At 56.3% G+C, this 113039-nt stretch carries 103 protein-coding genes, 1 tRNA gene, 1 pseudogene and 2 riboswitches (2 of these 107 running past the window's edge); of the genes and pseudogenes, 52 read left to right on the top strand and 53 right to left on the bottom strand.

Features of this window, described 5'->3' with window-relative positions:
• On the top strand, window positions 1–964 hold the 3' portion of the coding sequence (locus ACFIO0_RS14850; protein WP_390911180.1) for a nuclear transport factor 2 family protein. It extends 56 nt beyond the left edge of the window; only the last 964 of its 1020 coding nucleotides appear in the window; its start codon lies beyond the left edge, outside the window; its stop codon occupies window positions 962–964.
• A 5-nt stretch (window positions 965–969) separates the two neighbouring features.
• Here the strand turns inward: ACFIO0_RS14850 and ACFIO0_RS14855 are convergent, their stop codons facing one another.
• Complete coding sequence (locus tag ACFIO0_RS14855; protein WP_390911181.1) at window positions 970–1806, bottom strand: PhnD/SsuA/transferrin family substrate-binding protein; 837 nt, start codon at window positions 1804–1806, stop codon at window positions 970–972.
• Between the two features lie 64 nt (window positions 1807–1870).
• Between ACFIO0_RS14855 and ACFIO0_RS14860 the strand changes: the two genes are divergently transcribed.
• Complete coding sequence (locus ACFIO0_RS14860) at window positions 1871–2488, top strand: glutathione S-transferase N-terminal domain-containing protein (RefSeq protein ID WP_390911182.1); 618 nt, start codon at window positions 1871–1873, stop codon at window positions 2486–2488.
• Here ACFIO0_RS14860 and uvrB read toward each other — a convergent pair.
• Entirely contained in the window at window positions 2485–4680 is a 2196-nt protein-coding gene (gene uvrB, locus ACFIO0_RS14865; RefSeq protein ID WP_390911183.1) for an excinuclease ABC subunit UvrB, read from the bottom strand. The two genes, ACFIO0_RS14860 and uvrB, sit on opposite strands and share 4 nt — an antisense overlap.
• A gap of 105 nt (window positions 4681–4785) precedes the next feature.
• Window positions 4786–5658, bottom strand: a complete 873-nt coding sequence (locus ACFIO0_RS14870) for a hypothetical protein (protein ID WP_390911184.1) — start codon at window positions 5656–5658, stop codon at window positions 4786–4788.
• 176 nt (window positions 5659–5834) lie between these two features.
• Between ACFIO0_RS14870 and ACFIO0_RS14875 the strand changes: the two genes are divergently transcribed.
• The 3 genes from ACFIO0_RS14875 (at window position 5835) to ACFIO0_RS14885 (ending at window position 6736) form a co-directional block, all read left to right on the top strand.
• Window positions 5835–6146 carry an NADH dehydrogenase ubiquinone Fe-S protein 4 gene (locus tag ACFIO0_RS14875; protein ID WP_390911185.1) on the top strand — a complete coding sequence of 104 codons (312 nt, stop codon included), beginning with the start codon at window positions 5835–5837 and terminating at the stop codon, window positions 6144–6146.
• Window positions 6134–6598 carry a GNAT family N-acetyltransferase gene (locus tag ACFIO0_RS14880; RefSeq protein WP_390911186.1) on the top strand — a complete coding sequence of 155 codons (465 nt, stop codon included), beginning with the start codon at window positions 6134–6136 and terminating at the stop codon, window positions 6596–6598. The genes ACFIO0_RS14875 and ACFIO0_RS14880 overlap by 13 nt, the downstream gene beginning before the upstream one ends.
• Window positions 6599–6659: 61 nt before the next feature.
• Window positions 6660–6736 (top strand) — tRNA-Arg (locus ACFIO0_RS14885).
• Window positions 6737–7157: 421 nt separating this feature from the next.
• Here the strand turns inward: ACFIO0_RS14885 and ACFIO0_RS14890 are convergent.
• Window positions 7158–7538: a hypothetical protein gene (locus ACFIO0_RS14890; protein ID WP_390911187.1), complete on the bottom strand. Its 381-nt coding sequence runs from the start codon at window positions 7536–7538 to the stop codon at window positions 7158–7160.
• Between the two features lie 256 nt (window positions 7539–7794).
• On the opposite strand from ACFIO0_RS14890, the gene ACFIO0_RS14895 reads away from it, so the two are divergent.
• Genes ACFIO0_RS14895 through ACFIO0_RS14905 form a run of 3 tightly spaced genes read left to right on the top strand, consistent with a single transcriptional unit; the run spans window position 7795 to window position 11092 of the window.
• Complete coding sequence (locus ACFIO0_RS14895) at window positions 7795–8403, top strand: response regulator (protein WP_390911188.1); 609 nt, start codon at window positions 7795–7797, stop codon at window positions 8401–8403.
• Window positions 8404–8433: 30 nt separating this feature from the next.
• On the top strand, window positions 8434–9258 hold the full coding sequence (locus ACFIO0_RS14900; protein WP_390911189.1) for a PhnD/SsuA/transferrin family substrate-binding protein: 825 nt from the start codon (window positions 8434–8436) through the stop codon (window positions 9256–9258).
• 1 nt (window position 9259) lies between these two features.
• The gene (locus tag ACFIO0_RS14905) at window positions 9260–11092 is read left to right on the top strand and encodes an ATP-binding protein (protein ID WP_390911190.1); all 1833 of its coding nucleotides are present in this window, start codon (window positions 9260–9262) and stop codon (window positions 11090–11092) included.
• A gap of 224 nt (window positions 11093–11316) precedes the next feature.
• On the opposite strand, the gene ACFIO0_RS14910 is transcribed toward ACFIO0_RS14905, so the two are convergent.
• Window positions 11317–12546: a hypothetical protein gene (locus ACFIO0_RS14910; RefSeq protein ID WP_390911191.1), complete on the bottom strand. Its 1230-nt coding sequence runs from the start codon at window positions 12544–12546 to the stop codon at window positions 11317–11319.
• A gap of 271 nt (window positions 12547–12817) precedes the next feature.
• Between ACFIO0_RS14910 and ACFIO0_RS14915 the strand changes: the two are divergent.
• Window positions 12818–14061 (top strand): annotated as a pseudogene (locus tag ACFIO0_RS14915) (transposase); the annotation flags it as partial.
• 262 nt (window positions 14062–14323) lie between these two features.
• On the opposite strand, the gene ACFIO0_RS14920 reads toward ACFIO0_RS14915, so the two are convergent.
• Window positions 14324–14674 (bottom strand): hypothetical protein, encoded by a 351-nt coding sequence (locus ACFIO0_RS14920; protein ID WP_390911192.1) that lies wholly within the window; start codon window positions 14672–14674, stop codon window positions 14324–14326.
• A 93-nt stretch (window positions 14675–14767) separates the two neighbouring features.
• Between ACFIO0_RS14920 and ACFIO0_RS14925 the strand changes: the two genes are divergently transcribed.
• A complete protein-coding gene (locus tag ACFIO0_RS14925; RefSeq protein WP_390911193.1) occupies window positions 14768–16141 on the top strand; it encodes an aminotransferase in 1374 nt (457 codons plus the stop codon).
• 96 nt (window positions 16142–16237) lie between these two features.
• Here ACFIO0_RS14925 and ACFIO0_RS14930 read toward each other — a convergent pair whose 3' ends face one another.
• The 3 genes from ACFIO0_RS14930 to ACFIO0_RS14940 form a co-directional block, all read right to left on the bottom strand.
• Window positions 16238–18193: a bifunctional 2',3'-cyclic-nucleotide 2'-phosphodiesterase/3'-nucleotidase gene (locus tag ACFIO0_RS14930; RefSeq protein WP_390911194.1), complete on the bottom strand. Its 1956-nt coding sequence runs from the start codon at window positions 18191–18193 to the stop codon at window positions 16238–16240.
• 121 nt (window positions 18194–18314) lie between these two features.
• Window positions 18315–18653: a plastocyanin/azurin family copper-binding protein gene (locus ACFIO0_RS14935; protein WP_390911195.1), complete on the bottom strand. Its 339-nt coding sequence runs from the start codon at window positions 18651–18653 to the stop codon at window positions 18315–18317.
• Window positions 18650–19177 carry a DUF4142 domain-containing protein gene (locus ACFIO0_RS14940; protein WP_390911196.1) on the bottom strand — a complete coding sequence of 176 codons (528 nt, stop codon included), beginning with the start codon at window positions 19175–19177 and terminating at the stop codon, window positions 18650–18652. Before ACFIO0_RS14940 ends, ACFIO0_RS14935 begins: the two co-directional genes overlap by 4 nt.
• Window positions 19178–19315: 138 nt before the next feature.
• Between ACFIO0_RS14940 and ACFIO0_RS14945 the strand changes: the two genes are divergently transcribed.
• Entirely contained in the window at window positions 19316–20266 is a 951-nt protein-coding gene (locus ACFIO0_RS14945) for a cupin domain-containing protein (RefSeq protein ID WP_390911197.1), read from the top strand.
• A gap of 213 nt (window positions 20267–20479) precedes the next feature.
• Window positions 20480–22531 carry a hypothetical protein gene (locus ACFIO0_RS14950; RefSeq protein WP_390911198.1) on the top strand — a complete coding sequence of 684 codons (2052 nt, stop codon included), beginning with the start codon at window positions 20480–20482 and terminating at the stop codon, window positions 22529–22531.
• A gap of 63 nt (window positions 22532–22594) precedes the next feature.
• Here ACFIO0_RS14950 and ACFIO0_RS14955 read toward each other — a convergent pair whose 3' ends face one another.
• Both ACFIO0_RS14955 and ACFIO0_RS14960 read right to left on the bottom strand, forming a co-directional pair.
• Entirely contained in the window at window positions 22595–24151 is a 1557-nt protein-coding gene (locus ACFIO0_RS14955; protein WP_390911199.1) for an amino acid carrier protein, read from the bottom strand.
• An 8-nt stretch (window positions 24152–24159) separates the two neighbouring features.
• Window positions 24160–24597, bottom strand: coding sequence for a universal stress protein (locus ACFIO0_RS14960; protein ID WP_390911200.1), 438 nt, complete (start codon window positions 24595–24597; stop codon window positions 24160–24162).
• 191 nt (window positions 24598–24788) lie between these two features.
• Here ACFIO0_RS14960 and ACFIO0_RS14965 point away from each other — a divergent pair, with 191 nt between their 5' ends.
• On the top strand, window positions 24789–25271 hold the full coding sequence (locus tag ACFIO0_RS14965) for an Lrp/AsnC ligand binding domain-containing protein (protein ID WP_390911201.1): 483 nt from the start codon (window positions 24789–24791) through the stop codon (window positions 25269–25271).
• Here ACFIO0_RS14965 and ACFIO0_RS14970 read toward each other — a convergent pair.
• On the bottom strand, window positions 25268–27130 hold the full coding sequence (locus ACFIO0_RS14970; RefSeq protein ID WP_390911202.1) for an AMP-binding protein: 1863 nt from the start codon (window positions 27128–27130) through the stop codon (window positions 25268–25270). The genes ACFIO0_RS14965 and ACFIO0_RS14970 overlap by 4 nt on opposite strands.
• Window positions 27131–27159: 29 nt before the next feature.
• On the opposite strand from ACFIO0_RS14970, the gene ACFIO0_RS14975 reads away from it, so the two are divergent.
• Together ACFIO0_RS14975 and ACFIO0_RS14980 are read left to right on the top strand one after the other, a co-directional pair.
• Entirely contained in the window at window positions 27160–28716 is a 1557-nt protein-coding gene (locus ACFIO0_RS14975) for an amidase (protein ID WP_390911203.1), read from the top strand.
• A 192-nt stretch (window positions 28717–28908) separates the two neighbouring features.
• The gene (locus ACFIO0_RS14980) at window positions 28909–29577 is read left to right on the top strand and encodes a hypothetical protein (RefSeq protein WP_390911204.1); all 669 of its coding nucleotides are present in this window, start codon (window positions 28909–28911) and stop codon (window positions 29575–29577) included.
• 54 nt (window positions 29578–29631) lie between these two features.
• Here the strand turns inward: ACFIO0_RS14980 and ACFIO0_RS14985 are convergent, their stop codons facing one another.
• From ACFIO0_RS14985 to ACFIO0_RS14995, 3 genes are all read right to left on the bottom strand, one after another.
• The gene (locus ACFIO0_RS14985; RefSeq protein WP_390911205.1) at window positions 29632–31917 is read right to left on the bottom strand and encodes a right-handed parallel beta-helix repeat-containing protein; all 2286 of its coding nucleotides are present in this window, start codon (window positions 31915–31917) and stop codon (window positions 29632–29634) included.
• Window positions 31918–32093: 176 nt separating this feature from the next.
• The gene (locus tag ACFIO0_RS14990; protein ID WP_390911206.1) at window positions 32094–32513 is read right to left on the bottom strand and encodes a DUF4864 domain-containing protein; all 420 of its coding nucleotides are present in this window, start codon (window positions 32511–32513) and stop codon (window positions 32094–32096) included.
• Window positions 32514–32615: 102 nt separating this feature from the next.
• A complete protein-coding gene (locus ACFIO0_RS14995; protein ID WP_390911207.1) occupies window positions 32616–34190 on the bottom strand; it encodes a lysine--tRNA ligase in 1575 nt (524 codons plus the stop codon).
• Between the two features lie 142 nt (window positions 34191–34332).
• On the opposite strand from ACFIO0_RS14995, the gene ACFIO0_RS15000 reads away from it, so the two are divergent.
• Both ACFIO0_RS15000 and ACFIO0_RS15005 read left to right on the top strand, forming a co-directional pair.
• On the top strand, window positions 34333–34731 hold the full coding sequence (locus ACFIO0_RS15000) for a TerB family tellurite resistance protein (protein ID WP_390911208.1): 399 nt from the start codon (window positions 34333–34335) through the stop codon (window positions 34729–34731).
• Window positions 34732–34784: 53 nt separating this feature from the next.
• Window positions 34785–34871: riboswitch (glycine riboswitch) on the top strand.
• Between the two features lie 6 nt (window positions 34872–34877).
• Window positions 34878–34986: riboswitch (glycine riboswitch) on the top strand.
• Window positions 34987–35048: 62 nt separating this feature from the next.
• Complete coding sequence (locus ACFIO0_RS15005; protein ID WP_390911209.1) at window positions 35049–36281, top strand: D-amino acid dehydrogenase; 1233 nt, start codon at window positions 35049–35051, stop codon at window positions 36279–36281.
• 16 nt (window positions 36282–36297) lie between these two features.
• Here the strand turns inward: ACFIO0_RS15005 and dacB are convergent, their stop codons facing one another.
• Window positions 36298–37791 carry a D-alanyl-D-alanine carboxypeptidase/D-alanyl-D-alanine-endopeptidase gene (dacB, locus tag ACFIO0_RS15010; protein WP_390911210.1) on the bottom strand — a complete coding sequence of 498 codons (1494 nt, stop codon included), beginning with the start codon at window positions 37789–37791 and terminating at the stop codon, window positions 36298–36300.
• 87 nt (window positions 37792–37878) lie between these two features.
• Between dacB and ACFIO0_RS15015 the strand changes: the two genes are divergently transcribed.
• Window positions 37879–38706 carry an EamA family transporter gene (locus tag ACFIO0_RS15015; RefSeq protein ID WP_390911211.1) on the top strand — a complete coding sequence of 276 codons (828 nt, stop codon included), beginning with the start codon at window positions 37879–37881 and terminating at the stop codon, window positions 38704–38706.
• Here the strand turns inward: ACFIO0_RS15015 and ACFIO0_RS15020 are convergent.
• On the bottom strand, window positions 38703–39305 hold the full coding sequence (locus ACFIO0_RS15020; RefSeq protein ID WP_390911212.1) for a nicotinate-nucleotide adenylyltransferase: 603 nt from the start codon (window positions 39303–39305) through the stop codon (window positions 38703–38705). The two genes, ACFIO0_RS15015 and ACFIO0_RS15020, sit on opposite strands and share 4 nt — an antisense overlap.
• A 129-nt stretch (window positions 39306–39434) precedes the next feature.
• On the opposite strand from ACFIO0_RS15020, the gene ettA reads away from it, so the two are divergent.
• The 5 genes from ettA to ACFIO0_RS15045 all read left to right on the top strand — a co-directional run bounded on the left by ettA (window position 39435) and on the right by ACFIO0_RS15045 (window position 43892).
• Window positions 39435–41090, top strand: coding sequence for an energy-dependent translational throttle protein EttA (gene ettA, locus ACFIO0_RS15025; RefSeq protein WP_390911213.1), 1656 nt, complete (start codon window positions 39435–39437; stop codon window positions 41088–41090).
• Window positions 41091–41140: 50 nt separating this feature from the next.
• Window positions 41141–41989: a DUF3800 domain-containing protein gene (locus ACFIO0_RS15030; RefSeq protein WP_390911214.1), complete on the top strand. Its 849-nt coding sequence runs from the start codon at window positions 41141–41143 to the stop codon at window positions 41987–41989.
• Between the two features lie 208 nt (window positions 41990–42197).
• The gene (locus ACFIO0_RS15035; RefSeq protein ID WP_390911215.1) at window positions 42198–42656 is read left to right on the top strand and encodes a hypothetical protein; all 459 of its coding nucleotides are present in this window, start codon (window positions 42198–42200) and stop codon (window positions 42654–42656) included.
• A gap of 326 nt (window positions 42657–42982) precedes the next feature.
• Window positions 42983–43189, top strand: coding sequence for a cold-shock protein (locus ACFIO0_RS15040; RefSeq protein WP_007117950.1), 207 nt, complete (start codon window positions 42983–42985; stop codon window positions 43187–43189).
• Between the two features lie 151 nt (window positions 43190–43340).
• Complete coding sequence (locus ACFIO0_RS15045) at window positions 43341–43892, top strand: L,D-transpeptidase family protein (RefSeq protein WP_390911216.1); 552 nt, start codon at window positions 43341–43343, stop codon at window positions 43890–43892.
• 6 nt (window positions 43893–43898) lie between these two features.
• Here ACFIO0_RS15045 and ACFIO0_RS15050 read toward each other — a convergent pair whose 3' ends face one another.
• The 8 genes from ACFIO0_RS15050 to ACFIO0_RS15085 form a co-directional block, all read right to left on the bottom strand.
• Window positions 43899–44141: a hypothetical protein gene (locus tag ACFIO0_RS15050; RefSeq protein WP_390911217.1), complete on the bottom strand. Its 243-nt coding sequence runs from the start codon at window positions 44139–44141 to the stop codon at window positions 43899–43901.
• A 155-nt stretch (window positions 44142–44296) separates the two neighbouring features.
• Window positions 44297–45286 carry an ABC transporter substrate-binding protein gene (locus ACFIO0_RS15055; protein ID WP_390911218.1) on the bottom strand — a complete coding sequence of 330 codons (990 nt, stop codon included), beginning with the start codon at window positions 45284–45286 and terminating at the stop codon, window positions 44297–44299.
• Between the two features lie 37 nt (window positions 45287–45323).
• A complete protein-coding gene (locus ACFIO0_RS15060; RefSeq protein WP_390911219.1) occupies window positions 45324–46172 on the bottom strand; it encodes an ABC transporter permease subunit in 849 nt (282 codons plus the stop codon).
• The gene (locus ACFIO0_RS15065; protein ID WP_390911220.1) at window positions 46172–47035 is read right to left on the bottom strand and encodes an ABC transporter permease subunit; all 864 of its coding nucleotides are present in this window, start codon (window positions 47033–47035) and stop codon (window positions 46172–46174) included. The genes ACFIO0_RS15060 and ACFIO0_RS15065 overlap by 1 nt, the downstream gene beginning before the upstream one ends.
• Window positions 47036–47041: 6 nt before the next feature.
• Window positions 47042–47857 (bottom strand): ATP-binding cassette domain-containing protein, encoded by an 816-nt coding sequence (locus tag ACFIO0_RS15070; protein ID WP_390911221.1) that lies wholly within the window; start codon window positions 47855–47857, stop codon window positions 47042–47044.
• Entirely contained in the window at window positions 47858–49318 is a 1461-nt protein-coding gene (hydA, locus tag ACFIO0_RS15075; protein WP_390911222.1) for a dihydropyrimidinase, read from the bottom strand.
• A gap of 81 nt (window positions 49319–49399) precedes the next feature.
• Window positions 49400–49723: a hypothetical protein gene (locus ACFIO0_RS15080; protein WP_390911223.1), complete on the bottom strand. Its 324-nt coding sequence runs from the start codon at window positions 49721–49723 to the stop codon at window positions 49400–49402.
• Between the two features lie 9 nt (window positions 49724–49732).
• Entirely contained in the window at window positions 49733–50983 is a 1251-nt protein-coding gene (locus tag ACFIO0_RS15085; RefSeq protein WP_390911224.1) for an allantoate amidohydrolase, read from the bottom strand.
• A 152-nt stretch (window positions 50984–51135) separates the two neighbouring features.
• Here ACFIO0_RS15085 and ACFIO0_RS15090 point away from each other — a divergent pair, with 152 nt between their 5' ends.
• The 3 genes from ACFIO0_RS15090 (at window position 51136) to ACFIO0_RS15100 (ending at window position 52835) form a co-directional block, all read left to right on the top strand.
• A complete protein-coding gene (locus ACFIO0_RS15090) occupies window positions 51136–51750 on the top strand; it encodes a TetR family transcriptional regulator C-terminal domain-containing protein (protein ID WP_390911225.1) in 615 nt (204 codons plus the stop codon).
• A 129-nt stretch (window positions 51751–51879) separates the two neighbouring features.
• Window positions 51880–52266, top strand: a complete 387-nt coding sequence (locus tag ACFIO0_RS15095) for a hypothetical protein (protein WP_390911226.1) — start codon at window positions 51880–51882, stop codon at window positions 52264–52266.
• 173 nt (window positions 52267–52439) lie between these two features.
• Complete coding sequence (locus ACFIO0_RS15100; RefSeq protein WP_390911227.1) at window positions 52440–52835, top strand: hypothetical protein; 396 nt, start codon at window positions 52440–52442, stop codon at window positions 52833–52835.
• 54 nt (window positions 52836–52889) lie between these two features.
• Here the strand turns inward: ACFIO0_RS15100 and preA are convergent, their stop codons facing one another.
• The 3 genes from preA to ACFIO0_RS15115 form a co-directional block, all read right to left on the bottom strand.
• Window positions 52890–54194: an NAD-dependent dihydropyrimidine dehydrogenase subunit PreA gene (gene preA / locus ACFIO0_RS15105; RefSeq protein WP_390911228.1), complete on the bottom strand. Its 1305-nt coding sequence runs from the start codon at window positions 54192–54194 to the stop codon at window positions 52890–52892.
• Window position 54195: 1 nt separating this feature from the next.
• Window positions 54196–55524: an FAD-dependent oxidoreductase gene (locus ACFIO0_RS15110; protein ID WP_390911229.1), complete on the bottom strand. Its 1329-nt coding sequence runs from the start codon at window positions 55522–55524 to the stop codon at window positions 54196–54198.
• A 122-nt stretch (window positions 55525–55646) separates the two neighbouring features.
• Window positions 55647–56285, bottom strand: coding sequence for a GDSL-type esterase/lipase family protein (locus ACFIO0_RS15115; RefSeq protein ID WP_390911230.1), 639 nt, complete (start codon window positions 56283–56285; stop codon window positions 55647–55649).
• A 51-nt stretch (window positions 56286–56336) separates the two neighbouring features.
• Here ACFIO0_RS15115 and ACFIO0_RS15120 point away from each other — a divergent pair, with 51 nt between their 5' ends.
• From ACFIO0_RS15120 to ACFIO0_RS15130, 3 genes are read left to right on the top strand one after another with little or no spacing between them, the layout of a single operon-like run.
• On the top strand, window positions 56337–57029 hold the full coding sequence (locus tag ACFIO0_RS15120) for an ATP-binding cassette domain-containing protein (RefSeq protein WP_390911231.1): 693 nt from the start codon (window positions 56337–56339) through the stop codon (window positions 57027–57029).
• Entirely contained in the window at window positions 57026–59554 is a 2529-nt protein-coding gene (locus ACFIO0_RS15125) for an FtsX-like permease family protein (protein ID WP_390911232.1), read from the top strand. Before ACFIO0_RS15120 ends, ACFIO0_RS15125 begins: the two co-directional genes overlap by 4 nt.
• A complete protein-coding gene (locus tag ACFIO0_RS15130; RefSeq protein ID WP_390911233.1) occupies window positions 59551–60117 on the top strand; it encodes a gamma-glutamylcyclotransferase in 567 nt (188 codons plus the stop codon). Before ACFIO0_RS15125 ends, ACFIO0_RS15130 begins: the two co-directional genes overlap by 4 nt.
• Here ACFIO0_RS15130 and ACFIO0_RS15135 read toward each other — a convergent pair.
• The 3 genes from ACFIO0_RS15135 to ACFIO0_RS15145 form a co-directional block, all read right to left on the bottom strand.
• The gene (locus ACFIO0_RS15135; protein WP_390911234.1) at window positions 60088–61479 is read right to left on the bottom strand and encodes an MATE family efflux transporter; all 1392 of its coding nucleotides are present in this window, start codon (window positions 61477–61479) and stop codon (window positions 60088–60090) included. The genes ACFIO0_RS15130 and ACFIO0_RS15135 overlap by 30 nt on opposite strands.
• Window positions 61480–61524: 45 nt before the next feature.
• Window positions 61525–62847: a glutamate--tRNA ligase gene (gene gltX, locus ACFIO0_RS15140; RefSeq protein WP_390911235.1), complete on the bottom strand. Its 1323-nt coding sequence runs from the start codon at window positions 62845–62847 to the stop codon at window positions 61525–61527.
• 93 nt (window positions 62848–62940) lie between these two features.
• Complete coding sequence (locus ACFIO0_RS15145; protein WP_390911236.1) at window positions 62941–64599, bottom strand: NAD+ synthase; 1659 nt, start codon at window positions 64597–64599, stop codon at window positions 62941–62943.
• A 247-nt stretch (window positions 64600–64846) separates the two neighbouring features.
• On the opposite strand from ACFIO0_RS15145, the gene ACFIO0_RS15150 reads away from it, so the two are divergent.
• Together ACFIO0_RS15150 and ACFIO0_RS15155 are read left to right on the top strand one after the other, a co-directional pair.
• Window positions 64847–66226 (top strand): MORN repeat-containing protein, encoded by a 1380-nt coding sequence (locus ACFIO0_RS15150; protein WP_390911237.1) that lies wholly within the window; start codon window positions 64847–64849, stop codon window positions 66224–66226.
• 252 nt (window positions 66227–66478) lie between these two features.
• Window positions 66479–66847 (top strand): hypothetical protein, encoded by a 369-nt coding sequence (locus ACFIO0_RS15155; protein WP_390911238.1) that lies wholly within the window; start codon window positions 66479–66481, stop codon window positions 66845–66847.
• Here ACFIO0_RS15155 and ACFIO0_RS15160 read toward each other — a convergent pair.
• On the bottom strand, window positions 66820–67485 hold the full coding sequence (locus tag ACFIO0_RS15160; RefSeq protein ID WP_390911239.1) for an SDR family NAD(P)-dependent oxidoreductase: 666 nt from the start codon (window positions 67483–67485) through the stop codon (window positions 66820–66822). The genes ACFIO0_RS15155 and ACFIO0_RS15160 overlap by 28 nt on opposite strands.
• Window positions 67486–67764: 279 nt before the next feature.
• On the opposite strand from ACFIO0_RS15160, the gene ACFIO0_RS15165 reads away from it, so the two are divergent.
• Window positions 67765–69327, top strand: coding sequence for a 2-isopropylmalate synthase (locus ACFIO0_RS15165; protein WP_390911240.1), 1563 nt, complete (start codon window positions 67765–67767; stop codon window positions 69325–69327).
• 33 nt (window positions 69328–69360) lie between these two features.
• Here the strand turns inward: ACFIO0_RS15165 and ACFIO0_RS15170 are convergent, their stop codons facing one another.
• Window positions 69361–69951, bottom strand: coding sequence for a VOC family protein (locus ACFIO0_RS15170; protein WP_390911241.1), 591 nt, complete (start codon window positions 69949–69951; stop codon window positions 69361–69363).
• A 194-nt stretch (window positions 69952–70145) separates the two neighbouring features.
• Between ACFIO0_RS15170 and ACFIO0_RS15175 the strand changes: the two genes are divergently transcribed.
• The 6 genes from ACFIO0_RS15175 to ACFIO0_RS15200 all read left to right on the top strand — a co-directional run bounded on the left by ACFIO0_RS15175 (window position 70146) and on the right by ACFIO0_RS15200 (window position 76720).
• Window positions 70146–71192 (top strand): rod shape-determining protein MreB, encoded by a 1047-nt coding sequence (locus ACFIO0_RS15175; protein WP_390911242.1) that lies wholly within the window; start codon window positions 70146–70148, stop codon window positions 71190–71192.
• A gap of 89 nt (window positions 71193–71281) precedes the next feature.
• Window positions 71282–72190: a rod shape-determining protein MreC gene (mreC, locus tag ACFIO0_RS15180; protein WP_390911243.1), complete on the top strand. Its 909-nt coding sequence runs from the start codon at window positions 71282–71284 to the stop codon at window positions 72188–72190.
• Window positions 72183–72722: a rod shape-determining protein MreD gene (locus ACFIO0_RS15185; protein ID WP_390911244.1), complete on the top strand. Its 540-nt coding sequence runs from the start codon at window positions 72183–72185 to the stop codon at window positions 72720–72722. The genes mreC and ACFIO0_RS15185 overlap by 8 nt, the downstream gene beginning before the upstream one ends.
• A complete protein-coding gene (gene mrdA, locus ACFIO0_RS15190) occupies window positions 72719–74638 on the top strand; it encodes a penicillin-binding protein 2 (protein WP_390911245.1) in 1920 nt (639 codons plus the stop codon). Before ACFIO0_RS15185 ends, mrdA begins: the two co-directional genes overlap by 4 nt.
• Window positions 74635–75774, top strand: coding sequence for a rod shape-determining protein RodA (gene rodA / locus ACFIO0_RS15195; RefSeq protein ID WP_390911246.1), 1140 nt, complete (start codon window positions 74635–74637; stop codon window positions 75772–75774). The genes mrdA and rodA overlap by 4 nt, the downstream gene beginning before the upstream one ends.
• A gap of 13 nt (window positions 75775–75787) precedes the next feature.
• Window positions 75788–76720, top strand: coding sequence for an NAD(P)-dependent oxidoreductase (locus ACFIO0_RS15200; protein ID WP_390911247.1), 933 nt, complete (start codon window positions 75788–75790; stop codon window positions 76718–76720).
• Window positions 76721–76728: 8 nt separating this feature from the next.
• Here ACFIO0_RS15200 and ACFIO0_RS15205 read toward each other — a convergent pair whose 3' ends face one another.
• Window positions 76729–78741, bottom strand: coding sequence for a M3 family metallopeptidase (locus ACFIO0_RS15205; protein WP_390911248.1), 2013 nt, complete (start codon window positions 78739–78741; stop codon window positions 76729–76731).
• A gap of 53 nt (window positions 78742–78794) precedes the next feature.
• Here ACFIO0_RS15205 and ACFIO0_RS15210 point away from each other — a divergent pair, with 53 nt between their 5' ends.
• Window positions 78795–79529: a GDSL-type esterase/lipase family protein gene (locus ACFIO0_RS15210; protein WP_390911249.1), complete on the top strand. Its 735-nt coding sequence runs from the start codon at window positions 78795–78797 to the stop codon at window positions 79527–79529.
• On the opposite strand, the gene ACFIO0_RS15215 is transcribed toward ACFIO0_RS15210, so the two are convergent.
• From ACFIO0_RS15215 to ACFIO0_RS15235, 5 genes are all read right to left on the bottom strand, one after another.
• On the bottom strand, window positions 79486–80520 hold the full coding sequence (locus ACFIO0_RS15215; protein ID WP_390911250.1) for a molybdopterin-synthase adenylyltransferase MoeB: 1035 nt from the start codon (window positions 80518–80520) through the stop codon (window positions 79486–79488). The two genes, ACFIO0_RS15210 and ACFIO0_RS15215, sit on opposite strands and share 44 nt — an antisense overlap.
• On the bottom strand, window positions 80520–80978 hold the full coding sequence (gene dut / locus ACFIO0_RS15220; RefSeq protein WP_390911251.1) for a dUTP diphosphatase: 459 nt from the start codon (window positions 80976–80978) through the stop codon (window positions 80520–80522). Before dut ends, ACFIO0_RS15215 begins: the two co-directional genes overlap by 1 nt.
• A complete protein-coding gene (gene coaBC / locus ACFIO0_RS15225) occupies window positions 80975–82168 on the bottom strand; it encodes a bifunctional phosphopantothenoylcysteine decarboxylase/phosphopantothenate--cysteine ligase CoaBC (RefSeq protein WP_390911252.1) in 1194 nt (397 codons plus the stop codon). Before coaBC ends, dut begins: the two co-directional genes overlap by 4 nt.
• An 80-nt stretch (window positions 82169–82248) precedes the next feature.
• A complete protein-coding gene (locus ACFIO0_RS15230; protein ID WP_390911253.1) occupies window positions 82249–83028 on the bottom strand; it encodes a ChaN family lipoprotein in 780 nt (259 codons plus the stop codon).
• Entirely contained in the window at window positions 83025–83903 is an 879-nt protein-coding gene (locus ACFIO0_RS15235) for an RNA polymerase factor sigma-32 (RefSeq protein ID WP_390911254.1), read from the bottom strand. Before ACFIO0_RS15235 ends, ACFIO0_RS15230 begins: the two co-directional genes overlap by 4 nt.
• 92 nt (window positions 83904–83995) lie before the next feature.
• Between ACFIO0_RS15235 and cobU the strand changes: the two genes are divergently transcribed.
• From cobU to ACFIO0_RS15255, 4 genes are all read left to right on the top strand, one after another.
• Complete coding sequence (gene cobU, locus ACFIO0_RS15240) at window positions 83996–84517, top strand: bifunctional adenosylcobinamide kinase/adenosylcobinamide-phosphate guanylyltransferase (RefSeq protein WP_390911255.1); 522 nt, start codon at window positions 83996–83998, stop codon at window positions 84515–84517.
• The gene (locus ACFIO0_RS15245; protein WP_390911256.1) at window positions 84514–85098 is read left to right on the top strand and encodes a histidine phosphatase family protein; all 585 of its coding nucleotides are present in this window, start codon (window positions 84514–84516) and stop codon (window positions 85096–85098) included. The genes cobU and ACFIO0_RS15245 overlap by 4 nt, the downstream gene beginning before the upstream one ends.
• 59 nt (window positions 85099–85157) lie before the next feature.
• Window positions 85158–85832, top strand: coding sequence for a glutathione S-transferase C-terminal domain-containing protein (locus ACFIO0_RS15250; protein ID WP_390911257.1), 675 nt, complete (start codon window positions 85158–85160; stop codon window positions 85830–85832).
• Window positions 85833–85943: 111 nt separating this feature from the next.
• Window positions 85944–87458, top strand: a complete 1515-nt coding sequence (locus tag ACFIO0_RS15255) for a YifB family Mg chelatase-like AAA ATPase (protein ID WP_390911258.1) — start codon at window positions 85944–85946, stop codon at window positions 87456–87458.
• Here ACFIO0_RS15255 and ACFIO0_RS15260 read toward each other — a convergent pair.
• The 4 genes from ACFIO0_RS15260 to rsmI all read right to left on the bottom strand — a co-directional run bounded on the left by ACFIO0_RS15260 (window position 87424) and on the right by rsmI (window position 90573).
• The gene (locus ACFIO0_RS15260; RefSeq protein WP_390911259.1) at window positions 87424–88338 is read right to left on the bottom strand and encodes an alpha/beta hydrolase fold domain-containing protein; all 915 of its coding nucleotides are present in this window, start codon (window positions 88336–88338) and stop codon (window positions 87424–87426) included. The genes ACFIO0_RS15255 and ACFIO0_RS15260 overlap by 35 nt on opposite strands.
• Entirely contained in the window at window positions 88335–89270 is a 936-nt protein-coding gene (gene gshB, locus ACFIO0_RS15265; RefSeq protein WP_390911260.1) for a glutathione synthase, read from the bottom strand. The genes ACFIO0_RS15260 and gshB overlap by 4 nt, the downstream gene beginning before the upstream one ends.
• A gap of 62 nt (window positions 89271–89332) precedes the next feature.
• Entirely contained in the window at window positions 89333–89713 is a 381-nt protein-coding gene (locus tag ACFIO0_RS15270) for a YraN family protein (protein ID WP_390911261.1), read from the bottom strand.
• On the bottom strand, window positions 89710–90573 hold the full coding sequence (rsmI, locus tag ACFIO0_RS15275; RefSeq protein WP_390911262.1) for a 16S rRNA (cytidine(1402)-2'-O)-methyltransferase: 864 nt from the start codon (window positions 90571–90573) through the stop codon (window positions 89710–89712). Before rsmI ends, ACFIO0_RS15270 begins: the two co-directional genes overlap by 4 nt.
• 88 nt (window positions 90574–90661) lie before the next feature.
• On the opposite strand from rsmI, the gene ACFIO0_RS15280 reads away from it, so the two are divergent.
• The 3 genes from ACFIO0_RS15280 (at window position 90662) to ACFIO0_RS15290 (ending at window position 95917) form a co-directional block, all read left to right on the top strand.
• On the top strand, window positions 90662–91849 hold the full coding sequence (locus ACFIO0_RS15280) for an ABC transporter substrate-binding protein (protein ID WP_390911263.1): 1188 nt from the start codon (window positions 90662–90664) through the stop codon (window positions 91847–91849).
• Between the two features lie 2 nt (window positions 91850–91851).
• Window positions 91852–94611: a [protein-PII] uridylyltransferase gene (locus ACFIO0_RS15285; RefSeq protein WP_390911264.1), complete on the top strand. Its 2760-nt coding sequence runs from the start codon at window positions 91852–91854 to the stop codon at window positions 94609–94611.
• A gap of 154 nt (window positions 94612–94765) precedes the next feature.
• A complete protein-coding gene (locus tag ACFIO0_RS15290; RefSeq protein WP_390911265.1) occupies window positions 94766–95917 on the top strand; it encodes an iron-containing alcohol dehydrogenase in 1152 nt (383 codons plus the stop codon).
• A gap of 14 nt (window positions 95918–95931) precedes the next feature.
• Here ACFIO0_RS15290 and ACFIO0_RS15295 read toward each other — a convergent pair whose 3' ends face one another.
• Together ACFIO0_RS15295 and rsgA are read right to left on the bottom strand one after the other, a co-directional pair.
• Window positions 95932–96816 (bottom strand): EamA family transporter, encoded by an 885-nt coding sequence (locus ACFIO0_RS15295; RefSeq protein WP_390911266.1) that lies wholly within the window; start codon window positions 96814–96816, stop codon window positions 95932–95934.
• A 4-nt stretch (window positions 96817–96820) separates the two neighbouring features.
• Window positions 96821–97888: a ribosome small subunit-dependent GTPase A gene (gene rsgA / locus ACFIO0_RS15300; RefSeq protein ID WP_390911267.1), complete on the bottom strand. Its 1068-nt coding sequence runs from the start codon at window positions 97886–97888 to the stop codon at window positions 96821–96823.
• Between the two features lie 162 nt (window positions 97889–98050).
• Here rsgA and murJ point away from each other — a divergent pair, with 162 nt between their 5' ends.
• Window positions 98051–99601, top strand: coding sequence for a murein biosynthesis integral membrane protein MurJ (gene murJ, locus ACFIO0_RS15305; RefSeq protein WP_390911268.1), 1551 nt, complete (start codon window positions 98051–98053; stop codon window positions 99599–99601).
• Here murJ and ACFIO0_RS15310 read toward each other — a convergent pair.
• Entirely contained in the window at window positions 99589–100272 is a 684-nt protein-coding gene (locus ACFIO0_RS15310; protein WP_390911269.1) for a rhomboid family intramembrane serine protease, read from the bottom strand. The two genes, murJ and ACFIO0_RS15310, sit on opposite strands and share 13 nt — an antisense overlap.
• A gap of 91 nt (window positions 100273–100363) precedes the next feature.
• On the opposite strand from ACFIO0_RS15310, the gene trpS reads away from it, so the two are divergent.
• The 3 genes from trpS (at window position 100364) to ACFIO0_RS15325 (ending at window position 102750) form a co-directional block, all read left to right on the top strand.
• Window positions 100364–101389 (top strand): tryptophan--tRNA ligase, encoded by a 1026-nt coding sequence (trpS, locus tag ACFIO0_RS15315; RefSeq protein WP_390911270.1) that lies wholly within the window; start codon window positions 100364–100366, stop codon window positions 101387–101389.
• A gap of 90 nt (window positions 101390–101479) precedes the next feature.
• Window positions 101480–102058 carry a nitroreductase family protein gene (locus tag ACFIO0_RS15320; protein WP_390911271.1) on the top strand — a complete coding sequence of 193 codons (579 nt, stop codon included), beginning with the start codon at window positions 101480–101482 and terminating at the stop codon, window positions 102056–102058.
• Window positions 102043–102750, top strand: a complete 708-nt coding sequence (locus ACFIO0_RS15325) for an EI24 domain-containing protein (protein ID WP_390911272.1) — start codon at window positions 102043–102045, stop codon at window positions 102748–102750. The genes ACFIO0_RS15320 and ACFIO0_RS15325 overlap by 16 nt, the downstream gene beginning before the upstream one ends.
• Here the strand turns inward: ACFIO0_RS15325 and ACFIO0_RS15330 are convergent.
• Window positions 102710–103000 carry a DUF1467 family protein gene (locus ACFIO0_RS15330; protein ID WP_390911273.1) on the bottom strand — a complete coding sequence of 97 codons (291 nt, stop codon included), beginning with the start codon at window positions 102998–103000 and terminating at the stop codon, window positions 102710–102712. The two genes, ACFIO0_RS15325 and ACFIO0_RS15330, sit on opposite strands and share 41 nt — an antisense overlap.
• Before the next feature lie 3 nt (window positions 103001–103003).
• Window positions 103004–103408, bottom strand: coding sequence for a methylmalonyl-CoA epimerase (gene mce, locus ACFIO0_RS15335; RefSeq protein WP_390911274.1), 405 nt, complete (start codon window positions 103406–103408; stop codon window positions 103004–103006).
• A gap of 176 nt (window positions 103409–103584) precedes the next feature.
• On the opposite strand from mce, the gene ACFIO0_RS15340 reads away from it, so the two are divergent.
• A complete protein-coding gene (locus tag ACFIO0_RS15340) occupies window positions 103585–104301 on the top strand; it encodes a response regulator (protein WP_390911275.1) in 717 nt (238 codons plus the stop codon).
• A 3-nt stretch (window positions 104302–104304) separates the two neighbouring features.
• Here the strand turns inward: ACFIO0_RS15340 and ACFIO0_RS15345 are convergent, their stop codons facing one another.
• The 4 genes from ACFIO0_RS15345 to aspS form a co-directional block, all read right to left on the bottom strand.
• Window positions 104305–105033 carry a GNAT family N-acetyltransferase gene (locus ACFIO0_RS15345; protein ID WP_390911276.1) on the bottom strand — a complete coding sequence of 243 codons (729 nt, stop codon included), beginning with the start codon at window positions 105031–105033 and terminating at the stop codon, window positions 104305–104307.
• A gap of 57 nt (window positions 105034–105090) precedes the next feature.
• On the bottom strand, window positions 105091–106314 hold the full coding sequence (locus ACFIO0_RS15350; protein ID WP_390911277.1) for a DUF1501 domain-containing protein: 1224 nt from the start codon (window positions 106312–106314) through the stop codon (window positions 105091–105093).
• Between the two features lie 13 nt (window positions 106315–106327).
• Window positions 106328–107716 (bottom strand): DUF1800 family protein, encoded by a 1389-nt coding sequence (locus ACFIO0_RS15355; protein ID WP_390911278.1) that lies wholly within the window; start codon window positions 107714–107716, stop codon window positions 106328–106330.
• A gap of 118 nt (window positions 107717–107834) precedes the next feature.
• Complete coding sequence (gene aspS / locus ACFIO0_RS15360) at window positions 107835–109685, bottom strand: aspartate--tRNA ligase (RefSeq protein ID WP_390911279.1); 1851 nt, start codon at window positions 109683–109685, stop codon at window positions 107835–107837.
• Window positions 109686–109881: 196 nt separating this feature from the next.
• Here aspS and ACFIO0_RS15365 point away from each other — a divergent pair, with 196 nt between their 5' ends.
• The gene (locus ACFIO0_RS15365) at window positions 109882–110709 is read left to right on the top strand and encodes an SDR family NAD(P)-dependent oxidoreductase (RefSeq protein WP_390911280.1); all 828 of its coding nucleotides are present in this window, start codon (window positions 109882–109884) and stop codon (window positions 110707–110709) included.
• Here the strand turns inward: ACFIO0_RS15365 and ACFIO0_RS15370 are convergent.
• Window positions 110706–113039, bottom strand: partial view of an FAD-dependent oxidoreductase gene (locus ACFIO0_RS15370; RefSeq protein WP_390911281.1) — the 3' portion only. It continues 87 nt past the right edge of the window; only the last 2334 of its 2421 coding nucleotides appear in the window; the start codon falls outside the window, past its right edge — the gene reads right to left on this strand; the stop codon is at window positions 110706–110708. The genes ACFIO0_RS15365 and ACFIO0_RS15370 overlap by 4 nt on opposite strands.

Here is a 113039-nt window from a genome sequence, read left to right on the forward strand (position 1 = left end):
TGCGCAGGCGACGCCCGAAACTGTCGCTGACGCATTGGGCGCGCACACAAGTGCCGATTGGCACTGGCGTGGGCTGCATCCGTTTCACGAACAAACGGGCGCGCACGCCGTTGCGCAGACCTATTGGACACCGTTTTTGACCTCGATGAAATCCGTCCAGCGCCGTCAGGATGTGTTCTTTGCCGGTCGTAACACCGGCGGGGACGATGTCTGGGTCGCCTCGATGGGGCACATGCTGGCGCTGTTTGACGCGCCATTTCTGGGCATCCGCGCGACCCGCAAAATCGTCATGTACCGCTACGCCGAATTCAACCGCGTGGTTGGCGACAAAATTGTTGAAACCGCCTGCTTCTTTGATCTGCTGCACCTGATGTCACAGGCTGGCGTCAACCCGATGCCGCCCCAAACAGGCATGCATTTGGTGCAACCGGGGCCCGCCACACACGACGGTTTGTTGTTTGATGAACAAGACACGCAGGCCGGCAAAGATACTCTTGATCTGATCAACAGAATGATCGGCGATATCGCCGCCAATTCCAACGCCGATGATGTCGACTTGCCGCGCGATGCCACCCCGCAACAAGAGCTGGAACGCTGTTGGCGCGACGACATGCTGTGGTGGGGACCCGAAGGGATTGGCGCTACGTTCACAATTGATCGCTACGTCGAGCAACACCAGCAACCGTTTCGCCGTCAGTTGGGCAACCGTGAATTTAACGGTCATTTGGCCCGCTTTGCCGAGGGCACGTATGGTGGCTTTTTCGGGTGGCCCAATCTGACGCTGACCCCTTTGGGTGGATACCTGGGCATGCCCGGAAATGGCAGTGTGCGGGCCGACATGCGCGTTGTCGACATCTACCGGCGCGACGGCGACAAGCTGGCGGAAAACTGGATCTTCATCGACATCCTGCACTTCCTAAACCAACAAGGTTTGGACGTGCTGGCCCGTCTGCAAGAAACGTAGCGCGGTCAGTTGCTCAGCGGCTGATGGCCCGGAAAATGGGTTTGAAAAACAGGCGTCGCGGCCTTGGCCCTCTGGCGAACCAGTGCGTAATCAGCGGGATCCGAGCGCCAGAAACCACTTAGATACAGCGCGTCTTTTGTCGTTTGTTCCAGCCCCTCAATCGCCGTTTCGACAGCGCGCGCAAACACGTCAGCGTCATGATCAACATGCGTGATGTAGGGCAGTCCGGGGGTGGGGTCTGTTTCGGCCAAAACACGCAAGTTCAGATCAGGCTGGTCACGTAAAATGTTCAACCACGTGACGCTGTCGACAGCCGCAATATCCGCCTCGCCCTGCGAAACCATTTGCGCCGACAGTGCGTGCCCGCCTGACGGGATGCAGGACCCGAAATGACGGGCGTCGCCCAGCGTGTGATGCAGCAAATACATGATGCTCATGACACCCGACTGGCTGGCCAGATCGTTGTAGGCAAAACGGGCACCTTTGAATGCACCAAGGTCACCACGCAGGTCATCAGCGCGGCAAATGACCTTGCTGTTGTACCATCCGGGTTTGTCTGGAATTACGCCATAATCCGGCGTGCCGATCAGGGTCACATGCCCCTCAAGCTTGCTGACAAAGGGGAACCCACAGGTTTGACTGAACAGTAAATCAGGGCCCTGCCAGACATCCCAGTCGTCGGCCCCGCGCGTCAGCCCACGCGGCGCGTCTACGCCAGCGTTTTGTAGCTCTGCCGCAATCGCGCGCCAAAGGGCATCGGTGTGGTGCTGGACGACAGGCACATCGTACATCGAGAGGGTCGCGATTTTTGGCACGGCGTTTGATCCTGACGGGCTGAACAATCGCTAGAACCCTGCCCCGTTCGTTCGCGTTGTGCAACAACTGCGCAGCATTTAGGATGTCCGCATGATCCCGGTTCTGTATTCATTCCGTCGATGCCCTTATGCGATGCGTGCGCGGCTTGCCTTGGCACATGCGGGGCAAAAAGTTGAGCTGCGCGAAATCGTTCTAAAGGACAAACCGCAAGCGTTTTTGAATATCAGCCCATCGGCTACGGTGCCGTGTTTGCAGTTAAATGACACGGTCATCGACGAAAGTCTGGACGTGATGGTTTGGGCGCTGACGCAAAACGATCCTGATCGTTGGATGGCGATGCCACGCACCGGATGGGATTGGATAGCGCGTGCGGACGGACCGTTCAAAAACGCATTGGATCGGACCAAATATGCCAGCCGCTATCCCGGTAGCGATGCAGGTGAACACCGCGTAATTGCGGCGCAATTCTTGGGTGATCTGGACGATCAGATAACCGGTTGGATATTCGAGCACCCTACACTTGCAGACTACGCGATTTTGCCGTTTGTGCGCCAATTCGCGTTCATTGACAAAGCGTGGTTTGACGCGCAGCCTTGGCCAGATTTACAGGCGTGGTTGCGGCGTTTTCTGGACTCTGACGCCTTTGCGGGCATTATGCACAAATATCCGCAGTGGGTTGAAGGCGACACGCCCGTGCAGTTTCCCTAGCGCCCCCGCCGTTTGACCCCGCCACGCATTCCGCCGCGCCCCAAGGTTGAACGACCCGAAGATTTCTTGGCATCCTCGACCGCCTTATCCACGGCATATTGGCGCGCCATCGGATCATCGGCGATGGCCAGATCGACCGCTTCCAGACGTTTGACTTCGTCGCGCAATCGGGCGGCTTCTTCGAATTCAAGGTTCTCTGCCGCTTTGCGCATATCCGTGCGCAACCCATCCAGGACCGTCGCCAGATTGCCCCCCGCAAGAGGGTTGTCGATCTTCGCGGTGATGCGCGATTGATCTGTGTCGCCTTTGTAAAGCCCCGCCAAAACGTCGTCGACGTTCTTTTTAACGGTCAACGGCGTGATACCGTGTTCGATGTTGTAGGCGTTCTGTTTTTCACGGCGACGGTTGGTTTCGCCCAAGGCACGCTCCATCGATCCGGTGATCCGGTCTGCGTACATGATCACGCGCCCGTCAGCGTTACGGGCCGCACGGCCAATGGTCTGCACCAGCGAAGTTTCAGAGCGCAAAAAGCCCTCTTTGTCAGCGTCCAGAATAGCCACCAATCCACATTCCGGAATGTCCAAACCTTCGCGCAACAGGTTGATCCCGATCAGCACATCGAAGGCCCCAAGGCGCAAATCGCGCAGGATTTCGATGCGTTCCAACGTGTCGATATCACTGTGCATGTAGCGCACTTTGATGCCCTGTTCGTGCATGTATTCGGTCAAATCTTCGGCCATGCGTTTGGTCAAAGTGGTGCAAAGCGTGCGCATGCCTGCGGCCGTCACTTTGCGCACCTCATCAAGCAAATCATCGACCTGCGTGTCGACGGGTCGGATTTCTACGGGTGGGTCAAGCAAACCCGTCGGGCGGATCACTTGTTCGACAAACACACCGCCGGCTTGGTCGATTTCCCAAGACGACGGGGTCGCGGATACGAACACTGATTGCGGGCGCATTGCGTCCCATTCCTCGAACTTCAGCGGACGGTTGTCCATGCAAGACGGCAGTCGGAAGCCGTGTTCAGACAGCGTCATCTTGCGCCTAAAGTCACCTTTGTACATGCCGCCGATTTGCGGAACTGAAACGTGGGATTCATCAGCAAAAACAATGGCGTGATCCGGGATAAATTCGAACAATGTGGGGGGCGGTTCACCCGGCGCGCGCCCCGTCAGATAGCGTGAATAGTTTTCGATGCCGTTGCAAATACCAGTGGCCTCCAGCATCTCGAGATCAAAATTGGTACGCTGCTCGAGCCGCTGTGCCTCAAGCAATTTGCCCTCGCCCACCAGCTGGTCCAACCGGATGCGCAGTTCCTTTTTGATGCTTATGATCGCTTGGGACATGGCCGGTTTTGGCGTCACATAGTGACTGTTGGCGTAGACGCGGATGTGTTCGAGGTTGGCGGTTTTCTCGCCAGTCAACGGGTCAAATTCTGTGATGCTTTCCAGTTCTTCGCCAAAGAACGACAGGCGCCACGCACGGTCATCCAAGTGTGCCGGAAAGATTTCTAGTGAATCGCCGCGCACGCGGAACGCGCCACGGAAAAACGCTTGGTCGTTGCGCTTGTAGGCTTGGGCAACCAGATCGGTGATGACCTGACGCTGATCGTAGGATTCGCCGACTTTCAAATCCTGGGTCATCGCCCCGTAGGTTTCGACCGAACCGATGCCGTAAATGCACGACACCGACGCGACAATGATCACATCGTCACGTTCCAGCAACGCCCGTGTGGCCGAGTGGCGCATGCGGTCGATTTGTTCGTTAATTTGCGATTCTTTTTCGATGTAGGTGTCTGAGCGGGCGACGTAGGCTTCGGGCTGATAGTAGTCATAAAAGCTGACGAAATACTCGACCGCGTTGTCGGGAAAGAACCCTTTGAATTCGCCATAAAGCTGGGCGGCCAGCGTTTTGTTCGGGGCCAGAATGATCGCAGGGCGCTGCGTTTCCTCAATCACTTTCGCGATGGTGAACGTTTTACCCGTGCCCGTCGCACCCAACAATACCTGATTGCGATCGCCATCTGTCACACCTGCGACCAGCTCTTTGATCGCGGTGGGTTGATCCCCGGCTGGCGAAAATTCGGTCTCCAACACGAACGGCTTGCCGCCCTCTAGTTTGGGGCGCGAACGCACGTCAGGAGCCGCGTTCACCAAGGCAACGTCTGTGGTGTCAGATTGGGCGTTGTGCATAGAGGACTCGCTTTCATCACCGACAATTGGCGTGTTTTCGCGCGGGTTCAAGGGCTGAGTGACCAACGCAGACTGTTACTGACAAAAACTGTCAGCATGACCAGATCAATCCTGATCTAGTTCTTCTAAGGCATTCAACACAATGGTGCCTAGTTTCGGGCTATTCTGCACGCGCTTTTGACGCGCCAAGAGCCCAAGGTAACGCGGCAGTTTTTTGCGCGCACGTAGCACTTGATGAAAACACAACAAATCCATTTCGTCGTTTTTTGCCCACGTCATCAAGCGCCACAGCAAGCCCAATTCGCTCAGCGGCTCTGCGATCCCATGCCCGAGAAATGGTGCCCTGACGTGGATCAAATTTGGTTGCTCAAGTCGGGCAACATGTGCTGCGTCCCTGGTTGTGAACGGGTCATACACGCAGAGCACTTGTTTGGCATTGCCACAAAGACCAACAGCATCCGAATAAGGGCCAGTCCAATCCTGCAATTGCGCCTCTTCAAACCGCGTTTCCCAAGGTACTTTTGTCAAATCCAGCGTGGTTTGGGGGTTCAACGCCAAAACAGTCGTTGCTTGCACAAGATCCGCATAAGCAAGGGCCGCAAAACCACCCATTGAGCCACCGTAGGTAATGATCGTCTCGAACTGATCGAACACGCCTTGTTCACGCAGGTCAGTTAACGCGGCAGCGAGGTCAGGATTGCGGTACCAATCCGACGCTTTTGGCTTGACGCAAATATGGGACATTCGTTGCGCGCGAAACCGTTTTGCGCCCCAACCATGGCGAAAAACATCCCCGCGTTTAGGGTTTTGCGATGCATATTCAAACGTGATGATCAGACGGCGCGTCGCATAGATGTACCCCTCGAGAACGTAATTCTCGGTTTCTCGAATAATGTGGGTTGCCCACGTTTCTTCACCCGCGCGTTGTGGGCGTCGAAATGGCAAATTCTTTTTCGCTTTTGGGTCTGATTTGGTCATCTTCACGCTACTTTAGTGATTGTGCCGTTTTATGACACTTAACAGGTTGGCAGGGCAAACGCCCATTTAACCTATCCCTTTGTGCTCGTGTCATATTCAATCACGCTGCTGTGGCCTTGATCTTGTGGCCTACACCATGGCATAGAAATGCTAGTCTTTTTACCGGAGCCGATCTTATGCGCGCACGCATCTTTCAACCTGCTAAAACCGCAATGTCCTCTGGCACAGCCAAGACCAAAGGTTGGGTGCTGGAATTTGCCCCAGACTCCGCCCGCGCGGTTGATCCGTTGATGGGCTGGACATCTTCCAGCGATACACAAAGCCAAGTACGCATGTCCTTTGACACCAAAGAAGCCGCGATGGATTACGCCCGTGACAACGGGATCGATGCGCAGATTCAAGAGCCCAACAAGCGCAAGCCAAACATTCGAATGGGCGGCTATGGCGAAAATTTTGCCACTGGGCGTCGCGGCGCGTGGACCCACTAGCCCTCACAGAAGTATCTGCTGATGCAGGTGATGTGCGTGCGCTTTTGCAACGCCATTTCGATCTCATGCGCGCGACTTCCCCCGAAGAAAGCTGCCGTGTCATGGCCCCCGACACTGTCGCAGATGCCGGCGTCGTCATGTTAGGCCTACGCAAAGCAGGTGTTCTTTTGGCAATTGGTGCGTTCAAAACCATCGCGCCCAGGCATGGCGAATTGAAGTCCATGCACACCGCGGCCGAAGCCAGAGGCCAAGGCGCTGCCCGCAAAATACTAGACGCCTTGCTGGCCCGCGCAAAACAAGACGGGTTATCTCGCATGAGCCTGGAAACCGGAACCGCACCCGAATTCACCGCCGCGCGCGCTCTTTACGCGACCTATGGATTTGAGAATTGCGCGCCGTTCGGTGACTACGCCCTCGATCCACACAGCACATTCATGACCCGCCTCATTTAGAACGTTCACACAGCTTCTGCCCTTGCCAAACACATATCGATAACGGACAAACAGGCTCAGCGGTCCCTTAGCTCAACTGGATAGAGCAGCTGACTTCTAATCAGCAGGTTCGGGGTTCGAGTCCTCGAGGGATCGCCATTTTATTTTTTATTTACAATTACTTAGTCACCAAGAACGATAGTGGATGAACGCACGCTTTCTTTCCGGAAGCAATACGGAAGCAACGGGATTGATAAATTAGCGAGTGCTTTTAGTGCCACAAAGCTAAACTGACGTACGATGGTTGTTATGTGATTCCAAACAGCGCGGAGACATTCCCGCAATCGGTGAGGGTATTTCCGGCCCAAAGCCGCCATTCGCAGCTCGCTTTGATGTCGCCGCGCGGGCCGTAATCGCCGATGTTCGTTGGACAGCCGCAACCGAATATTGAGTGGACCCAAGACTAGCGGAGCTTTTCAGTTCTTCGCAGCCAGATTCTAACTAGGTTATCGCGGTGCTTGATAAGCGGTATAAGAAGCACGTCTAATTGCAAGCGGAACAACAAAAACTCTCCTCCAACCTATCTTCCAAACAGAAAGTGCCAGTTTCTCTGAAAGAGGTTTCCAGTTTGAAAAAAGAGCTCTCTCTCGGTTAATTGAGCTAAGGTTCGAATATAGTCGATTTTTTCTGCTGCCAAATACGGAATGTTGCCCCGCAAATTATTTTCCAAATCAGACAACCAATCAGAAAGAACAGTAGCTCCAAAGATTGCACATGGCCCGTTAGCTTGATGAATTTTATTCGCAATCTGCTCCGTATCGTCGCCGATTTTCAATTCGAAAATTTGCAGCAAATCCCGATTCAAAACCTGAAACGTAGACTTGATAACCGCTCGTAGTTTGTGTTTCCCAAGCATTTGCTCGGCCGTCTCTAGTACAGCCTTATCGATAAATTTTTGCAATGTTTCTGCCTCAAGTTTACGGGCTTTTGTAGCCTCTGGTGATCCGAATATTGTGTAGATTCACACCTTCGCATTCACACACAAGCATACGTTCAGCGAAACTATCAGGAAAGTTATTTTAGGGATAGCAGGACTATACTAAAGTATTGATTGTGGGGAACTTAGCATAGGATATTGTTTTTAAATTGAAATTTTTAGCTTGATAGGTGAGTGGTCGTCTCGAAACGCTCCCATCAACCAATTAAAGGTCTTCACCATGCAATCCCAAATCCTCATCGTTGAGGACCAAGCGATGGTTCAAGACGTTCTATGCTCTTTCCTTCGTCAACGCGAAGATTTCCACCCCACTGGTTGCAAGACAAAATCTGAAGCCCTCGCGTTGATCGCGGAAAATGGAGCATATGATTTGACACTAGTGGATCTAAAACTTCCTGACGCCAGCACCGTACAAGATCACGCGGAAATTGTGTCTGCAAGTGACGGGAACCCAGTTGCATTATTATCCGCAAATGCACGCCGGGAAGATGTGAGTATTGCACTGAAAATGGGTATGAAAGGGTATCTCTCCAAAAGAATGCCCGCAAATGAATTGCTGGAAGCTGTGCAAACGCTTTTGGATGGAGAGAGCTATCTCCCGAAAACCGATGAAAATACATTCGCAATGCGAGAAACGGATATTCTGATGGATTCATTGTCGAATCTTGAAAAAGAAATATTGGGTCTGATGAAGCTTGGCTTGAGCAATGCGGAGATCTCTGGAGAATTAAAAATTCGCACAAACCACATCGCGAAAAGCGTCACGGACATATATCGCAAGATCGGTGTTCGAACCCGCTTGCAAGCTGTCACCCTGGTTCACATCTAATTTACTTTTTTTGCACACAAGGGTCGTACAATGATCAAATTCATAAAATCTACCTTAGCGTTCATGAGCCTTGGAATTGCGGCAGGTTCAGCTGCCTATGCGGATGAATGCGAGATATTTGTTGGGGTTGTCCCCCAATTCCAACAACGGCACATCTTGACGGCTTGGACGCCGTTTCTGGCTGAGCTGGGTGATCGAACGCAATGCTCTTACACGCTTGTTGGATCGGCGAATATTCCCGAATTTGAAACTCAATTCAAATCTGGGCTGTTCGATTTTGTATATCTCAACCCGTATCATTTTGTTGTTGCTGCGGACGTCGAAGGATACGTTCCGATTGTGCGTTCGGGTAGCAAAATGCTGCAAGGTGTTCTTGTAGTGCGCAAAGATTCAGGCATTGAATCCATCGTCGAATTGGATGGCCGTGAAGTTGCGTTTCCGTCACCCAACGCACTTGGGGCGTCCCTGTTGATGCGCACTGAACTTGCAATGCTGCACGGCGTCCAGGTCGTTCCCAAATATGTAACCACTCACAACTCGGTGTACCTGCATGTTTTCAAAGAGATTACCCTAGCTGGCGGCGGTATCGAGCGGTCATTGAACGGTGAAAAACCTCAAATTGGAGATCAGTTAAAGATTTTGTACCGCACCCAAAAAGTGAACGCTCATCCAATTGCCGTTCATCCGCGCATTGATCCGTTACTACGTGACAAAATCAAGAAATCAATCATCGACATTTCACAAACAATGCCCACTCTAACAGACGATATACCAATGCGAGAAGCGGTTGCCGCGTCCTTCGAAGATTACATGACATTGTCAGACTTGGGTCTGGAACAGTTTGCGGCTGACTAACATGAAACTCCTTAGATGGGATTCAATCTCTACCAAGCTGTTCTTTCCAGTCCTTTCAGTGAACGTGATGTTTTCGGCGTTTGTATATTTCGCTTGGCTTCCGTCAACGACCAAAATTTCAATCGAGAATGCGACAGTTCAAGTCGAACAAACATTGAGTTCAGTGGCCGAAGGTATTGTACCGCTTCTTTTGCAAAATCAGTTGTCAAATATTTACGATACGCTTGATCTGGTAAAACAGGGAAACTCCAATTGGATTGACCTTCAGGTCTTGAATATTCATGGCAAATCGCTTTACCCACTTGTTGTCAAAGAGATTCCAAAACCAAGTTCTCTTGTCCGTGTATTGCGGAAAGAAATCACAGCCGGCAACGAGAGCATTGGCGAAATCATCCTAGTCTATGATCTGAGTGAGCAAATACATAGGTTCCAGAATCAGATTAGATATCTTTTGACCGTCTTCATCGCGGCTCTTTCTGTGATGCTACTGCTTATGATCTTGGCGCTGAAGTATGTCATAGTTTGGCCTGTCAAGGCACTTACGGGGGCTGCACAGGAACTCAAAAAAGGGAATTACAATGCACCCTTACCCGCCGAGGGTTTAGATGAAATTGGTTTGTTGGTCGCGTGTTTTGGGGACAGCCGCAATGCGCTGTTGAACACACGTAACGAACTGGTAGCAGCGCGAGACGACGCAGATGCAGCCAACGCTGCAAAGTCGAGTTTTCTAGCAAATATGAGCCATGAACTGCGCACCCCGATGACGGGTGTATTAGGCATCACCGACCTTCTACTTGAGGACGCCACATCCAAAAGCGAGCGGAAACTACTACATGCTATTCATCAATCAGGTCGCCGTTTGCTGTCGACTTTGAATGATGTGTTAGACATTTCCAAAATCGAAGCCGGTGGCCTGGAGTTGGATGTAGTTCAGGTTGATATTACCCGAAATATTTCAGATATGGTGGACTTATTTCGACCAATTGCTGAGAAAAAAGGCATAACGCTGGACTTTGAGAACAATGATGACATCCCTTTGTTCAATGGAGATTCCATCAAAATCTGCCAAATCATTACCAACCTAATCAGCAATGCAGTAAAGTTCACGTCAGAAGGTGGCGTGAGAGTAAAGATCGGCATCCAGTGCGAAAACGAAGTCGGAATTTTGAGCGTTCAAGTTGGTGATAGTGGAGTTGGCATTTCACCGAACAAACAAGCGAGAGTGTTTGAAAAATTCTCGCAGGCGGACATGACCGTTACACGAAAATACGGTGGTACAGGGTTGGGGCTGGCTATCTGTCACGAGCTGACAACCTTTCTTGGCGGCGAGATTGGTGTTGAGAGTACTCAAGGAAAGGGCTCGGTTTTTTGGGTCAAGATCCCGATTAGTTTCAAGGATCCGATTGAACAGAGAAGACCTTTACGTCGTTCAAAAAAAATCATGACCGAACAAGAACTTTCTGAAACGAACGTTCTTCTGGTTGAGGATGACCCTATCAATTTACTATTTGCACAAAAAGTTTTTGAAAAGATTGGTGTGCGAAAGTTTACGTTGGCAGAAAACGGGCAGAAAGCTATTGAGTGTGCCAGAGGTCAGAATTTTGACATCGTTTTCATGGACTGCCACATGCCTGTTTTGGATGGCTACCAGGCGACGCAGTCTATTCGCAATCTGGAGGCAATAGATCAGAGTATCCAGACACCAATCGTAGCTTTGACGGCAAATGCCATGGTTGGCGATCGCGAAAAGTGCATTCGAAGCGGAATGAATGATGTACTAACCAAACCTTTCAGTCCGGACAAACTGAAAGCGATGGTTGCCAAATGGGTTTAATAGTATTCAGCTAGGGCTGAGAATTACCAAACTTATTGCGGATTTTGCGCCTGCAGCGAAAGTCTGCTTTCCGCCCGAAACGTCATATATATCGGCAGGCTTTGTCAGTAATAGTCCGGACATTTCCGTGCAAAAGCGTGCAAAATCATGTTCACGAAAGTACGTAAATGCACCATAAATGTTGTACTATTACGTGCTTTTGCGTGCTTTTTAGGATCACTTCATCAAGTCATAAAAACATATCGGTTCTTAGCATCATCTAGTTGTTTTCCGGCTTTTTCCGGATTGTTCAAAACCATGCTTTTCAGATCATTCCCTGTCTTCTCGATCAATTGATTCAGCCCTTCGAAACCAACATCGTTCAACGCAGCTAACGTTATGTTTAGCCCCAAAACCTGCTGCGTAATCATGCTGATATGGGCTTCTCTATGAACTTCTTTGATCGGGTTCGGGTCTGCTCCACTGTGCATTTCCAGTAAGTCATCGTTCATTTCAGCAATCACCTTTGCCCAAATCAGATGGTTCGGCCAACGGCTGCGGTTGGGATCATTATTGGGTGCGGTGTAGCGCACGGTTTCGCCCGTTTGCTGTATCAGGTCACCGAACAGATCGAACAATTGCCCCCAAGTGCGGATGCCCCATGTGTCTTTTAGATAGGCTTTGCCCGCCCGAAATTCGACCCGCCATACACGGCTTATGTCCGGCTGTGTGGCGTCGATGAAATGATCCGCGTTCTCTACATAAGGTAACGTAACGGGGGAGGCGTCAGGCCCACTCTCCCTACGTACTGTTACATAACGTAGGGGCGGCAGGTTTTGCTTACGTAACGTATCGTTCCAGATCGCCCACCAATAGGTTTTGGAGCGCGCAATCACTTCGGCGCGTTTGTCGTACACAATGACTTGGCGGTTTGGCATTTTGCCCAAGGTGACGGATGTGGTGCGCCCTGACTTGCCGTTCACGGCTTTGTCCGTGTCGGTGATGTAATCACGCCGACCGGTGCCACTGTGCATGACAAAATGTTCCGGTTGTAACGTGAACGACGGTGCAAACACATCAACGCAGAAATCGACGCGGGCGATACTGACGTCATCGGCTTGGAAGCGGATACCCCAAGCGGCCAGCGTGTCCTCAACATGCGCCTTGGCACGGCCTAGTCCATACAACGCGAGGTGCCTTGAGCCGATATTGATGCGGACGCCCCATGGGTCTTTGGGGTGAGGGCGCTTAAAGGCCCATGACGCGCCGTCGGGGCCACCGTCAAGCAGGAATTGGTATCCGGTCCCGCCGTGGTGCTTGAGGTGGAACTGAACGTCGCCATATCGGCACAACACGGATGCATTGTCAGCTTTGGCGCGGGTCTGTTCGGTTTCAAGGTAATCTAGGAACTCTGGCGTCAACGCCGCCTTGATCGACAAAGCAATGGTATCAAAGCCTTTATGTAAAATGGTCATGTCTGGAATGGTGCGTGTATTTCCAGAGGGGGGTGCTACTACCACCCCCCTTGGGGTGCGTTTGGTGGATTGTTTGGCCTGATTGGTGCCTCCGGCGGGACAGCTTAGGTTTTGGGGCCGAACTGGGTTTTGGTCGGGCGCATCATTTGTCCGCATTTGACTGCCTCGCGATCCAATTTTCCGCGCGTTCTGCCGACTTGGCTATATTGAGCAGATCAGCATGGCCGTAGCTGGTCGTGCTTTGCCATTGTCCTTCTTTGTCTTTGTAAGAGCGGGTCAAGCCACCTCACCAGAGGTGAAAGACCTGCGTTCGGAGTCGTTGGCGCTGAAAGAATGCGTAGTTGATCTGACGCTTGAGAACCGCCTGCTCAAAAAAGCATGACAGGCAGTGGGGGATACGAGGAATGAGATATCTATTACCCGGCAGGCGATTTGGCTCAGCCAAATCTGCCGAGAGGGCGGCCTCGGAGAAACTGGAGATCATCCGCACCGTCGAGGGTTCGCATCTGCCCATTGCCCGGCAGACGATTGCAAAGCAATCTGTCGTGAGGGGGTTAAGCAGACCCTCGATATGCCGCGCATTCCGCGCAATACTTTTTATCGCCGCCTCTCATCGATTGCTTTGCGTTGGAGCACGAGGCGTTGTCGACACGCGAACTTGCCATCAAATACACGGATGAGAAGCGGTATTTTATCTCTGAACCATCGGCTTACCGCATATTGAAAGCTGCTGATCTGATCACTGCACCCGATTATGTCGTCATCAAAGCGGCAGATGAGTTCACAGACAAAACTACAGCAATCAACGAGATGCTCCTGTCGGGCAAGGGGCAGACCGACTTCACCTACTTCAAGATTATTGGCTGGGGTTGGTACTATCTCAGCACGATCTTGGATGATTACAGCCGCTACATCATCTCCTCTGCCCGGCAGGGTATTGCGCAGCAATGTCCCGAGAGGGATGGAAGCTCTGCACCAACATGCGTGCTGGTGATGTGACGGACACTATCGAGCTGGCGTTGACCGCGTCCGGTTGCGACCAGGCAGTTGTGCGCCACAAGCCACGTCTACTCAGTGACAACGGCTCCTGTTACATCTCTGGCGACTTGGCCGAGTGGCTGGAAAAGCAAAACATAACGCACGTTCGTGGCGCACCGTTCCACCCACAGACCCAAGGTAAAATCCCCTCTCGTGCATTGCTGCGCAATACCCTGCCGGGCAGTGGAACGCGGGCAGCAGACCATGAAAAACCGTGTTCTGCTAGAAAACGACTATCTGCCAGGCGATCTCGAACGACAGATCGAGACCTTCGTCGATTACGACAACAATCAACGCTACCACGAGAGCCTGAACAACTTCACACCCGCCGACGTCTACTTTGGCCGCGATAAAGCCATTCTCAGAGAAAGGGAAAAGATCAAGAAACAGACGATCCCCCCTCTCGGGATCATGCTACGCATAACCCTGCCGGCCAGTGGACAACGTCGCTTGCAACATCAAAAACAAGCAGCATAATCAATCACACAAACGAACCAGAGCCTCCGGCACTCAAATCGCGCTGACGTCCAACTTTATATGACGACGGACACATTTCAAATCCGGGCGGTCAGATGCTCCATATCCGTGCCAAAAAGGTAATGGCCGTTAAGAAAGACCCAAGTTTCGCTGACACCGCGATGCGATCAGCGCTCATTACCAAAATGCAGATCAAGAACAACCCAGTCGCCATGCCGCGCAACGCAATATCAAGAACTTCTACTACAATGAAAATCCCGATTCAGGTGGAAGTGGTTGAGTAAGTAACACAACGCAGACTTAAAATTTTTGGGCAACCTGAAACCTTGGGCATCGCAATGCGCCTTATATCGTAAGCAATATTTGCACTGAGGTTACTGTCAAAGAAGGCGTTGAAAAAGCTGGTCTTACATTCACCCCACCACGTTGCCGGATTGGACAAGGCATTGGTTTTCTTGCCGGATGGATAAACGCGCAGGCCAAAGCCTTTGATCTCGTCATCCCACACCAGCGCCTTGACGCGTCCTACATCAGCATCTTCAGCGGATCGTTTGGTTAGTTTCATCGATGCGCCAAAAGGATGGGCATGGATGATGTATTTGTCGCCGCTCATAAATGCACGCGCTTCAAAGAGACGCGCGTCTGCCCATGGTAGTGTTTCCAAAATTCAAATAGCGTCGCCTGAAATACCAAAAGGAGTCATGACATGCTGAAGAACGACCAACTTGATCAATGGGATCGTGACAACTTTTTCCACCCCTCGACCCATCTCGCTCAGCATGCGCGTGGCGAAAGCCCAAGTCGCGTCATCAAGACCGCAAGCGGCGTTCACATCGAAGACCGAAATGGCGTTCGACTGCTTGATGCGTTCGCGGGACTTTACTGCGTGAATGTCGGGTATGGTCGCCAAGAAATCGCCGAAGCGATTGCCGATCAAGCCCGCGAGTTGGCGTATTATCATTCTTACGTCGGGCACGGCACTGAGGCTTCGATCACACTGTCCAAGATGATCCTTGATCGCGCGCCATCGAACATGTCCAAGGTCTATTTTGGCCTTGGCGGATCGGATGCCAACGAAACCAACGTCAAATTAATCTGGTATTACAACAACATCCTTGGCCGCCCGGAAAAGAAAAAGATCATCAGCCGCTGGCGTGGCTATCACGGGTCCGGTTTGGTGACAGGATCGCTGACGGGGCTAGAGCTGTTTCACAAAAAGTTCGATCTGCCGTTAAACAACGTTATCCACACCGAGGCCCCGTATTTCTTTCGTCGTGACAATCTTGATCAGACCGAAGAGCAGTTCGTGGCCCATTGTGTGAGCGCCCTTGAAGAACAGATTGCGCGCGAAGGGGCCGACACGATTGCCGCCTTTATTGGCGAGCCGATTTTGGGCACCGGCGGCATCGTACCGCCGCCTGCTGGCTATTGGGTCGCGATTCAGGCCGTGTTGAAAAAGCATGACATCCTGTTGGTCGCAGACGAAGTAGTCACGGGTTTTGGCCGCCTCGGCACCATGTTCGGCTCTGATCACTACGGGATCGAAGCGGATATTATCACAATCGCCAAGGGCCTGACATCGGCCTACGCGCCGCTGTCAGGGTCAATCATCAGCGACAAAGTCTGGAAAGTTCTGGAACAAGGCACCGACGAAAACGGGCCCATCGGGCATGGCTGGACCTATTCGGCGCACCCGATTGGGGCGGCTGCGGGCGTTGCAAACCTCAAGCTGATTGACCAGCTCGATCTGGTGCGCAATGCAGGCGACGTCGGCGCATATCTGAACACGTCCATGCAAGACGCGCTTGGCGATCATCCGCATGTGGGCGACATCCGTGGCGAGGGCATGCTGTGTGCTGTCGAGTTCGTAAAAGACAAAGACAGTCGCACGTTCTTTGACGCGGCTGACAAAATCGGCCCACAGATTTCCGCAACCCTTTTGGCCCAGGACAAAGTCATCGCACGCGCGATGCCACAAGGCGACATTCTTGGCTTTGCCCCGCCGTTTTGCTTGACGCGAGAACAGGTTGATACCGTGGTTGCAGCGACAGCAAAAGCCGTCAAAACTGTACTTGGGTAAATAGCGCTCTGATCCCCATGCATCCGAATTTTGGAAAATGAACAGGGGCGGATCACCCTGCCCCTGTTCACACTCATCCTGAAATTCTGCGTTCGTTTACAGCGTGATACGGAACCGCGCAAAGCCATCTGGCCCGTCACCAGCAGCTTCGATATTTGCGTTCACTTGATCCAAATAGGCAGATGCAGCGGGGCCTGTGTCGAACAAAACGCTGGTTCCGGCCATCGGTTTAAACGACCAGTTTCCGTCGGCGCGCGGGCTGATTGTCCCTTGTTCAACGATGTAGCGTACGATCACGTCGCGGTTGGTATCCGGGCCCTCAAAGACTGTTGTTTCGGGCGTCGCACCGGGAAAACTGCCGCCGCCACCTGCGCGATAGTTGTTCGTCGCGATGATGAATTCTGCGGTCATGTCCAGCGGTGCACCGTCGAATTGCAGGTCTACGATCCGGGATGCATCCGCGTCCAGCAGCACGCCTTTGGGGTCGTATTTCGATGGTTGGGACAGGTCGATTTGATAGGTCACCCCGTCGATCACATCAAAGTTGTAGCTGGGAAAACTGGGGTTCAGCAGCACAACATCCTGCGCGCCCGGTTCGACCTGGTTGAACATGCCGGCAGAACGTTCCAGCCAGTCTTTGACCTGTTGGCCCGTCACCCTCACGGCGCGCGCGGTATTTGGATAAAGGTACAAATCCGAGACGTTTTTGATCGCCACGTCGCCTTTTGGCACGTCGGTGAAATACTCTGGTCCACCACGGCCACCCGCCTTGAACGGTGCGGCGGCTGACAAGATCGGCAAGCCTTCGTGCTCGGTGCCTTTCATCATCTGTTCGATATACCAAAGCTGCGCGATCGATACGATTTGAACCGACGGATCATCGGCCACCAGCGCAAAATAGCTGTGCAACGGCGCGTCGGTTTTCCCCACGGCGCGGCGGATGTATTCCAGCGTTTCATCATGTTCTTGCTGAACCGATGACAGCACGGTTTCGTCACTGTCCACCAGTGCCGTGGTCGAGCGATCCTCGTTGCGTTTGGAAATCGGGCGCGCCTCGGATTGCGCCGACACAACGCGCCATTCATTGCCGTCTTTTTCGATCAGCAAATCGATAAGGCCCATGTGGCTGCCCCAGAACCCACCCATGCAAGCAGGGGTGCCCATCAGCGTGCCCGCGTCCACATCGACGCCGGCAAAATCAGCGTACCCCGGGGACGGGAAAACCAGGTGGCTGTGACCGGTCAGAATGGCGTCGATGCCGTCCATCCCCGCCAGTGGGACTGACGCGTTTTCCATGCCATCGGATGCATCAGCATCGCCAATGCCGGAATGGGACAAGGCGATGATTACGTCAGCACCTTGCTCTTTCATTTGCGGCAAATACGCCTTGGCAGTTTCCAGAATGTCGCGCGCCTGCACGTTACCTTCGAGGTGGCGACGATCCCACCCCATGACTTGCGGCGGCACGAAACCGATCAGCCCAACTTTGATGTCATGGGTCGCGCCAGACCCGTCCGTGACTTGATGATCCAGAATGACATAGGGCGGGATCAGCGTTTTGTCTTTGGTCGGATCGCTGCCCAATTCCAGCGCGATATTTGCATTCACAACAGGGAAATTCGCGCCGGCCAGCGACTTCATCAGAAAGTCCAAACCGTAGTTGAATTCGTGATTGCCCAAGGTCGAGGCATCAAAGCCCAGCGTGTTCATCGCCGCGATCACCGGATGAATATCGCCGTCTTTCATGCCGCGTTCGTAGGCGATGTAGTCCCCCATCGGATTGCCCTGCAAAAAGTCGCCATTGTCGATCAGCAGCGAATTCGTGGCCTCGTCGCGGATGCCTTTGATCAGCGATGCGGTGCGCGCCAAACCTACCGTATCACGTGGCTTGTCAGCGTAATAATCATAAGGAAAAACATGCACGTGCAGGTCAGTGGTTTCCATAATCCGCAGGTGCGCCTGATTGGTCGCAGCGTTTGCCGAAAACGGATGCAGCGCGATGAAACCAGCGGTGCTTGCCAGAAATGCACGACGGTTAAGCGTGATGGACATGAGCGAATCCTTCTTTGGGTGAATATCGATTTCCTTGGATACGATCAGTGTAAGCGGTTTGTGACATGGGGCAAGTTTGACGTCAGATCACAGCCTTTCTGCGATCAAAGCCGCCTCGCAGTTATCCGATTTCGATGGTCGCTTTCATGTGCGGGTGAAAGACGCAGAAATAGCTGGTTTCCATATCTTGTGTGACCGTGATTTCACTGCTGGCACCCTGACTTAGGGCTGCGGTGTCCCAGCCAAATTCATCGGCTGTCGCAGTGTGAGGTGCGAGGTCTTCGTTCGTCCATCTGATGATATCGCCGACCTGAACCCGAACAATATCCGGCACAAACGCGAAGCCTTGGATTTGGATATTATGAACTTTGGACGACCCGAGTGCAGCTGCGCCCATGGGGACAACCGCGAATGCGACCGCCCCCAAAACTGCGTCACGTCTGGTGACTTTGGCCATCATTTGTTGACCGCTTTGACCATCATTTCTGCATGGCCTTCGTGCGCTTTGAAAATTTCGAGCCCCTGCTGAAACAGCGCGCGGACTTCGTCGTTTTCGATGTTTGGGATCATCGTGTTTTCGACCAAACCATTGACTGTCCGGTGGTACGCCAATTCGTTCGCCGCGTAGGCTACGTCAAATTCAGCGCCGCGCAGTTTTGAAAAATCATCGATGATTTCCTCTGCGCCTTCGTTTAACGCCTGACTGAAAAAGTTGTCTTGCGCGGTCGCGCCCAGCTTGTCCAAAAGCCCCAATGCGGCCGCGTTCACAGCCGTGTGGTCGCTGATCATCGTGTTGGCAAATGCGTGGATTTCGGGATTGGTGGAAATCGCCAAGGCCAAATGCGCATAGCGGATATCGATGTTATCGGCCGTGTACGCGATGTGCGCAAATTCCAGATCGTTCAAGCTTGCCACGTCCTGAGCAGACGCCTGAGAAACAAACAACGCCGAGACGACGGCGATAGCAGATACGAGAGATTTCATTTTTAGCTCCAAATGCGGTTTATGATGAAACGTTCATAACCGTGGACGGTTGGTATGAAACATGCTCAGGGATCCATGTTTTTGTGCAGATCGTTCAAGTCTGTGTACTTAGGAAGATATCCATGTATGCTTTGGTCCATGCTTGATCTTGTCAGTGACATCCTTACCAGCCTGTCGATGCGCGGCGCGTTGTATTTCCGCACGTCATTTACCAAACCGTGGGGCGTCGCCGTTCCGGCCTATGAAGACGTTGCACGATTTCATTTTGCCCACCGCGGCAGTTGCATCATCGCTGTGTCAGGCGTCGCGGAACCAGTGCAGTTGGCGCAGGGCGATTTGATTATCATTCCGCATGGCGCATCACATGAAATGTATTGCGGGCATGAACCCGAACGCACAATTTTGCCGCTGGACACCGTGTTGGACAAATCGGGGTACGACGGGTCTGGCGTGCTGGTTTATGGCGGCGGTGAACCACAAAGCGAAACCCAGTTGATCTGTGGTCATTTCTCGTTTGAGAAACACGCGCGCCACGTCTTGATGGACCGTCTACCGCCTTTTATCCACCTCACGAATTACGGCGAGAACGCTGGCAAATGGATGGAAGCCACCCTGCGCGTGATTGGGGACGAAGCGGGCGGCCAACGCATGGGCGGCGATCTGATCGCGCTAAAAATGTCCGAGGTTATTTTTGCACAAGCCATCCGCAGTTTTATCGAAGGCAATGACGCGCCCGAGTGGGGGTTAGGCGCTTTTTCGGATCCAAATTTGTGCCAAGCGCTTGACGCATTTCACAAAACCCCCAACACGGTTTGGACGGTTGAACGATTGGCCCAATCCGCCGGCATGTCGCGCACCAGCTTTGCTGTATTGTTTCAAAAGAAGATGGATTTGACGCCAATGCAGTATGTCACCAGTTGGCGTATCGAAATTGCCAAGCAACTGCTGTGCAATCCGAAAAACACGCTGACCGACGCCGCAGAAGGGGCTGGATATGCCTCGGATTCAGCATTTTCCCGAGTGTTCAAAAAAGAAACCGGGATGACGCCGGCTGGATTTAAAAACGCGGCGCGCACGTCATTGTCGTAAATTTTTCTGCTGCAACGCGTGAATTCCACCCCCTCAGATTTTGCATAGTTCTTGATAAAACTGGCGGGTTCGGGCTAGCGTTTTCATATTAGCAACCGAATTGGGGCGCAAAAGCCATTCAGGCATCGCGTGTGCCAATGCGAAACGTTTTGATTTTTCGACAAATATTTCGGTGTCCGCACGATACCAGATTTACTAAATAGGAGGCAGCCAATGCGAATTTGGCAACATTCATTTACCGTACTCATTTTCCTGATTTTTGGCGCAACGGGATCTTTTGCGCAATCAACTGGCAGTCAAATCCAGTGGGAAATCACCAACCGGTTTGCCCCTTTCGAAACCCAGTTCGAATCCGCCAGTGATCGCTCATCCTTGTTTGATCGCTACAAGCTTTTGCCCAAAGAGAGTTTCGAGAAATGGCATGAACGGCTTTATCAAGGCGGCTTGGCGTCGCCGTATCAAGAGGCGCTTGCGGCGGGCGATCACGCAAAACGGATGCATTGGGATCAGGACAAAAACCAGCATGCGCCACGCATTCTAAACTTCGTCAAAGCCGAGGATGATCCGGCCACCACGATCGACGTTAAGGTTTGGGTGAATAGCGCCAAGCAATGCAGTTGGTCCTTTGGGGGCAAGACACAAACAACAACCTGCCGCGAGCCATTTTGGATTGCGCTGCCGCTGGCCGGGGCGTCCGTTGCGGTGAAAATAGACGGGCATCACAAAGAGAACTTCCTGAAACCCAAGCACAGCGTTATTGTCGCGTTGGGCGACAGCTACGGGTCGGGTGAAGGCAATCCTGACTACCCTGCGACGTGGAAGGCGAACCGGCCCCTTGCGGCGAACAACAACTTTGGTTGGCTCAAGGCGACGGGACGCCTGCAAACCCCGCCGGAAAAGATCGGGGCCAGCATCAAGCATTGGGTCGATGACACCTGTCATCGCAGTTTTTTCAGCCACCAAAGTTTGACTGCGCTCAAGATCGCATCGGAAAACCCACACACCTTCGTGTCGTTCCTACACTACGCTTGCACGGGCGCTGAAATTTTCGACGGCGTTTTGGTGCCGCAATACCAAGCATGGGGGCAAGGCGTGTATGTGCCCTATTCCCAGTTGAACTTTGCCATTCGCGATCTGTGCTTTGGCAACGCTAAGGACTACGGCGCGGTGACTGCAAAAGAACTGGGCGACGTGCAAATCGATCAATTCGACCGGCGCGGTGGCAAAGACAACAAGCGGGACATTCAAAGCAACCTAAACCCTGATCCGAAGCTGGATAAGTTCAGCAAACAGACCGCGAAATTGCGCAAGGCAAATGGCGGCCACTTTCCGAACTCCGGCATCCTGACATGCCCGAATGCAAAGATGCGCAAGCCCGATCATGTGTTCGTAAGCGTTGGTGGCAATGACATCGGATTTGGCGACATCGTTACCTATTTTGTCGTGCCTGCACAGTGGCGGGTCGGCTTGGTCGGCAAGGCCGTTTTCCCACAGGTTTGCCCCTCTAGCGATAATCGAGTGGACGGCGAGGCGTTCCCGAACCTGCGCAAACACTGCGATAAGCTGGACCGAACCAACGGCTACGATGCCGGCAGACTGACGGGAAAAGGCCAACCTTGGGGGATGGAACAGCGCTATACCTTGTTGTTCAATATCCTCGAACACCGGTTTGACGTGAAATCATCGCAGATTGTGATGCCGCAGTACCCCGATCCTTTGCGCAATAGTGCATCGCACGCGCCAAGCTGTGCAGCACTATCCAGTCGCGACTACGTTCTGCCGGGCGACGTACCCTTGGTCTTTAACCCCGCCAGTGCGTGGGGTGGGCTAAAGGCGGCGGCACCTGACGCTGCGATCGCAGCCATTGGTTGGAACATGAAAAAATGGCATTTCAATCTGACCCCCGGCGAGGCCAAACTGGCGCTTAAAGAATTTGATGCGTTTCGGGTAGAGCTGTCTAAAACAGCGCAGGATCGGGGCATCACATACGTTTGCAGCACCCGCGATGCGTTTATCGGCTACGGCTGGTGGAAAGGCGAACATCTGAATATGCCCAACACCAAACTGCCCCCTGAATTCGGCAATTGGCATCCGTCGCAACTGGATCCCTACATTTTCGAAAAGGACACGCGCGCCATTCGAACGGGCAATGACTCGGTTCTGATACAGCCGGGGGACAAGCGGATAACGGGCGCGATGCACCCGAATTTGACTGGACATAGGTTGATTGCAGAGCAGGTCTACGGCGTTTTATCGTCGCGCTAGACCATCTGGGGGTGATCCCCGAAAATGTCTCCGGCGCAACGATGCTGCGCCGGAGTTTTTCATTTAGTGAGTGAACTTCTTGATCTCACCGCTTTGCAGACGGGCGGCGTAGGATGCAAGTTCAGTGCGTACCAGCTTCATCAGGAAGTACAGGCAGAAGATGTTCACGACAGCCATCGCAAAGATCGCCGCATCAGAGAAGTCGATGACAGGACCAAGGCTCGCGGCCGCACCGATCACGATGAACACGCAGAAGATGATCTTGAAGGTCAGCTCGGAGCCTTTGCCTTCACCGAACAAATACGTCCAGGCTTTGAGCCCGTAGTAGGACCAAGAGATCATCGTTGAGAAGGCGAACAACACAACCGCTACCGCCAAAACATACGGGAACCAGCTGATGCCAGCACCAAATGCCGCAGATGTCAGAGACACACCTGTGTTGCCGTCCACTGTCGCAATCGCTGTACCAGCTTCGTTCAGCATGTAGTTGCCGGTTGCCGGATCGACGATCAGTTGCTGCGAGATCACGATGACCAAAGCCGTCATTGTACAGATCACAACCGTATCGATCAGTGGCTCTAGCAAAGACACGAAACCCTCGGTGATTGGTTCTTTGGTTTTCACCGCAGAGTGCGCAATCGCCGCAGAGCCAACGCCAGCTTCGTTCGAGAACGCAGCCCGTTTGAACCCTTGGATCAAGGCCCCAACAAAACCGCCTGCAACGCCAAGACCGGTAAAGGCACCTTGGAAGATCTGACCAAAGGCCCAGCCGATCATGTTGTAGTTTACGATCAGGATGATCAACGCTGCACCAACATAAAGAATGCCCATGATCGGCACGATTTTCTCGGTCACGTTGGCGATGGATTTGATGCCGCCCACGATGACTGCGAACACGATACCAGCAAAGATGAACCCAGTGATCAGGCCAGAGAACTCAAAGCCGACAACGGTTTGAATTTGCGCGTGCGCCTGGTTGGCTTGGAACATGTTACCGCCGCCAAGTGCGCCAAGGATACAGAACACAGAGAACAGAACGGCAAGGAATTTACCGCCCGGCAGACCCAGTTCCTTGAAGCCCTTAGAGATGTAGTACATCGGACCACCAGACACAGTGCCGTCCGGATATTCGTTGCGGTATTTCACACCCAACGTACATTCCGTGAACTTTGAGGCCATGCCCAAAAGACCCGCAAGGATCATCCAGAACGTGGCGCCCGGCCCACCGATCCCGACAGCAACCGCAACACCCGCGATGTTCCCAAGACCGACAGTGCCCGACAAAGCAGTCGCAAGGGCCTGAAAGTGGCTGACCTCACCCGCGTCATTCGGGTCAGAATAGTCACCTTTGACCAGCTGGATTGCATGTTTGAAAAACCGGAACTGAACAAACCCAAAGTAAAATGTGAAAATCGTTGCGGCGACGACCAACCACATCACAATCCAAGGGAAGTTGGTGCCCGGCAGTGACATGAAAATAAAGTTCACGAACCAACCTGTAGAGGCGGCAAAAATGTCGTTCACTTTTTGATCTAGCGATGCGGCTTCTTGCGCCGCGAGAGGGCTTGCAGCCATCGCGGTCGTGGCTGCTGCGAGCCAAAGTTTTGATGCGATATTCATAATACCCCCTATCCGACGACTGTGACAGGCACGTCTGCGTGCATCACAAGGTTCTGGGTCGAGCTGCCAAACAGCCGTTTGCTAAATCCGTTCGCAGACATGCGACCGACGATGATTTGCGACCCGCCGTTTTCGACTGTGATCTTGTTCAGCGTTTCGGCAACATCCCCGTGGCGCACAACGCCAGTTGCCGCAAAGCCCGCGTCCTTGAGGCTTTGCAAAGCCGGCTCAACGATGCGTGACGTGGCCAGCGCAATCTCTTCTTCGCGCCGCTTGTGACGCTGCGCGTTCTCTTCTGCGGTTTGGAACGTAAAGGGTGACCATTCGATGATGTAGACCACCAACAACTCGCAGCCATCCGTTCGCGAGGCTAAATCCTTCGCAAATGCCAGTGCACGCTCACCGGTTTCGGTGCCGTCCAATCCAATAATTATTTTTACCGTCATTCTGTCCTCCGTATCGTGTGTTTTCTATCTATTGGGGAACATGCTTCCCCATTTGAGACAGTGTGTAAAGGCTATCCCCACGCCACTACCCAGCTTTAGTATCAGTTATAATCACTAGACATTGGGCATTTTATCCGCTTATTTATAGATTAATGTCTGGAAAACCAGCGTAGTTTCAGGAGAAATCCCTATTGAGTAGAGATTTAGATAGAATTGATCTTAGGATTCTCAAAGAACTTGAGGTTGATGGTAGACTGTCAATTGTTGAGCTTGCCGGACGGGTAAATTTGACGAACACGCCCTGCTCAGAACGTGTAAAACGCCTAGAGCGTGCAGGGCATATCACGGGTTACCGCGCCGTTCTGGACATGGATAAACTGGGGCTGAGCCATTTAACGGTCATGCAGGTTTCGCTGGCCGCAACCGCAGGCAACAATTCGCTGGATGACTTTAACGAGGCTGTTCGCAAGATCCCCGAAGTCGAAAGCTGCCTGATGATTGCCGGATCATTTGACTATCTGATGACGGTGCGCACCCGGGACATCGCAGAATTTCGCAATGTTTTGGGTGACAAAATCAACAAACTGCCGGGCGTCATGCAGACGAATTCATTCGCCGTCATGGAGATCGTAAAAGAGGGCAAGGAATTTAGGGGTGCGGCGCAAACAGCCTAGTCCGATTGCACCTTCGCCTCGAAAAGATACGCGGAAAGCGCTTGCTCTACGCTCGAAACAGCGGCCTGATCGCCATCTTTTAACGTCACGGTGACACGCATGCCACGTGCGCCACCGTCAACGGCATCGACACGCGCATCTGGCAGATCCAATTCGGCTTGCAGCAGTTCGCTGATCTTTAATCTGGCCGCTTCACACCGCAAACCTGGTTTGTAAATCTTGCCGACAGTGGTCAATGGGATCGCGTCGATCAGCGCAATTCTCTTGGGCCACGCGGGTCGCTCATCGATTGTGTTTTGGGCGTGTGCTTGCAATTCTTCAACGCTTGCATTTGCCCCCTCGTGCAGTTGCACAAAACAAATCGGTAACTCGCCAGCGTAGGCATCAGGCATCCCCACGGCTGCGGCAAGCGCGACTGCTGGATGCGTGCTCATCGCGTTTTCGATCATGGCCGGGTCGATGTTATGCCCACTTCGGATGATCAAATCTTTGGACCGACCGGCAATGTAAAGCCGCCCTTGCGCGTCTTTGTATCCCAGATCGCCAGAATTCAACTGACCTGCATTAAAGACGCCCGCGTCGTGTTTCGGGTCACTGTAGCCGGGCGAAAGATGATCGCCGCTGATCGCAATGACACCGATTTCGCCGGCGTCACAGAGTTCACCAAGACTGCCGTCCTCGTGCTGGCGCAAAACATCGACTTGGGTGTAGGGCAATGCCCAACCGACAGAACCCTCAGCGCCCGCGCCACACGGTGGGTCGATGCTGATCAGCCCCGACGCTTCGGTCATTCCTAGAATTTCGAACAACGTGCCTCCGGTCACCTCTTTGAACTGTTGCCCGACCGCTGGCGGAAGCAATGCAGCCCCCGTCAATCCAGCCCGCACGCTGCTGATGTCGTGATCGCCCACCGGCGTTTGCAACACGGCACCCAAAGCCGTCGGAACCCCTGCGACCAGCGTCGCCTTGTGTGCGGCAACCAAGCGCCAGAACCCTTCGGCGATGGCCGGACTGCGCAGGCCAGCCGGCGACATGATGACCAGTTCGGCCCCAGCCATGAACCCGCTGAGCCCCGCAACAATCGTGCCGGCGACGTGGAACAACGGGAATGTCGCTGTCAAAACGTCATCCGACGTGTATCCGCACATCGCCGCCCCACCAAAGGCTGCAACCAGCTGGCTGCGATGCGTGTGCGCGACCAGCTTCGGCACGCCCGTTGTGCCGCCAGTGTGGAAATACGCCGCCAGATCATCACCGCCGCGCGCCTCGCCAAAGATCAAGTGATCGTCGGGTTGCGCCATCAAGGCAGATGCAAAATCAACGACGCCGTCCTCGGCAGGTGTGCCGGGGGGCGCCACACGCATCAATACCAAATCAGGGATCTGATCGCGCAACTGAATTGCTTTTTCCCAAATATCCAGCTGCGGATGCGGCCCCAACGCGACGAGAACTTTAGCCCCCGAGGCCTTAAGCAATTCGGCAATGCTGTCGGGTTGCAGCAGAAAGTTGATTGGCACAGCAAAGCCCGCAGTTTCAGCGCCCCACAACGTGACATGCGTTTCGACAAGCGACGGCAGCATAAACGCAACACCCGGCGCAGGCCCACCAAGATCGGAAAACATGTTGGCAGCACGCCGCACCATGCCCAGCATTTGTGTGTATTTCACACGGCGCGGTTGTTCGTCTGCGGCACCGGTCATCAGCATCGTGATCGCAGTTCCGTCGGGGTTTTGCTCTGCGCTGGCGACAAACACATCCAAAACAGAGCGCTCCGGCAGGCGTTGTGCAAGCGTCATTTCAGTTTCAAAGCGTTCCAGATCAGCCTTGGTGCGGATCGGTTCATTCCCTAAATTGGCCATCGATTGCTCCTGAAATGCGCGGTTTCTATATGACCACTCTTGCCCAGCAGATTTCAATCGGCAAGCCGGGTTCTGAACTGGCGACGTTACGAACATCACCAAGTGATCGATCAGAGTCGCAAAAACCCGATGCGATTGGACTGCTTGGCGCGATGCTGTCACACTCGACCAAATATGTGAGGGAGATGACAGATATGTCCGATGTATGGCGCATGTCCGCGACAGAAATTGCTGATGCAGTTCGATCCAAACGATTGTCTGCCGTTGACGTGACCAAGGCGCATTTGGCGCGGATTGATGCCACCAATTCGGACATTAACGCCGTCGTGCAGCATTTCCCCGACGAGGCACTGGCGTCCGCGCGCGCGGTAGATGCCGCGATCGCCGCGGGCAAAAATCCCGGGATTTTATGCGGCGTTCCCGTCACCATCAAAGTGAACGTCGACCAAAAGGGGCATGCCACAACCAATGGGCTGAAGCTGCAGAAAGACCTGATCGCTTACACCGACAGTCCGGTTGTGTCCAACATTCGCGCAGCCGGCGGTGTCATTGTCGGACGCACCAACACGCCTGCATTTTCCCTGCGTTGGTTCACCAAGAACGACCTGCATGGTCAGACGTTAAATCCGAGGAACAAGGCATTCACCCCCGGCGGATCATCCGGCGGCGCGTCTGCTGCGGTGGCCAGTGGCATGTGCGCAATCGGACATGGTACAGATATCGCCGGATCGATCCGATACCCCGCATATGCGTGTGGCCTGCACGGGCTGCGTCCGACATTAGGCCGCATCCCGGCCTTCAACGCATCTGGGCCTGACAGGCATATCGGCGCACAAATGATGGCAGTGTCTGGCCCCATCGCAAGAACGATTTCAGACATCGAAATCGCGTTCAAGGCAATGGCGGCAGAAGATATCCGCGATCCGTGGTGGGTGCCTGCACCTTATGAACAAGGTAAATTTCCAAAGCGCGCAGCATTAACCATCACCCCGGATGGAATGCCTGTCGCGCGAGAGGTTGAAAACGCCCTGCGTGACGCCGCGCAACGACTAAAGGACGCCGGTTGGATCGTAGACGAGGTTGCCTGTCCATCGATGCGCAAAGCCGCCGAAATAAATGAGCAATTGTGGATGACTGAAATGCGGGCCGGTGCCGAAAAAATGGTGGCTTTGGAAGCTGACCCAGATGCCCAATTTGTCTACCAGCAAATGAAAAACAGAATTGCCCCCGTTGACGTCGAGGGTCTACTGGGCGCGCTGCAAACGCGTGCCGGCCTGGTGCGTGAGTGGCAAGAGTTCATGCAAAGATATCCTGTTCTCATTTGCCCCACGTCAGGGGAATTACCGTTTGCCCAGCAGCAAGATGTCCAATCAGAAATTACTTTTGAAGCGATAATGGAAGCGCAGTTGACGCAGCGCGCTTTGCCGGTTTTGGGATTGCCCGGGCTGGCTGTCGCGACGGGCATGTTCGGACAAACCCCTGTCGGCGTGCAACTGGTTGGGGGGCGCTATCGCGAAGACATTTTGATCGCGGCGGGGGCAGACATAGAACGCGCTGGTGCCAGCATCAACGTCGCAGAAATATAGTTTCTTTGCAGGCCAAATTACTGCTGGATTTGTGTGCAAGCGGCCTGCGGATTGAACCTATTAATCAGGACGAATTAAGGCCCGCATCACATTGCGCGCGCCTAAGACACGTTTTTCTGTTTACCAAAAACCACCCAGCGGTAACCGAACATTAACCAAGGTTAAGCAATGATCACTCCGAAAGGGGTACGAATGTTTCGAGTGGTCTTGGTTTTCTGGTTTGCATGTTTGCTGGCTCAACCTGTTTATGCGGGCGCTTGGCTGCGTGAAAAAGGCAAAGGATTTCTTGCGTATTCCAATCTGACGGCGAGCACGTTGGACACCTCGTATTCCGCATATTTCGACTATGGGCTGAACAGCAAAATGACCATAGGCGCAACGCTCGAGGTTCTATCACCGCTCAATCGACAACTCTCTGGTCAAGGATTGGTGTTCATACGTCGCTCGTTGAACTGGAGCAAATCGAACGCGCATTGGGCGTACGAACTGGGCGTCGGCGCACGCCATACAGGCATCGAATTTGTACCGATTGCCAAAACCTCGCTGTCATACGGGCGCGGTGTTTCTTGGGGCAAACGTGATGGCTGGTTTGCTGTAGATGCGGGCGTCGAATGGGATTTGGGCTATTCCAAACATGTGGTCAAAATTGACTCTACGCTGGGGTTAGAATTCGGAGAACGCAGCAAAGGCATGTTGCAAGTTTTTAACACTTTTGGCGAGGACTGGACCAACGTCACTGTGTCACCATCCTACGTTTATAAATCCAAAAAGAAGAAAATTAACTACGTTTTCGGGCTCGAAAACAGCAGCCTGACCCCTGACATTGTCGCCATCAAAATTGGTGTCTGGCAGTCTTTTTAGAATGGTCGAAACGAAAAAGGCCCGCCAGGAATGACGGGCCTCCAGGGGTTTTATCTAGTCGTCCATGCGGACGCTAATCTGCACTTCGCCACGCACAGCTGTGCCCCATTGCAGGTTCACCTGATCGTTCTGGCTTCCTTGGCTCAGTTCTGCGTACGGCGTGATGAACTGGTCCGTGCCAGAGCTGTTGCGAATGCGACCAATCGCCGTGACGCTGTCGACACCTAACGTATGCCCCTCGAATGGCAGCAAACCTTCCGTATCAACCACCCATGTCGCCGCACTGGTCGACACGGTATGCGCAATCCGCAGCGGGTTGGACACTTGCTCACTTATGTTGTGAAACGAGTTCCCCATAAAGCTCACGTCCTTCATCCGCGCGCGGTTCAGGTCAGCAAAACTAGTGTCGACCCGTTCTGCCCGGTCAATGGATCCGTTGAACGAACGGAACTTGTTTCCAGTGATCGACACACCGTTCAGGAAATGCCCGGACCCGTGTGGTTTAACCACAATGTAGCTGAACCAAGGTGCCACCGCGCCGGACAAAAAGATGTTGTCCGAAATGCTCATTGCACTGAACGAAAACCCGCTCGTGAAATCTGGTGATGGATCATATTCGTTGGTCCATTCAACAAAGCAGTTGTCGACATAGTTGTTGGTGATGATTGCACTGCAATACCCGTTCGCCACCACGATGCCTGCTGTGCGAATGCCATTTGGTTGACCATCGCCTTGGAAAAAGTGGTTGCCAATGAACTGCGTGTTGGTGCCGCCAAAAATACCGAAATGCCGATGGCGCGTGGCGCGGTTGTGTCGGATTTTGATATCGTTTGCGTTGGTGTTAATACCAATGGAAACCCGCTCGCTCACGTCCAGATCGTCTTCGGACGATAAAAACTGACACCTGTCGATCAAGATGCCTTGGCACCCCGTCCCATGCGATGAAATCCCATGATTTTTCGGACGCGAAATATGGCAATCACGGACGTGAAACGTCAAGCCAGATGGGGCCAGCAAAACGGCACTGGCAACGCCGTTACACTGGATTTCCAAGTCATCCAAAGCGAACTTGCTCAGTGCGGAAAAGCCGCTGAAATCCAGAACGTATTTGTGACGGTGAAAGGTGAAACTCTGACGACCGACTGCGTCATACAGCGGTTGGCTCAGCGTGATTTCCTTGGCTGTCACATCTACAGACTTAACATAGATAGCGCGGCCCACACCGATACCTTCGACGACAGACCCGACTTCGATGTTCGCGATGTTGGTCACTTCTGTCAGCTTCTTGGAATCTGATGTGCTGTAGGTTGCTTGCGACGCGGCAACATACGTATCCCAATCACCATTTGTCGTGGCCTCAAGTTGACCATTGCGAATGACGCGACGGGTGGCAAAGCTGGTGCGATCAGGAACTGCGGCCTGCATGTCGATTGGACCAGTAATCGCAACTTTGCGCCCGCCCATATCCAACGATTCATGATCTGCGTTGTTCAACAACGCTTGGAACGCCTTGCGAAAGGCCAACTCTTCATTGCCCATCGCGTCTATGTAGGTCGCCAGATCGAACTGACGCGTCAAAAGCAGCGTCTTGTCAGTGGGCATAACAATCGTGCCCTCGAAACGAACCGTCGTATCGATCGTCATGTCGCTGTTGATGTAATAGCTGCCTTCAGGCACCAAAAGCATACGACCATTTGCGGCAGCGTTGGCCGCATCAAACGCATCAGCGTCGTCTGTTGTCCCATTTCCCACGGCACCGTAGTCCCGCACGTCAACAGTCGAAAGAATGTCTCGCAAGAAGACCGACGTGATGTCGCTGATTTCGATGTCATCGATCCGGACAATTCCGCCATTCGGGCCTGTCAGATCCAAACCAAAGTGGCCATAGATCGCATCGCCGCCCCAAATCAAATCAACACCAGTGCGACTGCCCGCACCGATAATCGCCGAAATCTCGTGGACGTCGCCATAGCTTGTCAATGTTGTCGTTGGGCCGGTTGTAACCACGCCTGACACAGCACCGCCGCCAGCTTGCCCCGCAAATCCTGCGATCCGAACCGTTGGCAAACTGCCGCTTAGCACTTTGATCCTCACTTTGACCTGCAGGTAACATCCTGGCAACAAAGGCGTTTCGCCCATGTAACGTACGCGCGTTGTGTTGCTTGTCTTTTGAATTTCCAGACAGCCGCCAAAGTCCTGATCCGCGGGCACATAGGCCGCGTTGGACGCGTTTTGGTACGTGTCTGTGCCGGGCGTTCCGTCACCGCTTGACCAAACATCCAAGCCATTCGCAAAGGCTGGTGGCATCAGCTGCACACCGTCGGTAATTGCCTTGTTCATTCAATATCCCTTTCCCGCCGGGGCGCAACGCCCCTCACCTGAGGGACATCACGCGCACCGAAATGATCCACGGGCTGACACTCAGAAGTGGCCAGCTCTTGCGAGACAAGGAAATATCAATGAAGGCTTAATGCCGTCTCACACCACCGTGACGGTGGTGTGGTCGTGCTGGCCAGCTAGGCGGCAACATCCGGTTGGGGCAAGAGTTGAACACCGTTGATTTTCCAACCGGTGTCCGTTTCCAACATCCGGTAGCCCAAAACATGCAGGCGGTCCTGTTGGTCTTTGATCAAAACTTTTTGCCATAAGTCGCCATCAATCTCAGCGAGGTCCAGATACGTGACATCAGCAGGTCGCCAGACCATCGGATAGCCCCGCGTCACCATCTGTCCAAAGTTGTCCGAACTGCCAAAAATACGTTGGATGTTGGGGCTGGCGAACTCAAACGCACCGGCAAAATCATCCATCTGCAAGGCTTCGATTTGACGGCTGATTGTTGTTTGAATGTCCGCACCTTGGGCGCGAGCATCGAGAGCGACCATTCCGCTCACGGCAAAAGCCGCAGCAAAAATTGTGACCCTGAGAGTTCGGAACATGTGACAACCTCCTGTTTGATATCAAACAGGGTAGCTCATCCCCGGCAAAAAACAATTTTTACCAGCCTGCGGGTAAGGTGCGGGTGTCCCGCACCCCTGCCGTCAAACCAGATCGCCAGCCAGCGCTGAATCGATCAATGCAACGGTTTCATCCACACCATAAAGCGCAATGAAACCGCCGAAACGTGGGCCTTGCGATGCACCTAGCAACACTTCGTAAAGTGCCGTGAACCAAGCACGCAACGGGTCAAACCGCTCGCGCCCGCAGGCAAACACCTCGGACTGCAACGCCTCTGCATCAAGCCCGCCGTCCCATGCAACCAAACGCGCACGCAGGTCTTCCAGCGCTTCGCGCTCTAGGTCCGTCGCAGCACGGAACACTTTGGTTGGTTTTACAAAATCATTGTAATAGCGCACGGCAAAGCCCGCCGCCTGATCCAGATCAGGATGCGTTGCGGCAGAAGCCTCTGGCGCATACCGCTGAATGAAACCCCAAAGTTGATCTTTTTCTTCAGCTCCAGACACAGCGGCTAAATTCAGCAGCATCGAAAACGGTACAACCATGTTCGAGGTTGGAACATCACCGCCGTGGATATGCCAAACGGGGTTGTTCAGGCGTGCTTTTACGTCCTGCCCCTCATAGGCCCGCAGCTGCTGGTGATATTCATCCATCGCCTTTGGGATCACGTCAAAATGCATGCGCTTGGCCGTCTTTGGCTTTTGATACATGAAATACGACAGCGATTCAGACGACGCATAGGTCAACCATTCATCGATGCTGATTCCATTGCCGCTGGTCTTGGAAATCTTGTGCCCGTCCGCATCCAAGAACAGTTCATAACTGAAATGCTCGGGCGCTTTGTGCCCCAAAATCCGGCAAATGCTGTCGTAGATCGGCGTGTTGGTCGAATGATCTTTGCCGTACATTTCAAAGTCGACCTCAAGGGCCGCCCAGCGCGCACCAAAGTCCGGTTTCCATTGCAATTTCACGTTGCCACCGGTGATCGGCAGCGTCATTTCCTCGCCCTCTTCGGTGTCAAAGGTGATCGTGCCCTCGTTGGCGTTTACGCTTTTCATCGGCACGTACATGACGCGCCCCGTTTCGGGATGGATCGGCAGGAAAATCGAATAGGTCTGGCGACGTTCTTCACGCAAACTTTTCAGCATCACCGCCATGATCTCGTCGTACTTTTCCGCGGCGCGCATCAGCACTGTATCGAATTTGCCCGAGCCGTAGAATTCAGTTGCCGAGATGAACTCGTAATCGAACCCGAACGTATCGAGGAATCGACGCAGCATTGCGTTGTTGTGGTGGCCAAAGCTTTCGTGGGTGCCAAACGGGTCCGGCACAGACGTCAACGGGCGCTGCAAATGTTCGCTCAATGCCTCGGGGTTCGGCACGTTGCCCGGCACTTTGCGCATGCCGTCCAGATCGTCGGAAAAGCACACCAGTTTGGTCGGGATATCGCTGATCTCTTCGAACGCGCGGCGCACCATCGTTGTGCGTGACACTTCGCCGAATGTGCCGATGTGGGGCAAACCCGAGGGGCCATATCCCGTTTCAAACAGGACAAATCCCTTTTCGGGTGGATTTTTTGCATAGCGTTTGAGCAGCCGGCGCGCTTCTTCAAACGGCCATGCTTTGCAGGCCATTGCGGCCTCTCGTGTCTCGGTCATATCGCTATCCAATTGATAATCCCCCGCGCCCCATGCGCGCAGTTGTGCCGCTACCTATTGCCCAATGGCATGCGCGTCAATAAATTGAACACGAACATGAACCCTCTCAAGGACGCACACATTGCAAGATCTCCCCCATGCCATGACCGCTCAGGACGCGCTGGTTGCCCTGATGATCGCCGTTTCCGCGTCTGACGAAGATATCCGCACTGCGGAGCTGGTCAAAATCCAATCAGCCGTCAACATGCTGCCGGTTTTTGCTGATTTCGATCTCGATCGCTTGAACACCGTTAGTCAGGTTGTGTTCGATTTATTCGAACAAGAAGACGGGCTTGATGCCTTATTCGGATTGGTACGCGAAGCGTTGCCAGAACGCCTGAACGAAACCGCCTATGCGCTGGCCTGCGATGTCGCTGCGGCGGATGGGTCCTTGGACGAGGCAGAGCTGCGCCTTCTCGAAGAAATCCGGTATGAACTGAACATCGACCGCCTGCACGCCGCAGCCATCGAACGCGGTGCACGCGCACGCCACGTGACCTAAGCGAAAAACCTTTGATTTAATCGAAACGGGGTCCTATAGGACGCGTAGTTGATGAGACTCACATGGGAGAGCGCAGAGAAGTCTGCCGCCGAAGGAGCAACGCCCCGGAAACTCTCAGGCACATGAACCGTGTGGGCCGCCAAAGACATCAACTATCTGGAGAGAGGTCAGCGCAAGCGCAGCTGGCCCACCGAAGGAGAAAGCCGCCATTTGATTGGCGGTCAAGCTCTCAGGTCACGCGACAGATGGGGACACGGCACTGGCATTGACGCCAGACCTGTGTCCGTCCCATCGCGCCAGTTAAAAGAGCTACGACCATGACCCATATCGCCGTTATCGGTGCCGGTATCACCGGTATCACGACCGCCTATTCGCTGGCCTCTCGCGGCTACAAAGTGTCTGTTTTTGACCGCAATCGGTATGCCGCGATGGAAACGTCCTTTGCAAATGGCGGTCAGCTCAGCGCCTCGAACGCCGAAGTGTGGACACGCTGGGGCACGATTTTCAAAGGGCTCAAGTGGATGATGAATCCGGATGCCCCGCTGCTTGTGAACCCGCGCCCCAGCTGGCACAAATTGTCGTGGATGGCCGAATTCATGGGCAACATCCCGAACTACGAAAGCCACACAATCGCGACCGCCCGTATGGCAATTGAGGCCCGCAAGCACTTGTTGCGGTTCGCAGACGAGGTTGGGTTTTCCTTCGATTTGGAAAAACGCGGTATTTTGCATGTCTATAAATCAGAAGGTGAATTTGCCCACGCCCGCCGTGTGAACGAATTGCTGTCCAAAGGCGGACTTGAACGGCGCGAAGTAACAGCGGCCGAAGTTCAAGACATCGAGCCCGCTTTGCGCACCAAAACTCTGGGTGGTTATTACACCGAAAGCGATTTCACCGGCGATATTCATCTCTATGCACGCGCGCTGTCCAAAGGATGCGAACAGTTGGGCGTCACATTCAACTACAACGCAGATGTGTCCGAATTTCGCCACACAGGCCAAGGCGTGAAAATCAGCTGGCAGTCCGGTGCAGGCGATCAGCAACAACATTTTGATGGCATCGTTGTATGCGCTGGCGTAGGCAGTCGTGCAATTGCAGCGTCCCTTGGGGATCGCGTGAACATCTACCCCGTCAAAGGCTATTCGATCACCGTCAATCTGGATGACGCAAACAGCCAAGCCGCAGCCCCTTGGGTCAGCCTGCTGGACGACGAGGCCAAAGTGGTCACATCCCGCCTTGGCAAAAACCGGTTCCGCATTGCCGGTACCGCAGAATTCAACGGCTACAACCTGGACATTCGCGATGACCGGATCAAACCGCTGCGCAAGTGGTGCGAGACATTCTTTCCAGAGGTATCGACCGAACACTGCGTGCCTTGGGCAGGCTTGCGCCCGATGCTGCCCTCGATGATGCCAAAAATCGGACCGGGTTCGAAACCGGGCGTGTTCTACAACACTGGCCACGGGCATTTGGGGTGGACCCTATCGGCCGCAACAGCCGAAGCCGTCGCCGATTTTGTCGAAGTAGACCGCGTGAAAAACGCAGCATGATTTCGTGCGGGGATGCTTAGGAGCTGTAAAGCGTCCCCCACCTTTCGATCAACCGTTGCTGCATTTGCTTGGCGCGTTTGTTGTATCCGCGCGCGCCTTGCGGGGCTTCGCGGTTGGCCTTGGTGATGCGTTTGCGCACGGCTTCATCCGCACTAAAAATAGCAAAGACCAGAACCGTGCCGTCGGAGACCTCCATGTAGCCGCCCAAACCAGACACGAAATTAAGGGTCCCCGTTTTGGCGTCCACTTTGATCGGGTGGTTTTTTAGCACTTTGCCTTTTGCGTCGCGCATCGCGACAGGTTTTAGGATCGGGCGCAGCGTCTTGCTAGCGTAGACTTTGACCAATGCCTCGACCATGCTGTCTGCGGTCATTCGGTTCGCCGCTCCTAGGCCCGAATGGTCAACCAGCTTTAGACCCTGCGTCCCGAAACGGGCGCGTGCCCAAGCGTTCATTTCATTTGCAGAGGCACGCAAACTGGCCGGCTTTCCACGCCGTTTGGCAGTGGCTGCCATGCCGATCATTTCAGCCATCAGGTTGTTGGAAAACTTCAACGTGTCTTTTAGCAAATCTCGAACAGGCGCGCTTTGATGCGTTACAATAGCCGTGCCTGCGGACAGTTTTGCCACGACTTTGGCCGCCTTCAACTTGATCCCGTGGGACGCCGCCATGGTGCGAAACACGTCGCCCGCATAGGCCGCAGGATCACGCACCGGCAACCAACGTGATCCGCCATTGCCAAGGGCGCGGCGCGACACTGACCAGTTGTCGATCCCGTTTGTGCCAGAGTATTTGTAGACCGGAATATCACGTTCGGCGATGCGCATTTTGGCCATACTGACACTTGGGCGATGCTTGGTTGTGCGGGCCTCCATCGTCACACCGTACGTGCCGGAACTGCGACGCCATTCAAAGTGAACACGGTTAAAATTTAGCGCGATCCCGGACACTGCCGGACTGTAACCAACATGCGCTGGCTGATCCGTGTCGATGGTTTCGATTCGGGGCAAAGCACCGTCATAGACCTTGAATTCGCCCTTCACACCCGTGACGCCCGCCGCTTTCAGCCGCCGTGCCATATCAGCCAAAATGTTTGTATCCAGCGTCGGATCGCCACCACCTGCAAGGATCAGATCGCCTTGGATCACGCCGCCAGACACACTGCCTGTTGCGATCAATTGGGTGTTAAACCGATGCGATGGCCCCAAAACATCCAGTGCGTAAAGCGCTGTAATTGCTTTGGTAACGCTGGCAGGGGCGGTCGCCACATTGTGGTTGCGCGATTCGAGCCGCGCCCCGGTTTTTGCATCCGCCATAACAAAACTGACACGTCCACCCAGCTTGGCCTCGGCCACAATCGCGTCAACACCGCGCACCGTTTTCTTGCGAAACCCTGCACCACGCAGCCTAGGGCGCAGTGACGTATTCGGCGCATCCGCCCACGCCAAACCCACGGCCGCACTGGACAGCGCTGAACCCAAAAAAACTCGTCTCGAAATACCACGTATCATGCGGGCAGGTTAACCAATCCAATGGGGCGTGAACAAGGCAAGAAACGTTCACTTTTGATCCATCAGTAGCTGTGTTACGTCCGGCAGATGCAACGCGCCATTTTGATCATGTTCATCGCAATGTCCTTTATTCCTGCCGGGGATACGGCAGGGAAATTGCTAAGCTCTAACTTGAGTGTCGAACCACTCTTCATCGCGTGGTCGCGGTTTGCGGTTGGCGCATTATTGATCCTTCCGTTCATCAAGCGCGACGCATGGGCGTTGCTGCGGGATTGGCGTATTTGGGGACGTGCGTTGATTTTATGCTGCGGGATCAGCTCGATCCAAGTTGCGCTGTCCATGGCCCCGATTGCAGACGTGTTCGCCGCCTTCTTTATCGGACCCCTGATCAGTTACGCGCTGGCTGCGATTTTCCTGAAAGAACCGATCACGTGGCAGCGCACCGCCTTGATCGGTATCGGTTTTTTAGGCGTCTTGATCGTTGTGCAACCCGGTGCAGACATGAACCCCGGCTTGATTTGGGCGGCTGTTGCGGGCACGTGTTACGGCATGTTCCTGACAGCATCGCGCTGGCTCGCGCATCTGGGCACGCCAATCGCATTCACGTTTACCCAGCTGTTTATCGCAGCGCTGGTGTTGGCGCCTGTGGGCCTCGTCAATGTGCCGGTCATGACGTTTAATGTGTCGATCCTCACTTTGGGCTCCGCGCTTTTCTCGATGCTGGGCAACCTGTTGCTGCTCTATGCCTACAGCACTGCGCCCGCAACGAAATTGGCACCGTTTGTGTATTTTCAATTGCTCGCAGCAGTGTTGCTGGGGTGGTTGGTGTTTGACACTTGGCCAGCGCTGATCACTTGGGTTGGCCTGTTGATTGTCATGGGTGCCGGTGTTTTGTCTGCTCGCCTCAAGGCCTAGGCCTGCCAGCCCCCTGCCGCACGAATCGCAGTAGAAGACTGCGCAACCATCGGGACATTCACAAAACACCACGCGGGCCGTTCGGACAGCGTCAGCAAATGTGACATCCGCCCGGGTATCCGGTTGCGCACATACAGACGCGCAGCAGGGCTCATCCTTGCGGAAATGCGATCGCCGGGGCGCGCCAAAACGCCCACATGCACATTGTCCATGATCCAGCGCCAATCCTGCCAGCGATGAAATTGCGCCAGATTGTCCGCGCCCATCAACCAAACAAACCGAACACCGCGATAACGGGCCTGCAACGCCCGCAACGTGCTCGCGGTATAGCGCGTACCCAGCTGGCGTTCGATGTCTGTGATCCGAACACGCGGGTGATCCATGACCTCGCGCGCGCGTTCAATCCGTTGATCCAGAGGGGCTGGTCCGCGCGATTTCAACGGATTTCCCGGGCTGACCATCCACCAGACATGATCCAAACCAAACCGCTTGATCGCTTCGCGGGTGATGTGAGCGTGGCCCGCGTGGGCAGGATCAAAGGATCCGCCAAGCAAACCAATGGTTTGACCCGCAACGGCATATGGCATGGACGCTCTCATGCTGCTTGGTGCCGCGTTCAGGCCCGTATTGTCAATCAAACGTCGCATGAACATAGATCGCATTGCCCCCTGCGCACCGCTCAGTTATCACGTCCCAAACGTTTTCCCATCTTTGCAGGAGTCGCCCTCATGGCCGCCTATCAATACGTCTACCACATGTCCGGTGTTTCCAAGACCTACCCAGGTGGCAAGAAATGCTTCGAGAACATCCACCTCAACTTCCTTCCCGGCGTGAAAATCGGTGTTGTTGGCGTGAACGGCTCGGGTAAATCCACGCTGATGAAAATCATGGCCGGCATGGACAAGGATTTCACCGGCGAAGCGTGGGTCGCTGAGGGGGCCAAAGTTGGCTACCTGCCGCAGGAGCCGAAACTGGACCCGGAACTGAGCGTGCGTGAAAATGTGATGCTTGGTGTGGCCAAGCAAAAAGCCGTACTGGACCGCTACAACGAATTGGCGATGAACTACTCGGATGAAACCGCCGACGAAATGGGCAAGCTGCAAGACCAGATCGACGCAGAAAACCTCTGGGATCTGGATTCGCAAATCGACGTGTCGATGGAAGCGCTGCGCTGCCCTCCGGACGATGCCAACATCACCGACCTGTCCGGTGGTGAAGCCCGCCGCGTTGCGCTGTGCAAACTGCTGCTCGAAGCGCCAGATATGCTGTTGCTCGATGAACCGACCAACCACCTCGACGCCGAAACCATTTCATGGCTGCAACAGCACCTGATGGACTACAAAGGCACGATCCTGATCGTCACCCACGACCGCTATTTCCTCGATTCCATCACCAGCTGGATTCTAGAGATCGACCGCGGCAAAGGCGTGCCATGGGAAGGCAACTATTCCTCTTGGTTGGAACAAAAGGCCAAGCGCCTGATGCAAGAAGCCCGCGAAGACAAATCGCGCCAGAAAACGCTGGAACGCGAATTGCAGTGGATGCGTCAGGGGGCCAAGGCCCGTCAGGCGAAATCCAAGGCGCGGATCAATTCGTACAACGACATGCTGGACACGTCAGAGCGCGAAAAGCTGGCAACCGCCCAGATCGTCATTCCCAACGGCCAACGCCTCGGGAACAAGGTGATCGAAGTCACCGGTTTGAAAAAAGCCATGGGCGACAAGCTGTTGATCGAGAACCTCGACCTGTCCATCCCACCCGGCGGCATCGTCGGTGTGATCGGGCCAAACGGCGCGGGCAAATCGACGTTGTTCAAGATGCTGACGGGCCACGAAACCCCGGATGAGGGCACGGTAGAAGTCGGCGATACAGTGCAACTGTCCTACGTGGATCAGTCCCGCGACGACCTGAACGCGGACGACAATGTCTGGATGGCGATCTCTGGCGGGGCCGAATTGATCTCGCTTGGCGATGCCGAAGTGAACTCGCGCGCCTACTGCTCGTCGTTCAATTTCAAAGGCGGCGACCAGCAGAAAAAAGTCGGGCTTTTGTCAGGTGGTGAACGCAACCGCGTGCACATGGCGCGTTTGTTAAAAGAAGGCGGCAACGTGCTGCTGCTCGATGAACCGACGAACGATCTGGACGTCGAAACCCTGCGCGCTTTGGAAGACGCCTTGATGGATTTCGCCGGCTGCGCAGTTGTCATCTCGCACGACCGCTTCTTCCTCGACCGGATTTGCACCCACATCCTGGCATTCGAAGGCGAAGCCCACGTCGAATGGTTCGAAGGCAACTTTGAGGCCTATGAAGAAGACAAAAAGCGTCGTTTGGGTGCGGATGCACTTGAACCCAAACGACTGAAACACAAAAAATTCGTCCGGTAGGACGGGTTATTTGTGTTTAGCGGATGGGTTCAAGCGGTGCGAGGCAGGGTATGCGCAAGCATGCCCGTTCGCACTCGGTAGTTATTATTGAGTGGTACATGTTCACAGTAGTAATTGATGAATCAGGGGACACTGGCTTAAGCAACGTTCAGCCGGACCCTAGCAATGGACCATCACAATACTTTTGTAGCTGTGCTACTTTTTTCCGCGACGAAAACACGGCTCTGATCGAAAAGACTCTTAAGCGGCTAATCAATCACAAAGGCCTCATTCGTGCGAACCGGATGTCACATTTCGAGAAAATCAACGCTTGCAACAAAATCTCTCAGCTTCCGATCGGAATGGTTGGGGTGATATCAAACAAGTTAAGCTTGTTAAAATACCTATCTGAAGCGAAAAAAACACCAACCCACTTCTACAATAAGGTGATGCAATACCAGCTTGAAAGAGTTGGTGCCGCGATGGGCGCATTTGGAATTGCAGCTTCCGAAGTACGGATTCACATTGAGGCGCGCGCGCAGCAATATGGTTCGCTACTATCATTCGTTCGAGCTATTCAAGAAAATCCTTTAGACACTAGAGCTGCGTATATTCGAAACATCGACCGTTTTTCGATTTCTGCGGTCGACAAAAAAGACAGCGCGGTAATGGCATTGTCTGACATCGGAGCAAACGCAATTTTTTCAGCCGTAAAACGCGATGCTAAAAGCTTCGGCTTTTCCGAAACACGGTATCTGAAAGAACTGGCTCCCGCCTTTGTTGCAGACTCACGTGGACGCATTGTGCCATTAGGCTTGAAACCCATTCACTCAATCTCTGATCTTGGGTTGCCGTCAGTTGTTTCAACCGAAATCTCAAGTTTTCAAAACCCACATTCAGACTATCAACGCCTAACATAGGCCCAAGACCACGGGTCGAAGGCCGTCTTGCATTTGATCCAGTGGATCAAATCAGGCCGTAGAAGGCGATAGCCTCGGGGGTGATGAAATCGCCCCCGCCCATGGGGGCGGTCGGTGGCGGCGAAAACGCGGGGCGTTTCCGCAAATAGGAAAAACGCCAAAACTTTCCCCCTCAAAACCACCCGCACCCGCTACCATATTCTTACCCATGAAACGTAGAACCTTTATCGCCTCCGTCTCCGCTTTGTTTGCGGCACCTGCTGTGCCTTTGGCTGCGGCCTCTTCAGCGGTGCCTGCCGCCCTCACCCAACATTTCGCCAAGGCCAAGTTGCTCGCCCGTTGCCATGACCGTGCATCGCCTGAGATGTTCATGCGCCTGATGAAGCTCGACGGGGACACCGCCCGTGGCGTGTTCAACCTGCTGCAAGACAAAGGTGTGATCGGCAATGGCATCGACGGGATCACCCGCGCGATCAATCCGCTGAACACCCACTGCGTCCCGAACGAGGCCGTACGGGCAAGGGACTTGGCGAAAATGACATCTGACATCGCAAAGCGCGTGCGTGACATGGCCAAACGGCGGCTGGAAGCTATTGAAAAAGAACTAGCAGACGATGCGCCAGAGCCGGAAACCAGCGATCCCGAGCCCCCGCAGACCGACGCCTAGGACGGTTTGCCGCAGACCCACACGCAACGCGCGCTGCGTTAACCGGTCGCTAAGGTAGTTTAATATTTTGATAAATTATCTAAAGAATTCAACACGTCAGGCGATACCGCTCAAATAAATTTACCTCAGCGAAACCCTGCTCAAAACCGCCCCTTCAGGACGTACCCCTTGCAAGAATCGCTTACAGGTGCCATATGACTTCATGCAAACGTTATTCTTTTTCGACCCACTGTCTCGTTTATTCGGCTTCAGTCTATCGATCACAGACCGACCACGCCGGGCCATCGCACTCTCGCGGATGGCATATAAACTTGGAGACTACGGATATGGCTACTGGCACCGTAAAATGGTTCAACACAACTAAAGGCTTCGGCTTTATCGCACCTGATGGCGGCTCTAAAGATGTGTTTGTACACATTTCTGCTGTTGAGCGCGCAGGCCTGACAGGCTTGGCTGACAACCAAAAAGTAACATTCGACATCGAAGCTGGCCGTGACGGTCGCGAATCTGCGACAAACATCGCACTTGCATAAGCTTTGTATCTGACCTGATCACAGGTCTGTTACACGACAAATTGACCGGCTCTTCTGTTAGGAGGGCCGGTTTTTTTGTTGCTTAGGGTTGCCTAATCAACGGAAAATAGCTGTAATTTCAACAGTCATTTTTCCAGTTAAGGAGCACCCCATGCGCCGCCGTACCTTTATCGCAAGCGCGCTTGCAACAGCCGCTTTGCCACACGTTCTGTCTGCCCAAACGACGGTGTTTGATCCGACACCACAAGAGGTGCGCATCAAAAAGAGCTTTGCCCCCGGTCAAATGCTGATCCTGCCCCGCAGCTACTACCTGTATTTCGTCACCGAGGAACGCAAAGCGATCCGCTACGGCGTTGGCGTTGGGCGCGCAGGGCTGGAATTCACCGGCACGGCATCAATTGACGTGAAAAAAGAATGGCCAACGTGGCGCCCCACGAACGAAATGATCGAAAGGGACCCAAAGGCCTACGCCCGCTTTATCGGCAACACCGACGCGCAACCGGGTGGCCCGTCCAACCCGTTGGGTGCCCGCGCGCTGTATTTGTTCCAAAACGGCAAGGACACGTATTTCCGCATTCACGGCACGACGCAGCCGGACTCCATAGGTAAATCAGTGTCCAACGGCTGCATTCGCATGCTGAACGAGCATGTCAAAGACCTGTATGAACGGGTGCCTTTGGGTACGGTCGTCACAGTTCTCTAAACGGCCTTAGGCCGCGTCGGCTTTTTCTTCGATAACGTCTGTGGGGGCTGGCAAGGCCAACGCCTCGTCCGGCATCTGATCGGGCAATGCCAATTCGATTGCGCCGGTTTCAGGATCAATCGTGATCATGGGTTTGACGGACAAACCCGACACCACCTCATTGACCTCGGCCAAGGCCCGCGTGATTGTTTCCCGCTGGGTTTCATTTGGCTTGGTTGCTGCGAATTTTTCAAATAGCTGCTTAAACATCGTCATCCCCTCAGTTTTGAACGTCGACCCATTATGCCACACCGCGTAGGTAGTCTCAGGGGAAAGAGACCGCACACGTCCCCATGGATGGGTGCAAACAAAAAGGGCCAGCGCACTGCGCCAGCCCTTTGGTATTGTGTTCAGAACGGTTGAAGTTACTTCAACGCTTTGTCGCTGATCACATGCGTCCACGCGCCCTCAGGGGCTGCGGTGATCACGGGATCAGATCCACCAGACAACAACGCGGCAACTGTGCGCTCGTAGTCGGCGGGGTCCAACGCGCCGTTGCTGCCTGCTGTCAGCTTGGCAACTTCGCCCATCATGCGACGCTGGTGCTTTTCGGTTTGGGCACCGGATGCATCGTTTTCAAGAACGATATCAGCGGCCTCATCCGGGTTTGCCTCGGCGTATTTCCAACCCTTCATGGACGCCCGCACAAAGCGGACCATTTTGTCCTCGAATGCCGCATCAGCCAGCTTGTCCTCAAGAACGTACAAGCCATCCTCTAGCGTCGCGACACCTTGTTCTTCGTATTTAAAGACGTTCAAATCGTCAGCTGTCAGACCCGCATCGATGATCTGCCAATATTCGTTGTACGTCATCGTCGACACACAAGCTGCTTGGCCTTGCAGGATCGGATCAACGTTAAAGCCCTGCTTTAGAACTGTGACGCCGTCTGCACCGCCTTCGGTCGGGATGCCCAGTTTGCTCATCCAGCTGAGGAACGGGAATTCGTTGCCAAAGAACCAAACGCCCAGTGTTTTGCCCGGGAAATCTGCCGTTGTCTCAACGCCTGCGTCCTTGCGGCAGGTCAGCATCATGCCCGACGATTTGAACGGCTGCGCGATGTTCACCATCGGCAATCCTTTTTCGCGCGCGGCCAAAGCGGATGGCATCCAGTCGACAGTCACGTCAGCGCCACCACCGGCCAAAACCTGGGTCGGGGCAATGTCCGGGCCGCCGGGTTTGATCGTGACGTTCAGGTCTTCTTCGTCATAAAACCCTTTGTCTAGCGCAACATAATAGCCGGCAAACTGCGCTTGCGTGACCCATTTCAGTTGCAGTGTCACGTCGTCAGCCGCTTGCGCGAACGTGCCCATGACACTCAGCGCCGTAGCAGCGGCGACTTGTCCAAAAATCTTCATTTTTCTTCTCTCCTAGTTGGGTTCAGTTTTTTATTATTCAATTGGCCCGCCCGCGTTGGGACGGATGCCAAAACGTGACGGCCTTTTCGATCAATGCAATAACACCATAAAACGTCGAGCCTGCGATGGCTGCAACCACGATTTCTGCCCACACCAGATCCAGCGCAAGTTGGCCCACTGAGGTCGAGATGCGAAACCCCATACCCCTGATCGGCGAGCCAAAGAATTCCGCAACAATCGCGCCAATCAGCGCAAGCGTAGAGGCAATCTTGAGCCCGTTAAAGATGAACGGCATGGCCGCAGGCAGGCGAAGCTTGATCAGCGTCGTCCACTTGCTGGCACCGTAGGTATGCATCAAATCACGTTGCATCGCATCGCTGGCTTGCAGGCCTTGCACCGTGTTCACCAGCACGGGAAAGAACACCATGACCACGACAACTGCTGCCTTGGATTGCCAATCGAATCCGAACCACATCACAAGGATCGGGGCCATGCCAACAATCGGCAACGCCGCAACAAAGTTACCGACAGGCAGAAGGCCGCGTTTCAGAAAATCAAACCGGTCCATTGCGATGGCTAGCAAAAATGCCGACCCGCAACCGATGATGTAACCGCTCAGCGCGCCCTTGATGACGGTCTGCACAAAGTCGACCCAAAGGATCGAAGTCGAGTGTGCAAATCTGATCGCAATGGCGGACGGGGTCGGCAGCAAAATCGGGCTGATTTCAAATCCGCGCACGATGCCTTCCCAGATGCCGATCAAGGTAAGCCCGAAAATGACCGGCACGATCAGCGACAATAACCGCGATTTGGGCAGTTGTGACAAGCGGACGTTCAACATCCAGCCTGCGATCCAGATCACCACAGCGAAAATCAACCACCCCATCAGGACATCCCCATCCGGCGCAGCATCACACGTTGCACAACTCCGATGATCGCAACCAGGCTCGCAGCCAGTGCTGCTGCCATGATTAACGCGGACCAGATTTGAATGGTTTGCCCGTAATAGCTGCCGGCCAACAAACGCGCACCAAGGCCCGCAACCGCGCCTGTCGGCAATTCGCCAACAATGGCACCCACAAGGGATGCGGCCATCGCGATCTTAAGCGAGGTAAAGAAATACGGCATCGACGACGGCAGACGCAGCCGCCAAAACGTCTGTGCGCTTGATGCATTCCATGTGCGCATCTGATCCAGTTGCATCAAATCAGGCGAGCGCAGCCCTTTGACCATGCCAACCACCACCGGAAAGAACGACAAGTACATCGAGATCATCGCCTTGGGCAGCAATCCTGAAATGCCAACTGCATTCAGAACCACAATGATCATCGGCGCGACTGCCAAAATCGGGATCGTTTGGCTGGTGATCACCCACGGCATCACGCTCATGTCCATCGTGCGGTTGTACACGATTCCAACGGCCAGAAGGGTCCCAAACACGGTGCCCATTGCGAAGCCTAACAAGGTCGCGCTAAGCGTGATCCACGAATGATAGATCAGCGAACGTTTCGACGTGATTTTCTTTTCGACCGTCGTTTTCCAGATCTCACGGCCCACTTGGTGCGGTGCAGGCAGTTTGGGTTTGTCTTGCGACCACGTGTCCGAAATCAGCTGCGACGTGCTCAGCGTCACGTCCGCGCGCTTGGCCTTGTCATAGGCCCAGGCAGAGTTCAGAAAAATCGCGGCCACGTACCAGATCGCGAAAATCGCGACCACAACGGTCAGGACGGGAACAAAAGCTTGCCTCATGCGCGTTCACTCATCTGTATGGCCCGCGCGCAGCCCGTCACGCACCCGGTGCGCGATTTCCAGAAATTCCGGACTGTCGCGAATATCCAGCGGGCGCTCCTTGGGCAGTGTGCTTTCGATCACGTCCGTGATCCGGCCGGGGCGCGGTGACATGACGACAATCTTGGTGCTCAGATACACCGCTTCGGGAATCGAGTGGGTGACAAAGGCGATGGTTTTTTCCGTCCGTGCCCACAGTTTCAACAGCTGTTCGTTCAGGTGATCACGCACGATTTCATCCAGCGCGCCAAACGGTTCATCCATCAGCAGAATGTCAGCGTCAAAGGCCAAGGCCCGCGCAATAGAGGCCCGCTGCTGCATCCCACCAGACAGTTGCCACGGAAATTTACGTTCAAATCCAGCCAGCTCAACAAGGTCAAGCACACGCTCGACCCGCTCTTGCTGTTCGGCTTTGGAATAGCCCATGATTTCGAGCGGCAGGCTGATATTGCGACCAATACTGCGCCACGGATAGAGACCTGCGGCCTGAAAAACATAGCCGTACGCACGCGCTTGGCGCGCTGCAGCCGGACTGACGCCGTTCACCGAAATCGATCCGTCGGTGGGCTGCTCTAGGTCCGCCATAACCCGCAGGAACGTGGTTTTTCCACAGCCGGACGGGCCGATAAAGCTGACGAAATCACCCGCTTCGATGTCGAGCGACACGCCTTTCAGCGCATGCACAGGTCCGTCGTTGGTTTGAAATGTCAGTTCCAGATTACTGGCTGAAATCACAGGTGCCTGAGAGGCGGACTGCGCCGCCTCTGTGGTGCCGTTTTGCATTTAGATCCCCGCTGGAATGTTCAAAGGATCGCGCTGGATCATTTTGGGTTTGGTCAGCTCTTTCCATTTTGACAAAGCTAGGTTTGCCGATGGGAACGCAGGGCGCGGCACGAATTTACCGCGACCGGGTTGCGGTTGCGAATTCTGGCCCCACGCCCAGATGACCTCGCCGCGTGACAGCGTGTAGCGCGACTGTGCAGTGACTTCAAAGCCCTCGAAGACATTGTAATCTAACACAGAATGGTGGTTGGCAGGGGAAATAGTTTTGGTAATTTTCGGATCCCAAACCACGATGTCTGCATCGGCCCCTTCGACAATCGCGCCCTTTTTGGGATAGATGTTCAGGATTTTTGCCGCGTTGGTCGAGGTCGCAGCCACAAATTCGTTTGGCGTCAGACGGCCGGTTTCGACCCCTTCGGTCCACAACACGGCCAGACGTTCTTCTAGCCCGTTTGACCCATTTGGAATGATCCGGAAATCGTTGCGGCCCGCGCGTTTTTGTTCGGTGTTGAACGCGGCGTGATCGGTCGCAACCACTTGCAATGACCCGGCCTGCAAACCAGCCCACAAGCTATCTTGGTGATCCTTGGACCGGAACGGCGGCGACATGACACGACGCGCAGCGTGGTCCCAATCTTTGTTGAAATATTCGCTTTCGTCCAGCGTCAAAAATTGGATCAAAGGTTCGCCGTAAACCCGCATGCCCTTTTGACGGGCACGCCGGATTGCCTCGTGGGTTTGCTCGCATGACACGTGCACGATGTAGAGCGGCACGCCGGCGGTATCGGCGATGGTGATGGCACGGTTGGCGGCCTCGCCTTCCAATTCAGGCGGGCGGGAATAGGCATGACCTTCGGGACCGGTGATACCTTCGTTGAAATACTTCTCTTGCAGTTCGGCCACCAAATCGCCGTTCTCGGCGTGGACCATCGGCAACGCGCCCAGCTCGGCACAGCGCTTGAACGAGGCGAACATCTCGTCGTCCTCGATCATCAATGCGCCTTTGTAGGCCATGAAGTGTTTGAACGAATTCACACCCATTTCAACCGCGTCTTTCATGCCATTGAACACGTCTTCGTTCCAGCCGGTGATAGCCATGTGATAGCCAACGTCAGAACAGATTTGCGGGGCGGATTTGCGGTGCCATTCGTTGATCGCGTTCTTTAGATCACCGTCCGCGCCGGGCAGACAGAAATCGACGACCATCGTGGTGCCACCAACGGCCGCAGCCCACGTGCCGCTTTCAAAAGTTTCCGCCGCCGTCGTACCCATGAATGGCATTTCCAGATGCGTGTGCGGATCGATACCGCCCGGAATGACATACGCGCCCTCGGCGTCGATGTATTCATCGCCGATCAAATCCTGACCGATCTGTTTGATCACTTCGCCTTCAATCAACACGTCCGCTTTGTACGTGCGATCTGCCGTGCAAACCAAACCACCTTTGATCACTTTGCTCATCTTGTCTCTCCTAGTCGGGCCCTGTCATTCGGACCTCAAATATCTTGAGGATTGGGATAAATCCCCTATGCACCCTCGTGATTAAACAGACCCGTAGCAGCCCATGGCCGCCCCGTGCACGCCTACATCCAAGGGACCAAAATCGCTTTCCACACAGAGTGAAAAGTATCCGGCAATCGGCATAAACACCACGCGGTATGCACCGTCCGTGCGCGTCACGGTCCAACATGTTTGCGTAATACCGCCGCTAAAGTTCACTGTCGTTTCAAACGGATGCACCAAGGCATGTTTGAACGCATCCATATGGCGCAAATCGCGATCCGTCTCGATGCGCGTATCATCGATTTCAACCTGGATCAGCGCAGTAATCCGCTGTTCGATGCTAAGGTCAGGGTCAAGCAACATTGGTGTGCCTCACCCGACAATTTCAGCTGTTTGAACCACAGCATGCATCAAAACATCCGTGCCCGCCATCGCCCATTCACGCGAGATTTCCTCGGCCTCGTTGTGGCTAAGCCCATCTATACAGGGGCACATCACCATCGCAGTCGGGGCCACACGATTGATCCAGCACGCATCGTGACCCGCGCCCGAAATCAGGTTCATGTGCGCGTATCCCAACCGTTCGGCAGCGGCACGCACGGCACCAACGCAATCGTCATCAAAGGTCACGGGATCAAAACCGCCGACCTTTTCAAATTCGATGCCCAGCCCCATGTCGTCGGCTATTTTTTGGGCGTCACCACGCAAGCGCGCCTCCATGTCCTCGATCACCGACAAGTCAGGCGAGCGGAAATCAACGGTAAACACGACCTTGCCCGGAATGACATTTCGCGAATTTGGAAACACGTCGATATGTCCTGCCGCACCTACCGCGTGAGGGGCATGTGACCACGCGATCTCGTCTACTTTTTCCAAAATCCGCGCCATGCCCAAGCCTGCGTTTTTCCGCATTGGCATGGGTGTTGATCCGGTATGAGAATCCTTGCCGGTCAAGGTCACCTGCGTCCAGCTTAGGCCCTGCCCGTGGGTGACGACGCCAATGTTTTTGGCTTCAGCCTCCAAAATCGGGCCTTGCTCGATGTGCAATTCAAAGAAGGCGTGCATTTTCCGTGCGCCCACTTCCTCGTCTCCACGCCAGCCAATCCGGCTCAGCTCATCCCCGAATGTTTTGCCTTCTGCGTCAACGCGGCCATACGCCCAGTCTTGGGTGTGGATGCCCGCGAAAACGCCGGATGATAGCATCGCTGGGGCGTAGCGCGTGCCCTCTTCGTTGGTGAAATTCGTGACCACGATGGGGTGTTTGGTTTGTACGTCTAAATCGTTGAGCGTGCGGATGATTTCCAACCCCGCCAAGACCCCCAAAACGCCATCGTATTTGCCGCCCGTGGGCTGTGTGTCCAGATGCGATCCGACATAGACCGGCAGTGCATCGGGGTCTGATCCCTCGCGACGCGCAAACATGTTGCCCATCTGGTCCAAGCCCATCGAACATCCCGCAGCCTCGCACCAGCTTTGGAACAAGGCGCGTCCTTCGCCGTCTTCGTCCGTAAGGGTCTGGCGGTTGTTCCCGCCCGCAACGCCCGGCCCGATCTTGGCCATATCCATCAAGCTGTCCCACAGCCGATCTGCGTTGATCCGTAGGTTTTCACCCGGAGCTGCCATAATATCCCCCTGACGTCGTTTGTGGCTTAGGTTTTTTTACCACTTGGTAAATACACGATTGCGACTGCGCCCTAGTCTGTCAAGAACTGGTTTGCTAAATGGGCGCTCAGGCCGCAACATGAGCCTGTTTTTGCAGCAAAGGCCCACGGCAAATGACCACTGGCACCGAAAAGAAACCCAGTCGCATTCAATTGCGCAACCGTCACCGCATTTTGGATGCCGCCCTGAACGTGTTTTCGCAACATGGTTACCGCGGTGCGACCCTTGATTTGATCGCCAAAGAGGCAGGGATCAGCAAGCCAAACATCCTGTATTATTTCAGTGGCAAAGAAGAAATCCACGTCACGCTTTTGAACCAGCTGATGGAAACCTGGCTTGATCCGTTGATCGAGATGGATGCCAGCGGCGATCCGATGACCGAACTGCTGGCCTATGTGCAACGCAAGCTGGATATGGCGCGCGACCTGCCGCGGGAAAGCCGCCTGTTTGCCAATGAAATTTTGCAAGGTGCCCCGCGGATGGGCCCGCATTTGGCGTCCGATCTGAAACCGCTTTTTGATGAAAAATGTGCCTTGATCGAAACCTGGATACACGAAGGAAAGCTGGCAAAAGTCGACCCGCGCCACCTGATCTTTTCGATCTGGTCCACAACGCAACATTACGCTGATTTTGAGGCGCAAATCGATGTGCTGATGCCTAAGCGCGCCAAAGAAGACGGTGCCACTGACTACCTGAATGCGATGTTTACGAAGCTGCTTTCTCCTTGACGAAATCGGGCCAGAAATTAACCTTTGCACGGGTTTTTGAAACTGCATTTAGACTTTGTTTACGTTTGTGAACGATTGGTAATTCTCGGGTGAAGGGGCGTTTTAACTGATCGGTATCAGGAGGATCGCATGTCGACTATTTCAGGCTTGGGCGCACCAGTTTTTGTGCCGTCAGGCAATACGACAGGATCCGACACCGGATCATCTGACCAGAATTCTGGCGGAACAGCTTCGTCTGATACGCCCGCGGTTTCGGCCCAAACATCACCGACAGAAACGGCGATTGCTCCGTCCACGCAAAACATCGTTCTGGCCCAGATAGAGCCCTCGTCAAGCGCGCAAAGCGAGGCCGCAGCACGCCAGATCGCCGAAGCCGCCCAGCAAGCCTACAAGCAGCAATCGATCTTGGACACACTGACAAGTGCCTCAACAAAAGTGGCCAATTTGACCACGCTCCAGCCGCAAGAACCGCTTCAACCTGACAGTTCAGCCGAGGCAAATGGATCGCCGGTCTGATCATGATCCTGTGCGTTTGTTACCATTCCATTTCCACATCGGAACGGCGACAAACGTTAGCAAAACCTTAAATATTTAGGCAAGTCGCAAAGGCGCGTTTAGATTTGATTAACAATTGCGCGCCACCGTGGAAACAGCGCAGATCGCGCCCAACCCATCATCAGGAGGATCAAATGCAAGTCGTTTCAAGTATGATCAGCCCAGCGCAGGCGGTGCCAAAAACACCTCAGGTTTCGCAACAAGACGTGGCGTTAACCCATGCACCACCCGTGGCCGATCAAACATCAAAGGTCATTTTTCAAAACTTCGACACACCAACCAGGGCAACCCCGCAAAGCGTTGTTCAAGCGCAAATTCAAGACATAAAAACCCAGCCCTCGATTGAACAAAACGTCGCGGGCGAGCACGCATTAGAGCAACAGGCACAAGCCGCCGCGCGCAGAAAATCAATAATGGAGATGTTGCCCACCAGCCCGACTGAAGTAACAAAATTGATGTCTGCGCTGGCCGCAGCAACGTCAGCCGAAGCCATCGCAGACATCAAGTTGGATGCCCTGCCAACAGACTAAAAACTGGCAAGGCTCCCATCCAAAATATGCACCTCGGATGGGCGGGAGATTTCGTTACTCGGCCGCCGTGGCAGACGGGTTGTTTGGGTGCGTTGTCCAGTTGGCGTAATCTGGATCAACTGTGCGCTCTGTGCGTGGATCGGTTTGGCCAGCAGCCACCTGTTCCATTGTGATGCAATCCTCAACCGGGCAGACATTGACACATAAATTGCACGCCACACATTCCGCATCGATCACTTCGAACACGCGGTCCGCAGACATCGAAATCGCTTGGTGCGAGGTGTCTTCGCAGGCCGCAAAACAGCGCCCGCATTTGATGCAATCGTCTTGGTTGATTTTGGCCTTGGCGATGTAATTCAGGTTCAGGTATTGCCAATCGGTCGTGTTTGGCACCGCTTGACCCATGAAATCATTGACGCTGGTGTGGCCCTTTTCGTCCATCCAATCGGACAGGCCGCTGATCATTTCCTGCACCACCTTGAACCCGTAGGTCATGGCCGCTGTGCAGACCTGAACGTTGCCGCAGCCCAGCGTCATAAATTCAGCCGCATCGCGCCATGTGGTGATCCCGCCAATGCCCGAAATCGGCAGGCCAGCAGTTTCAGGAAAACGCGCGATTTCCGACACCATCGACATCGCGATGGGTTTGACCGCAGGGCCGCAATAGCCGCCGTGCGTGCCTTTGCCGTCGATGCTGGGTTCGGGCGACATCGTGTCCAGATTCACCGAAGTGATCGAGTTGATCGTGTTGATCAACGACACCGCATCCGCCCCACCACGACGGGCCGCCGCCGCAGGTTTACGAACGTCGGTGATGTTTGGCGTCAGCTTTACGATCACCGGTTTTGAATAATACTGCTTGCACCAGCGCGTCACCATTTCGATGTACTCGGGCACTTGCCCCACCGCCGCGCCCATGCCGCGTTCCGACATGCCGTGCGGGCATCCAAAGTTCAGCTCGATCCCGTCAGCGCCAGTCGCCTCGACCCTTGGCAGGATAGCTTTCCACGCTTCTTCTTCGCAGGGCACCATGATCGACACGATGACCGCGTGATTGGGGTAGTCGGCTTTGACGCGCGTGATTTCTTCGAGGTTGGTTTCGAGCGAGCGATCGGTGATCAACTCGATGTTGTTCAAGCCTAACAAACGACGATCCGCGCCGTAAATTGCACCGTAGCGCGGGCCGTTGACGTTAACGACAGGCGGGCCTTCTTCGCCCAGCGTTTTCCAGACGACGCCGCCCCAACCTGCCTCGAAGGCGCGGCGCACATTGTATTCTTTGTCCGTCGGCGGCGCTGATGCCAGCCAAAAGGGATTGGGGCTTTTGATGCCGATGAAGTCGGTTGTTAGGTCAGCCATTTTACACGTCTCCCATCAGCGTCGCGTGAATATCCATCGCAGCGTCACGCCCCTCTGCCACGGCTGTGACAGTTAAATCATCGCCGCCAGATGCACAGTCGCCACCAGCCCAAACGCCGGTCAATGACGTTTGGCCAGTTTCTGTCACGGCGATCTTTTTACCATCCAAATCGGGGCCCGCATCGGCCTGTAGCGTTTGGCCAATTGCGACCAAAACCTGATCTGCGGCCAGTCGTACCGTTTGACCGGTGCCTTGCATGTCATCGCCGACGTATTCGAATTCGATCTCGCGCACGGCTCCGTTTCCATGCACCGTAATTGGCACCGCATGCGTCATGATCCGCACGCCCTTTGAGGTCGCCAAATCCTGTTCAAACACCGACGCGTTCATGCGATCCCGCCCGCGGCGATAGGCCAGCGTGACGTTCAACGCCCCCAACAGTTTCGCCTGAACCGCGGCATCAACCGCCGTCATGCCGCCGCCAATCACAACCACATCCCGTCCAATAGGAACGTCCATGGCATTTGGCGCTTGGCGAAGGTCAGAGATGAAATCTACCGCATCCAGCACACCAGTTTTATCAGCGTTTTCAAGGCCCAGCGCATTGACGCCCCCCAGCCCAATCCCCAGGAACACCGCATCAAAGTCAGCCTGCAACCCGGTTAACGGCAGATCAGCCCCGAGGCTTTGACCATGTTTGATCGTGATCCCGCCAATTTGGCAAAGCCAGTCAACTTCGGCCTGCGCGTAGCCACCTGTGGTCTTGTAGGTCGCAATTCCGTATTCGTTCAGGCCACCTGATTTCGGGTGCCCGTCATGCACCACAACATCATGCCCCAACATTGCCAATCGGTGCGCACAAGACAAACCAGCTGGGCCAGCGCCAACAACAGCAACAGTCTTGCCTGTCGATGCTGCACGCTCAAACGGATGCACGCCTTTTGCTTGCAAGTGGTCCGTCGCAAAGCGTTGCAATTGCCCGATCAAAACCGGTTTGCCTTCAGCGGCTTCGCGAACACAAGCCTGTTCGCACAGCGTTTCAGTCGGGCAAACCCGTGCGCACATCCCGCCCATAATATTCTGTGACAGGATCGTTTTTGCAGCCGCGTCTGGCGTCCCTGTCGCGATTTGACGGATGAACAACGGAATGTCGATGTCCGTCGGACACGCCGTAATGCAGGGCGCATCGTGGCAGAAATAGCAACGATCTGCGGCCACCAATGCCTCGTGATTGGCCAATGGCGGGTGCAAATCTGCGAATTGGGTTTCGTAGGCTGCGTCATCTAGACGACCTGCTACAACACCTGGGGTAAAGGAATCCTGGGTCATGTTGCTCCTGTGGCAAAGCCAAATTGCTTGCGTGTTAGGGCAACGCTCTCACGAACTTATTTTTTTATCAACTGGTAAAATTCGAAAAACGAAATTCCGCGGGGCGACTGCCTAGACATTAATCACTTTTGCACGGTCGCGATCAGCTGCAGCACTTTGGGGCCAATACCTTCGACAATCCGCTTAACGCCCTGCGGGTTCGGGTGGATGCCGTCGCCTTGCATGAATGCCCCAAGAGCCGCCGGATCAGTACCCGCACCACCAAGACCTTCAAAAAAGCTTTCAAGGTACAGGGCCCCGTAGGCCTTTGCCAATTCGGGGTAAATCGCGTCAAAACTGGCTTTGTATTCTGGTCCGTAATTCCCGGGCGCTTGCATTCCGATGACCAGCACCTGAACGCCCGCCGCTTGCGCCGCAGCCAAAATTCCGTCCATGTTCGCGCGACTGTTCGCCGGATCAAGACCACGCAGCAGATCATTGCCACCCAACGTCACGATCATTGCATCCACGTCAGGCGTCAGCGTCCACGCCGCACGCGACAGCCCACCCGCAGTTGTGTCACCAGACACACCCGCGTTGATCATCGCCACGTCGGCACCCTGTGCGGTCAGCCAGTTTTGCAATTGCGGCACAAACCCGTCTTCGACCTGCAACCCGTAGCCTTGGGTCAAGCTGTCCCCGAGGGCAGCAATCGTCACGGTCTGGGCCGCAGCCACAGTCCCCCAAAAACTAATTACAATCGCGATGATCGCCTTGCGCATCCTGATCCAACCTCCATATCCAACCGTAACCCCTAATAAAGGCGCTCTTGTATGTCCGATCCAGTCCTTGCCCTAAAAGATGTGGCATTGTCCCTCGATGGCAACGCTGGCAGGGTCGATATTTTGCATGATATTTCGCTGGAAATTGCGCGCGGTGAAACGGTTGGGCTGATCGGGCCGTCCGGTTCCGGCAAGTCGTCGTTGCTGATGCTGATGGGCGGTCTTGAACAATCGACGGCTGGCACGATTGACGCGCTTGGGCACGATCTAACATTGATGAACGAAGACGCGCTGGCCCGGTTTCGCCGCGATCACATGGGGGTGGTGTTTCAGTCGTTCCATCTGATCCCGACGATGACCGCGCTGGAAAATGTCGCCACTCCGCTGGAATTGGCCGGCGCGCGCGACGCCTTTGATCGGGCGAGGGCAGAACTGGATGCCGTGGGCCTCGGGCACCGCGCCGATCATTATCCGTCGCAAATGTCAGGGGGAGAGCAACAACGCGTCGCCCTTGCCCGTGCATCTGTCACCCGTCCAAAAATCTTGTTGGCGGATGAACCGACCGGCAATCTGGACGGTGCCAATGGTGCTGCGATCATGGATTTGCTGTTTGGATTGCGCGACAAACACGGGGCGACTTTGGTGCTGGTCACACACTCAAACGCGCTGGCCGCGCGTTGTGATCGCGTCATTCGATTGGCGGACGGACGCATCGCACTGCCACAGCAAGCCGCCGCAGAATGAGCATCGCCATCGCCGCCCGATTTGCCCGACGTGAATTGCGCGGCGGCCTGCGCGGTTTCCGCATTTTCCTCGCGTGTTTGGCGCTCGGCGTTGCTGCCATCGCCGCCGTAGGGTCGGTTCGTGTGGCGATCGAAACCGGATTGGCACGCGAAGGGGCTGCGATCTTGGGCGGCGATGCCGAACTTGAACTGACTTATCGATTTGCCAGCGACGACGAACGCCAATGGATGACGGACAACGCAATTGCCGTGTCAGAAATCGTCGATTTTCGGTCCATGGCTGTGGTCGGCGCGGGCGATCAAACCGAACGTGGCCTGACGCAGATCAAAGCTATCGATAACCTCTACCCGCTAATCGGCTCCGTCACCCTGTCACCAGAGATGTCATTGGCAGACGCATTGATGCTGCGCGACGGGCTGCCCGGTGCGGTGATGGAACGGGTGTTAATCGACCGTTTGGGGCTGGAAATCGACGACACGTTCCGACTTGGCACCCAAGATTTCCGCTTGTCAGCCGCCTTGATGCGCGAACCGGATGGGGCTGCAGGCGGGTTCAACTTGGGGCCACGTACCATCGTGCGCACAACATCCCTTGAAAACTCATCGCTGCTTGCTGCGGGGACGCTGTTCAGCACAAAGTATCGATTGGATCTGGCCGACAACGCCGATCTTGCAGTCTTGGAAACGGACGCACGAAAGCGATTTGAAAACAGCGGGTTGCGTTGGACGGACGCGCGCAATGGTGCACCGGGCATCGCTGAGTTTGTGAACCGTTTGGGCGCGTTTCTGGTGCTTGTCGGACTGTCCGGTTTGGCCGTTGGTGGCGTCGGTGTGTCGGCCGCCGTGCGCGCCTACCTAGCCGAGAAAACCAACGTGATCGCGACCCTGCGCACCCTCGGGGCCGAGCGGCGGACCATCTTTCAAACCTATTTCATCCAGATCGGGGTTCTGTCCGTTGTCGGCATCCTGATCGGGCTGGTTTTGGGTGGGCTCGCACCGGTTGTGCTGGCACCGCTGATCGAAGCTCGCCTGCCAATCCCTGCAAGTTTCGCGATCTATCCCGCCCCCTTGGCAGAGGCTGCGATTTACGGCATTTTGACCGCTTTTGTCTTTACCTTGTGGCCCCTTGCCCGCGCCGAAGACGTGCGCGCCGCCACCTTGTTTCGCGACGCTCTTGGCGCATCAAAGCTGCTGCCACCCTTTCGCTACTTGATCGTTATCGCCTTGGCTTTGGCTGTTTTGATCGGGTTGGCCGCGTGGTTTTCGGGCACGTGGCGGCTGACGATTTGGACTGCGGGTGGCATCGCTTTTGCCCTCGTCATTCTTGCGTTGGCATCGGTGGTCATTCGCTGGACATCGCGCCGTGGCGGGCGATTGTCAAAGGGGCGTCCGGCGTTGCGATGGGCGCTCGCCTCGATCTCGGGTCCACGCGAAGGGGCGGCGTCGGTCGTGCTTTCGCTAGGATTGGGCCTGTCGGTTTTGGCGGCCGTCGGGCAGATCGACGGCAACCTCAGAAAAGCAATCTCAGGCAATTTGCCTGACGTCGCACCGTCGTATTTTTTCGTCGACATCCAGCGCGACCAAATGGCGGGCTACACCGAGCGTTTGGAAAACGACACGGCCGTGCGCCGCATCGACAGCGCCCCGATGTTGCGCGGCGTCATCACACAAATCAACGGCAAACCGGCCAAGGAAACCGGCGGCGATCACTGGGTGCTGCAAGGCGACCGTGGCGTCACCTATTCCGAGGCGCCGGGCGAAAATACTCGCATCACAGACGGCGCGTGGTGGGACGCAGATTACGTCGGCCCGCCTCTGATCAGTTTTGCCGCAGAAGAAGCCGCAGAAATGAACCTGAACCTTGGCGACACGATGACAATCAACATCCTGGGGCGCGATATCACCGGCACAATATCGTCCTTTCGCGAGGTGGATTTTTCGACTGCCGGCATTGGTTTCATCCTCAGCATGAACCCATCAGCGCTGGCCGGTGCCCCCCACAGTTTCATTTCGACCGTCTACGCAGAACCCCAAGCCGAGGCCGCAATTTTGCGCGATCTGGCGCAGAAATACCCCAACATCACCGCGATCCGCGTGCGCGACGCGATTGACCGAGTGGCCGATGTGCTGTCCGGTTTGGCGGCCGCAACATCCTACGGGGCGGCGGCAACATTGCTAACGGGTTTCCTCGTTTTGATCGGCGCAGCGGCGGCTGGCACCAATGCGCGCACCTACGAGGCCGCTGTCCTCAAGACCCTTGGTGCCACGCGCCTACGCATTTTGTACAGTTTTGCAATGCGGGCTGCGTTGCTCGGATTGGCCGCTGGGCTCGTTGCTTTGGCGGCGGGAATTATGGGGGGATGGGCGGTCAGCAGGTTTGTCATGGACATCACTTATTCCGTCATCTGGCCCTCGGCACTTGCCATTATTGCAGGGGGTGTTATCGCAACTTTACTTGCGGGTCTCGCCTTTGCGTGGGCCCCGCTCGCTGCGCGCCCTGCCCAAGTGTTGAGAGCAAAAGAATGAATGATCCCTACTTTTTCGGCTATGGCAGTCTGGTCAATCAAGACACCCATATTTACCCGAATGCGCGTCACGCAACCTTGCAAGATTGGCGGCGGGCATGGGTGCGTACCGATGCACGTGACGTCGTATTTTTAACGGCGGTACCTGCGATTGGGCACCGTATCGATGGGCTGATTGCAGCAGTGCCGGACGCGGATTGGGCAGCGCTTGATCTGCGCGAAGGCGGCTATCAACGCATTTCATCAGATGGGAACGTCGCGCATGTTGGCGATCCTATAGCCGAGATTGCACATTACGCCGTTGATCCCACTGACATGCGCAAAAGTGGCGCGCACGTTATTTTGCTCAGCTATCTGGACGTGGTTGTGCAAGGGTATTTGCGCGAATTTGGCACCGATGGTGTACAGGCGTTTTTTGACACGACGGACGGATGGGACACGCCCATTCTGGACGACCGCGCAACGCCGAAATACCCGCGCGCGCAGGTTTTAACCGCATCTGAAACGCAACTGGTTGATCAACATTTATCGCGGTTATCGGCGCGCGTGCAGCAAGGTCATTAGGCGGCCCTGACGCGCGAATGGTCCCTGATCTTCGTCATCGCCGCCCGAGTTGATGACATCAATCGCCAACCACCACGCGATGCACCCAAAGATCACGCCAGCCGCCGCCTGCCCGATCAGCACCCCTGCCGCGCCAAAGAAATACGCGCCGATCAGCACCGCAGGCACCATCGCAATCGTGTTGCGCCCCCAGTTCATCCACGTGGAATAGAACGGATGGCCGAGGTTGTTGAATGCCGCATTGCTGACGAACAGAACCCCGTTGAAAAAGAACGCCAGCGCAAGCGGGCCGCAGAACAGGAATATCAGCTCTAGCGTCAATCCTTCGGCGCTAAACAGGGCCGCGATTTGCCCACGCAAAACGAACAACGTCAGCGTCACCACAACGATAACCATCGCCGTGAACAACAATGCGGCGTTAAATCCAGCGCGAACGCGGGTGAAATCTTTGGCTCCGAAATTCTGCCCGATGATTGGTCCAACCGCGCCCGAAGACGCAAAGATGATGCCGAATGCCACAGGCGTCAGCCGCCCGACAATCGCCATTCCTGCAATCGCGTCTTCGCCATATTGCGCCATGGACCGCGTCACAAAGGCTTGGCCGATTGGCGTTGCCAACTGCGTCAGAATTGCAGGCAAAGCGATGGCCAAAATAGGCGGGAAATCGCGCCGCATACTGCCCAGATCAGGACGTTCGATGCCCCCGTGATGGCGGATGATCGGCAGCAACGACGTGCTTGCAATAACCAGCCGCGCGGCAACTGAAGCAAGGGCCGCACCCGTCAATTCCAGATCCAGTGCAAAGATCAGGATCGGGTCAAGAACCGCATTCACGAGTGCGCCGTAGATCGTGGCCATCATGGCGCGGCGCGCATCGCCGTACGCGCGCAAAACCGCCCCGCCCATCATACCGATCACAAGAAACGGCAAGGACGGTACAACGATGCGCAGATAGCTTTCGGCCAGATCAGCGGTGTGTCCGGTGGCCCCCAACAACTCGACCGCGGGGCGCACATTCAGCCAGACAAGGCCCGCAAAGATCGCGCTGAAAAAGACCCCGAACGTCAGGCCAGTTGCGGTGCGGGCGCGGGCCAGTGCGTCGTCCCCTGCCCCAAGGCTGCGCGCGACCAACGCCCCCACAGCAATCGCCATACCGATCCCAAAGCAGGTGGTGAAAAACAGCACGGCACCGGCGTAACCAACTGCGGCAGCCAGTTCTGATTTCCCCAGCATCGAGATGAAAATCATATCGACAAAGTCGACCAGAAACACCGCCATCAACCCGACAGACGACGTCAGTGACATCACGCTGACATGGCGAAACAAATTGCCGGTTACGAATTTGGCTTGTGCGTCGCGCATGGCGTGTCCTTTTTCTGAACGCAGCGACGCCGCGTTCAGGTGAGGTTAGCGCGCTTTGATCACTTGCAACAGCGGCATCACGCCGGACATATCGGGACCATGGCTTTGGCCCGTCAACGCCTTGCGCAGTGGCATGAACAGGCCACGCCCCTTGCGCCCGGTCGCGTCTTTGACGGCACCGGTCCATGATTTCCAAGTGGTGGTGTCTAGCGGGCCTTCGGGCAGCAGCGCCATGGCTTGTGCGACAAACTCTTTGTCCTCGTCGTCGATGTCAGGTTCTGCGCCGTCACGGAACAACGTCCACCAACCGTCCAGATCCTTGAGCGTGGTGATGTTGTCGCGCGTCACTGTCCAGAAAGCTTCGGCCAGATCGTCGGGCACACCAAGGGCTGTGATCTGGTCTGCAACTTTCGCCAGAGGCAAGGCTTGTAGGTAGTGACCCGTCATCGGGAACACGTCTGCCACGTCGAATTTGGTGGGGGCCGCGCCGAAATGGGACAGCTCGAAACCGTCGATCAGCTCAGCCATTTCCATGCGCAATTCAATCGGATCGGACGATCCCAAACGCGCCATCATGCTGAGCAGCGCCATCGGCTGAATGCCCTGTTCGCGCAGATCGCGCAGGGCCAAAGTGCCGAGGCGTTTTGACAATGCTTCGCCCTGTGGGCCGGTTAGCAACGAATGGTGCGCAAAGGCGGGCGGCGTCGCGCCCAGCGCCTTCATGATCTGGATTTGGGTCGCCGTGTTGGTCACGTGATCGGACCCGCGCACAACGTTCGTCACACCCATTTCGGTGTCATCCACAACGGACGCGATTGTGTACAAAACCTGCCCGTCACCACGGATCAAAACCGGGTCACTGACGGACGCCGCATCAATCGAGATGTCGCCCAAAATGCCGTCGTTCCATTCGATCCGCTCGTGATCCAACTTGAACCGCCACACGCCATTGCCCCGCTCTGCGCGCATCGCTTCACGCTCGGCTTCTGACAATGCCAAAGCGGCGCGATCATAGACCGGTGGTTTGCTCATGTTCAGCTGTTTTTTGCGTTTCAGATCCAGTTCGGTCGGCGTTTCGAACGCCTCGTAGAACCGGCCGATGTCGCGCAGTTTGTCCGCAGCGGCGGCGTATTGATCCAGCCGTTCTGATTGGCGTTCAACCCGGTTCCAGTGCAGGCCCAGCCACTCAAGGTCTTGCTTGATCCCGTCGACGTATTCTTCTTTGGAACGCTCGGGATCGGTGTCGTCGATCCGCAAGATGAACTCCCCCCCCGCCTTGCGCGCTATCAGAAAGTTCATCAGCGCCGTGCGCAGGTTGCCAATGTGAATGAAACCTGTGGGCGATGGGGCAAAACGAGTGGTGGTCATGAGCGGTTCTCCTGTAGCGGGCTAGGTGTCATGATAGATATCATAAGTCCAGTGATCGTGCTGGTAAGGTGTGCGTGTCGCACACCACGCGTCTCACTCGTTATCACGCCAACGGTTGGCAATGGGATAGCGACGATCCAGCCAGAATGCGCCTTTGGTCAGGCGGGCACCGGGGGCAGACTGGAACCGTTTGTATTCAGAAATGTAGATCAGGTGTTCGACCTTTTTGACCACATCACGATCAAACCCGGCAGCCACGCAATCTGCAACTGACGCGTTGTTGTCGACCAGCATTTCCAGCAACGCATCCAGCACCGGATAGTCGGGCAAGCTGTCGTTGTCTTTCTGATCGTCACGTAGTTCGGCTGACGGCGGTTTGGTGATGATCCGTTCGGGAATGACCGCGCCCTCAGGGGCCATCATCCAGTCACGGTGATTTTCATTGCGCCAGCGGCAGGTTTCGAACACGCGGGTTTTGTACAAGTCTTTGATCGGGTTATAGCCGCCCGCCATGTCGCCGTAGATCGTAGCGTAGCCCACTGCGACCTCGGATTTATTGCCGGTGGTCAGCAGCATGGAGCCGAACTTGTTGCTCATCGCCATCAACAGCAATCCACGCAGACGGGACTGGATGTTTTCCTCAGTCAGGTCCTCGTCATAGCCCTCGAACAATGGCGCCAGCGTGTTGGTGATCGCATCACGCCCCTCTTTGATCGGGACAAAATCATACGTGCAGCCCAGCGCGGTCGCACAGGCCTTGGCGTCTTCCAAGCTATCGGAGCTGGTGTATTCCGACGGCAGCATAACGCAGCGCACGTTTTCAGGGCCAAGCGCGTCGGCGGCAATAGTCGCCACAATGGCGGAATCGATCCCGCCGGACATGCCCAACAGCACCTTTTTGAAACCAGTTTTTCGCATGTAATCACGCAACGACAACACCATCACGTGATAGTCTTGTTCCCACTCGTCCGGTTGCTTGACCTTGTCACCGTCCTTGATCCGCCAGCCGTCAGCCCCGCGTTCCAGATCGATGTGCCTGATTGCTGTTTCCATCGCAGGCATTTGCAGCGCTAACGCACCACCGGGGTTCAGGGCAAAAGACGCGCCGTCAAACACTTGGTCATCCTGACCACCGACCATGTTCAGGTAGATCAGCGGCAAACCCGTTTCGACAACACGCGCGACCATCAGGTTCATGCGGGTGTCTTGTTTGCCCCGATAATACGGCGACCCGTTCGGCACCAACAGGAATTCCGCGCCGGTTTCAGCCAGCGTTTCAGCCACATCCTCGTGCCACGAATCCTCACAAATCGGGCTGCCGATGCGGGTGTTACCGACGCTGTAGGGTCCACCCAAAGGCCCCGCGTCAAAGATACGGACCTCGTCAAAAACCGTTTCGTTGGGCAAGTGATGCTTCAAAACTTTTGAGGCGATCTTGCCGCCCCGACAAATCATGTAGGCATTGTACAGCTTGTCATCCTCGACCCACGGGCAGCCGATCGCCAAGGCGGGGCCGTCCGCGCAATCGATGGCCAATTGCTCAACCGCAGCGATGGCTGCGTTGTGAAACACCGGCTTCATCACCAAATCTTGTGCGTTGTAGCCCGTGATAAACATCTCTGGCAGCGCAACCATGTCGGCGTTTGCCGCGCGCCCTTGTTCCCAAGCATCACGCGCAAGCGCTGCGTTGCCCGCAATGTCCCCCACGGTTGGGTTCAATTGGCACAGGGTTATGCGAAATCTATCGGCCATCAGGCGCTCCGATCCTATCAGATATCTGGGTCTTGAGGCACCTATATGCCTAAGGCGTTGGGCAGAAAAGCCCTTTGAGAGGCCCAAGCCGACAAGTCCAAGTTGCAAATGGCCCGCTGACGTCCGCCTGCCGCAAATCAACCCTGCAAAACCCATTGCGAGGTGGCTTTGCTTCTTCTAGGCTACCCCAGCCTGCGCAGGGGGTGTGCGGGCCAAGAATCTTAGACAAAATTTGGGCAGGTCCTATATGAAACGTCTTCTATTGATCCTGAGCCTGTGGGCTTTTCCTGTAGCGGTAGTCGCGCAGGATGATCAGGTGCTGAGCAAGCAATATGATGACGGCGGCATCTATGAGGGCACGTTTCGCGGCGGCCTGCAGCACGGATCAGGCACCTACAAACTGCCCAACGGCTACGAATATTCCGGCGAATGGGTCGACGGCGAGATCAAAGGCGAAGGCGTTGCGAATTTCCCCAACGGCTCGGTCTACGAGGGTAACTTTTCCAAGGGCAAACCCGACGGTTTCGGTAAAATCACCTTTGCGGATGGCGGCACCTACGAGGGCGACTGGCTGGGCGGCACGATTATCGGCAGCGGCGTCGCGCTTTATGCCAACGGCGTGCGCTATGAGGGCGAATTCCGCAATGCCAAGCACCACGGCAAAGGGGTGATGCAAAGCCCCGGCGGCTACGAATACAAAGGCGACTGGATTGACGGAGTCAAAAATGGCGTCGGCACGATCACCTATCCTGACAGCGCGGTCTATGACGGCGACATCGTAAACGGGCAACGCGCGGGCACCGGCACGCTGACGATGCCGGATGGATTGGTCTATGTCGGTCTCTGGAAAGACGGGCAAATCGACGGGGCTGGCACGTTGACCCAACCCAACGGTGACATTTACGAGGGCGACCTCGTGTCAGGCCGGCGCATGGGCAACGGCCGCGTCACGTATGCAAACGGCGATGTCTATGATGGCCAGTTCGCGGATGATCGCCGCCACGGCACCGGCACGTTCACCGGCGAAGATGGCTATACCTACGTCGGCGCGTGGGTTGCCGGCCAAATCGAAGGCCAAGGCCGCGTCACCTATCCTGACGGGTCGGTCTACGAGGGCAGCTTTCGCGATGATCTGGCGGATGGAACCGGCAAAATCACCTATGTCGATGGCTCTACCTATGAGGGCGCGTGGGTCGCCGGCGTGATCGAGGGCGACGGCAAAGCGACCTATTCAAACGGCGTGATCTACGAGGGCGGGTTCAAAGGCGCGCGCAATCACGGCAGGGGCGTGATGACCTATGCGGACGGCTACCGCTACGAGGGCGAATGGCTAAGCGGCCAGCGTCACGGCAACGGCAAGGCCACCTATCCTGACGGTACAATCTACGAGGGCACATTTGAAAACGGGCAGCGCAGCGGCATCGGCAGCATCGCAATGGCCAACGGTTTCAAATACACAGGCCAGTGGCAAACTGGCGAAATTAATGGCACGGGCACCGCGACGTATGACAACGGCGACGTCTACGAGGGCAACTTTCGCAACGGCAAACGCCAAGGCGACGGAACCATGCGCTATGCCACCGGCGAAGAGGCTCGCGGCAACTGGGAAAACGGCGCGCTTAAGTAAAGTCGCCGTATCTTCCCGCATTTCACGAAATATCCTGAAAAAACCCACCATGGCGGGAATTTTCGATTAGTTTTCTTGCAATAGTGCTGTACCTGCCATTTAGTTGACCGGTCAAAGATATGCCTAAGTTGCAAGGCTTTCGAAATATCACGTTGAAAGTGTGTTGGATTGCAATCAGTAGAAGAATTTTTCCAAAAGCAGTGCGATTGTTTCGCTCGAAATGAACTTGTGGAAATTTCCAATCAATTTTCTTTGCCCACGGCAATCTATTTTGGCGAACGGATCATGGTCTTTAAAAACGTGAAGGCGATCCAGGCCGTGTTATCCATCAAGCGCACGGCGCTATTGGAGGCCAATTACACACGCACCGCGTATCGGATTATCGCCGAATCCATTTCAGCCAAGAACCATTTGTCAGCTTGGGTCGAATTTCGTCATTTTGACAAAAGCGATGGGCTGATTACGACCAGCACGTCACGCTATTTTTGCGCACGTCTAAAAGAACGCAAATTACGTGTGCAATTGATCGAATACCTGGAAATTCCTGTTCTGAAATCCACCGACAAAGCGGTTAAGCCGCTCGTTGGGAATGATCACCATTCAACGATTGCGCCTGTGTAATCAAAGAACCCACCACTGCGGTGCGGCGACAACTGATCCATGACTGTCATCAAGTTACCTGCCGCCTCGACCGGCGCAACAGACGGATGGCGGCCCAGATATTTTGCCGTAAACGCACTGGCGACGGTGCCGGGGTGCAACGATACGACGCAAGACTGAGGATGGCTGCGCGTCAGTTCAATCGCGCTGGTGCGCACGATCTGGTTCAGCGCAGATTTTGCAGCGCGGTAACTGATCCAACCGCCCAAACGGTTGTCAGAAATCGATCCCACCCGCGCGGACAAAACGGCCACGCAACTTGGCCGCCCCTTGGCCAGCAAACGCCCCGCGTGGGACAACACCAATGCAGGCCCAATCGCATTCACCGCAAATTGCTGCGCCATAGCGTCCGCCTGGATTGCCTTGATGGATTTCTCGGGTCCGGCACCGTTAATCTCAAGCGCGCCGGTTGCCACAATAATGCGGTCAAAATCGCCGCCCAACGCGGACAAATGCGACGACACGCTTGCCTCGTTCGTGATCTCGAAACCATCGGCTGATCGCGACACCCCGACAACATGGTCACCGCGGTTTTGGTGCACAGACACCAATGCCTGCCCGATGCCGCCTGACGCGCCGATGATCAAAACTCTTGCCATGGCCTAGACCTAGCAGGCGACGCGGTGCCTTCAACCTTTGTTTGAACAAAACGAACCGGCCAAAGCTGAGTCACTGAATTTTCTATCTTTTCATTTACCATTGCGCGTTTATAAAGAGCGTCATGAACAGATCCGCACATATCACTCCGCTTCGCCAACTTGGCGCTGCATCGCTGTGCGACCTACTGATCCTATTCCGCCTCTGAGCGTGTCTTCCGGCACGTCCGCTCAGAGGGTTTTGGAACGTGCCAAGGATCAGACACAAAAAAGAGACATCACATGACATCTTCACAAGACAAAGTCGTAATTTTCGACACCACATTGCGTGACGGCGAACAATCCCCCGGCGCAACAATGACCCACGATGAGAAACTGGAAATCGCCGGTTTGCTCGACGAAATGGGCGTGGACATCATCGAGGCCGGATTTCCTATCGCCTCCGAGGGTGATTTTAACGCCGTTTCCGAGATTTCCAAAAACAGCGTGAATTCCGTGATTTGCGGATTGGCGCGCGCCCAAATCGGCGACATTGATCGCTGTTGGGAGGCCGTAAAACACGCAGCCAAACCGCGCATCCACACGTTCATCGGCACATCGCCTTTGCACCGCGCCATCCCGAACCTGACCAAAGACGAAATGGCAGAGCGGATCGAACAGACCGTCAGCCACGCGCGCAATCTGTGCGACAACGTGCAGTGGTCACCGATGGATGCGACCCGCACCGAATTCGACTACCTGTGCCGTACCGTCGAAATCGCGATCAAGGCCGGTGCCTCCACGATCAACATTCCCGACACGGTTGGCTACACCGCGCCACGCGAAAGCGCCGAGCTGATCCGCCGTTTGATCGAAATGGTACCGGGTGCCGACGAGGTCATCTTTGCCACGCATTGTCACAACGATTTGGGCATGGCGACCGCCAACAGCCTTGCCGCAGTCGAAGCTGGCGCGCGCCAAATTGAGTGCACAATCAACGGCTTGGGCGAACGCGCCGGGAACACGGCATTAGAAGAAGTCGTGATGGCCATGAAAGTGCGCAACGACATTATGCCGTTCCAAACCGGCATCGATACGACCAAACTGATGAACATTTCACGCCGCGTGGCATCAGTGTCCGGCTTTGCGGTGCAGTTCAACAAAGCGATTGTTGGCAAGAACGCCTTTGCCCACGAATCCGGTATTCACCAAGACGGCATGCTGAAAAACGCCGAAACATTCGAGATCATGCGCCCCGAGGACGTCGGCCTGGCCGGAACGTCTTTGCCGCTTGGCAAACACTCGGGTCGCGCCGCCTTGCGCGCCAAGCTGGAGGACCTCGGGTTCGAGCTGGGCGACAACCAGTTGAAAGACGTCTTTGTGCGGTTCAAAGAATTGGCAGACCGCAAAAAAGAGGTGTTTGACGACGATTTGATCGCCTTGATGCGCACGTCTTCGGACCCGGCAAACGATCACCTCAAGATCGTGTCGCTGCGCGTTCAATGCGGCACCGAAGGCCCGCAAAAGGCTGATTTGGTCATGTCGGTCGACGGGATCGAACACACCACCAGCCAAACCGGCGACGGCCCGGTGGATGCAACATTTAACGCGGTAAAAGCCTTGTTTCCGCATGGCGCAAAACTGCAAGTCTATCAGGTTCAGGCCGTGACCGAAGGCACCGACGCCCAAGCCACAGTGTCCGTCCGCATGGAAGAAGACGACCGCATCGCCACAGGCCAATCCGCAGACACAGACACGGTTGTCGCATCCGCCAAGGCCTACGTGAACGCGCTAAACCGCCTGATCGTGCGCCGCGAAAAAACCGGCACGGACAAGGCTGAAATCAGCTACAAAGACGTGACTTAAATTACGATGCCCCCTGCTAACCTGCTGGGGGCATTATTTATTTCGGTAAGGATCGCGCGCACTTCGATCCGTTGACAGTGAACTTTGGCTGCGCTCGACGATCTGTTCAACCGCATCTGCCAGATGGTTTTCGCCAATGGCAGCATCCCCCGCAGCGACGCGCAATTTATGCGCCTCCAGCAGCACTTCTGCGTGGTTTGACCCACGCGGCGGAATGAATTTGTAACACGCCAGTTCGATCAGCAACCCCAGCGGATCCTTAAAATAAATCGAATCCATAAAGCCGCGATCTTTGACGCCAGAATTGCCAATCCCGCGCGCGGCCAACCGGTCCGGCACTTGAGAAAACATCGCGCGGTCCACTTCGAATGCCAAGTGATGTACACATCCCGCATCTGTCGGCGTGCGGCCACGATCAGCCGTGCGGTCTTCGTTTGTGAAAATCGTGATCAGCCGCCCATCACCGGGATCAAAATACAAGTGCCCTTCGTTTGCGTCATCCAAGTTGGGCTGATCAAAGATAAATGGCATGCCCAACAGCCCTTCCCAGAAATCAATCGAGGTCTGCCGATCCGCCCCCATGATCGTGATGTGATGCACTCCAAGTACTTGAATTTTCCGCATGATTTACCTTTCTGAGCGCTGGTTCCCCAAATCTTAGCATGGCACCTTGCGCATTCCAGTCAAAATGCGCGGATAACTGCCACAAATCCGCGCCCAAACCCCCTTTCGCCCAAGCCTCAGCATGCCTATAAGACGCAACGTCCGCGTGTTCCGATTCACGGATGAATTAGTATTCTTTGGCAAGGCGCACACGTATGTCGATCTTAAGTTCTATTCGTGGTTTGTTCACGTCCGATATGGCGATTGATTTGGGCACCGCGAACACGCTGGTCTACGTCAAAGGCAAAGGCGTCGTGCTGTCCGAACCGTCCGTGGTCGCCTACCACATCAAGGATGGCGTCAAAAAAGTACTGGCCGTGGGCGAAGACGCCAAGCTGATGTTGGGGCGCACGCCCGGGTCCATCGAGGCAATCCGCCCGATGCGCGAAGGCGTGATTGCAGATTTCGACACCGCCGAGGAAATGATCAAACATTTCATTCGCAAGGTGCACAAACGCTCGACGTTCTCAAAGCCAAAGATCATCGTTTGCGTCCCGCACGGTGCCACGCCCGTAGAAAAACGCGCCATTCGCCAGTCGGTTTTGTCCGCTGGTGCCCGTCGCGCGGGCCTGATTGCCGAACCGATTGCAGCCGCCATTGGGGCTGGCATGCCGATCACCGATCCGACCGGCAACATGGTCGTGGACATCGGCGGCGGCACAACCGAAGTTGCGGTTCTGTCGCTTGGTGACATCGTTTATGCCCGTTCGGTGCGCGTCGGTGGTGACCGCATGGACGAGGCGATCATCAGCTATCTGCGCCGTCAGCAAAACCTTTTGGTGGGTGAAACCACCGCCGAGCGGATCAAAACATCCATCGGGACCGCCCGCATGCCCGACGATGGCCGCGGCACGTCAATGCAAATCCGCGGTCGCGATTTGCTGAACGGTGTCCCGAAAGAAATCGAAATCACGCAGGCCCAAATCGCCGAAGCGTTGGCCGAACCCGTCCAGCAAATTTGCGAAGCCGTGATGACCGCCCTTGAAACCACACCGCCCGATTTGGCCGCCGACATCGTTGATCGCGGCGTCATGCTGACAGGTGGTGGCGCGTTGTTGGGTGATCTGGATCTGGCCCTGCGCGAACAGACCGGTCTCGCCGTTTCTATCGCCGATGAATCGCTGAACTGTGTGGCCTTGGGCACCGGCAAAGCGCTGGAATACGAAAAACAACTGCGGCACGCCATCGACTACGATAGCTGATGTGCTTGCCAGAATGTTCGAAATTGCGGACACTCTGGCCAACAGCAATCTAAATGCCCTGATTTCAAACACGGCAGGAAACCCTCGCGTTGGCCAAGGACAGATCAAACAGTCAGGACTACGGGGCCCCGCTGCGCAAGCTTTTGCTGAGCGTGATGGTTCTGTTGTTGATCGCAGTGTTCCTGCTTTGGCGCATCGATAGCCCACGGGTCGAACGGTTCCGCGCCCAAGTCACCGACCGGATTGTGCCAAATTTCGACTGGGCAATGGCCCCTGTGACAGGCATGGTCAATCTGCTGCGCGATTTCCAAAGCTATCAGCGCATCGCTGAACAAAATCAGGAATTGAAACGCGAACTGCGCCGGATGAAAGAATGGAAAGAGGCCGCACTTCAGCTCGAAGAAGAAAACGCGCGCCTGCTGGATTTGAACAAAGTGCGGCTTGATCCACGTCTGACCTTTATCACTGGAGTTGTGATGGCGGATTCAGGGTCACCGTTTCGCCAATCCGTGCTGCTGAATGTCGGCGCGCGTGACGGGCTGATTGACGGCTGGGCCACGATGGACGGGATCGGGCTGGTGGGTCGCATTTCCGGCGTCGCCAAAAACACCAGTCGCGTGATTTTGCTAACCGATGCGTCCAGCCGTATTCCAGCGCTGGTGCAACCATCTGGGCAGCGGGTGATTGTGGCAGGTGACAATTCTGCCGTGCCGCCAATTGATTTTCTCGAAAACCCCGGCCTTGTGCGCGCCGGTGACCGCGTCGTCAGTTCCGGTGATGGCGGCGTGTTTCCGGCCGGTTTACTGATCGGTCAGATCGCCAAAGACCCGGGCGGACGCCTGCGCGTACGCTTGGCCGCCGACTACGAAAGGCTGGAATTCCTGCGTGTGATGCGCAGCTATTCCAACGAACCCGTCTCAGATGTCAGTTCGGTGCTGACCCCCGCGCGTGCAACGCTCCAAGGATCGCCACAAACGACTGAGGTGGTCGATGAATGATCACTCCTCTTATCGGGTTTGGGTCATGCGCGCGGCCTTTATCCTACTGACGTTGTTCATTTTATTTGTGCACCTGTTACCGCTAAACTCTGCGCCAAGCACCTGGGCTTTGCCAAATCTGCTGATGGGGTTTGCATTTGCCTGGTCCGCGCGTCGGCCTGAATATGTCCCCGCAATTTTGCTGGGAATGGTGCTGCTGCTGGCAGATTTACTGCTGCAACGCCCTCCTGGGCTGTGGGCCGCGATCGTCTTGTTGGCCAGCGAAAAGCTCAAGTCGCAAGCCCCCACATTGCGGGCAGCGACGTTTCTAACGGAATGGGCCACCGTGACCGGTCTGATCATCGGCGCGACAGTGGTCAATCGCGTCGTCCTCGCGGTCTTGTTGGTTGATGTTCCGGGCTTGTGGCTTACGCTTAACCAGATGGGCATGACCGTGCTGTTTTATCCTGCATTTGTCTTTGTGACCCACGCAATCATGGGCGTGCGAAAATCCGCGCCCGGCGATCTGGACACACTCGGAGGACGGGCATGAGGCGCAAACGAGGCGATAGCGAAGCGACCCATCGCCAGTTGTCCCGTCGCGCGTTTTTGCTGGGCGGTACGCAGCTGGCATTTATGGGCGCGCTGGGTGTGCGGATGCGCCATTTGCAAGTCGATCAAGCAGATCAATTCCGCCTGCTTGCCGAAGAAAACCGGATTAAATTCAAACTGTTACCGCCAGCACGCGGCGAAGTGTTCGACCGCAACGGCGTGCGATTGGCCCAGAATATCCCGACCTACCAGATCAAGATCGTGCGCGAAGATGCCGGGGACGTCGAGGACGTGCTTGCCCGTCTCGGCAAGATCGTCACGCTGGATCCCGACACGCTGGATGACGCGCGCAAACAGATCAAACGCAGTGCTCCGTTTTACCCCGTCACCGTCGCGGACAACGTGGCGTGGGGTGACCTAAGCCGCGTGTCCGTTAACGCGCCCGCCCTGCCCGGTGTCACCCCCGAGGTCGGCCTGTCGCGCGTGTACCCGTTGGGTTCGGATTTTGCGCATATTCTGGGCCGCGTTGGGCCCGTCAGTGACTACGATCTTGACCGTATCGAAGACCCCGATCCCCTGCTGCGCATCCCGCGCTATCAGATCGGCAAGGTTGGTGTTGAGGCAAAACAAGAACTGCGCCTGCGTGGAAAAGCCGGCACCAAACAGGTCGAGGTCAACGCCGCGGGGCGCGAGATGCGCGAACTGGATCGCCGCGAGGGCCGCGCCGGTGCAGATTTGCAGCTCAGCGTTGATGCAAAACTGCAAAACTACGTCCAAGCGCGCCTTGGCGAAGAAAGCGCCAGCGCCGTGGTCATCGATGTGGAAAATGGCGATTTGGTCGCGATTGCGTCGTCACCCACCTACGATCCAAACCTGTTTGTGAACGGCATTTCAGTCGCCGATTACAAAAACCTAACGGACAATAAATTCCGCCCGCTCGCCAGTAAGGCCGTCCAAGACACCTACGCGCCCGCCTCGACGTTCAAAATGATTACGGCATTGGCAGCACTAGAAGACGGCATCGTTGACCCCAACGACACCGTGCGCTGCAACGGCCATCTGGAAATCGCGGATCGCAAATTTCACTGCTGGAAACGGTCCGGGCACGGGACCATGGATCTCAAGAATTCGCTGAAACGCAGCTGCGACGTCTACTACTACGATCTTGCGCTCAAAGTCGGGATCGAGAAAATTTCAGCAATGGCTAAAATCTTTGGCCTTGGTGTGCGCCACGACGTGCCAATGTCAGCCGTCGCGCGTGGTTTGGCCCCAACCAAAGACTGGAAATCGAACACCTACGGCAAAGATTGGGTGATCGGCGATACGGTCAACGCGTCCATCGGCCAAGGCTTTGTGCTGGCCTCGCCGCTACAACTGGCCGTTATGGCCGCGCGGATCGCAACGGGGCGCGACGTGCAACCGCGCCTGATCAAATCCATCGACGGCGTTTTGCAGCCCAACGGCGCGGGCGCACCTCTCAAGGTGGATCCCGAGAATTTGCGCCGCATTCGCCAAGCGATGTATTCGGTTGTGAACGATCGCGGCGGCACCGCAGGCAGCAGCAGAATCGTGGCAGACGACATGCGCATGGCGGGCAAAACCGGCACCGCGCAAGTCCGCTCTGTCATCGTCAAAAACTCCGAAGTGCCGTGGGAAAAACGTGACCACGCGTTGTTCGTGAACTTTGCCCCCTACGACAATCCGAAATACGCGGTTGCGGTGGTTGTCGAACACGGCGGCGGTGGGTCGAAAACCGCGGCACCAATCGCGCGCGACATCACATTGCAGGCGTTGTACGACGGCGAACCACCGTTGTCCGCGTATCCGTCTGACGCCCGCAGCCGCATTTCTGCACAACAAAAACGCTTGCGCAAAGTACGCCCTGTCGCCGACATCGGGGGCAAAGACCAAGCATGAGCTATCTTGAATACTCCGTAAAATCGGTCCCCGCCGGACCGCGTAAAATCCTGTTCCTGAACTGGCCACTGGCGATCTTGCTGACGACCGTCGCGGGCGTTGGATTCCTGATGCTTTATTCAGTGGCGGGCGGCAGTTTCAGCCCTTGGGCCGAACCGCAGATGAAGCGATTTGCCGTCGGACTGGTGCTAATGGTTCTTGTCGGCGTCACACCGATCTGGTTCTGGCGAAACGTCGCAGGCTTTGCCTATGGCGTGACAGTGTTGCTGTTGATTGGCGTCGAATTCTTTGGCGCTGTGGGCATGGGTGCGCAGCGCTGGATTGACCTCGGCTTCATCCGCCTACAACCCTCAGAGCTGATGAAAATCACACTCGTCATGTTTCTGGCCGCCTACTACGACTGGCTTCCGGCCAAGAATAAATCCAAACCGCTATGGGTGCTTCTGCCGATCTTGGTCATCTTGCTGCCCACAGCGTTGGTGTTGAAACAGCCGGATTTGGGGACCTCGATTTTGCTGGTCACGGCGGGCGGCGGTTTGATGTTTGTGGCCGGCGTGCACTGGGCTTATTTCGCCGCTGTAATTGCAGCTGGCATTGGCCTGATATCTGCCGTTTTTGTCGGGCGCGGCACGTCTTGGCAGTTGCTGCAAGACTATCAATTTCGCCGGATCGACACGTTTTTGGACCCCAGTTCCGATCCGTTGGGCGCTGGTTATCACATCACACAATCCAAAATCGCGCTTGGATCAGGTGGATGGACGGGGCGCGGTTTTATGCAAGGCACCCAAAGCCGCCTGAACTTTCTGCCCGAAAAGCACACCGACTTTATTTTCACCACCTTGGCCGAAGAATTCGGCTTCGTGGGCGGTATTTCCCTCTTGGCGCTGTACCTGTTGATCATCGTGTTTTGCGTTCAATCCGCGGTCTCAAATCGGGACCGGTTTTCGAACTTGCTGATCATGGGCATTACGCTCAATTTCTTCCTGTTCTTTTCGGTGAACATGTCGATGGTCATGGGGCTGGCACCTGTTGTCGGCGTGCCGTTGCCACTGGTCAGTTACGGCGGATCAGCGATGCTGGTTCTGATGATTGCCTTCGGACTGGTGCAAAGCGCGCATGTCCACCGCCCCAGATAAATAAGGTTCCGAGATGACAGTTAACGTATTTTTTGCAGCCAAAGCCGAACGCTGGCCGCACTATGAAATGCCTCTGAAAGACGCGATAAAAAGCGCAGGGATTGACGCCGATGTCAGCACAGATTTCGCCCCTGATCAGGTCGACTACATCGTTTATGCGCCCAATTCGGACGTTCAGGATTTTGCGCCGTTCACGCGGGCCAAAGCCGTCCTAAACCTGTGGGCTGGCGTCGAAGGAATCGTGGGCAATAAAACCCTAACCTTGCCGCTCGCGCGCATGGTTGATTCCGGCCTGACCCAAGGCATGATCGAATGGGTTTGCGGCCATGTGATGCGCCACCATTTGGGTATGGACAGCCACATCAAAGGCGACGCAGGCGTCTGGGCCCCCAGCGCACCGCCACTGTCGTGGGACAGGAATGTTGTTGTCTTCGGGTTGGGCGAACTCGGGACAGCATGCGCGCAGGCCTTGGCGCAATTCGGGTTTAACGTCAGCGGCTGGAGCCGGTCTGCCAAATCAGTCCAAGGCGTAGATTGCCTGCACGGGCCGGATGGTTTGAACGACGCACTGGCGCGCGCAGAAATCGCGGTGCTGTTGCTGCCCGACACCCCTGCGACGACCAACACGCTGAACGCCAAAACCTTGGCGCAGATGCCAGCGGGTGCCGTCATTATCAACCCGGGGCGCGGGCCGTTGATCGACGATGATGCCTTGCTGGCGGCGCTGGACACAGGGCACATTTCGCATGCGACGCTTGATACGTTCCGCGTTGAACCGCTGCCAAAGGATCATCCGTACTGGGCGCATCCAAGTGTCACAGTCACCCCGCACATCGCCGCTGAAACGCGGCCAAAATATTCATCGCTCACGATTGCAGAAAACATTCGTCGCGGTGAAGCAGGCGAGCCGTTTTTGCATCTCGTCGATCCATCGCTGGGGTACTGATCACGGCGCTACGCGACCAGCCCGCGCCCTTTCAGCAATGCATCAACGCCGGGCAGTCGTCCGCGGAATGCCACGTACAACTCAGCCGCATCGCGACTGCCGCCTGTCGACAGGATGTTGTCCTCTAACGCGCGGGCTCGTTCAGGGTCGAACGCGCCGCCAGCCTCTTTGAATGCGGCAAAGGCATCGGCGTCCATCACTTCGGACCACATGTAGCTGTAATAGCCCGACGAATAGCCGTCGCCGGAAAACACATGTGCAAAATGCGGCGTTGCGTGGCGCATCGAAATTGCGTGTGGCATGCCCAAGTTTGCCAATATTTCGGCCTGTTTGGCCATCGGATCAGCTGGGGCGTCACTGTCGTGGAATTCAAGGTCAACCAGCGCTGACGCCACATATTCCACAGTCGAAAACCCCATATCGTAGGTCGCCGCTGCAAGCACTTTTTCAAGCAATTCGGACGGCATCGCCGCACCCGTTTCGGCGTGCGTTGCAAATTCGGACAGCACCTCGGGCACGTCCAGCCAATGTTCATACAGCTGGCTTGGCAGTTCCACAAAATCGCGGGCAACAGACGTGCCAGACACGGATTCATACGTCACATTCGACAGCATTTGGTGCAGCGCGTGGCCAAATTCGTGAAACAGCGTGCGCGCGTCATCATAGGACAACAACGCCGGATCGCTTTTGGCAAAGTTGCACACGTTCATGACAATTGGGGCCTGCACAGTTGGGAATTTGGCCTGCGCACGCATCGCCGAACACCACGCGCCAGACCGCTTTGATCCGCGTGCAAAATAGTCACCGACAAAAACCGCAACATGTTCACCGTCACGGGTCACTTCCCATGCGCGGCAATCTTCATGGTACAGCGGCACATCAAGCGGCTGAAATTTCAGACCAAACAGACGTGTGGCACAGGAAAATGACGCTTCAATCATGCGGTCCAACTGAAAATACGGTTTCAATTCGGCCTCATCCAAATCGTGCAATTCGCGGCGGCGGCGTTCTGAGTAAAACCGCCAATCCCACGGTTCCAACTCGCCGTTGACGCCATCGCTATTCATCATTTGTTGCAAGATCCAAGCGTCTGCATTGGCTTGGGCCTTGGCCGGCTTCCAAACCGACATCAGCAAGTCACGCACAGCCTGCGGTGTTTTCGCCATTTCGGTTTCAAGCTTGTACTGCGCGAAATTCTCGTGCCCCAACAATTGCGCCCGTTCTGAACGTAGCTGCAACGTTTCAGCGGCAATTTCGCGGTTGTCCGTTTCGCCGCCATTGGCACCACGTGCACCCCACGCTTTGTACGCAATTTCACGCAGGTCACGACGGGTCGAAAATTGCAAAAACGGCACGATCAACGAACGGGACAGCGTCACAATTGGGCCATCAACGCCCTTTTCTGTGCCAGCGGCACGCGCGGTCGCGACGACAAATTCAGGCAAACCACCTAGATCGGTTTCGGCCAATTCCATGAACCATTCGCGTTCATCGCCCAGCAGGTTTTGCGTGAATTGTGTGCCCAACACGGCCAGCCGTGCCTTGATTGCTTTGATCCGGTCTTCTTCGTCGCCCTCAAGGGCCGCACCCGCGCGCACAAAGCCACGATAACTTAGCATCAAAACACGCGCTTGCTCATCCGTCAGATCCAGCGCGTCACGTCCGTTCCAAACTGATGCCACACGCTGAAACAGGGCCTTGTTCGCTGAAATCTCAGAGAAATGCGCGGCGAGCTTTGGCGAAAAGTCACGCTGCAATGCCTCGCGGGTGGGGTTACTGTCTGCCCCTGCGACCGTGTAAAACGTGCCCAAAACCTTGTCCAAATCCTTGCCCACAGCCTCTAGTGCCTCAACTGTATTGGCAAAACTCGGCGCGTCGGTGGCATCAGCAATCACCGCGATTTCAGCGGCGTGGCTTGCCAATGCAGCATCCAACGCAGGCGCGAAATCATCGTCAGAAATTTTGTCAAACGGAGCGATCTGAAACGGCGTGTCCCAGTCGGCAAGCAACGGATTGGTCATGGAGGTCTCCTTTGTAATTGAAACTAGGGCGCAACAGGTTAATTAACAACGCCATGCCACAGGGTTTTGACATATTTGCGCGTATCGTCTTGCTGCCTTTGCTTTTGGTGCAAGGATTGATCGTGCGCGCCCGTGCGTTGGCACTGCCAGAGGCGGCAGGGCCGCGACGCGGCAGCCTTGGGCACGGTCCAAAATTGCGCGTGTTGATGGTCGGTGACAGTTCTGCTGCGGGCGTCGGTGCCGATACCCAAGACAACGCGCTGATCGGGCATGTGACCCGCAATCTAGCCGCGACACATCGTGTGGATTGGACGTTGTTTGCCAAAACCGGTGCCACCACAGCCAGCACATTGGACCGATTGCGCCAACTGCCGCTTGCGGATTTTGACGTCGCGATTGTTGTTCTGGGCGTGAATGACGCGACGCGTTTTGTCGGACTGAGCAAGTGGTTGGGCTTGCAACAGACCCTCACCAGACGGCTGCGTTCGGAATTCGGCGCGCAGCACGTGTTTGTCAGCGCCTTGCCGCCTTTGGGTCAATTTCCGTTGCTGCCCCATCCGCTGGCGTGGGTTCTTGGGCGTCATGCCACGCGGCTGGACAACGCCCAAAAATCGCGGTGCGCTGGCGCTCCGGCACTGCATTACGTTCCGATGGAACTGGATTTGGACACAAGCGCCATGGCACCCGACGGCTTTCACCCCGGTCCCGCAGTTTACGCGGCTTGGGGAGTTGGCATGGCTGAATTTATCCGCCGCACACTGGGCAATCTGCCCGCGGCGCGATCATGATTTTGCGGCTTTCGCCATACAGCGCATCGTAGATCAGCAACTCACCACGCAACGGCGCGCCGGCCCCTGTCAGCACCTTGATTGCCTCAATCGCCATCATGGATCCGATCACGCCGGGCAACGGACCAATGACGCCAGCCTCAGCGCAGCTGGGGGCTAATTTAGGTGCGGGGGCTTGCGGAAAAATGCACTGGTAACAGGGGCTTGCCTTTTTCGGATCAAAGACGCTGAGCTGCCCTTCCCACTGGGTTAATGCGCCCGAGATCAAAGGCTTGCCCAGATCGACACAAGCGCTGTTGACCAGATAACGGGTTTCGAAATTGTCGCATCCGTCCAGAACCAGATCATAATCCGCAATCAATTCACGCGCATCATCCGCGCCCAACCGGCGATGATAGGGGCGCACGGTGACATGCGGATTTTGAGCCGTCATTGCGGCTTGGGCCGAGAACACTTTGGGCATGCCGATGTCTTGATCACGGTGAATAACCTGACGCTGAAGATTGGCGTTTTCGACCACATCATCGTCGACGACGCCAATTGTCCCGACACCAGCCGCCGCAAGATATTGCAAGGCAGGCGCGCCCAAACCACCGGCCCCGATCACCAGAACCTTGGCCTGTTTCAGCGCCTTTTGCCCGGGCCCGCCGACTTCGCGCATCACGATGTGACGGGCATAGCGGTTCAGTTCGGTATCAGAAAACAACGGTGCATCTGTTTCGGGCTGATCTGCAGGTTGCGCGCGATCACGCAACTGCGACAGCCCCTTGCGATACGCCCAAACCAACGCAGCCGCCCCAAGCAACAACAGCCACGGCATCGCGGTTTCCCCCGTCGCCATGCGCAATGGATTGCCTTGGGGCAGTACAAAATGCAGCAAAATGACAGCGACCAGCATCATGCCAATCATCGCCCAGCGCATGGGCTTGGGTGTGTTCAGCGCCATGCCAAGCCCCCAAAAACCAGCGCATAAAACCAGAACCAATGCCATCAGTCGCGCCCGGTCGATCCAAAGCCGCCCGAGCCGCGCGCCGTTTCATCCAGCACGTCGACCTGCGTGAACATCCCTTGCACCACGGGGGCCACGACCAATTGCGCGATGCGCATGCCATGCGTCACCTCGAACGGGACGTCGCTGGTGTTCAGCAAAATCACCCCCAAAGGTCCGCGATAATCGCTGTCGATTGTGCCGGGGCTGTTGGCCAACGTGACGCCGTTTTTCAGGGCCAGACCGGATCGTGGGCGCACCTGCACTTCGAACCCCAACGGGATTTCCAGACGCAAACCTGTTGGCACCAGCGCGCGGGCACGGGGGGCAAGCATCACCGACGCGCCGTTTTCCAGATTGGCGCGCACATCTGCACCCGCCGCACCTGCGGTTTCATACGATGGCAACGCGATTGACATGTCGCTGCCTGCGTCGCGCGTGATCTTGATCGAAACGCTCACGCTAGCGTCTTTGCGATGCGCGCGACCAAGCGTTGGGCGACTTGGGTTTTCGACATGCGCAGCCACGTTTCGACGCCATCATCCGAAATCAGCAAAATCGCGTTTTCACTGCCCCCCATGATGCCCGTTTCCGGCGACACATCGTTGGCGATGATCCAATCACAGCCTTTGCGTTTACGCTTGGCGATGGCGTTGTCGCGGACGTCGTTGGTTTCGGCAGCAAAGCCCACAACCAATTGCGGACGGCCCTTTTTCAGCTGCGCGACGTGGGCCAGAATATCGGGGTTTTCGGCAAACGTCAGTTCGGGCAAACCGTCTTTGGTTTTCTTCAGCTTCTTGTCGCTGGCGCTGGACACCCGCCAATCAGCAACGGCCGCCGCAAAGATCGCGACGTCTGCGGGCAACGCGTCTTGCACCGCTTGCAGCATCTGCGCTGCCGTCTGCACGGGCACAACCGTCGCGCCGGCGGGTGGCGGCACATCCGCAGGACCGGTGACAAAAATCACCTCGGCCCCGAGCGCTGCCAGCGCCGTCGCAATCGCCGTGCCCTGCGCACCAGACGACCGATTGGCGATGTAGCGCACCGGATCAATCGGTTCGTGCGTGGGGCCGGATGTGACCAGCACGCGCTTGCCCTCCAACGGGCCTGCGGCCAATTGCGTTTCAATCGCTGCGACAATTTCCAGCGGTTCGGACATCCGTCCGGGCCCGAATTCTCCGCACGCCATGTCGCCATCATTCGGGCCGATCAGCGTGACGCTGTCACCTTGCAATGTCGCGATGTTGCGCTGCGTTGCGGGGTGCTGCCACATGCGCACATTCATCGCGGGCGCGATCATCACCGGCGTGTCGGTCGCCAACAAAAGCGTCGAGGCCAGATCGTTGGCAATCCCTTGCGCCATCTTGGCCATCAAGTCAGCCGTCGCAGGGGCCACAAGGATCAGATCCGCGCTGCGTGACAATTGGATGTGGCCCATTTCGGCCTCATCTGTGAGGTCGAACAGATCGCGGTACACTTTGCTGCCAGACAGCGCAGCAACGGACAGCGGCGTCACAAATTGTTCAGCCGCGCGGGTCAAAACCGGCGTGACATCCGCGCCACGTTCGCGCAACCGACGGATCAAATCGAGGCTTTTGTACGCCGCGATTCCGCCACCGATGATCAGTAAAATCCGTTTGGCACCAAGCATGATGTGCCCCTTTTATGACTGGCCTTTGAACGCGACCTTAATCGCGCGAGACGCAATCTGCCAGCCCTTCGGACCCGATGCTATTTGAAGGCCGCGCAGGGGTCGGGGCGCGACAGGCTTGGGGCGTCGATGATTTGATCAAACCCGCCCTCAGGCGCTTGGCCGTCTTCGGATTGACCGATCGACCACAGAGTTGCTGTGGGGGCTGCGCGGTTCAGGAAACGGGGCACGCCCCAGTCTTTGCGCGCATGACCGTTGCCCAAAATCACGACAACGGGGCCGCCGGTTTCATTCAACGCTTGGATCGCCGCCTGCGCCAAACGCGCATCGCGCAGGCGCTGGACATCGACCATTCCGGGCAGTGTTTCTTCGGGCAGCGCATCGCAATGGGCTGCGAATTGCAACGCTTGGCGCGCAGCCTGTTCTGCGATTGGTAAATCTTGGTCCAAACCATAAAGCGTCGGCTGATCAAACGCCTGCGTGACGTCCCCCTCGACGACGCCGCGCAGAACCGAACGCGGCACCGCACCGCCGTAGATGCGCGCATCAGGTGCGGCTGCAAAAATCGGGTGATACATCGCAAAATCGGGCCAGCCCGACGCATCCCATTCCAAAACCGATTGCATGTTTTCGAGGTCAGACACCAAGCTAGGGCCAACCCGCGCCGCCTGATCCTGTGACAGCATTTCGAACACCAACGCACGTGGCGCAATCTGTTCTACGATCCGCGATTGGGTGTCGTGATGCACCGGATTGTCATGCGTTTCGCCGATCAAAACGATCTGCGCGTCGAGCGCACCCGTTTGCGCCGCAACACCACAGCCGTGCCAAATCAGGAAAAATGCAATCACATATCTCATGCGAGAAAGTGATGCACTTCCTTGCTTTGGGCCTCAAGCGTTTTCCGCATTTTTGCGAATGCCGCTGCCTCGAGTTGACGCACACGCTCTTTGCTCAGGTTCAGCTCTTTGCCGAGGCATTCCAATGTGCGTGGTGTGTCGAGCAGTTTGCGTTCACGCACGATGAAACGCTCGCGTTCATTCAGGGCTGTCATGGCCTCTAGCAGCCATTCGCGCAGTTGCGCTGTGTCATGGGCCAGTTCAACTTTTTCAGCCGCCTGCGCGCTATCATCCTCTAGCGCGTCGATCCACTCACGGCCCTCGTCGTCGACAGACTGCGTGGCATTCAGAGAATAATCAGAGCCGGACAACCGCCCCTCCATCATTTCCACGTCGTGCAAAGGCACGCCAATCTCGGTCGAAATCATCTGGCGCAATTGGAATTTATCCAGCGTTTCGCCCGCCGCAGCGCTTTCGCGTTCCAGACGGGCCTGAACCCGGCGCATGTTGAAAAACAGCGACTTTTGCGAAGAAGTGGACCCGGTGCGCACCATCGACCAATTGCGCATCACGTGATCTTGGATGCTGGCTTTGATCCACCACACAGCGTAGGTCGAAAACCGCACGCCGCGATCGGGGTCAAATTTGTCAGCGGCTTTCATCAGCCCCAAACCGGCCTCTTGGATCAAGTCATTGATCGGCGCGCCGTAGCGTTTGAATTTGTAAGCCATCGAAACCGCCAGCCGCATGTAGGCGGTGATCAAGCGGTGCAACGACGCCTCGCAACGGTCATCCCGCCACGCATATGCCAACCTCAGTTCTGTCTCTGCATCCAACATTTCTGCCTTCATGGCAGTACGTGAAAGAGATTGATCGCGCGCTATGTCCAAAGCCATTGATACGTCCCCCGAGGTGTTGTGCGCTTGAGTTGCGCGTCTGATAAGTTTACGAAGCAGGTTAGGGATTGGTTCACTTAAGGGTGGAAAAAATGTTGCCAGCATTGACTTTTGTACTAGGGGGCGCTGCATCCGGGAAATCCGTGTTTGCGGAAAACCTTATCATTAACAGTCAGTTAATGCCGGTCTACGTGGCCACGTCACGGATTTGGGACGACGAAACAAAAACCCGCGTCGAGGTGCACAAATCGCGCCGCGATGCGACTTGGACAACGCATGAAGCCCCGTTTGACCTTGGTCCGGCACTGGCTCAGACACCCCCGAAATCCGCGATTTTGATCGACTGCGCGACCATGTGGCTGACCAATCATCTGCTTGATGAAACCCCACTGGATGCCGCGCAAACCCAGCTGTTCGCGGCCCTCACCAACTGCACATCCCCCATTGTGATCGTGTCAAATGAAGTCGGTCAAGGCATCGTGCCTGACAACGCTTTGGCCCGTCAATTTCGCGAGGCCCAAGGGCGGCTGAACATCGCCTTGGCCGCCCGCGCGGAACTGGTGGTACAGGTCGTCGCAGGCCTGCCGAACGTTCTAAAAGGAAACCTTCCATGACGACGACAACTTGGCACTGGGTGCGCCACGGCCCCACGCATCAAAAGACATTTGTGGGCTGGCGCGATGTGCCTGCGGACGTGTCAGACACCGATCATCTGGCACGGCTCGACGCGCATTTGCCCCAAGACGCGCTGGTCATCAGTTCCGATCTGATCCGCTGCGTCCAAACCGCCGATGCAATCACAAACACGCGGACAAGGCTGGCCGCAAACCCGCATCTGCGCGAATTGCATTTCGGATCATGGGACGGCGTTCACTTTAGCGAAGTGTCCGAAAAACACCCGGTCCTAAGCCGCGCCTACTGGGAAACCCCCGGCGACGCGACCCCACCCGGCGGCGAAAGCTGGGACGAAGCAGCCCACCGCGTCCACACCACAATGCAGCACATCAGCCGCCAAAACGCAGGGCGTGACATCATCGCGGTTGCGCATTTCGGGGTGATCCTGACACAGGTGCAGATGGCGCTTGGCGTGACGGCCGCAAAAGTTCTGGCGCATAAAATCGACAACCTGTCGGTGACCAAAATCGCATGGGGCCCAAACGGCGCTCAGGTCCACGGCATCAATCACCTTGTGTGATGGCACCACGCACAATTCTCTGTTTGCGCTCTTTGGTGCGTCCGATTTAGCCTGCTCGCATGACATATGATTTATACATTGGTGATCGCACCTTCTCGTCCTGGTCGCTGCGCGGCTGGCTGATGCTCGAAAAATTCGGGCTGGAGTTTAACACACATTTCATCGGGCTTTACGCCGGTACGATGGCGGCGGATATGGCCCACCTTGCCCCCGCAAAACTGGTCCCGACGCTAAAGCTGCCAGACGGCACGGTTGTGGGCGAAAGCCTGGCCATGGCCGAAACGCTGGCAGAACGACACGCCGACCTGCACATGTGGCCAACGGACCCCGCCGCCCGCGCCACTGCCCGCTGGGTCAGCGCCGAAATGGCCAGCAGCTTTGGCGCAATTCGCGGCCAATGCCCGATGCAATTGCAGCACGTGAACAAAGGATTCTGCGTCGATGCGGCCCTACAAGCCGACCTTGATCGCATCGAAACGCTTTGGGCACACGCCGCCACATTCAAAACCGACGGACCATGGTTGTTTGGCCGCTACTCTTTAGCCGACTGCATGTTCGCGCCCGTCGCCGCACGTATCGTCGGCTATGATCTTCCTGTCTCAGCCGCGGCACGCGCCTACTGCGACACCGTAATCAGTGACCCCACGTTCAAAGCATGGCGCGCCGAAGGGCTCAAAACCACCTACGACCCTTTCCCCTATGACATGGGTGTTCCGACAGTCCCTTGGCCCTAAGCCTCCAATTTGTTCTGATTAAAAATACTCAAACACACATTAACCAAACATAAACGCCCCTCCGTTAGCCATTAACCAAGATGAATTAACGTTATGCTATCGGGGGGCTCCATGCTCGCACGCGCCTATACAGTCGCATTCCAAGGGATTGAGGCCCGCACAGTCGAGGTCCAATGCGCCGTCTCGCCCGGCATGCCAGCCTTTTCAATCGTCGGCTTGCCCGACAAAGCAGTGTCCGAAGCCCGCGACCGCGTGCGCACAGCCCTCGCGGCAATGGCAATCGCGCTACCGTCCAAGCGGATCACGATTAACCTGTCGCCCGCAGATTTGCCCAAGATGGGCTCGCACTTTGACCTGCCGATCGCAGTGGCCCTGCTCGCAGCACTCGAAATCATCCCCAAGGACGCCAGCGAAGGGGTCGTGGCACTGGGCGAACTGTCCCTTGATGGCGTCCTGATGCCCGTCGTTGGCGCGCTGCCCGCAGCCATGGCCGCCGCAGAACACGACCGCGCATTGCTGTGCCCTGCCGCATGCGGGGCCGAGGCCGCGTGGGTCGGAAACACCAACGTCATCGCGGCGGCAACATTGGGCGACATCGTGCGCCACTTCACCGGACAATCGCCAATTACGCCAGCAAAACCGGGCGAGGTTACCAGCGATCCATCAACCCGCGATTTGCGCGACGTCAAAGGACAAGAACGCGCCAAACGAGCGTTAGAAATTGCCGCCGCAGGCCGTCACCATCTGATGTTCGTCGGCACACCGGGGTCCGGAAAATCCATGCTGGCCGCACGCTTACCCGGCATCCTGCCACCACTCAGCGCAATAGAAGCCCTCGAAACGTCGATGATCCATTCACTGTCAGGGTTGCTTGACGCAGGCGGCATTTCGAAATCACGCCCGTTTCGTGAACCGCATCACACGGCCTCGATGGCTGCGATCATCGGCGGCGGACGCGGCGCTAAACCGGGTGAAGTCTCACTGGCGCACAACGGTGTCTTATTCATGGACGAATTTCCGGAATTTCCGCGCACTGTGCTGGAAACCCTACGCCAACCGATCGAAACCGGCGAAGTCATGGTCGCACGCGCCAATGCCCACGTGAAATACCCGTGCAAATTCATGCTGGTCGCCGCTGCAAACCCCTGCAAATGCGGCTATCTCACTGATCCCGAGCGGGCCTGCGCGCGCGTACCAAACTGCGGCCAAGACTACCTCGGGCGCATCAGCGGGCCCCTGATGGACCGCTTTGACATGCGCGTCGATGTCCCTCCCGTCGCCTACACAGACCTTGATTTGCCCAGCACTGGCGACACCTCTGCGCAGGTCCGTGAACGGGTCACAGCAGCCCGTGCGGTACAACAAGACAGGTATGCTGAAACGCCTGACATGCGCTCGAATGCCGATGCCGCAGGCGAGGCTTTGTCACACTTCGCAACGCCTGACACAGAGGGCCGGGACTTGTTGAACCGGGTTGCAGATCGCTTCAAACTGTCCGCGCGCGGATATCATCGCGTCCTGCGGGTCGCCCGCACAATCGCCGATCTGGATCATTCAGATGAGGTGGGCAAACGACACATCGCCGAAGCCGTCAGCTTCCGTCTGACCAACCTGGGCGACGGTTAATCCAACCCGCCAGCCTGTCCAACGTCGCACGTGCTTCGGGCAAGTAATTGTGGAAAAACGGCCAAACATGCGGCACGTCTTTTTCCAAATGCATCTGCACATCCACACCTTGGCGCTGCAATTTGGCAGTGATCCGGCGGGTGTCATCCATCAAGATTTCGGTGTCACCGACAGTCAACCACACAGGCGGGGCGTCGGTAAAATCTGCGAACAGCGCGCTTGCACGTGGGTCCGTCGGATCATGTGTACCCAGATACATTTCGGCCATATCGCTCACTCGGCTGGCCGGTAAAATGACGTCATGTGCTGCGTTCACTGTGATGCTCGCGCCATCAAACGTCAGGTCACACAGCGGCGAAAAGGCGAACACACCTGCTGGCACCGGCGCGCTTTCGGCCAAGAGTTGCCCCAACAATGCCAGAACCAAACCGCCACCGGCACTGTCGCCACCCATCACGATCTGATGCGGTGCATAGCCGCGCGCCAGAACCGCGTCATAGGACGCGCGCGCACTGTCGATTGCAGCAGGAAAGCTGTGTTCAGGGGCCAGTGGATAGCACGGCAGAATCGCATCAACGCCCGCCCGCTTTGCCAATTGCCCGATCATCGCTGCGTGGGTTTTCGGACTGCCAAAAACATTCGCGCCGCCATGGAAATACAGGATCACACGTTCGGCGTCAGCCCACGACCCCGTCAGATGCAAAGCCTGCGCATCGCCCAAAACAATCTCTTCACGCTCCACATCCCGGGGGCCATGGAACATGATTTTGGCTTTGCGTTCAAACGCACGGCGAAACGCGACAGGGTCCGTCGCCCGCGCCAATTGCGGTTTTTCAACCCGTTTCAGGATTGGATTCAAAATCGCTTTTTGCCAGCTCACGCGCGTTTCGCTTCGATCGCTTCCCAGATTTTGGCGGCGATGTTCACACCGTCAAATCGCTCAAGCTCTTGGATGCCTGTGGGCGAGGTCACGTTGATTTCGGTCAGGTAGTCACCGATGACGTCGATACCAACAAAAACCTGGCCTTTTTCCTTAAGCAACGGGCCGATCCGCGCGCAGATTTCCAAATCACGTTCCGTCAGCCCGATCTTTTCGGGACGACCACCGACGTGCATGTTGGACCGCGTTTCGCCCGCAGCAGGGACACGGTTGATCGCGCCAACAGGTTCACCGTCGACCAAAATCACGCGCTTGTCGCCGTTCGAAACGTCAGGCAAAAATTTCTGACAAATCAACGGCTCGCGGCTAAAGCCAGTGAACAATTCGTACAGCGAACTCAGATTGCGGTCCTCTGGTGTCAGGCGGAAAACGCCAGCCCCGCCATTGCCGTACAGCGGCTTGAGGATCATGTCTTTGTGCTTGGCTTTGAACGCACGGATTGTGTCCAGATCGCGCGCGATGGTCGTCGGCGGCGTCAGATCAGGGAAATCCAGAACCAGCAGTTTTTCGGGGTAATTGCGCACCCAGAACGGATCATTCACGACCAAAGTGCCCGGGGCCAAGCGATCCAGTAGATGCGTGGACGTAATGTAGTGCATGTCGAACGGCGGGTCCTGACGCAGCCAAACCACGTCGAAATCTGCCAGATCGACTTCTTTCAGGGGGCCAAGTTCAGCGTGATCGCCTTGGACCCGTTTCACTGTGAAATCATGGCCGCGCGCCGTGATGCGCCCCTCTTGGTAGGCCAGTTGATCAGGGCCGTAGAAAAACAACGTGTGCCCGCGCGCCTGCGCCTCTTCGGCAAGACGAAAGCTGCTGTCGGCGTCGATGTTCACATCACCGATCGGATCCATTTGAAACGCGATTTTCATGGGGCACCCCTAATTTATTGCTGTCTCTTAGATGGCGCAGCATAGCGGGGCTTGCAATGGGGTCAGCCGTGGCCAAATGCGTTTTCGATGATCTTCACCTCGCCAAAATCGTTCACAAGTGCGACATCAAAGCGGACATTCGTCAGTGTCCCGCGTGGCGTTTGACCCAGAAATTCTTCGCCCGCCGTGTAAATCCGTTGCATCTGGCGGGGGCTGACGCGCTGGACGGCGCGATCAAAAGACCGGCTTTTCTTGACCTCGATAAAGATGAATCCGTCGCCGTCGCGTGCGATCAGATCGATTTCACCCGCAGTGCCGCGCCATCGTCGCCACCCGACGGAAAACCCGCGACGTTCATAATCTGACGAAACGCAATCTTCGGCGGACAGACCAGCGTGATACGCCATTTGACCGTTTGCCGATTTTCCCGCTGTTGCCGTCATTCGTGATCCTTTTCCAACCCCAGCGCCATCTGGTAAACTTGGCGGCGCGGCGTGCCATGGGCGGTCGATACTGCATCGACAGCATCGCGCATCGACATCGTGCCCAGCGCGACCTTTAGATCCGTTTCTATGTCGGCTTCGCTAACGGTTGGTAAATCGCCGCGATCAATTAGCAGAACGATTTCGCCTTTGACGCTGCTGCCCGCATAGCTGTCGCGCAACTCGGCCAACGTACCGCGGCGCACCTCTTCGAATTTCTTGGTTAACTCACGGCACACAACGGCCTGCCGGTCGTCACCCAGCACCAGCGCCGCGTCCTTGAGCGTCGCCGCGATCCGCTTGGGCGATTCGTAAAATGCGAGGGTTGCGCGGATGCCAGCCAAGCCGTGCAGCGCTGAGCGGCGCGCCGCTGTCGCATTTGGTAAAAAACCTGCAAAGTGAAATGCATCCGTAGGCAGGCCCGCCACAACCAGCGCGGTTAGAATCGCAGACGGCCCCGGCGCGCAAGTTTGCATCACATCCGCGGCCGCCGCTGCGCGCGACAATTCAAACCCCGGATCGGCGATCAACGGCATCCCCGCTTCGGACGCGTAAGCCAGTGATTTACCGCTCTTTACCGCAGAAATCAGGCCATCCACCACGTTTGGACCCGAATGATCATGCAGCGCAATGATGCGTCGCCCGTCCAGCGGCACCCCGTGAATATCCATCAGTTTGCGCATGGATCTGGTGTCTTCGGCGGCCAACATATCGGCGCTGGCCAGCACATCGAGACTGCGCAACGTGATGTCGCGCGCCGTCCCGATCGGGACACCCACGAAATACAATCCCGCGGCAAGGGGAACCTTTTGAAAATTCAACGCTGGACCCGCCTTTCATGACGTTTATTATCGCCCAAACAATCGCGCGACCAGCAAGGTCTGCGCACCCAAGGGAGTACCAGTCTAGATGTTCGCGCTTTTCCAATCCGCCCGCAAGACGTTGCGACGTTTGAAACTGCCCATTTTCGGGTCCGTGATGACGATGACACTTGCAGCTTGTGACCCCGCAGCGCTGACGTCGCTGTCAAACAATGGCCCCAAGGTCGATAAAAACGCACCGGTTGCGGTGGCCCTGTTGGTGCCGCGCGGCGGTGGATCAGCAAGCGATGACTTGTTGGCGCAAAGCCTTGAAAACGCCGCGCGATTGGCGATCCGTGATGTGCAAGGCGTGCAGATTGATCTGCGTGTTTACGGAACCGGCGGCAAGGCGGCCACTGCGGCCAGTCAAGCGGCCCAAGCCGTGAACGACGGTGCCAAAATCATCATCGGCCCGCTGTATGCCGAAGCGGCCAACGCGGTCGGCGTGGCGGTTGCCGGTCAAAACGTGAATGTGCTGGCGTTCTCGAACAACACAACGATTGCGGGCGGCAACGTCTTTGTGCTTGGGCCAACCTTTCAAAACACGGCCAACCGCATGGTGTCTTACGCAAAATCACAGGGCAAAGATCGCATCGTTGTGACCCATGCGCAGGATGTCGCCGGACAGTTGGGGCGCAACGCTGTGTCCAACGCGATTGCCTCGGCCGGCTCGACCCTTGTGGGATCCGTTGAATATCCGCTGTCACAACAAGGCGTGGTTGCCGCGATCCCCAAGATCAAAGCTGCCGTCGACACTGGTGCCGCGAACGCTGTGTTCATGACCTCGCCCTCTGCATCTGCGCTGCCATTGTTGACGCAACTGTTGCCTGAGGCTGGTGTGAAATCACAATTCATCGGCCTGACGCGCTGGGATATTCCCGTGCAAACGCTCGATTTGCCCGGCGTTCAAGGTGGCTGGTTCGCCCTGCCTGACCCTGCCCGCAGCGCCGCGTTTCGATCCAAATACGAAGCCGCCTATGGCAAAGCACCACATCCGATTGCGGCCTTGTCCTTTGACGGGATCGCCGCCGTTGGCGCGTTGATGAATGGCAAAAAGTCTAGCCCGTTGTCGACAGGAGCCATCACGCAAAGCGCTGGATTTCAGGGGGCCACGGGCATCTTCCGGTTGCGCGCGGATGGCACAAATGAACGTGGTCTTGCGATTGCGACCATCCGCAACAGCCAAGTGGTTGTGATCGACAACGCGCCTGCCGGCTTTGGTGGCGCAGGCTTTTAAGCGTGCGGCCAGTTCCGTCTGACGACAGGCCGCTGGTCTGCGATCCCGACCTGATTTTTGACGCCAGCGCTTTTGACCAAGCGCTGGCGTTAGCCCGTCAGAACAAGCCTGCCGATCTGCGCGCCACGATGGTCGCTTGGCTAAAGGATGCGCAAAAACAGGGGCGCACGGCGATTGCCGACGGGTTCAAGGCGCAGCCATTTGCATCCCGCGCCATGACCCGCGCCTACACGTATCTGACGGATCATCTGGTCTGTGCGGCGATGACCATTGCGGCGACCTGCCTGCATCCCAATCCCAATCCGACCGCCGGTGAACGCCTGTCTGTGATTGCTGTTGGCGGGTACGGGCGCGGCGAAATGGCCCCGTTTTCTGACGTCGATCTGTTGTTTTTATCACCCTACAAAACCACAGCTTGGGCCGAAAGCGTGGTGGAATCCATGCTGTACATGCTGTGGGATTTAAAACTAAAGGTCGGCCATTCGACCCGCACCATTGCCGACTGCATCCGTTTGGGCAACGAAGACGCGACCATCTGCACCGCAATGCTGGAACACCGCTACGTGACGGGGGATGTCGCCCTTGCGCACGAGCTTGAGGAACGCCTGTGGGCCGACCTGTTCAAGCCCGCAACCGGCCCCGCATTCATCGAGGCGAAACTGACCGAGCGCGACAAACGCCACGAGCGTCAAGGCCAGCGTTATGTGGTTGAGCCGAACGTGAAAGAGGGCAAAGGTGGCTTGCGCGATTTGCAGTCATTGTTCTGGATCGCCAAGTACATTCATCAGGTTCAGGACGCGGCTGATCTGGTGACCAAAGAGGTTTTCACCGCCGAGGAATTCAACAATTTTGTCGCCGCCGAGGATTTCCTGTGGGCCGTGCGCAGCCATCTGCATTTGATCACCAATCGCGCCACCGAACAGCTGACATTCGACATGCAGGTCATGGTCGCTGAGGCCATGGGCTACACCGATGTCAAAGGCCGGCGCGCGGTCGAAGTGTTCATGCAGGCCTACTTTATTCACGCCACCGAAGTCGGCGATCTAACCCGCATTTTCCTGACCAAGCTTGAGGCGATGCACGTCAAAGCGGAGCCGTTACTGGAACGCTGGTTCAAGCGGAAACCCAAGGTGAAAAAGGGCTACCACGTCATTCACAACCGTTTGGCGATTGTCGATGATACGGAGTTTTTGTCGGACAAATTGAACCTGTTGCGCCTGTTCCAAGAGGCGTTGCGCACCGGCATGTTGATCCATCCGGACGCTATGCGTTTGGTCAAATCCAACCTGCAAATGATCGACGACGACATGCGCAACACGCCCGAGGCGCGCACGATTTTCCTTGATCTGATGTTGAAACATGGCAACCCCGAACGTGCCCTGCGCCGCATGAACGAGCTGGGGATTTTGGGGGCGTTCATCCCTGAATTCAAACACATCGTGGCGATGATGCAGTTCAACATGTACCACTCCTACACGGTGGACGAACACACGATCCAATGCGTCGCCAACCTTGCGATGATCGAGCGCGAGGAACTGGTCGAGGAATTGCCGGTCGCGTCCTCGATCCTCAAGGACGGGGTCAATCGGCGAGTGCTGTACGTGGCGATGCTGCTACATGACATCGGCAAAGGGCGGCAAGAAGATCACTCGATTTTGGGCGCGCAAATGGTCCGTCAGATCGCGCCGCGTTTGGGGCTGAAACCTGCCGAGGTCGACACTGTTGAGTGGCTCGTTCGCTATCATTTATTGATGTCGGACATGGCGCAGAAACGTGACATCGCAGACCCGCGCACCGTGCGTGATTTTGCCAAGGCGGTAAAGACAACCGAACGGTTGGGGCTACTGTGTGTGCTGACCGTTTGTGACATTCGCGGCGTTGGTCCGGACACGTGGAACAACTGGAAGGCCGTCCTGATCCGCGCCCTGTACCGTCAAACCGAAGTTGCGCTGGAACAAGGCATGGAAGCCCTGAACCGCGAGAACCGTGGGACCGAGGCAAAGAAGGGGTTGCGCACCGCCCTAAAGGACTGGCCGCGCAAGGATTTGCAGATCGAAACCGGACGCCACTACGACCCCTACTGGCAAGGGCTGCACATCACCGCCCATGTGGTTTTTGCGGGCCTTTTGCGCGGCATCACCGAGGACGAAATCCGCATGGATTTGCACCCTGACGAGGACCGCGATGCCACCCGCGCGTGCTTTGTTATGGCCGATCATCCAGGCATCTTTGCGCGGCTTGCCGGGGCCTTGGCCCTGGTCGGTGCGAACGTAGTGGACGCGCGCAGCTACACCACCAAGGACGGCTACGTGACGGATGCGTTCTGGATTCAAGACGCCGAAGGGCAACCCTATGAAGCGTCCCGCCTGCCCCGTCTGCGCAAGATGATTGAACGCACATTGGCTGGTGAAATCGTAACGCGCGAGGCCATCGTGGATCGTGACAAAGTCAAGAAACGCGAGCGGGCCTTCCGCGTGCCGACGCACATCAGCTTTGATAACGACGGGTCCGAAATCTACACGATCATCGAGGTCGACACCCGTGATCGCGCAGGGCTGTTGCATGATCTGGCGCGCACGCTTGCGGCCTCGAATGTCTACGTCGCAAACGCGGTGATCGCGACCTACGGCGAACAGGTCGTCGACACGTTTTATGTGAAAGACATGTTCGGGCTAAAATACTATTCCGAAGGCAAGCAAAAGACGCTGGAAAAACGACTGCGCGCCGCGATTCTAGAAGGGGTAGAACGCGCAAGCAACTAGCGCCAAATGTTTCGCGTGCGAAACAATTTTCCATTAAATAACAGTTGATTAACTATTTCTCTCTTGCCTTTTAGACCCTTAGAAAAACGCTGTGCAACGCGCGGCCCTGTCACGAAATGACAACATTTACAGCGACCAAAGCAGAAAGCCAGCCATGCAAAACCTTGCCCGTGTTCAATCCCCCCGTGTTATCCGCATCGGCGGTGGCATCGCATCGGAACTGCCCGAGGTTTTAGCGCAACTTGGCCTGTCGCGCCCGTTGATCGTGACGGATGCCAATCTGATCAAGATCGGGCATGTGAAACGCCTGACAGACATCCTTGGTGACACCGCGTGGGGGCTGTTTGACGAGGTTGTCGAGGACCCGACGGATGCTTGTGTTGACGCAGGGCTGGCCGCGTTAGGCGCGCATGACTACGACTGCATCATCGGGTTTGGCGGCGGCAGTCCGATCGATACGGCCAAGGCGGTGTCGTTCATGGCGGTCAATCCCGGCCACGTGCGCGACTACAAAGCGCCAGCGCAAATCGATCGCTGCGGCCTGCCCGTCATCGCGATCCCGACCACGGGCGGCACAGGGTCCGAGCTGACCCGTTGGTGTGTGATCACGGACACGGACCAGCCGGAAAAATACAACCTGTCGGGCCTTGCTTGTGTCGCCACTGCCGCGCTGATCGACTGGACGTTTACCACGACCAAGCCTGCGCGCATCACCGCGGACACCGCCGTTGACAGCCTGACCCACGCGATCGAGGCCTACGTCAGCAAGCGCGCGCATCCCTACACCGACGCTTTTGCCCTGTCCGCGATGCCGCTGATCGCGACCCACGTGCGCACCGCCTGTTCAGATCCTGAAAACGGTCCCGCGCGCGAGGCATTGATGCTGGCCGCGTCCCAAGCGGGGATGGCGTTTTCAAATGCCTCTGTCGCGTTGGTCCACGGGATGAGCCGGCCAATCGGCGCGCATTTCCACGTCGCGCACGGGCTGTCCAACGCGATGCTTTTGCCTGCGGTCACGGCGTTTTCGGTTGACGCCGCCCCGGCCCGCTACGCCACCGTGGCCCGCGTGATGGGATGGGCGCAGAATGGCGACACGGACGTTGTCGCCTGTGGGAAGTTGATCGAAGGCTTGCGCGTGTTGAACGACGATCTGGGCGTGCCGTCGCCCAGCGCCTTGGGGCACACAGCGGACGATCAGATGCTGCATTTGATGGCCGGTCAGGCGCTCGCGTCTGGGTCGCCGCAGAACAATCCGCGCGTACCAAGCGAGGACGAAATTGTCGCGCTGTACAAAGAGATGTGGTGAGGGGTCAGGCCCAGTCAGACCCGCCGCCCGCGCGCCAGAATGTACAGGCCCGACGCCACGATCAGCCCGCAGCCAATCAGTGTCGCGGCATCCAGCGTTTCGTTGAACACCAGCACGCCAAAACCCAGCCCCACCAACAGGCGCGAATAGCGGAACGGCGTGACCACCGAAACTTCGCCCACGCGCATCGCCCGCATCAGCCCGGAATAGGCCAAAACACCCCAAATGATTGCGCCGCCCAGCGCGCCTGATGCGATGTAGGTTGGCACGATGAACGGTGTGCCCTCCCACAACGAATAGAGCAGGCCCGCGACCACGATCGCCAAGAACCCGTAGACGCCCAGCACCGAAGTGGTCAGTGATACAGGCGCCGCACGCGTTGCCAAATCACGCCCCGCAAACCCGAGCATGCCCAGCACTGCAAAGATCGAAAACACGTCGAAACTGCTGGCGGTGGGGCGCAGCACGATCATCACGCCGATCAGCCCGACAAAGATCGCTGACCACCGCCGCATGCCGACCTTTTCGCCAAAGAACACGGCCGCGCCTGCGACCACGACAATCGGCGTTGCCTGTAGAATTGCGGTGGCCGACGACAGGGTAGAGAGCGCGATGGCGAGCACGTAAAACAGGCGTCCGAAAACTTCGAAACAGGCGCGCACGATCATTGGCCGCGACAGGATTTGGGGGTTGCGCAGGGGTTCACCGCGCACGCGTGCTGTGATCGCAAACAGGATCACGCCGCCTGCGCCAAAGATCACCAGAACCTGACCGATGGGCACCGTTTGTGACGCAACTTTGAGGAACATGTCCTCGATTGCGAAGCCGATCATCGCGGCCACCATCCACAGCGCGCCGATCACGTTTGAACGCGGGTCTGTTTTGATCACCGGTGCCATGGCGCTACTTTTTGTTACGCTTTTGGATGGCTTTGATGGTCTTGCCGAGGACTTTGTCTTTGACCTTGCGCTGCGCCATGTTGGCGGAATTTGTCGCGTCTTCGGTCACCAGTTTTTGCCAGCGTGCGAGGCGGGTGGCGTCTAACTGTTCGGCCTCGACTGCCGCGCGGATCGCGCAGGATGGTTCAACCGTGTGCGAGCAGTCGTTGAATTTGCAGTTGGTCGCGAGTTCTTCGATGTCCTCGAACACTTCGCCCACGCCAGCGGCGGCATCGGCCAGTTGCAATTCGCGCATGCCCGGTGTGTCCATCACAACGCAGCCTTCGGGCAGGAAATACAGTTGGCGGCGCGTGGTGGTGTGGCGCCCGCGCGCGTCGATTTCGCGGATGGCAGCGGTTTCGATTTCATTGGTTCCGGCCAGCGCATTTGTCAGCGTCGATTTGCCGACACCGGACGTGCCCATGAACGCGACGGTCTGGCCGGGCTTGCACCACGGTGCCAGTTTTTCGCGCGGTTCACTGCCACGGGCGTCCAGCGCAACCACGTCGACCAGTTCGGAAATGCTGCGGGCCTGATCGATGTAGTCGGCAGGATCATCGCACAGGTCGAGCTTGGTCAGCACGACAACCGGCGCGACACCTGCATCAAAGGCCAGCGCGATGAACCGTTCCAGCCGCGCGATGTTGAAATCCTGATTGCACGAGGTCACCACGAACGCTGTGTCGATGTTGGCGGCGATCATTTGCACTTGGCGATCAGACCCGGCGGCCTTGCGTTTGATCAGGCTTTTGCGTTCCAGCAGGCGGCTTTCGCGCGGGATTTCGGCATTGAACAGCAGCCAGTCGCCCACTGTCGCCTCGTGTCCGCCTGCGGGGATCATCGCGTCGATACCGTCACCGACAACATGCGCGCCATTGCGGTGCACCTCGCAGACACGCACGGGCGGTGTTGCGGCCATTTCATCGGTGTCGGTTTGTGCGGAAAAGAACGTCTGCCAGCCCAACGCGCCAAGCGTCGACAACGGGGCCGCCTTGGGGGTGTCACCGAACAGTTGGGAATAATCCCTGCTCATTGCTGATGTTTCATCTGGGGTCGTGTCCTTGGTGGGTTGCCTCTGCTTATCGCATTTCCTGCACGCACTGCCATCGAAACCTGCACAGCGTACAGCTAGATTGACACGCATGGCCGCTTTGGGTCAGTTACCACAAGTTCACGCAACACAAAGGCGCGCCCCTTGAAACCCATCCGCATGATGTCAGGCTTTCTTACCGTGGGGTTCTGGACCTTGATGTCGCGCATCCTTGGCTTTGTGCGCGAGATTTTGATCCTGTCGCTGATTGGTCCGGGTCCGTTGATGGACGCATTTGTTGCCGCATTCCGTTTGCCAAACATGTTCCGCCGGTTCTTTGCCGAAGGGGCATTTAACGCCGCCTTCGTGCCGATGTTTTCCAAAAAGCTCGAGGGCGACGAGGACGCGCAGAAATTCGCCAATGACGCGCTGAACGGGCTGAGCGTGGTTGTGCTGATCCTTGTTGCAGTGTCGATGATCGCGATGCCGTTTCTGGTGCTGGCCACGGCGGGGGGCTATGCCCAAGACGCCCGTTTTGACGTGACAGTCGGCTACGGGCGCATCGTGTTTCCCTACATTTTCTTCATGTCCTTGTCGGCGTTGTTTTCCGGCATCCTGAATTCCACGGGGCGCTTTGCCGCCGCTGCCGCAGCCCCTGTGTTGCTGAACATCTTTGTCATCATCGCGATGGTGGCGGCCTATTATTCCGGTGGCACGGTGATCAACTGGCTGATCTGGACGATCCCTGTGGCCGGTGTTGCCCAACTTGCGCTGACGTGGATTGCCGCGTCACATGCGGGGTTCAAGCTGCGGTTTGGGCGGCCACGCTGGACGCCGGACATGCGCAAAATGGTGGTGGTCGCTATTCCTGCCGCACTCGCGTCGGGCGTGATGCAGATCAATCTGGTGGTCGGGCAATACGCGGCCAGCAGCTATGAAAGCGCGGTCAGCTGGCTGTTCGCCGCCGACCGTCTGTATCAGTTGCCGCTGGGGGTTGTTGGCATTGCGGTTGGCATCGTGTTGCTGCCTGATTTGTCCCGCCGCTTGCAGGCTGGCGACGCGGCGGGCGCGCGCACAGCGTTTTCCCGTGCCGCCGAGATTTCGCTGGCCCTGACCATTCCTGCCGCCGTTGCGTTGATGATCGTGCCGCTGCCGCTGGTGTCTGTGTTGTTTGAACGCGGGGCTACCAATTCCGATGACGCCGCCAACATCGCCGTGGCCGTGTCGATCTACGGGTTGGGCCTGCCCGCCTTTGTGATCCAGAAATTCCTGCAACCCCTGTATTTCGCCCGCGAAGACACCCGCAGCCCGTTTCGTTACGCGCTGGTTGCGATGGTCATCAACGCGGTGCTGGCCATCGGTTTGATCCCGATCGTCGGCTGGTTTGCGCCCGCAATTGCCGCCACGGTGTCTGGTTGGGTGATGGTCGCGCTGCTGGCCATTGGCGCACGTCGTTTGGGGGATGTCGCACGCTTTGATACGCAGTTTCACAAGCGCATCTGGCGCATCGTTGCCGCCTCGTTGTTGATGGGGGTTTGCCTGTGGTTCGGCAATGTGTCCCTCAGCCCCGCACTTGGCCTTGATTGGATCAAATACATCGCGCTGACTGCACTGATTGGCATCGGCGTTGTCAGTTATTTCGCAATCGGGCAGTTGTTCGGTGCCTTCAAGCTGTCTGAATTCAAAGGTGCTGTGCGCCGTGGTCAGCGCCGCTGAATCATCGCGCGCAGGCGGCCAACGCCCCCCGGCACCACAATCACCGACAGCATAAATCCGCAGATAAAGCCGGACAAATCCGCGATCCAATCCAGGCCAACCGCAAAGAAAATGCCGAACACCAGTTGGATGCCCATCAAAAAACCGATCAACCGGAACGCCTGCAATTGCTGGGTGCCGCTGTTCAGCGCCTTTTGCCACAGCAAGAATGAATACGCCCCGATCAGCCCGTAAACACAGGGCATCGCGCCGATCAGCCATGCTTGGTCTGTGATCAACCCGAACATGATCGCGCCAAAGATGCCACTGAACACAAAGACGAGGACGACGGCCAGTTGCCCCATGACTTCGCCGACCATTTTGCCCAGCGCCAGCAGGATCACCCCCGCAAAAATCGCCGAGGTGAAGGACCCGTGCACAAACGGGTAGGTCAGGAACCGGACCATGAATTCGCCGCGCATCTGCCCGTTGCTCAGCATCCAGTCAAACGCGTTGCCGTGAAACCCGTAGTCGCGCACGGCGGCCAGTCGCCAACCGACAGCGTCCGAGCCGCCCAGCAGCCCTTGGGAACCCAGCGTAAACGCGCCCTCGATCCCCATGATGATCACGAACAAAATCCAGACAACCGGCGGCAACGGGTTCAGGGGCGGGGCGTTTGGATCTTGGTGCATCGGGTTACTCTTTATCAGGGGCTGTTGACGGGCTTTGCGCCCATGGGTAAGCCAGCTTAGCAGATTTGCCCAGAGCTTGAGGACACTACAGATGACCCAATCCACGTTCACCCCGCGCGTTTTCTCGGGCATCCAGCCATCCGGCGGCCTGACGCTAGGCAACTATCTGGGCGCAATCAAACGGTTCGTCACGATGCAAGACGAGGTCGCGCAATCGATCTATTGCATGGTTGATCTGCACGCGATCACCGTCTGGCAGGACCCCAAGGATTTGCAGCACAACACGCGCGAATTGGCGGCAGGGTTTATCGCATCCGGCATCAGCCCGGAAAAGTCGATCCTGATCAATCAATCTCAGGTCCCAGAGCATGCGCAACTGGGTTGGATTTTCAACTGCGTTGCCCGCATGGGCTGGATGCAGCGGATGACACAATTCAAGGACAAAGCCGGCAAGAACGCGCAAAATGTATCGCTGGGGTTGTTTGGGTATCCGGCGCTGATGGCCGCCGACATTCTGGTCTATCACGCCACGCACGTCCCCGTGGGCGATGATCAAAAGCAGCATCTGGAATTGACCCGCGACATCGCGACCAAATTTAACCACGACTACGGTGTTGATTTTTTCCCGATCACCGAACCCGTGATCGAGGGCGCTGCGACCCGTGTGATGTCCTTGCGGGATGGCGACAAAAAGATGTCGAAGTCTGATCCCTCCGATGCCTCGCGCATCAACATGACGGATGACGCCGACACGATTGCCAAGAAAATTCGCAAGGCGAAAACCGACGCTGACGCGCTGCCCTCCGAAGCGAAGGGGCTTGAGGGGCGTCCAGAGGCACGCAATCTGGTCAACATCTATGCCGCGCTGGCAGACATCAGCGTCGATCAGGTGCTCGCGGACGTGGGCGGCAAGAACTTTGGCGCGTTCAAACCGATGCTGTCCGATCTGGCCGTGGCCAAGCTGTCGCCGATTTCCGGTGAAATGGCGCGCCTGATGTCCGATCCTGCGGAAATCGACCGCATCCTTGCCAAAGGTGCCCAGCAGGCCCGCGAAATCACCGTGCCGATTTTGCAGAAAACCTATGACATTGTCGGTATGGTGCGCCCCGCGGTTTGACCTCGTAAGGTGGGCGTGTCGCCCACCACACCTTGAAAACGAACGCCACCCGCCAAACATGTGAACGGTACGATTTAACGAGAGACATTCATGCCTGCCCCCAATCTTGACGCTTTGAATTTCCTGCTGGCCCGCCGGTCCCGGCCCGCCAAAACTTTGCTCGCCCCTGCCCCGGATCGCGCCACGTTGGAAAAATTGCTGACCGCCGCCGCACGCACGCCCGATCACGGCAAGCTGGAACCCTGGCGTTTTATCGTCATCGAAAAGGGCGCGATGGCCCGTCTGGCAGATGTGGCGCAGGACCGTGGGACGGCTTTGGGGCTGGACGCCGAACAGATCATCAAAGGCCGCACCCAGTTCGACCAAGGGCATCTGGCCGTCGCCGTTATCGAAGTGCAAAAACCTTCGCCAAAGATCCCTCCGCTGGAACAAACCTATTCTGCCGGTGCCGTCTGTCTGGCGTTACTGAACGCCGCCCTCGCTGCGGGTTGGGGGGCCAATTGGCTTAGCGGTTGGCCCAGCCATGACCGTGATTTTATGACCCAAGCCCTTGGGCTGGACGCACACGAGCGCGTTGCAGGTTTCATCCACATCGCGACCGAATCCTCGGCCCCGCCGGACCGCCCGCGCCCTGATTTGACAGCAATAACCACATGGCTCGACACGTGATTTTCTCATCCTTCTTTGCCGCCCTCGGGCAAATCGGCGATCCCCGTTTTCGCCGCGTCCTTGGCCTTGGCATCGTTCTGACGATTGCACTGCTGATCGGGGCCAGCGCCGGATTTGTCTGGCTCTTGAACACGCTGGCGGGCGAATCGGCGTTTCTGCCAATCATCGGAGAAGTCCGCTGGCTGAACGATCTGGTCAGCTGGGGCTCGATCTTTTTGATGTTCTTCCTGTCCATCTTTTTGATGGTGCCCGTGGCGTCGGCCATCACGTCGATGTTTCTGGACGAAGTCGCCCAAGCGGTCGAGGATAAACACTATCCACACCTGCCCCGCACAACGCCCGTGCCGTTTGGCGACGCGTTGCGCGATACGGTGAATTTTCTGGGCGTTCTGATCGGCGCAAACATTCTGGCGCTGTTTGCCTACGTGTTGCTGCCGTTCGCCGCCATGTTCATCTTTTGGGGGCTGAACGGGTTCTTGTTGGGGCGTGAATATTTCATGCTAGCCGCCATGCGCCGTGTCGGGCGGGATCAGGCGAAAATCCTGCGCAAACAGCACATTGGCACCATTTGGCTGGCGGGCACGCTGATGGCGATGCCCCTATCAATTCCGTTCGTAAACCTGTTCATCCCGATCTTGGGTGCCGCGACGTTTACCCACCTGTTCCATCGTCTATTATCGAGTCGAACCTAAAGAAATCCATGTCATCCAAGGTGATGATTTCGAACAGAATAATCGACGACACCACCCCCCAGATCACCAGTGACACAACCGTTGTGATGATGGCCTTTTTCGGCAGATTATGAACTTCGGGCGCACCGGAATGGGTGCCCGGTTCGATGTTTCCCAGATCGCCTTGGGTCTTTACCTTGATCGGCAAAACCACCAGAAACGTCATCCACCAGATGACCGCGAGCAGAACAAGTGCGGATGTGATCCCCATGATCTAGACCTGCTCCAGTTCGACCAGACATCCGTTAAAGTCTTTGGGATGCAGGAAAATAACCGGTTTGCCATGCGCGCCGATCTTTGGCTCTCCGTTGCCCAGAACCCGCGCACCCGTTGATTTCAGGTGGTCGCGTGCAGCGATGATATCGTCGACCTCGTAGCAGACGTGGTGCATGCCGCCCGACGGGTTCTTTTCCAGAAATCCGTTGATCGGGCTGTCGTCGCCCAGCGGGTACAGCAGTTCGATCTTGGTATTTGGCAGCTCGATAAAGATAACCGTGACGCCGTGATCCGGTTCGTCCTGAGGTGCGCCGACTTTTGCGCCCAGCGCATTGCGATACTGATCTGCCGCCGCCTTAAGATCGGGAACGGCGATGGCGATGTGGTTCAGACGTCCAATCATGATGGGCTCTCCGGTTGTTGTGTTTTCATCGGTTATGCGGCGGACATGAGCCGCGTGCAAGGGACGCACCGCCGCACCCTGTTTACCTTTTCTTTTCCATGATCCGCGCGATGTTAACTGTCTGTTAGCCGTAACTTCATAACGTCAGGATAGATTTTAACTTAGCGAGGCTACCGATGGACAGTATTGACCCTTTCGCACCGACCTTGCCTACACCAACGGCAAACCGGCCCCTTTTAGGCCTGACCGTGTTGGTTATTGAGGACAGCCGTTTCGCGTGCGAAGCGATGCGACTGTTGTGTTTGCGCAGCGGTGCACGGATCAGACGTGCTGACAGCGTGCGCTCTGCGCGCCGCCACCTGAAAGTATACCGCCCGACGATTGCAATCATCGATATCGGCCTGCCCGATGGCAGTGGCATCGATCTGATCGCGGATCTTACATCGACATCCCCGCGCCCAGAGGTGGTGATCGGGACATCCGGTGATGATTTCGAAGCGGACGTTATGGCCGCGGGTGCTGATGGCTATCTGGCCAAGCCGCTGACATCGTTGTCGCTGTTTCAGGAATGTATCCTGTCTTGCCTGCCCTCAGATCGTCGCCCAAATGGATTGCGCGCGTTGTCTGACGAAAACGTTGAGCCCGATCCGTTGGCCTATCAGGATGATATCGCCCATGTGGCGGACGTTTTGGAAGAAAACAAAGACGAACGTGTGCTGGATTACGTCGCGCAATTCACCAACGGTGTGGCGCGCAGTGCTAAGGATCGCCCGCTTGCCCAAGCAGCACAGGCCTTGGCCGATCGTCGCGCCCAAGGCAAAGCCGCCGCATCAGAAACGGCAAAGCTGGCAGGGCTGATCCAACAGCGGCTTGCCGACAGCATCGCGATTTAAAAGCTACGTTTGGGTTGGGTCGTCATGGGGGCGCACCAACCGCGTCAGATCGCTAAGCCGTTCGATCTGACGTCCGTCACTGTCAAAGTTGGACGGATTAAGCCACGCGGCAAATGCTTCTTTTAACGCTGGCCATTCCAGATCAATGGCAGCAAACCACGCCGTATCGCGGTTGCGGTTTTTCACGATTGTGGCTTGGCGAAAGACACCTTCGTAGCTGAACCCAAGACGCTGGGCGGCGCGGCGTGACGGCTTATTCAGCGCATCACATTTCCATTCATAGCGCCGATAGCCTGCCTCAAACGCCCAAGCCATCATCAGATACATCGCCTCTGTTGCAGCGCGGGTGTTTTGTAACGCAGGGCTCATGTTGATGTGCCCGACCTCGATAGACCCCGACTGCGGGGCGATCCGCAAATAGCTCGCCACCCCCTCAAATGCGCCTGTGTCCAGGTTTTTGATCGCATAGAACACGGTGTCAGTCATTTCTTGGGCTTCACGCGCCCACCGGTAATATTGCGACGCCGATGAAAACGGGCCGTATGGCAAATAATCCCACACATGATCGTGCCCCTCGAACGCGCGAAACAGTAAGGCTGCGTGTTTTTCAGCCTCAAGACGTTCTAGCTGCACGCTTGTGCCGGTTAAAATGCCAGGAAAAGGCGCATCCGGTTGGGACCAGCCAGTGACGACAGGGCCCACGCGGCGCTCGGAGGAAGGTGTGTTGTTCATACGCGAACACTAGGCGGGGAATCGCCAAGGGCCAAGCCCTGATGGACGCAATTGGGTCTAAAGAAGCAGTCCCGGATCGGTGCCCATTTCCATTCCCGGGAAAATGGATTGCTCAAGAACAGAGGTGTCTAGCCCCACCAATCCGCGCATCACCCAAGCCGCTTGGGCGCGCACGTCGCCGGTCGGCATCAGATCGCGCCCTTGATACAAATCAGAGGTGCCAAGGCCGGGCCAGTTGCCATGCACTTTGCCGCCTTTGATCGCACCACCTGCGGTGATCATCAGGCCGCCAGTGCCATGATCCGTGCCGCCGGTGCCGTTTTCACGCGCAGTCCGCCCGAATTCTGTCATCACCACAACGGCGGTTTTTTTCCAGATATTGCCGCGCAGGGTGTCGCGCAGATGGTTCAGCGTTTCGGCCAAACGCCCCAAAGCCAGACTTAGGTTGCGTTCTTGGGCTTGGTGCGTGTCCCAACCGTTCAGCGAAAATGCCGCAACGCGGGCGTCAGCGCGCAAACGTTTGGCGGCGAATTTTGCGACCTTCAGGTGGGCTTTGCCCCGCCCCGCGCGCTGCATTTGGGCCATCATATCTTCGCCGTTGTCCGCCATTTCACCCATTTGCCCACCGTCAGGTGACGACAGCAAACGCGCCTCGGCCAAGGCCGCATGCATGGCAGGGTCGTCTTGGGTGATCAAATCCATCAGGCGTTCGGCTTGCGGGCTCATGGTAAGGTCAGCCTCGGGCGACCAATTGGCCACGGGTGCGGCCCCTTTCAACAAGGCCATGTCGCCGCGTCCAATCGCATAGGCTGTGTCGGCCTGAACGCCCGGAACCGCCTGCAACATGCGGTTCAACCAGCCATCACGCACGCCACCGGTCGACAAGGATTCGGTGCCGGCCTCGAGAATATCCTGGCCGTCAAAATGGCTGCGCTTGTCGCGATAAGGCGTCGATACCGCATGCACAAACCCCAGTTCGCCCGCCGTCCACATCGGCATCAAACCGGCCAACGCCGGATGCAGTGAAAAATACCCGTCCAGATCAAGACCGCCGTTTTCAGGACCGCCCTTCAGCTTTTGGCGCAGCTTTGCGTAGGCCGGATCGCCGTAGGGCTGGACCACGTCCAAACCATCAAACCCTCCGCGCAAAATGATCACAACCAACCGCGTATCCCACGGTGCAGCGGCAAAACTAACGGGCGCAAACAACGGGCTAGCAGCCAGCGAACAGCCGATCAGGCCAGAGCGGGCTAGAAAATTGCGGCGTGACAAAAGATCCATAACGTATTCCTAACTAGCGGCGCTGAAATGCGGGAGAGGCCAAGATCAAGCCAATTGCTTCGGTTTTGCTTTCTGCGGCACCAGCGGCAAATCGCACGGGTTCGCTGGCAAAACTGCCAAGCGCTGTGTCTACAAAACCGCGCGGATCGGGCAGATCAGGTTGCAGGATTTCCGGCGCGCCCATCGCCCAGCGCACCCGACCGGACAAGCCCTGCGGCGTGATCCATTGCGCGTCGTCTTCGGGCCAGCCGTCTGGACCATTTGGCTGTTGCCAGTTTTGACCCATCATCGCCATCGGCACCATGATCGCGTTTTTCATCGCCTTTTCATCCAACGCCTCGATCGGACCACGCGGGATCGCCAAAGCCCGGCAGGCAGAGCCCACAAAATCGACGGGAAATTTGAAATTCATCGCATCGCGCTGCCATGCTGCGGGGTGTTCCAGCATCGCTGTGTAGACGGCCATCAGCTGCCCGTCGGTTTTGGTAAACGCGTCGCTCATGTGCGCAATCAGGCCCGCATCCGGCGTGTCGGACACAAAGTGAACGGCCAATTTCGTCGCAATATGGCTGGCGGTTGCGGGGTGAACCGACAAATCCTCAAGCGCTGCGAGCACCGGTTTTACGTTCGCGACATCATCGTATTCAACGCCCAAAACCGTTTCCGTCCCCGGTTCGGCATAGTCTTTGCGAAACTTGAAACCGACCTTTGACTGGAACGACAGGCCGGTGAACAATTCCGCCAACTGGCGCACGTCTTCTTGGGTGTAGGGGCCGCCCACGCCCAGCGTGTGCAGTTCGAGAACCTCACGCGCGAGGTTTTCATTCAGGCCAGCGTTTTTGCCATTTTTCTTGATTGCCCGGATCGAGTTCGGCCCAATCGCCTGGGATTGATCGAGGTAGTGCAACATCAGCGGGTGCAGCACCGCCGCCTTGACCAAATCCGCAAATCGCAGGGTCAGGTTCGGGCGCATCGTTTCCTCGATGTAGGGACCCGTTGCGCGCCGGATCAGGCCGCGTTTGCCGTGGGCGGTAAAATGGTCGCCCCAGAAAAATGCGAGCCGCTCAAAGAAACCGCTGGTCGTGTAGGTGCGCCGCAACATCGATTGGCCCAGCCATTTCGCTTTGTCTTCGCGGGCAATCCGGTTCAGCACTTTGCGTTGTTTGCGCGCTTCTGCCGCCAGTTCGGTACCACGATTGTTCCGCCGAACTTTGCGCCACTCTTCGATCTTGACCATCCGCGCGCGAAAGATGTCAAAATGTTCGATCGGGAATTGCTGCGCGATAGCGTCTTGGGACGTCAGCCCGTCCAGCATCGCATCAATCGAGTCCACGCCCCCGACGACAGGTGACAAGCCGCACCCAAAGCGGATTTCGGCAAATTCTGAGTCAAACGTGGGCACGCAGGCGGGTTCCTTTCGCTGGATCTTGCGCTTTATATAGCAAGAAGCGGCTAGGTTTTCACCTACGCCGCTTCTTAATTTACGTCACATTGGCGTCGTTCCGCCGTTTTATTTGCAATTAGTCTTGTGGGATGACCCGCAGGCCCAATTCCATCAACTGATCGCTCAGCGGCTCGGACGGCGCGGACATCATCAAGTCTTCGGCCCGTTGGTTCATCGGGAACAGGATGACTTCGCGAATGTTCGCCTCGTCTGCCAGCAGCATCACGATGCGGTCGATCCCGGCCGCACAACCACCGTGGGGCGGGGCACCGTATTGGAACGCGTTAACCATGCCGCCGAAACGTTTTTCGACTTCGTCTTTGCCGTAGCCTGCAATTTCAAAGGCTTTGAACATGATCTCTGGCTTGTGGTTCCGGATCGCGCCGGACACCAATTCGTAGCCGTTGCACGCCAGATCATACTGGTAGCCAAGCACGTCCAAAGGGTCGCCTTGCAACGCGTCCATCCCGCCTTGGGGCATTGAAAAGGGGTTGTGTTCAAAGTCGATTTTGCCGGTTGTTTCGTCTTTTTCGTAGATCGGGAAATCGACGATCCAAGCAAATGCAAAGCGGTTGAGGTCGGTCAATTTCAGTTCTTCGCCGATGACGTTGCGGGCCCGTCCTGCGACGCCTTCGAACGCTTTTGGCTTGCCGCCAAGGAAGAATGCCGCGTCGCCAAGGCCAAGGCCCAGTTGCAGACGGATGGCTTCGGTGCGCTCTGGTCCGATGTTTTTGGCCAGTGGGCCTGCCGCTTCCATGCCGCCTTCCACTTCGCCGGATTTCAGTTTGGCTTGGGCTTCTTTTACGGTGATGCCCAGTTCTTGGGCCACGGCATCTGCCGTTTTTTCGCGCCAGAAAATGTAGCCCATACCGGGCAGACCTTCTTTTTGCGCAAACGCGTTCATGCGGTCACAGAATTTGCGCGACCCGCCTGTGGGTGCTGGAATGGCGCGAATTTGGGTGCCGTCTTGTTCCAGCAACTTGGCGAAAATCGCGAAGCCGGAATCGCGGAAATGATCCGAGACAATTTGCATTTTGATCGGGTTGCGCAGGTCTGGCTTGTCAGAGCCGTACCAAAGGGCCGCGTCTTTGTACGAAATCTGTTCCCACGTTTGGTCGACTTTGCGACCGCCGCCGAACTCTTCGAACACACCGATCAGCACGGGTTCAATCGTGTCGAAAATGTCTTGCTGCTCAACAAAGCTCATCTCGAGGTCGAGCTGGTAGAAATCGGTGGGCGAGCGATCAGCGCGCGGGTCTTCGTCGCGGAAACACGGGGCGATCTGGAAATATTTGTCAAAACCGGACACCATCAACAGCTGTTTGAATTGCTGCGGTGCTTGCGGCAGCGCGTAGAATTTGCCGGGGTGCAAACGGGAGGGCACCAGGAAATCGCGCGCACCTTCGGGGGAGGATGCGGTGATAATCGGCGTTTGATATTCGCGGAATTTCTGATCCCACATGCGCTTGCGGATCGACGACACAACGTCAGAGCGCATCATCATATTGCGCTGCATTTTCTCGCGACGCAGATCGAGGTAGCGATATTTCAGGCGCGTTTCTTCGGGGTATTCCTGATCGCCAAACACCAGCAACGGCAGTTCAGCAGAAGACCCCAAAACTTCGATGTCGCGCACGAACACTTCGATTTCGCCGGTCGGGATTTTGGCGTTCACCAGTTCTGCGTCGCGTGCTTTGACCGTGCCGTCGATGCGGATGCACCATTCCGACCGGATCTTTTCCATGTCTTTGAACACGGGGCTGTCAGGATCGCACAGCAATTGCGTCATGCCGTAGTGGTCGCGCAAGTCGATGAACAGGATGCCGCCGTGATCGCGGACCCGATGGACCCAGCCAGAAAGACGGACGGGATCGCCCACGTTGGCGGCCGTTAGATCGGCGCAAGAATGGCTTCGGTATGCGTGCATGGGGCTGGTCCCTTTGTTGGGCGTAAAACTTTGGGCAGATACACCGCTCGGGGGGTGGAAAGTCAAGGGAACGCAGGCAATGTTCACGCAAATCGGCTGCATTCGTGCCCGTTTACGCCCGTTGATGACTGGGCGTCACGGTTCCCTTTCGCGGAATGCCGGTTAGCATGGCGTCAACTTAGGATTAGGAGGCGATATGGACGTTTCAGGCAAGACTGCATTTGTGACCGGAGGTGCGTCGGGCATCGGGCTTGAGATCGGGCGCGTTCTGATGGAACAGGGCGCGCAGGTGATGCTTGCGGATCGTGATGCAGACGGGCTGGCGGCGGCCAAGGCGGATCTGGGGAATGTGCAAACCGTGGTGTGCGATGTGTCCGATCCCGCGTCGGTTCAGGCGGCCGCTGACGCGACAATCGCAGCCTTTGGCAAGGTGCACATCGTCGTCAACAACGCCGGCGTTTCACTGGCAGGATCGCCCGGTCGCACGCCGCTGAAAGACTGGCAATGGATCGTCGACATCAATCTGATGGGCGTCGTTTACGGGGTCGAGGTGTTCACGCCGTTGATCCAGTCACACGGCGAAGGTGGCTATTTCATCAACACCGCGTCGATGTCCGGCCATCTCGCGACGCCGCAGTTGGGGGCGTATACGGCAACCAAATTCGCGGTTGTCGGCTATTCTGAATCGCTGGCCCAAGATCTCGCACCGCACAACATTGGCGTGTCCGTGTTGTGCCCCGGTTGGGTCAAAACCGACATCAACAAAACCCACGAAGGGCGCCCATCGGGGCATGACCAAGACGGGACGTTTGCCGACAATCCCGGCATGCAAATGATCTCTGACGCGGTCGAACAAGGGTTGCCACCGCGCCACGTCGCCGAGTGGACGTTTGAATCGATGCAAGCCAGTCGGTTCTACATTTTCACCCACCCCAGCATGCGCCGCTGGATCCAGAAACGCGCATCACTGGTCGATGCCGATTACGCGGCGTGTGTGGACGACCCCCGGTTCAAGGATCGCTAGCTGCGCACCTTCGTGTTTTCGGGGTCATACGGCCCCGAGGCGATGACCTGCGCCGCGATGATTTGCCCGATGCAATCCAAGTTGAACGTCGTGCCGATGGTCGCAAAGGCGGGTTCCACAAAGGCGTAGGCGATGTTCATGCCGACGCGGTGCCCCCAATCGCCGGACGTCACAGTGCCCACCACGCGGCCGTCGACCATCACGGATGCACCTGGATGCGCGGGCAATTTGTCTGTGTCCAAACGCAGCGAAATCAGCTGGCGCGTGGGGCCCGCGTCGACCCGTTTGACCAAGGCATCGCGCCCGATAAAATCGCCTTTGTCCATTTTGATGAACCGGTTCAGGCCTGTCTCGAACGGGTCAAATTCGGTGATCAAATCGGCCTTCCAGTGCAAATACCCTTTTTCCATCCGCATGGATTCGACGGCGCGCGCGCCAAACAGCTGGAGCCCGTGTTCCTGGCCCGCTGATCGCAGTGCCAGATAGGCGGCATAAAGCTGCGCGTTTGGCACGTGGATTTCATAGGCCAATTCGCCGGAAAAGCTGACCGACATGACGGTCGCCGGCGCAATGCCGACAAAGCATTCGCGCACTGACAACCAAGGGAATGCCGCCGCGGACCAATCACCGCGGCTGACTGCGCCTAGCACATCGCGCGCTTTTGGGCCTGCCAAAACAAGGATCGTTTGGTCGTTTGTCAGCGATTTGATCTGCACGTCTTCGTCGGCTTTTAGGTTCGATTGCAGCCAGTCCATGTCGTGAAATTCGGATGCGGCGGCTGATCCGTACCACGTGCGCGCGTCGTCGATATTTGCCAGCGTTGCCTCGCCCTTGATCATACCGTGGTGGTTCAAAAGGTAGCCCAAGCCGACCTTGCCGGTTTTGGAATTCACCCGCCCGCAGATCATCCGGTTCAGGAATGAATGACGGTCCGCGCCGGTGATTTCGAACCGGTTGAACCCGTTGACTTCGGCCAAGCCAACGGCGTTTTGCACGGCTGAAACTTCGGATGCGACGACGTCAAATGCCTCGTTGAAATAGTATCCGTGAGTTTCGTGGAATTCCGAGGACGGGCGAATGTAGTCGACCCGTTCCCAGCCGTTCACCACGGTGAATTCTGCGCCTTCTGCCGCCATGACCGGCGTGATCGGAGTCGTCTTTGCAGGTCGTCCGGCGGGGCGGTGTTCGTGGGGGAAATGGAAGCGGAATTCGTTCTGGTAATCCTCGATGGCTTTCAGCGCCGTCAGTTCGACATTTGCGTGTCCGGTGAACCGGCGCGGGTCGATCACCCACGTGTCGTAGCAGGCCTCGCCGTGCACGATTTGTTGGGCCAGCAGCCAGCCGTGGCCACCGCCCTCGCCCAAGCCTGCACGCAGTCCGATGATGCAAAACGCGTTGCGTTTGTTCGGGATCGGGCCGACCAAGGGCGCGCCATCAATCGTGTAGGTGATCGGGCCGTTCACGATAGTGTGGATGCCGGTTTCGGCCAACGCAGGCATGCGGGCAATCGCGCCTTCTAACACGTCTGTCACGCGGTCCAGATCATCGGGGCAGAGCGCGTTCACGAATTTCGGGTCGATCCCGTCCATGCCCCAAGTTTTGCAATCCTGTTCGTAGAAACCGACCAGCAAACCGTTCTTTTCCTGACGGCAATAGTAATCCGAAATCGGGCAGCGCAGCAGTGGCATGCGGTGGTCGGATTGCGCGATTGCGGGGATGTCTTCGGTCAGGAAATATTGGTGTTCCATCGACATGACGGGGTGGTGCACGCCCATCATCGCGCCGACTTCGTTCACGCGGTAACCGCAGGCGTTCACGACCACATCGCAGTCAATGTCGCCCTTGGTCGTGTGCACCGTCCACGTGTCATCCTTGTGTTGGGTAAGACCGGTGACGGGCGTGTTGCGGTAGACTTCGGCGCCAGCCTTGCGGGCACGACGGGCCAAGGCCTGACACAGCTGCGCAGGGTCAATGTCGCCGTCCATCGGATCCCACAAACCACCGATCATGTTGTCGGTGGAAATCAGCGGGTGACGGCGGGCACATTCGGCGGCGTCCAGCACTTCGAATTCGACATCCATGCCCCGTGCCATCGATGTGAAATGACGATAGCCATCCATCTGCGCCTCAGTGTTGGCCAACCGGATACCGCCGTCGCCGTGGTGGTAGTTGATCGGATAATCCGGATCGTTCGCGAGCTCTTGGTACAGGTTGATCGAATGGGTTTTCAGGCCCACCATCGTTTGGTTCATGCCAAAGTTTGTGACCTGGGCCGCCGAGTGCCACGTGGTGCCGCTGGTCAGCTCGTCACGTTCGACCAGAACCACGTC

The organism is Pseudosulfitobacter sp. SM2401 (genome assembly GCF_042932805.1).
Classification (GTDB): Bacteria; Pseudomonadota; Alphaproteobacteria; order Rhodobacterales; family Rhodobacteraceae; genus Ascidiaceihabitans.

What these genes read in the sequence shown, in the direction of transcription:
- ACFIO0_RS14860 (WP_390911182.1), top strand. Translation starts at nt 1,871, where the DNA reads ATGATCCCGGTTCTGTATTCATTCCGTCGATGCCCTTATGCGATGCGT.
- uvrB (WP_390911183.1), bottom strand. Translation starts at nt 4,680, where the DNA reads ATGCACAACGCCCAATCTGACACCACAGACGTTGCCTTGGTGAACGCG.
- ACFIO0_RS14870 (WP_390911184.1), bottom strand. Translation starts at nt 5,658, where the DNA reads ATGACCAAATCAGACCCAAAAGCGAAAAAGAATTTGCCATTTCGACGC.
- ACFIO0_RS14875 (WP_390911185.1), top strand. Translation starts at nt 5,835, where the DNA reads ATGCGCGCACGCATCTTTCAACCTGCTAAAACCGCAATGTCCTCTGGC.
- ACFIO0_RS14895 (WP_390911188.1), top strand. Translation starts at nt 7,795, where the DNA reads ATGCAATCCCAAATCCTCATCGTTGAGGACCAAGCGATGGTTCAAGAC.
- ACFIO0_RS14900 (WP_390911189.1), top strand. Translation starts at nt 8,434, where the DNA reads ATGATCAAATTCATAAAATCTACCTTAGCGTTCATGAGCCTTGGAATT.
- ACFIO0_RS14905 (WP_390911190.1), top strand. Translation starts at nt 9,260, where the DNA reads ATGAAACTCCTTAGATGGGATTCAATCTCTACCAAGCTGTTCTTTCCA.
- ACFIO0_RS14910 (WP_390911191.1), bottom strand. Translation starts at nt 12,546, where the DNA reads ATGACCATTTTACATAAAGGCTTTGATACCATTGCTTTGTCGATCAAG.
- ACFIO0_RS14920 (WP_390911192.1), bottom strand. Translation starts at nt 14,674, where the DNA reads ATGAGCGGCGACAAATACATCATCCATGCCCATCCTTTTGGCGCATCG.
- ACFIO0_RS14925 (WP_390911193.1), top strand. Translation starts at nt 14,768, where the DNA reads ATGCTGAAGAACGACCAACTTGATCAATGGGATCGTGACAACTTTTTC.
- ACFIO0_RS14930 (WP_390911194.1), bottom strand. Translation starts at nt 18,193, where the DNA reads ATGTCCATCACGCTTAACCGTCGTGCATTTCTGGCAAGCACCGCTGGT.
- ACFIO0_RS14935 (WP_390911195.1), bottom strand. Translation starts at nt 18,653, where the DNA reads ATGATGGCCAAAGTCACCAGACGTGACGCAGTTTTGGGGGCGGTCGCA.
- ACFIO0_RS14940 (WP_390911196.1), bottom strand. Translation starts at nt 19,177, where the DNA reads ATGAAATCTCTCGTATCTGCTATCGCCGTCGTCTCGGCGTTGTTTGTT.
- ACFIO0_RS14945 (WP_390911197.1), top strand. Translation starts at nt 19,316, where the DNA reads ATGCTTGATCTTGTCAGTGACATCCTTACCAGCCTGTCGATGCGCGGC.
- ACFIO0_RS14950 (WP_390911198.1), top strand. Translation starts at nt 20,480, where the DNA reads ATGCGAATTTGGCAACATTCATTTACCGTACTCATTTTCCTGATTTTT.
- ACFIO0_RS14955 (WP_390911199.1), bottom strand. Translation starts at nt 24,151, where the DNA reads ATGAATATCGCATCAAAACTTTGGCTCGCAGCAGCCACGACCGCGATG.
- ACFIO0_RS14960 (WP_390911200.1), bottom strand. Translation starts at nt 24,597, where the DNA reads ATGACGGTAAAAATAATTATTGGATTGGACGGCACCGAAACCGGTGAG.
- ACFIO0_RS14970 (WP_390911202.1), bottom strand. Translation starts at nt 27,130, where the DNA reads ATGGCCAATTTAGGGAATGAACCGATCCGCACCAAGGCTGATCTGGAA.
- ACFIO0_RS14975 (WP_390911203.1), top strand. Translation starts at nt 27,160, where the DNA reads ATGACCACTCTTGCCCAGCAGATTTCAATCGGCAAGCCGGGTTCTGAA.
- ACFIO0_RS14980 (WP_390911204.1), top strand. Translation starts at nt 28,909, where the DNA reads ATGTTTCGAGTGGTCTTGGTTTTCTGGTTTGCATGTTTGCTGGCTCAA.
- ACFIO0_RS14985 (WP_390911205.1), bottom strand. Translation starts at nt 31,917, where the DNA reads ATGAACAAGGCAATTACCGACGGTGTGCAGCTGATGCCACCAGCCTTT.
- ACFIO0_RS14990 (WP_390911206.1), bottom strand. Translation starts at nt 32,513, where the DNA reads ATGTTCCGAACTCTCAGGGTCACAATTTTTGCTGCGGCTTTTGCCGTG.
- ACFIO0_RS14995 (WP_390911207.1), bottom strand. Translation starts at nt 34,190, where the DNA reads ATGACCGAGACACGAGAGGCCGCAATGGCCTGCAAAGCATGGCCGTTT.
- ACFIO0_RS15000 (WP_390911208.1), top strand. Translation starts at nt 34,333, where the DNA reads ATGACCGCTCAGGACGCGCTGGTTGCCCTGATGATCGCCGTTTCCGCG.
- ACFIO0_RS15005 (WP_390911209.1), top strand. Translation starts at nt 35,049, where the DNA reads ATGACCCATATCGCCGTTATCGGTGCCGGTATCACCGGTATCACGACC.
- dacB (WP_390911210.1), bottom strand. Translation starts at nt 37,791, where the DNA reads ATGATACGTGGTATTTCGAGACGAGTTTTTTTGGGTTCAGCGCTGTCC.
- ACFIO0_RS15015 (WP_390911211.1), top strand. Translation starts at nt 37,879, where the DNA reads ATGCAACGCGCCATTTTGATCATGTTCATCGCAATGTCCTTTATTCCT.
- ACFIO0_RS15020 (WP_390911212.1), bottom strand. Translation starts at nt 39,305, where the DNA reads ATGAGAGCGTCCATGCCATATGCCGTTGCGGGTCAAACCATTGGTTTG.
- ettA (WP_390911213.1), top strand. Translation starts at nt 39,435, where the DNA reads ATGGCCGCCTATCAATACGTCTACCACATGTCCGGTGTTTCCAAGACC.
- ACFIO0_RS15030 (WP_390911214.1), top strand. Translation starts at nt 41,141, where the DNA reads ATGCGCAAGCATGCCCGTTCGCACTCGGTAGTTATTATTGAGTGGTAC.
- ACFIO0_RS15035 (WP_390911215.1), top strand. Translation starts at nt 42,198, where the DNA reads ATGAAACGTAGAACCTTTATCGCCTCCGTCTCCGCTTTGTTTGCGGCA.
- ACFIO0_RS15040 (WP_007117950.1), top strand. Translation starts at nt 42,983, where the DNA reads ATGGCTACTGGCACCGTAAAATGGTTCAACACAACTAAAGGCTTCGGC.
- ACFIO0_RS15045 (WP_390911216.1), top strand. Translation starts at nt 43,341, where the DNA reads ATGCGCCGCCGTACCTTTATCGCAAGCGCGCTTGCAACAGCCGCTTTG.
- ACFIO0_RS15050 (WP_390911217.1), bottom strand. Translation starts at nt 44,141, where the DNA reads ATGTTTAAGCAGCTATTTGAAAAATTCGCAGCAACCAAGCCAAATGAA.
- ACFIO0_RS15055 (WP_390911218.1), bottom strand. Translation starts at nt 45,286, where the DNA reads ATGAAGATTTTTGGACAAGTCGCCGCTGCTACGGCGCTGAGTGTCATG.
- ACFIO0_RS15060 (WP_390911219.1), bottom strand. Translation starts at nt 46,172, where the DNA reads ATGGGGTGGTTGATTTTCGCTGTGGTGATCTGGATCGCAGGCTGGATG.
- ACFIO0_RS15065 (WP_390911220.1), bottom strand. Translation starts at nt 47,035, where the DNA reads ATGAGGCAAGCTTTTGTTCCCGTCCTGACCGTTGTGGTCGCGATTTTC.
- ACFIO0_RS15070 (WP_390911221.1), bottom strand. Translation starts at nt 47,857, where the DNA reads ATGCAAAACGGCACCACAGAGGCGGCGCAGTCCGCCTCTCAGGCACCT.
- hydA (WP_390911222.1), bottom strand. Translation starts at nt 49,318, where the DNA reads ATGAGCAAAGTGATCAAAGGTGGTTTGGTTTGCACGGCAGATCGCACG.
- ACFIO0_RS15080 (WP_390911223.1), bottom strand. Translation starts at nt 49,723, where the DNA reads ATGTTGCTTGACCCTGACCTTAGCATCGAACAGCGGATTACTGCGCTG.
- ACFIO0_RS15085 (WP_390911224.1), bottom strand. Translation starts at nt 50,983, where the DNA reads ATGGCAGCTCCGGGTGAAAACCTACGGATCAACGCAGATCGGCTGTGG.
- ACFIO0_RS15090 (WP_390911225.1), top strand. Translation starts at nt 51,136, where the DNA reads ATGACCACTGGCACCGAAAAGAAACCCAGTCGCATTCAATTGCGCAAC.
- ACFIO0_RS15095 (WP_390911226.1), top strand. Translation starts at nt 51,880, where the DNA reads ATGTCGACTATTTCAGGCTTGGGCGCACCAGTTTTTGTGCCGTCAGGC.
- ACFIO0_RS15100 (WP_390911227.1), top strand. Translation starts at nt 52,440, where the DNA reads ATGCAAGTCGTTTCAAGTATGATCAGCCCAGCGCAGGCGGTGCCAAAA.
- preA (WP_390911228.1), bottom strand. Translation starts at nt 54,194, where the DNA reads ATGGCTGACCTAACAACCGACTTCATCGGCATCAAAAGCCCCAATCCC.
- ACFIO0_RS15110 (WP_390911229.1), bottom strand. Translation starts at nt 55,524, where the DNA reads ATGACCCAGGATTCCTTTACCCCAGGTGTTGTAGCAGGTCGTCTAGAT.
- ACFIO0_RS15115 (WP_390911230.1), bottom strand. Translation starts at nt 56,285, where the DNA reads ATGCGCAAGGCGATCATCGCGATTGTAATTAGTTTTTGGGGGACTGTG.
- ACFIO0_RS15120 (WP_390911231.1), top strand. Translation starts at nt 56,337, where the DNA reads ATGTCCGATCCAGTCCTTGCCCTAAAAGATGTGGCATTGTCCCTCGAT.
- ACFIO0_RS15125 (WP_390911232.1), top strand. Translation starts at nt 57,026, where the DNA reads ATGAGCATCGCCATCGCCGCCCGATTTGCCCGACGTGAATTGCGCGGC.
- ACFIO0_RS15130 (WP_390911233.1), top strand. Translation starts at nt 59,551, where the DNA reads ATGAATGATCCCTACTTTTTCGGCTATGGCAGTCTGGTCAATCAAGAC.
- ACFIO0_RS15135 (WP_390911234.1), bottom strand. Translation starts at nt 61,479, where the DNA reads ATGCGCGACGCACAAGCCAAATTCGTAACCGGCAATTTGTTTCGCCAT.
- gltX (WP_390911235.1), bottom strand. Translation starts at nt 62,847, where the DNA reads ATGACCACCACTCGTTTTGCCCCATCGCCCACAGGTTTCATTCACATT.
- ACFIO0_RS15145 (WP_390911236.1), bottom strand. Translation starts at nt 64,599, where the DNA reads ATGGCCGATAGATTTCGCATAACCCTGTGCCAATTGAACCCAACCGTG.
- ACFIO0_RS15150 (WP_390911237.1), top strand. Translation starts at nt 64,847, where the DNA reads ATGAAACGTCTTCTATTGATCCTGAGCCTGTGGGCTTTTCCTGTAGCG.
- ACFIO0_RS15160 (WP_390911239.1), bottom strand. Translation starts at nt 67,485, where the DNA reads ATGGCAAGAGTTTTGATCATCGGCGCGTCAGGCGGCATCGGGCAGGCA.
- ACFIO0_RS15165 (WP_390911240.1), top strand. Translation starts at nt 67,765, where the DNA reads ATGACATCTTCACAAGACAAAGTCGTAATTTTCGACACCACATTGCGT.
- ACFIO0_RS15170 (WP_390911241.1), bottom strand. Translation starts at nt 69,951, where the DNA reads ATGCGGAAAATTCAAGTACTTGGAGTGCATCACATCACGATCATGGGG.
- ACFIO0_RS15175 (WP_390911242.1), top strand. Translation starts at nt 70,146, where the DNA reads ATGTCGATCTTAAGTTCTATTCGTGGTTTGTTCACGTCCGATATGGCG.
- ACFIO0_RS15185 (WP_390911244.1), top strand. Translation starts at nt 72,183, where the DNA reads ATGAATGATCACTCCTCTTATCGGGTTTGGGTCATGCGCGCGGCCTTT.
- mrdA (WP_390911245.1), top strand. Translation starts at nt 72,719, where the DNA reads ATGAGGCGCAAACGAGGCGATAGCGAAGCGACCCATCGCCAGTTGTCC.
- rodA (WP_390911246.1), top strand. Translation starts at nt 74,635, where the DNA reads ATGAGCTATCTTGAATACTCCGTAAAATCGGTCCCCGCCGGACCGCGT.
- ACFIO0_RS15200 (WP_390911247.1), top strand. Translation starts at nt 75,788, where the DNA reads ATGACAGTTAACGTATTTTTTGCAGCCAAAGCCGAACGCTGGCCGCAC.
- ACFIO0_RS15205 (WP_390911248.1), bottom strand. Translation starts at nt 78,741, where the DNA reads ATGACCAATCCGTTGCTTGCCGACTGGGACACGCCGTTTCAGATCGCT.
- ACFIO0_RS15210 (WP_390911249.1), top strand. Translation starts at nt 78,795, where the DNA reads ATGCCACAGGGTTTTGACATATTTGCGCGTATCGTCTTGCTGCCTTTG.
- ACFIO0_RS15215 (WP_390911250.1), bottom strand. Translation starts at nt 80,520, where the DNA reads ATGGCATTGGTTCTGGTTTTATGCGCTGGTTTTTGGGGGCTTGGCATG.
- coaBC (WP_390911252.1), bottom strand. Translation starts at nt 82,168, where the DNA reads ATGCTTGGTGCCAAACGGATTTTACTGATCATCGGTGGCGGAATCGCG.
- ACFIO0_RS15230 (WP_390911253.1), bottom strand. Translation starts at nt 83,028, where the DNA reads ATGAGATATGTGATTGCATTTTTCCTGATTTGGCACGGCTGTGGTGTT.
- ACFIO0_RS15235 (WP_390911254.1), bottom strand. Translation starts at nt 83,903, where the DNA reads ATGGCTTTGGACATAGCGCGCGATCAATCTCTTTCACGTACTGCCATG.
- cobU (WP_390911255.1), top strand. Translation starts at nt 83,996, where the DNA reads ATGTTGCCAGCATTGACTTTTGTACTAGGGGGCGCTGCATCCGGGAAA.
- ACFIO0_RS15245 (WP_390911256.1), top strand. Translation starts at nt 84,514, where the DNA reads ATGACGACGACAACTTGGCACTGGGTGCGCCACGGCCCCACGCATCAA.
- ACFIO0_RS15250 (WP_390911257.1), top strand. Translation starts at nt 85,158, where the DNA reads ATGACATATGATTTATACATTGGTGATCGCACCTTCTCGTCCTGGTCG.
- ACFIO0_RS15255 (WP_390911258.1), top strand. Translation starts at nt 85,944, where the DNA reads ATGCTCGCACGCGCCTATACAGTCGCATTCCAAGGGATTGAGGCCCGC.
- gshB (WP_390911260.1), bottom strand. Translation starts at nt 89,270, where the DNA reads ATGAAAATCGCGTTTCAAATGGATCCGATCGGTGATGTGAACATCGAC.
- ACFIO0_RS15270 (WP_390911261.1), bottom strand. Translation starts at nt 89,713, where the DNA reads ATGACGGCAACAGCGGGAAAATCGGCAAACGGTCAAATGGCGTATCAC.
- ACFIO0_RS15280 (WP_390911263.1), top strand. Translation starts at nt 90,662, where the DNA reads ATGTTCGCGCTTTTCCAATCCGCCCGCAAGACGTTGCGACGTTTGAAA.
- ACFIO0_RS15290 (WP_390911265.1), top strand. Translation starts at nt 94,766, where the DNA reads ATGCAAAACCTTGCCCGTGTTCAATCCCCCCGTGTTATCCGCATCGGC.
- ACFIO0_RS15295 (WP_390911266.1), bottom strand. Translation starts at nt 96,816, where the DNA reads ATGGCACCGGTGATCAAAACAGACCCGCGTTCAAACGTGATCGGCGCG.
- rsgA (WP_390911267.1), bottom strand. Translation starts at nt 97,888, where the DNA reads ATGAGCAGGGATTATTCCCAACTGTTCGGTGACACCCCCAAGGCGGCC.
- ACFIO0_RS15310 (WP_390911269.1), bottom strand. Translation starts at nt 100,272, where the DNA reads ATGCACCAAGATCCAAACGCCCCGCCCCTGAACCCGTTGCCGCCGGTT.
- trpS (WP_390911270.1), top strand. Translation starts at nt 100,364, where the DNA reads ATGACCCAATCCACGTTCACCCCGCGCGTTTTCTCGGGCATCCAGCCA.
- ACFIO0_RS15320 (WP_390911271.1), top strand. Translation starts at nt 101,480, where the DNA reads ATGCCTGCCCCCAATCTTGACGCTTTGAATTTCCTGCTGGCCCGCCGG.
- ACFIO0_RS15325 (WP_390911272.1), top strand. Translation starts at nt 102,043, where the DNA reads ATGGCTCGACACGTGATTTTCTCATCCTTCTTTGCCGCCCTCGGGCAA.
- ACFIO0_RS15330 (WP_390911273.1), bottom strand. Translation starts at nt 103,000, where the DNA reads ATGGGGATCACATCCGCACTTGTTCTGCTCGCGGTCATCTGGTGGATG.
- mce (WP_390911274.1), bottom strand. Translation starts at nt 103,408, where the DNA reads ATGATTGGACGTCTGAACCACATCGCCATCGCCGTTCCCGATCTTAAG.
- ACFIO0_RS15340 (WP_390911275.1), top strand. Translation starts at nt 103,585, where the DNA reads ATGGACAGTATTGACCCTTTCGCACCGACCTTGCCTACACCAACGGCA.
- ACFIO0_RS15345 (WP_390911276.1), bottom strand. Translation starts at nt 105,033, where the DNA reads ATGAACAACACACCTTCCTCCGAGCGCCGCGTGGGCCCTGTCGTCACT.
- ACFIO0_RS15350 (WP_390911277.1), bottom strand. Translation starts at nt 106,314, where the DNA reads ATGGATCTTTTGTCACGCCGCAATTTTCTAGCCCGCTCTGGCCTGATC.
- aspS (WP_390911279.1), bottom strand. Translation starts at nt 109,685, where the DNA reads ATGCACGCATACCGAAGCCATTCTTGCGCCGATCTAACGGCCGCCAAC.
- ACFIO0_RS15365 (WP_390911280.1), top strand. Translation starts at nt 109,882, where the DNA reads ATGGACGTTTCAGGCAAGACTGCATTTGTGACCGGAGGTGCGTCGGGC.